Annotated in this window: 43 protein-coding genes and 1 pseudogene; 19 read left to right on the forward strand and 25 right to left on the reverse strand. The window is 72.1% G+C overall.

Annotation, left to right across the window (positions count from 1 at the left end; genetic code table 11):
* Nucleotides 1-110: 110 nt before the first annotated feature.
* The 3 genes from WBN91_RS11680 to WBN91_RS11690 all read left to right on the forward strand — a co-directional run bounded on the left by WBN91_RS11680 (nucleotide 111) and on the right by WBN91_RS11690 (nucleotide 2,220).
* Nucleotides 111-758: a pyridoxamine 5'-phosphate oxidase family protein gene (locus tag WBN91_RS11680; protein WP_337728538.1), complete on the forward strand. Its 648-nt coding sequence runs from the start codon at nucleotides 111-113 to the stop codon at nucleotides 756-758.
* Between the two features lie 100 nt (nucleotides 759-858).
* Complete coding sequence (locus WBN91_RS11685) at nucleotides 859-1,221, forward strand: MerR family transcriptional regulator (RefSeq protein WP_337729375.1); 363 nt, start codon at nucleotides 859-861, stop codon at nucleotides 1,219-1,221.
* A gap of 36 nt (nucleotides 1,222-1,257) precedes the next feature.
* Entirely contained in the window at nucleotides 1,258-2,220 is a 963-nt protein-coding gene (locus tag WBN91_RS11690) for an alcohol dehydrogenase catalytic domain-containing protein (RefSeq protein WP_337728536.1), read from the forward strand.
* A gap of 64 nt (nucleotides 2,221-2,284) precedes the next feature.
* Here WBN91_RS11690 and WBN91_RS11695 read toward each other — a convergent pair whose 3' ends face one another.
* The 3 genes from WBN91_RS11695 to WBN91_RS11705 are packed head-to-tail and all read right to left on the reverse strand — an operon-like array spanning nucleotide 2,285 to nucleotide 5,893.
* Nucleotides 2,285-3,583: a cytochrome P450 gene (locus WBN91_RS11695; protein ID WP_337728535.1), complete on the reverse strand. Its 1,299-nt coding sequence runs from the start codon at nucleotides 3,581-3,583 to the stop codon at nucleotides 2,285-2,287.
* Nucleotides 3,580-5,019, reverse strand: a complete 1,440-nt coding sequence (locus WBN91_RS11700; RefSeq protein ID WP_337728534.1) for an amidase — start codon at nucleotides 5,017-5,019, stop codon at nucleotides 3,580-3,582. The genes WBN91_RS11695 and WBN91_RS11700 overlap by 4 nt, the downstream gene beginning before the upstream one ends.
* 1 nt (nucleotide 5,020) lies before the next feature.
* Nucleotides 5,021-5,893 carry an FG-GAP-like repeat-containing protein gene (locus WBN91_RS11705; protein WP_337728539.1) on the reverse strand — a complete coding sequence of 291 codons (873 nt, stop codon included), beginning with the start codon at nucleotides 5,891-5,893 and terminating at the stop codon, nucleotides 5,021-5,023.
* A 243-nt stretch (nucleotides 5,894-6,136) separates the two neighbouring features.
* Here WBN91_RS11705 and WBN91_RS11710 point away from each other — a divergent pair, with 243 nt between their 5' ends.
* From WBN91_RS11710 to WBN91_RS11745, 8 genes are read left to right on the forward strand one after another with little or no spacing between them, the layout of a single operon-like run.
* The gene (locus WBN91_RS11710) at nucleotides 6,137-7,087 is read left to right on the forward strand and encodes an ABC transporter ATP-binding protein (protein ID WP_337728533.1); all 951 of its coding nucleotides are present in this window, start codon (nucleotides 6,137-6,139) and stop codon (nucleotides 7,085-7,087) included.
* Entirely contained in the window at nucleotides 7,087-7,824 is a 738-nt protein-coding gene (locus tag WBN91_RS11715) for an ABC transporter permease (RefSeq protein ID WP_337728532.1), read from the forward strand. The genes WBN91_RS11710 and WBN91_RS11715 overlap by 1 nt, the downstream gene beginning before the upstream one ends.
* A gap of 32 nt (nucleotides 7,825-7,856) precedes the next feature.
* Nucleotides 7,857-8,669, forward strand: coding sequence for a hypothetical protein (locus WBN91_RS11720; RefSeq protein ID WP_337728531.1), 813 nt, complete (start codon nucleotides 7,857-7,859; stop codon nucleotides 8,667-8,669).
* Nucleotides 8,670-8,671: 2 nt separating this feature from the next.
* Nucleotides 8,672-10,372 (forward strand): non-ribosomal peptide synthetase, encoded by a 1,701-nt coding sequence (locus WBN91_RS11725; protein ID WP_337728530.1) that lies wholly within the window; start codon nucleotides 8,672-8,674, stop codon nucleotides 10,370-10,372.
* A gap of 23 nt (nucleotides 10,373-10,395) precedes the next feature.
* Nucleotides 10,396-13,008, forward strand: a complete 2,613-nt coding sequence (locus WBN91_RS11730; RefSeq protein WP_337728529.1) for a condensation domain-containing protein — start codon at nucleotides 10,396-10,398, stop codon at nucleotides 13,006-13,008.
* Between the two features lie 44 nt (nucleotides 13,009-13,052).
* On the forward strand, nucleotides 13,053-14,069 hold the full coding sequence (locus WBN91_RS11735; RefSeq protein ID WP_337728528.1) for a TauD/TfdA family dioxygenase: 1,017 nt from the start codon (nucleotides 13,053-13,055) through the stop codon (nucleotides 14,067-14,069).
* Nucleotides 14,069-15,784 carry a phytoene desaturase family protein gene (locus tag WBN91_RS11740; protein WP_337728527.1) on the forward strand — a complete coding sequence of 572 codons (1,716 nt, stop codon included), beginning with the start codon at nucleotides 14,069-14,071 and terminating at the stop codon, nucleotides 15,782-15,784. Before WBN91_RS11735 ends, WBN91_RS11740 begins: the two co-directional genes overlap by 1 nt.
* 11 nt (nucleotides 15,785-15,795) lie before the next feature.
* Nucleotides 15,796-17,019, forward strand: a complete 1,224-nt coding sequence (locus WBN91_RS11745) for a cytochrome P450 family protein (protein WP_337728526.1) — start codon at nucleotides 15,796-15,798, stop codon at nucleotides 17,017-17,019.
* Nucleotides 17,020-17,652: 633 nt separating this feature from the next.
* Here the strand turns inward: WBN91_RS11745 and WBN91_RS11750 are convergent.
* The 9 genes and pseudogenes from WBN91_RS11750 to WBN91_RS11790 form a co-directional block, all read right to left on the reverse strand.
* A complete protein-coding gene (locus WBN91_RS11750; protein ID WP_337726130.1) occupies nucleotides 17,653-18,531 on the reverse strand; it encodes a hypothetical protein in 879 nt (292 codons plus the stop codon).
* 32 nt (nucleotides 18,532-18,563) lie between these two features.
* A complete protein-coding gene (locus tag WBN91_RS11755) occupies nucleotides 18,564-19,763 on the reverse strand; it encodes an alpha-hydroxy acid oxidase (protein ID WP_337726131.1) in 1,200 nt (399 codons plus the stop codon).
* A gap of 25 nt (nucleotides 19,764-19,788) precedes the next feature.
* Nucleotides 19,789-28,902: pseudogene (locus WBN91_RS11760) on the reverse strand (SDR family NAD(P)-dependent oxidoreductase); the annotation flags it as partial.
* A 33-nt stretch (nucleotides 28,903-28,935) separates the two neighbouring features.
* Nucleotides 28,936-39,522, reverse strand: a complete 10,587-nt coding sequence (locus WBN91_RS11765) for an SDR family NAD(P)-dependent oxidoreductase (protein ID WP_337726133.1) — start codon at nucleotides 39,520-39,522, stop codon at nucleotides 28,936-28,938.
* 25 nt (nucleotides 39,523-39,547) lie between these two features.
* Nucleotides 39,548-49,822, reverse strand: a complete 10,275-nt coding sequence (locus tag WBN91_RS11770) for an SDR family NAD(P)-dependent oxidoreductase (protein ID WP_443217704.1) — start codon at nucleotides 49,820-49,822, stop codon at nucleotides 39,548-39,550.
* Nucleotides 49,819-59,604 carry an SDR family NAD(P)-dependent oxidoreductase gene (locus WBN91_RS11775; RefSeq protein WP_443217701.1) on the reverse strand — a complete coding sequence of 3,262 codons (9,786 nt, stop codon included), beginning with the start codon at nucleotides 59,602-59,604 and terminating at the stop codon, nucleotides 49,819-49,821. Before WBN91_RS11775 ends, WBN91_RS11770 begins: the two co-directional genes overlap by 4 nt.
* 102 nt (nucleotides 59,605-59,706) lie before the next feature.
* Nucleotides 59,707-61,260: a fatty acid--CoA ligase gene (locus WBN91_RS11780; RefSeq protein ID WP_337726136.1), complete on the reverse strand. Its 1,554-nt coding sequence runs from the start codon at nucleotides 61,258-61,260 to the stop codon at nucleotides 59,707-59,709.
* Between the two features lie 31 nt (nucleotides 61,261-61,291).
* Nucleotides 61,292-61,861 carry an FcoT family thioesterase gene (locus tag WBN91_RS11785; RefSeq protein WP_337726137.1) on the reverse strand — a complete coding sequence of 190 codons (570 nt, stop codon included), beginning with the start codon at nucleotides 61,859-61,861 and terminating at the stop codon, nucleotides 61,292-61,294.
* 54 nt (nucleotides 61,862-61,915) lie between these two features.
* Nucleotides 61,916-62,941 carry an AfsR/SARP family transcriptional regulator gene (locus WBN91_RS11790; protein WP_337726138.1) on the reverse strand — a complete coding sequence of 342 codons (1,026 nt, stop codon included), beginning with the start codon at nucleotides 62,939-62,941 and terminating at the stop codon, nucleotides 61,916-61,918.
* A 272-nt stretch (nucleotides 62,942-63,213) separates the two neighbouring features.
* Here WBN91_RS11790 and WBN91_RS11795 point away from each other — a divergent pair, with 272 nt between their 5' ends.
* The 3 genes from WBN91_RS11795 to WBN91_RS11805 all read left to right on the forward strand — a co-directional run bounded on the left by WBN91_RS11795 (nucleotide 63,214) and on the right by WBN91_RS11805 (nucleotide 67,719).
* Nucleotides 63,214-65,490 (forward strand): TOMM precursor leader peptide-binding protein, encoded by a 2,277-nt coding sequence (locus WBN91_RS11795; RefSeq protein WP_337726139.1) that lies wholly within the window; start codon nucleotides 63,214-63,216, stop codon nucleotides 65,488-65,490.
* A gap of 46 nt (nucleotides 65,491-65,536) precedes the next feature.
* Nucleotides 65,537-66,991 carry a SagB family peptide dehydrogenase gene (locus tag WBN91_RS11800; RefSeq protein WP_337726140.1) on the forward strand — a complete coding sequence of 485 codons (1,455 nt, stop codon included), beginning with the start codon at nucleotides 65,537-65,539 and terminating at the stop codon, nucleotides 66,989-66,991.
* Nucleotides 66,992-67,113: 122 nt separating this feature from the next.
* On the forward strand, nucleotides 67,114-67,719 hold the full coding sequence (locus WBN91_RS11805) for a response regulator transcription factor (RefSeq protein WP_337726141.1): 606 nt from the start codon (nucleotides 67,114-67,116) through the stop codon (nucleotides 67,717-67,719).
* A 542-nt stretch (nucleotides 67,720-68,261) separates the two neighbouring features.
* Here WBN91_RS11805 and WBN91_RS11810 read toward each other — a convergent pair.
* Both WBN91_RS11810 and WBN91_RS11815 read right to left on the reverse strand, forming a co-directional pair.
* Nucleotides 68,262-69,473: a sensor histidine kinase gene (locus WBN91_RS11810; protein WP_337728125.1), complete on the reverse strand. Its 1,212-nt coding sequence runs from the start codon at nucleotides 69,471-69,473 to the stop codon at nucleotides 68,262-68,264.
* 471 nt (nucleotides 69,474-69,944) lie between these two features.
* Nucleotides 69,945-70,517 carry a sigma-70 family RNA polymerase sigma factor gene (locus WBN91_RS11815; protein ID WP_337728124.1) on the reverse strand — a complete coding sequence of 191 codons (573 nt, stop codon included), beginning with the start codon at nucleotides 70,515-70,517 and terminating at the stop codon, nucleotides 69,945-69,947.
* 122 nt (nucleotides 70,518-70,639) lie between these two features.
* Here WBN91_RS11815 and WBN91_RS11820 point away from each other — a divergent pair, with 122 nt between their 5' ends.
* The gene (locus tag WBN91_RS11820) at nucleotides 70,640-70,900 is read left to right on the forward strand and encodes a zf-HC2 domain-containing protein (protein WP_337728123.1); all 261 of its coding nucleotides are present in this window, start codon (nucleotides 70,640-70,642) and stop codon (nucleotides 70,898-70,900) included.
* Between the two features lie 285 nt (nucleotides 70,901-71,185).
* Here the strand turns inward: WBN91_RS11820 and WBN91_RS11825 are convergent, their stop codons facing one another.
* The 11 genes from WBN91_RS11825 to WBN91_RS11875 form a co-directional block, all read right to left on the reverse strand.
* Entirely contained in the window at nucleotides 71,186-71,953 is a 768-nt protein-coding gene (locus WBN91_RS11825; protein WP_337728122.1) for an ABC transporter ATP-binding protein, read from the reverse strand.
* An 8-nt stretch (nucleotides 71,954-71,961) separates the two neighbouring features.
* Nucleotides 71,962-73,062, reverse strand: coding sequence for a FecCD family ABC transporter permease (locus tag WBN91_RS11830; protein WP_337728121.1), 1,101 nt, complete (start codon nucleotides 73,060-73,062; stop codon nucleotides 71,962-71,964).
* A gap of 5 nt (nucleotides 73,063-73,067) precedes the next feature.
* Complete coding sequence (locus WBN91_RS11835) at nucleotides 73,068-74,090, reverse strand: ABC transporter substrate-binding protein (protein ID WP_337728120.1); 1,023 nt, start codon at nucleotides 74,088-74,090, stop codon at nucleotides 73,068-73,070.
* Nucleotides 74,087-75,595 (reverse strand): MFS transporter, encoded by a 1,509-nt coding sequence (locus tag WBN91_RS11840; protein WP_337728119.1) that lies wholly within the window; start codon nucleotides 75,593-75,595, stop codon nucleotides 74,087-74,089. Before WBN91_RS11840 ends, WBN91_RS11835 begins: the two co-directional genes overlap by 4 nt.
* Nucleotides 75,592-79,338: an amino acid adenylation domain-containing protein gene (locus tag WBN91_RS11845; RefSeq protein WP_337728118.1), complete on the reverse strand. Its 3,747-nt coding sequence runs from the start codon at nucleotides 79,336-79,338 to the stop codon at nucleotides 75,592-75,594. The genes WBN91_RS11840 and WBN91_RS11845 overlap by 4 nt, the downstream gene beginning before the upstream one ends.
* Complete coding sequence (locus tag WBN91_RS11850) at nucleotides 79,331-79,540, reverse strand: phosphopantetheine-binding protein (RefSeq protein ID WP_337728117.1); 210 nt, start codon at nucleotides 79,538-79,540, stop codon at nucleotides 79,331-79,333. The genes WBN91_RS11845 and WBN91_RS11850 overlap by 8 nt, the downstream gene beginning before the upstream one ends.
* A gap of 114 nt (nucleotides 79,541-79,654) precedes the next feature.
* Complete coding sequence (gene scoE, locus WBN91_RS11855; RefSeq protein WP_337728116.1) at nucleotides 79,655-80,530, reverse strand: (3R)-3-[(carboxymethyl)amino]fatty acid oxygenase/decarboxylase; 876 nt, start codon at nucleotides 80,528-80,530, stop codon at nucleotides 79,655-79,657.
* Between the two features lie 131 nt (nucleotides 80,531-80,661).
* Nucleotides 80,662-81,471: an alpha/beta fold hydrolase gene (locus WBN91_RS11860; protein WP_337728115.1), complete on the reverse strand. Its 810-nt coding sequence runs from the start codon at nucleotides 81,469-81,471 to the stop codon at nucleotides 80,662-80,664.
* A gap of 56 nt (nucleotides 81,472-81,527) precedes the next feature.
* Nucleotides 81,528-83,846 (reverse strand): heavy metal translocating P-type ATPase, encoded by a 2,319-nt coding sequence (locus tag WBN91_RS11865; protein ID WP_337728114.1) that lies wholly within the window; start codon nucleotides 83,844-83,846, stop codon nucleotides 81,528-81,530.
* A complete protein-coding gene (locus WBN91_RS11870) occupies nucleotides 83,830-84,837 on the reverse strand; it encodes a hypothetical protein (protein ID WP_337728113.1) in 1,008 nt (335 codons plus the stop codon). Before WBN91_RS11870 ends, WBN91_RS11865 begins: the two co-directional genes overlap by 17 nt.
* 142 nt (nucleotides 84,838-84,979) lie before the next feature.
* Nucleotides 84,980-85,966, reverse strand: a complete 987-nt coding sequence (locus tag WBN91_RS11875) for a 3-oxoacyl-ACP synthase III family protein (RefSeq protein WP_337728112.1) — start codon at nucleotides 85,964-85,966, stop codon at nucleotides 84,980-84,982.
* A gap of 238 nt (nucleotides 85,967-86,204) precedes the next feature.
* On the opposite strand from WBN91_RS11875, the gene WBN91_RS11880 reads away from it, so the two are divergent.
* The 4 genes from WBN91_RS11880 to WBN91_RS11895 are packed head-to-tail and all read left to right on the forward strand — an operon-like array spanning nucleotide 86,205 to nucleotide 89,720.
* The gene (locus tag WBN91_RS11880; protein WP_337728111.1) at nucleotides 86,205-87,119 is read left to right on the forward strand and encodes an ABC transporter ATP-binding protein; all 915 of its coding nucleotides are present in this window, start codon (nucleotides 86,205-86,207) and stop codon (nucleotides 87,117-87,119) included.
* Complete coding sequence (locus WBN91_RS11885; RefSeq protein WP_337728110.1) at nucleotides 87,116-87,928, forward strand: ABC transporter permease; 813 nt, start codon at nucleotides 87,116-87,118, stop codon at nucleotides 87,926-87,928. The genes WBN91_RS11880 and WBN91_RS11885 overlap by 4 nt, the downstream gene beginning before the upstream one ends.
* Nucleotides 87,929-87,963: 35 nt before the next feature.
* Nucleotides 87,964-89,118 (forward strand): sensor histidine kinase, encoded by a 1,155-nt coding sequence (locus tag WBN91_RS11890; protein WP_337728109.1) that lies wholly within the window; start codon nucleotides 87,964-87,966, stop codon nucleotides 89,116-89,118.
* The gene (locus WBN91_RS11895; RefSeq protein ID WP_337728108.1) at nucleotides 89,115-89,720 is read left to right on the forward strand and encodes a response regulator transcription factor; all 606 of its coding nucleotides are present in this window, start codon (nucleotides 89,115-89,117) and stop codon (nucleotides 89,718-89,720) included. The genes WBN91_RS11890 and WBN91_RS11895 overlap by 4 nt, the downstream gene beginning before the upstream one ends.
* The last annotated feature ends 158 nt before the right edge of the window (nucleotides 89,721-89,878 follow it).

Raw genomic sequence — 89,878 nt, forward strand, 5'->3', positions numbered from 1 at the left:
GTCCGCGAAGCGCCTGGTCATGAGGGGTGTTGGCGGGTGCCGGCAGGTGACGGGAGAAGTGGATCTCTAATCCCGAGGTCGCAGGTTCGAATCCTGCCGGGGGCGCTCTGGTGCTGGTCACGCCGGTGCGGCCGATCTGGTTCAAGATCGGCCCACACCGAACCCTCACCCACGTGCTCGACGTGTTCGCCTTCCGCTTCCCGACCACGGTCAGCCGGTCCAGCGGTGGATATCGTCGGCTGATGCGTGAGACACCCGAAGAACTCCTTGAGCTCCAGGCGCTGCTCGACGCCTCCCTGTCCCGCTCTACCGATCACCTCCGGTTGATCGTCGCCGAGCGCACTGTGACCGCCGAGCAGCTCACGCGGATCCTGGTCGGCATGTGCACCCTTGCCCTGTCCACCGTGACGGCGAAGGGTGAGCCGCGGATCAGTGGCGTGGATGGGCACTTTTTGCACGGCAAGTGGTGCTTCGGCACGGCGCGTGGTGCTGCCAAGGCGCGCCACCTTGCGGCACGGCCCGCCGCCAGCGTTGCGCATATGCGTGGCGAGGAGCTGGGGGTGTTTGCGCACGGCACGGTGGAGGTCCTCAACCCCGAGGACGGCGAGCCGGCTGCGGACTGGCCGGACCTGCTTGCGTACCTCAAGGACTTCTACGGCGATCACACCGACTGGGAGAAGGACGTGGTCTACTACCGGCTTCGTCCGCACTGGATGACCGTCTACGCCCCTGACGCCGCGAAGCTCATCGCCGGGTGACGCGCTGGCGGCAACTGTCGCAGTGGCTGTGCCCTTGCGTGTGGCGACACCCCGTTATCTGTCCTGGTCGGGGGGTTCTGCGGCGGGTTAGCTTGGGGTGGTGCGGATTGGGGAGGTTGCTCGGCTGGCTGGCGTCAGTGTCCGGGCGGTGCGGTATTACGAGGAAGAAGGGCTGGTTCGGCCGGCTCGTGGGGGGAATGGGTATCGGTGTTTTGACGAGCGGGATGTCGAGGTGGTTCGGCAGGTTCGGGGGTTGATCGAGTGTGGGTTGCCTACCCGGATCATTCGGGAGGTCCTGCCGTATCTGGACGGGACCGGGGAGCTGCTGCCTGAGGTGCCCTGTGAGTACATGATCGACCAGGTTGAGCGGCAGCGGGAAGTGCTGGAGCGGCGGATTTCCTGTTTGACTCGGAATCGGGACGCCTTGGACGCCTACCTGGAGGCTGCGCGGAAGTTGGCTTGACCCTCACGCTTGCGGCAGGGTTTTAGCGTCCTGGGCATGGGTGTTGAGAACACGATGCGGGCGTTGCGGCAGGGGGCCTTGAGCGGGCCTCGGGGGCTGGCGGTTGTCGAGGTGCCGGTGCCGGTGGCTGGGCCTGGTGAGGTGTTGGTTCGGGTTGAGGCTGCTGGGGTCAACTTTGCCGATGTGATGCAGACGCGAGGGGTCTATGACGGCGGGCCGGTTCCGCCTTATCTGGCTGGGTTTGAGGCTGCTGGGGTTGTGGTGGGGGTCGGGGAAGCGGTTGATCCTGGGCTGGTGGGGACGCGGGTTGTGGGGGCTGGGAGTGGGGCGTTTGCCGAGTTTGTGGTGATGCCGGCTGCTGGGGTGGTGGCTCTGCCTGACGGGTGGCGGAGTGAGCAGGGGCTTGGGTTGGTGTTGAACTGGGCTACTGCCTTGGCGGCGCTTCGGGTCCTGGGGCGGGTTCGGAGTGGCGAGACGGTGTTGGTGCAGGCTGCTGCGGGTGGGGTGGGGCAGGCTGCGGTTCGGATCGCCAAGTACTACGGCGCGACGGTGATTGGCGCTGCTTCGGCGGCCAAGCACGATGTGGTGCTTGGGGTGGGGGCCGATCGGGTGGTGGAGTACGGCGAGGTTGACGGGGTGCGGGACGTTGATCTTGTGTTGGAGTCTGTTGGGGGCGAAGGGTTTAAGAGGAGTTTGGATGCTGCTCGGAGGGTTACAGGGCGGGTAGTGGTGTTTGGGGCGGCTGGGGGCACCGCTTCGGTGAGCAATTGGGAGTTGGTGTTCAAGCACCAAGTGCAGGTGATGGGGCTGCACATCGGATTGATGGCGCAGGAGGCGCCTGAGGTGTTCGCCGGTGTCCTGAGTGAGTTGGACGTGTTGCGGCGGGAAGGTGTGTATCTGCCTGGGGAACCGACCGTGTACGACCTGGCTGAGGGACCGGCTGTGCTGGCCGCGCTGGAAGCCGGGGAGACGGTGGGGAAGCTTGCCTTGAGGCCGTGAACAAAGCAGTGGCCCCGGGACGGGGGTTCCCGGGGCCACTGGCCGTGTTCGCCACGGAGGAGGCTTACACGGGCTGGAGGGTGTTGGCTGTTGCGGTCGCCAGGACCGGGCCGTTCGGGCGCAGGGTCAGCAGAGGGGTGACGGAGAGTGGTTGCGCGGTGGTGTCGAAGCGGTACGCGCGCAGCAAGGTCTTGAGGAGGATGGTGGACTCCATCAAGGCGAACTGCATGCCGATGCACGCCCTCGCGCCGCCGCCGAAGGGGATGTACGCGTAGCGGTGGGTGGGGCCGCCGGCGAGGAAACGGGTGGGGTCGAACGTTGTGGGGTTCGGCCAGAAGTCCGGGTGGCGGTGGGTTACCCACGGGGAGATCAGGATTTGCGAACCCGCGCGGACCTGGTAGCCGGCGATCGTGGTGTCCACCAAGGTGATGCGCTCGGTGCTGTGTGCCGGCGGGTAGAGGCGCATGCCCTCTTGGATCGTCGCCCGGACGAGGGTGTCGTCAGTCGCGTGGGCGATGTCGGACTGGATGTCCGGGCGGCGGCCCAGCTCGTGCAGGGTGAACGTCAGTGCGCCTGCGGTGGTTTCGTGGCCTGCCAGCAGGAAGCCCAGGACCTCGTCGCGGATCTCCTGCTCCGACAAGCCCTCGCCGGTGTCCGCGTCACGGGCGGTGCGCAGGCGGGTCAGGAGGTCGTCGGCGTCCGGGCGCGGGGGGAGGGCCAGGACGCGGTCGGCGATGGCGAACAAGCGGCGGCGGATGTCGCGCAGGGCGCGGTTGCGCGGGGTGGGCAGGGACAACGGGAGGGTGAACAGCTGGAGGCGGCGGGCGGTGGAGGTTTCGCCCAGTTGCTGCACCAACTCCTGGAGGTCCTCGACGATGTCGTCGATGACGTCGCCGAACAAGGCCCGGCCCACGACCCGGAGGGTGTAGCGCTGCATCAGGTCGTGCAGGTCGACCGTTCCCGAGCGGAGCGACGGGTCGTTGACGACCTTGGACGCTTCCTCCGCCATGAGGGCCGTGTAGCCCATGACCCGGCGGTGCGTGAACAGCTGCTGGACCAGTTTGCGGTGGCGCTTCCAGGTTTCGCCGTCCAAGGTCAGCAGGCCGTCGCCGATGCTCTCCCGGATCACCTTGAACCCGGCCGTGTCCCGGCCGAACACCGCGGGGTCGGTCATCGCCCGGGCCACGTCGTCAGGGTGGAACGCCCCGTACACCGTGCGGCCCGCCCAGGACGGCCCGAAGCGGTACGCCACCAGGTCGCCGTGCTCGGCGAACGTCCGCTCCAGCGTGCCCAGCAGGTCGGCGACGAACGCGGGCACCACGCCCAGCAGCGGGTGGCCGTCCGGACCCGGGATCGCGCTCATCGGTTCCTCCTGAAGTCCGCGTGGAACGGCTCGACGTCCACGGGTGGTTCCGGCAGCACGGCGGTGAGCGCGGTGACCTTCGACCACGTCATGGCGATCTGGTCCAGGTCGGCGTCCCCGACCGGCACCTCCAGCTCGCCGAACGCGTCGGCCAGCCACTTGCGGGCACCCGGGTCGACGGTGTCGGTGGGCGCCTCGGGCGCGGCGACCTCGGCCCACTCCGCCGAGGAGAACGCCGGCACCGAACGGTCGTGCCAGTCGGTCCGCCGCTGGTAGACGTCGGCGATCGCGGCCAGTTCGAAGTCCTGGCCCGGCGCGGCGGCCAGTTGCAGCGACAGCGGCATCCCGGCCGCGTCGAAGCCCATCGGCAGCGCCAGCGCGGGGAACCCGACCGCGCTCCACACGCTGGGCAGCCACGAGATCGTCTGGAGGCCGGCGGCGTCGTCGTAGCGCGGCGCGCCGGCGGGCCAGGTCGGGGTGGCGATCAGGTCCACGTCGGCGAACCGGGACCGCAGGGCGTCGGCGCCCCACCGGCGCACGCGCTGCGCCCGCAGGTACGTCTCGGCGCTCAGCACGCCGCCCAGGGCCACGTTCCACCGGAACGGCCGGCCGTAGTCGGTCCACCGCGACCGCAGGTGCGTCCCGTGCACCTCGAACGCCTCCACCAGCAGCGTCACCAACTGCGCCGCGACCAGCGGGAAGCCCTCGTTGACCGGCACGTCCACCACCGAGGCGCCCGCCGCGCGCAGCTCGTCCAGCGCGGTCTCGAACGCGGCGGCGGTCTCGTCGGTCAGCGCGGCGGCGTACTTCACCAGGTCGAACGGCACGCCGATGCGCACGCCCGCCAGGTCGTCCAGCGCGGTCCGGGACACCTCGTAGGGCCGATCGGCCATCACGGCCAGCAGCCGGGCGCACTCGCGAGCCGTGCGGGCCAGCGGGCCGGCGGTCTCCATCGACCGCGTCAACGGCCGGATGCCCTGCGAGGGCAGCAACCCCTGGGTCGGTTTGAGGCCGGTCACCCCGCACAGCGCGGCCGGGATGCGGATGCTGCCGTTGCTGTCGGTGCCGATGCCGGCGTCGAACAGCCCGGCGGGGATGCCGTTGGCGCTGCCGCAGCTCGACCCGCCGGTCCACCGGTTCGGGTCCCACGGGTTGCGCGGCACGGGGAACGCGGCGGCCGGGTCGGGCCGGGACAGCGCGTGCTCGGCCATCGACGTCTTGCCCACGATGGACGCACCGGCGGCCCGCAGTCGCGCGATGATCGGCGCGTCGCGGTCCTCCCACCACACCGGGTCGTGGACGGCGCTCTGCGCGGTGCTCGACGCGCCCGCCACGGCGATGATGTCCTTGACGCCCACGCGCACCCCGGTCAGCGGGCCGTCCACATCGGACGGCACGTCGGGGAAGCGGTGCAGGAAAGTGCCCAGGGCGTCCATGTCAGCTCACCACCGAGAACTTCTGCCACCCGGTCGCGACGACCTCGGGCGCGCCGAAGGTGTCCCGGGGCGCGGACGGGTCCCAGCCGTTGTTCAGGTGGGCCACCAGGGTGCCGTCGCCGCGCAGGCCCATGAGGTCGGGGCGGCCGTTCAGGTCCAGGTCCGTCACGGTGATGATCTCGTACTCCTGCCAGCCGTGGCCGAGCGTGAACCACCGGCCCTCGCCGCGCCACCACGGCCCGTCCCCGGACTCGTTGTGGGCGAACTCGTACACGTCCAAGTCGCCGTTCTTCCGGCGCACCAACAGGTCCGGGCGGCCGGTGCCGGTGATGTCGGCCATCGCGAACGGAAAGTCGTCGACGTCCACGGTGACCAGCCGGTGCGCGGACTTGTCGTAGGTCTCGTTCTCCTTGACCTCGCGGCGGTTGAAGAACGCGTCCACGTTGCCCGCGTCCTGCTCGCGGCCGAACATGTCGTCGCAGCCGTCGAGGTCCACGTCGTAGATGCCCAGCGTCTCCCACTTCTTGTCGTCGCGGGCGCCGGAGATGCGGATCGGGCCGGCGAGGGTGTCCAGGCCGCGCAGCCCGCCGGTGTTCGGGTACAGGAAGATCCCGTGGTGCTCGTTCATCGGGCGCATGCTCAGGCCGAGGACGTCGGCGAAGCCGTTGCCGTTGATGTCGATGGTGCGCACCAGGTAGTGGTCGCGCCGCGGGTCGAAACCGGTGCCGATCAGCACGGGCTCGCCGAACGTCTCGGTGCCCTGGAAAGAGCCCCGATGGGGAAAGACGAACAATTCCCCCGTGACGTCGTCACGGGCCATGACGTCCATTCGACCGTCACCGTTGAACGAATGACAGTGACCGTTCCCCTTCATGCGTGCCACGAAGCACCCCTCCCCGAGCGGGCGCGGCCGAACGCGCACCCAACCACCACAACAGGCCTGATCATGGCCCCGGCGAGCGGCGACGGGGTACCCCTACCGACACCCCTGGCACCCCACAAGAAATGCACCCCACCCCCACACCCGCGCGGGCCGCCCACTATTTCCGGCCGACCCCCGGCGAGGTGCTGCTAACAATAAGCGCATACCCGCGCCGACCCAAATGGGGAAATCCACATGGACGAAGGAATCGGGCTCACCGCGACCACGCCGGCGCTCGCCGTGGTGGCACCGCCGGCGCCGGCGATCAGCGTGTCGGGGCTGCACAAGCGCTACGGCGACGTGCGCGCGGTCAACGGCCTGGACCTGGAGATCGCGCCCGGCGAGGTCGTCGCGCTGCTGGGCCCCAACGGCGCGGGCAAGTCCACGCTGGTGGACCTGGTCCTGGGCCTGGCCACCCCGGACGCGGGCGAGATCCGCGTGTTCGGGCACACCCCGCGCGAGGCCGTCACCCGCGGTGTCGTCGGCGCGATGCTCCAGGACGGCGCGCTCCTGGACGACGTGTCGATCCGCGAGCTGATCACGGTGATCGCGGGCCTGTACCGCGACGCCCTGCCGGTCGACGAGGTGCTGGCGCGCACCGGGTTGACCGACCTGGCCGACCGGCGCGGCCCGCTGTCCGGCGGTCAGCGGCAGCGCCTGCGGCTGGCGGTGACGCTGGTGTCCGACCCCCGCCTGCTGATCCTGGACGAGCCCACCGTGGCGATGGACGTCGAGTCCCGCACGGTGTTCTGGACCTCGATCCACGAGTTCACCGCCACCGGCCGCACGGTGGTGTTCGCCTCCCACTACCTGGAGGAGGCCGAGGAGTTCGCCGACCGGGTGGTCCTGGTGCGCGGCGGGAAGGTCGTCGCCGACGGCACGGTCGCGCAGATCCGCTCGGTCGTGGCGGGCCGGACGCTGTCCGCCGAGGTCCCCGGTGTGACGCCGGACCAGCTGCGGCTGCTGCCCGGCGTGCTGGCCGCCGAGGCGCGCGGCAGGCGGGTCGAGCTGGTGTGCGCCGACTCCGACGCCGCCGCGCGCGAGCTGTTCGCCCGGTACCCGCAGGCGCGGGACGTGGAGATCGGCTCCATCGGCCTGGAGCAGGCGTTCCTGGCCCTGACCGCGACCGAAGACGAGGCTGCCTGATGAACTCCGGTTTCCTGCTGTTCGAGGTGCGCCGGGTGGTGCGGGCGCGCAAGTTCTGGATCATGGCGTTCCTGTTCCCCACCCTGATGTACCTGATCCAGGCCAACCTGTTCAGCGGCCTGTTCGCCGACCGGGGCGGGGTGGACTTCCGCGAGCACCTGATGGGCAACCTGGCCGCGTTCGGCGCGTTCTTCGTGGCCCTCAACGTCGGCACGCGGGTCGCGCTCGAGCGGTCCTCGGGCTGGCAGCGGCAGTTGCGCATCACGCCGCTGTCCGCGCCGTCCTACCTGGTCGCCAAGCTGTCCGCCGCGATGGTGGTGGCGCTGCCCGCGATCGCCGCCGTGGCGCTGGTCGGCGCGCTGGTGGAGGGCGTGCGGCTGCCGGTGGGCGGCTGGCTGCACCTGGTGCTGGGGATCTGGGCGGGCACGCTGCCGTTCGCGCTGCTGGGCGTGTTCATCGGGCAGATCGCGACCTCGGAGAGCGTCCAGCTGCTCACCTCGATGTCGCACATGCTGCTGGGCATCCTCGGCGGGGCGCTGTTCCCGTCGGTGGCGTTCCCCGGGTGGATGCAGGCGGTGTCCACGGTCCTGCCCAGCCGCTGGCTCGCCGAGATCGGCCACGCGGCGGTCGGCGAACCCGCGAACGGCGCCGTGGCGGCCGTCGTGCTGGCCGGCTGGACCGTGGTGCTCGGCGGCGCGGTGGTCCTGCGGTACGTGCGGGACAGCGCCCGCGTCTGACGATGTCCGTTGCTACCCGAGGGAATCCTGACGTGAAGAAGAACTCCTGGCAGATACTGCGCAAGGGCGGGCAGGGTGGGCTCACGCTGACCGTCGACTTCACCAGCACCGGCCGCACCCAGGCGTGCTTCCGCGACCTGGTCCCCAAGTTGTCCGCGCCCGGCGAGGTGTGGGAGACCGTCGCGCCGGCGTCGGGCGCCGAGGACACCATGTCCGGCGCCGACTACGTGGAGCGCTGGGTCAAGGGCGTGCGCAGGCGCGAGCGGACCGTCGACACGGTCGTCGGCTACTGCGCCGGCGCGGTGTTCGCCGCGCCGCTGGCCGCGCGGCTCGCCGAGCACCAGGAAGTGGCGCCGCGACTGGTCCTGCTTGACCCCGAGCTGCCCAACATCGTCGGCCTGTACCGGGACTTCCACGGCGCCGCCGACGCGCTGAAGACCATCCTGTCGCCCGACGAGATCACCAAGTTCCACGCCGACGGGCAGGACGTCCAGCAGCGGCACGGGTTCGAGGACCTGTCCCTGATCGGTCCCGCGCTGGCCGGGATCTTCCGCGACGCCATCGACGTGGCCGGGCAGCGGCTGGGCCTGGACGAGGACATCCGCGCCGAGCTGGGCGGCAGCTTCGCGTCCTTCGTCGGCTACCTGCGGGCCGCCACCGAGCTGGACCCGCTGCCGCTGTGGCGCGACGCCACCGCGATCACGTCGTCGCACTCGACGCAGCGCGGCGCGGAGTTCGCGCGGGAGATCCGCCTGGACGTCGACCACGACCAGATGCTGCGCCACCCGGACGTGGCCGCCGCCGTGTCCGGGCTGATGACCGGCGCGCTGCGGATGGCGGGGTAGCGGTGTTCCCCGACCTGTTCGCCGCCCAGGTCCGCCGCACCCCCGACGCGGTCGCCGTGGCGTGGGGCGAGCGCACCCTGACCTACGCGGAGCTGGACGCCCGGTCCACCGGGCTCGCCCGCCGGCTGGCCGCGCTCGGGGCCGGGCCGGAACGGCTGGTGGCCATCGGCATCCGGTCGGCCGACGTGGTGACCGCCGCCGTGGCGGTGCTCAAGACCGGGGCCGCCTACCTGCCGTTGGACCTCGACTACCCGGCGCAGCGCCTGGAGCACATGCTGGGCGACGCGCGACCGTTGCTGCTGCTGACCACGTCCGAGGACCGGCACGCGATCCCGGCTTCCGACGCCGTGGAAGTGCTGGTCGACGAGACCTCGGACGTGCCGTTCTCCGTGGACCTGCGGCCGGAGAACGCGGCTTACGTCATCTACACGTCCGGTTCGACGGGCAAGCCCAAGGGCGTGGTGATCGAACACCGGCAGCTGAACACCTACCTCGACCACGTCGTGCGCTCCTACCCCGGCGTGCGCGGCCGGGCGGTGCTGCACTCGTCGTTCGCGTTCGACCTCACCGTCACCGCCCTGTACGCGCCGCTGGCCACCGGCGGTTGCGTGCACGTCGGCGCGTTGGAGGAGATGGGCACGCCCGCCGCCGGACCGCTGGGCCGGGAGCGCCCCGGGTTCGTCAAGGTCACGCCCTCGCACATCCCGCTGCTCACCGCGCTGCCCGCCGAGGCCTCGCCGACCGGCGAGCTGATGGCCGGCGGTGAACTCCTGCTCGGCGAGACCGTGGACGCCTGGCGGCGCAGGCACCCCGGCGCCCGCGTGGTCAACGAGTACGGGCCGACCGAGACGACGGTCGGGTGCAGCACGGTCGTCATCGAGCCGGACGACGTCGTGCCGCCGGGTCCGCTGCCCATCGGACAACCCATGCCCGGCGTGGGTTTCCACGTCCTGGACGACGGCTTGCAGCCGGTCGCGGTCGGCGAGATCGGGGAGCTGTACATCTCCGGCACCCAGCTCGCGCGCGGCTACCTCAACCGGCCGGCGCTGACCGCGAGCCGGTTCGTGGCCAACCCGTTCGGACCGCCCGGGTCCCGCATGTACCGGTCGGGCGACCGGGTGCGGCCGACCGCGGACGGCGAGTACGAGTTCTGCGGCCGGGTCGACAGCCAGACCAAGATCCGCGGCTACCGGATCGAGCTGGGCGAGGTCGAGGCGGCGCTGCTGCGGGTGCCCGAGGTGCGGCACGCGGCGGCTGTGGTCCGCGAGGACACGCCGGACGTCAAGCAGCTCGTCGCGTACGTCGTGCCGATCGACGTCGACGTGCAGCAGGTGCGCAAGGACATCGCCGAGAGCCTGCCCGACTACATGGTGCCCAGTGCCGTGGTGGCGTTGCCGGAGCTGCCGCTGACCGTGAACGGCAAGCTCGACACGGCCGCGCTGCCGGTCCCGTCCGGGGCCGTGTCGGGGCGTGCGCCGGTGAACGAGCTGGAAGCCCTGCTGTGCGGGCTGTTCGCGCGGTTCTCCGGCGTGTCCGCGGTGGGTGTGGACGACGACTTCTTCGTGCGCGGCGGCACCAGCGTCGGTGCCGCGCAGCTGGTCAACGAGGCGCGCAAGCTCGGGCTGACGCTGTCGCTGCGGGACGTGCTGGAGAACCGGACCGTGGCGCGGCTCGCCGAACTCTGTGCTGAGGGGGACGAATGACGGTCAGCCGGAAAGAAACGGCTATGTGGCTCCTGGAACGGCTGGTGCCGGGCACAGGGGTCAACAACGTCACCGTCGCGTTCGAGGTCGGTGGGCGGTTCGACCGGGCGGTGCTCGGTACGGCGTTGGACGCGGTGCTGGCGCGGCACGAGGTGCTGCGGACCGTGTTCCGCGCGGACGACGTGGCTCTGGACAAGGAAGTCCTGGCCTCAGTCGACGTGCCGCTGGTGGACATCGCCGTCACGGATGCCGGGCTCGATGCCGACCTGACCGCGTTCATCGCGGCGCCGTTCGCGCTGGACGGGAGTCCGTTGGTGCGGGCAGGCGTGTGGAGCGGTTCGCACGACGTGTGTTGCGTTGTCGTGCACCACCTGGTGTTCGACGCCATGTCCACCACGATCCTGCTGCGCGAGCTGCTGACCGCGTACGAGGAGGTGGCGGCCGGGCGCACGCCTGCCAGCGATGTGGTTTCCCCGCCGGCCGAGCGTGCGCCCGACGAGCGCAGCATCGCCTACTGGCAGAAGAACCTGGACGGGCTGCGGGCCAGCGAGTCCGGGCTGTGGTGCGCCAAGCCGCCGGGTGCCACGTCCTCGCTGCGCGCTTCGACGGTGCACCACAAGCTCTCCGCCGAAGCCCGGGAGGTCGTCCGGCGGTTCCAGAAGGAGCTGCGGGCGTCCGAGGCCGTGGTGCTGCTGGCTGCCTACTACGTGCTGCTGACCCAGCACGGCGCCGGGTCGGACGTGGTCATCGGGACGCCCGTGAACGTGCGCGACCAGCAGAGCATGAACGCCATCGGCTACCACGCCAACCTGTTGCCGTTGCGGGTCCAGCTCGACGCGGAGGCCGACTTCCGGGCCGTGGTGAAGAAGACCCGGTCCACGTTCCTGGAGGCGATCAGCCACGCGGACGTGCCGCTGGAGCACGTCTCCCCCGCCGTGCTCGGGGACACGCCGTCGTCGTGGCGCAGCTCGTTCTTCCGGCACCTGTTCAACTACGTGCCGGGCACGGTCGAGTCCGCGCCCACGCTGACCGGGATGCCCGTGCGGCACGTGATGGCGGAGAACGGGTACAGCCGGTTCGACCTGGAGTTCTTCATCATGCCGGGTCCGGAGGAGACCACCATCCGGGCCGCGTTCTGCGTGGACGCCTTCGAGGAAGCCGACGTCGTGCGGCTGCTGGAGCGGTACGACTCGCTGCTGGTCGAGCTGGGCGGCGCGGTGGAGCGGCCGGTGGTGGAGTTGTCCCGGCTGAGCCCCGCGGAACGTGTGCTGCCGGTGGTGTCGGAGCCGGTCGGGCACGTGCTGGACGCCGTGTACGCGACGGTGACCGCGCAGCCGGACCTGGTCGCCATCGAGGACGGGCCGGACTCGGTGACCTACGGCGAGCTGTGGTCCGCCGCGCTGGACACCCGGGACCTGGTGAACGCGGACACCGTGGCGGTGTTGGCCCCGCGCGGTGCGGACCTTGCGGCGGCTTGGCTGGGGGTGTGGCTGGCGGGTGCCCGAGTGGTGCTGCTGGACCCGACCCAACCGATCCCCGACCTCGCGGCGCGGCTCGCCGATTCGGGGGCGGGGCTGGTGCTGGCGGCCGAGGGCGTGACCGTGCCGGGTGCGGTGCAGGTCCCGACCGTCGGTGGCGGTAGCCGAGCCGACGCGCCCGCACCGGACCTGGACGCACCTGCCCACCTGGAGTACGCGCTGACCGGTGACGCGGTCGCGGTGGAGTTCACGCACCGGGCCTTGGCGAGCGCGGTCGTCGGGCAGGAGAAGGCGTTGTGGCGGAACAGTGCCGCCACCACCGCTTCGCTGCTCGACGTGCTGGGCGCGCTCACCACCGGCTGCCGGGTCGTGGTCGCGGACACCGAGCACACCGCTCCCGTGCCGACCGGGTTCGTCGCCGAACCGGGCACCGCGCACGAGCTGGGCCTCGGGGTGCGCGGTGAGCTGTGCGCCACCGGGAACGCCCTGCCCACCCGCTACCACAACCGGCCGGACCTGACCGCCGAGCGGTTCGGCGAGCACCCGGTGCACGGCCGGTTCCACCGCACCGGGGACCTCGCGGTCCGGCGGGCGGACGGGATCGACGTCATCGGGCCGTTGGACGCGCACGTGACCGTCGCGGGACAGCGGATCCACCTCGCGGACGTCGAGCGGGCGCTGTCCGCCGTGGCCCCGGTGGGCGCCGCCGAAGCGGACGGCACGGTGTTCGTGTTCACCGAGACCGACGCGACCGACCGGCTGCGCGAGCACGCCAAGGCCACCCTGCCGTTCGTGCCCGAACCGGTGACGATGACCAAGCTCCCGCGCACGGCCGCGTCCACAGTGGACCGACTCGCCCTGCGGGAACTGGCCGAGTCCTCCGCGGTCGCCGCGAACGCCGAGCCGGCGGACGAGACGACCGCCGCGCTCGTCGCCATCTGGACCGAGCTGCTCGACCGGCCCGGCCTGCACGCCGACTCGAACTTCTTCGTGAGCGGCGGCCACTCACTCCTCGGCGCCCAACTGGTGCAGAAGGTCAAGAAGGACCTGGGCCTGCCCGCCCAGCTCGCCGACCTGTTCGCCAACCCGACGCCGAGGCAGCTCGCGGAGCACCTCGACTCCGCGTTCTTCGACGACGACGACGACGAAGACGACTGACCGATCCGCCAGCCAGAGAGTTCTTTCAGCAGAGGAGGCTCGGCGTGACCATCGACGTCCAGCCCACGCACAGCACCGACCGCGTGATCACCCTGACCCGTGAGGAGAACATCGAGGTCGACACCATCGCCCGCTACCTCGCTGGCCGGCCGCCGCGCCGGCTGGACTCGACCGCGTGGCTGGCCACCGCGCGCGAGCTGTCCAGCAACCTGCCGGTGCGGCTGCGGCAGATGCTGCGCCGCTTCACCTGGGACGCGGGCCTGGACGGCGTCCTGCTCGTGCGCAACCTGCCGGTGGAGCCCGACGACCTGCCCGACACGCCGACCGTGCCCGGTTCCGTGCAACGCGAGTCGACCGTGCCCGCCGCCGCGCAGGTGCTGGTCGGCCTCCAGCTCGGCGAGCTGATCGCGTTCCGGGAGGAGAAGAGCGGCGCGCTCGTGCAGGACGTCGTGCCGGTGCCCGGCATGGAGGCCTTCCAGGGCAACGCCGGCTCCGTGATGCTGTCCATGCACGTGGAGAACGCCTTCCACATGTACCGGCCGGACTACGTGGGCCTGCACTGCCTGCGCAACGACCACGACAACGTGGCCGGGTTGCAGGTGGCGTCCATCCGCAACGCCCTGCCGGTGCTGCCCGAGGCCGTGCGGAAGGTCCTGCACGAGCCGCGGTTCATCACCGAGCCGCCGGCGTCGTTCGGCGACCTGCGCAGCGCGCCCGAGCCGCACGGCATCCTGGGCGGCAGCTTCGACGACCCGGACATCCGCATCGACTTCGAGAGCTCGTTCCCGCTCGACGCCGAGGCGGAGCAGGCGATGGCCGTGCTCGGCGACGCCCTGCGCTCCTCGCGCCGCACGTTCATCCTCGAACCCGGCGACCTGGCCTTCGTGGACAACCGCCTGGCCCTGCACGGCCGGACCGAGTTCACGCCCCGCTACGACGGCCGGGACCGGTGGCTGCAACGCATCTTCGTGCACCGCGACTTCCGGCGGTCGCGCGAACTCCGTCCCGAAGGCGGGCACGTGCTGGGGAGCGCGGGCACTCCTGTGGCGAAAGGTGATTGATGACGGTCCTGGGGGACTTATCGACTGAATCGTGGGACGCGGTGGTGGTGGGCTCCGGACTCGGGGGCCTCACCACCGCGGCCTACCTCGCGACCAACGGGCTGCGCCCGCTGGTCCTGGAGCAGGGCAGGGTGGCCGGCGGGTGCAGCCAGGTGTTCCGCCGGCAGCGCCGGTTCGAGTTCGACGTGGGCGTGCACTACGTCGGCGCCTGCCAGGAGGACGGCCTGCTGACCGGCATCCTGCGGGGTGTCGGGCTGGCCGACCGGGTCGAGTTCCTGGAGATGGACCCGGACGGGTTCACCACGCTGGTGTTCCCGGACTTCACCTTCCGGGTGCCGCGCGGGTGGGACCGCTACCTGGAGCGGCTGGTCGAGACGTTCCCGGACGAGGAACGCCGGATCCGATTATGCATCCGACTGCTGCGGCGGATGGCCGCGGAACTGCGCAAGGGTCTGCCGACCACACCTCGACAGGCGTTGTTGTTCCCGTTGAAGGCGCCGGTGCTCACCACGCTGGGCATGCGCCCGTTGGCCGACTTGTACAAGCTCTGCGGCCTGAGTGAACGCGCTCGGGCCGTCATCTCCGGCGAGAGCGCCACTTACGCGGCCCCGCCGAACCGCGTCAGCGCCGTGGTCCACGCCGCCGCGATGGACCAGTACATCCGCGGTGGCGCCTACTACCCGCGCGGCGGGGGCCAGGTCCTCGCCGCCCACCTGCTCGACGTGATCCAGTCGCACGGCGGTGTCGTGCGGACGCACACCAAGGTCGAGCGGATCCTGGTCGAAGACGGCCGGACCACCGGCGTGCGACTGGCCTCCGGGGAAGTCGTCCGGGCCGGGACCGTCATCTCCAACGCCGACGTCCGGCGCACCTTCCTCGACCTGGTCGGCCGCGAGCACCTGTCCGCCGCGCAGGCCGAGCGGGTGTCCCGGTACCGGATGGCGCTTCCGCTCCTCACGGTCTACCTGGGGCTGGACGTCGACCTGGCGGACCGGATGCCGAACACGAACTTCTACACCTTCCCCGACACCGACGTGGACGGCTACTACGAGGCCCTGTACCGCGGCGAGCTGCCCGACGAGCTGCCGCTGTTCATCACCTCGGCCACCGTCAAGGACCCCGGCAACCCGCGCAGCGCCCCGCACGGCCACTCCACGATGGAGATCATGGCCGTGGTTCCGCAGGGCAGTCCACTGTGGAGCTTCGCGACCGCCGCCGACGGCTCTTACCGGGCCGAGACGGAGTACGGGGACCTGAAGGAACGCATCACCGACCGGATCATCGCGCGGACGGCCGCGCTGATCCCCGGCATCGAGGACCACATCGTGTGGCGCGAGGCCGCGACCCCGTTGACCCAGGAGCGGTTCACGCTGTCGTCGGAGGGTTCCAGCTACGGCTTGGAGATCGCCACCGACCAGCTCGGCCGCAACCGGCCGGGACCGGTCACCGGGATCGGCGGCCTGTACCTGACCGGGGCGGGGACCGTGTTCTGCCACGGCATCGTCAACGTGATGAACAGCGGCGTCGGCACCGCGAGCGCCGTGCTCGGCCGCGACCTGCTCGCCGAGGTCCGCACCGGCACGGTGTTCGGCGACCCGACCCGCCTGACCGCCGGCGGCCCCGACTGGGACCCGCTGACAGCGTCCAAACCCCGACTCCCCCGCCCACGCACCGCTCACCCCTTCCGCTCTGCTCGCAACGCGAGGACCCAGTGAGGAGCCGCCCCGTGGCCACCTGCCCCGTGCACCCCGAGCGCCCCGAGCTCGAAATGCCGTTCGACGAGAGCTACCTCCGCGACCCCCACACCCTGTTCGACCGGATGCTCGAAGAAGGTCCGGTCCACCGGGTGAGCCTCATCAACGGCGTGCCCGCCTGGTACATCACCCGCTACGACGAGGTGGCCGAGGCCCTGCGCGACCCGCGCCTGGTCCGCGCCCCGGAGGCGGCCGGCCCGGACTACCGCGAACAGCTGATCGTCGAACGCATCCCGGCGGCGAACCTGGTCCTGGCCGACCCGCCGGAACACACCAGGCTGCGCAGGTTCATCAACCTGGCCTTCCGCCGGGACCGCATCGAGGCCATGCGCCCCCTCATCGAACGCTGGATGTCGGAAATGGTCGACGCCGTCCGCGCCGACGACACCCTGGACCTGATGGACGAACTGATCGTGCCCCTGCCCATCCTGGCGGTGTGCCACGTCATGGGCGTCCCGGAAGAACACCACGACTCGTTCCGCGCGTGGAGCAAGGAGTTGTTCACCGAACACCCCCAACGCAGCGCGGCAGCCTTCGCCGAGCTGTACAAGTGGATCAACGGCGTGGTAGCAACCAAACGCGAAAACCCAGGCCAAGACCTGATCTCCCGCTGGGCCACCATGCCCGACGAGGGCGGCACCAACCTCAGCCACGACGAGATGGTCGGCCTGGCCCTGCTCATGCTCCTGGGCGGCTTCCACACGACGGTCGCCGGCATAGCTAATGCGGTGCTGTCGTTGTTGAAGAGGCCGGACAAGGTCGCGGAGCTGCGCACCGACCCGTCGTTGATCCCGAGGGCGGTGGAGGAACTGGCTCGGCGGGACGGGTCGGTGCACACCGGGTTCCGGAGGTTCGCGGCGGAGGACATGGAGATCGCGGGGACGCCGATTGCCAAGGGGGACACGGTGATCCTGGCGATCGCGGCGGCGGGGCGGGACCCTCGGCGGTTCGACGAGCCGGATGTGATGGACTTTCAGCGGGAGGACAACCACCACCTGGCGTTCGGGCGGGGGCCGCACTTCTGTCCTGGGTCGGAGTTGGCTCGGACGGAGATCCAGGTGGCGGTGGAGCACTTGTTCACGCGGTATCCGGACTTGGAGTTGGCGGTGCCGGAGGAGGAGTTGGTGTGGGCGCCTTCGTACTTCGTGCGGGTGATGCGCTCGCTTCCGGTGCGCCTGGGTAAACGGGCCGGCTGATCCACGGCCACACGCTTCAACACAAACGACCGTGCGATGGGCGCTACGCGCCGAAGGCGCGAGCCGAAGCGGCTAGCGACCACGGGAAGGGCCTCGGTTTCTTTCCCCGTCCGGCCTGGGCGAAGCCCAACCACGCTTGGCCCGTTTCCGCAACCAGCTTTTCCGGTTGCGGAAACGGGCCAAGCGTGGTTGCCTCTGGCAGGTCGGACGGGGGAAGAAACCGACGCACTTCCCTCCCCGGGGGCCTGCCGCGCGGCGAGCGCCGCTTTTGTTTTGAGAGCGCGAAGCGCGTTCGGCTTGAGAGCGAAGCGTTGCGTTCAAAGATCTTGAAGAGCGTGAAAAGAGCCTCGCCGGCGGGCAGGCCGCCAAGGATGGACGGAAAAGAAAGGGCGGGGGCTTCTTCCGTCATCCCCGTATGGCCTGGCGGAGCCAACCACAGATTTCCCCGGGTGCCGCTAAAACTTTTTGCTCGTTCCTCGCAAAAACTTTCGGCTGCACCCGGGGAAATCTGTGGTAGCCCTTCGGGCAGGCCATACGGGGATGACGGAAGAAGCCCAAGTTGGGAGGTCTGCTGCGCGAGCTACTTCGGGCGCCCTGCGGGCGTTGGGCGCGTTGTGCTGGGGGGCTTGGGGGCTAGCTGATGGAGTTGAAGTCGGACCAGCCTGTGGCGACGATCTCCGGCTCTGCTGCGTAGGTGGCTTCCGGGTTGTCCGGGTCGAACTTGCCGCTGTGCAGGTAGGCCAGGAGGGTGCCGTCGTCGGTCAGGGCCAGTAGGTCTGGGTTGCCGTCCAGGTCTACGTCCGTCACCGCGAAGATCTTGGCGGTCCAGTTCTGGCGGATGGTGTGCCAGGTGCCTTCGCTTTCGAAGGCTTCGCCGTTGTGGAGGTCGCCCTTGCCGAACTCGTAGGCGTCCAGGTTGCCGTTGGCTCGGATGACCAGCAGGTCTGGGCGGCCTGTGCGGGTGATGTCGGCGAAGGTCCAGGGGAAGTCGTCTACGGCTACCTCCACCATCGGGTGGGGGGTTCGGTCGTAGGTTTCGCTTTCTACTACCTCGCCCTGGCTGAAGAAGGCGTGGACGCCGCCCTTGTCTTGTTCTCGGCCGAACATCACGTCCGGGCCTTGGCCCAGGTTGCCGATGGACATCGTTTCCCAGCGGCGGTCTGCTCGGCGGCCTGAGATCTTGATGGGGGCGCCCAAGGTCGACAGGCCGTTGAGGCCCTTGTTCGGGTAGAGGAAGACGCCCTCGGACGGGTTGTACTTCAGGGTGCTCAGGGCCAGTACGTGGGCTCGGCCGCTGCCGTCTATGTCGATGGTGCGGACCATGTAGTGGTTGCGGAGGTGGTGGAAGTTCTCCGCGATCTTCACCGGGTCGCCGTAGGTCCTGGTGCCGCGCAGCTCCCCGCTGTGCGGCACCAGGTACAGGTCTCCGGTGCTCTCGCTGCGCGCGAGGATGTCGAGTCTGCCGTCACCGCTGAACGAGTGGCACAAGCCGTTCCCGATCATCTCCGCCAAAGCAACACACCTCCGTGAGAGGACCGACTACGTCAGCGGAACCTGACGTGCGAGCGGTCTAATTGGTCCACGCTGGTCACGCCGAGGAGCTTCATGGTGACCTCGATCTCGCGGGTCAGGATTTCCATCGCCTTCACGACCCCGCGCCTGCCGCCGGCCATGAGGCCGTACTGGTAGCAGCGGCCCACGCAGGCCGCCGTGGCGCCCAGGGCGATCGCGGCGACGATGTCCGCGCCCGAGGTGATGCCGGTGTCCACAAGCACTTCGATGCGCTCGCCGACCGCGTCCACCACGTCGGGGACGAGTTCGACCGGCACCGGGGCGCGATCGAGCTTTCGGCCGCCGTGGGTGGACAGCCAGACCGCGTCCACGCCGGCGTCGGCCACGCGGCGGGCGTCGGCGACGCTCTGCACGCCCTTGGCCACGAGCTTTCCCGACCAGGCGCCGCGCAGCCACTCCAGGTCCTCGACGGACAGCTTCGGGTTGAAGACCTTCTTGATCAGGTCGGACGCCGAACCGCCGCCGGTCGCCGCCAACACCTTCGGGGACGGTGCGCCGCCGCGGATCTGGCTGAGCCACCAGCCCGGGTGCAGCCACGCCTCGGCGAACGTGCCGATGCTCATCGACGGCGGGATGGTGAGGCCGTTGCGGATGTCCCTGCGTCTGGGCACGGAGATCGGCGTGTCCAGGGTCAGCAGGATCGTGTCGAAGCCCGCCTCCTCCGCCAGCCCGAGCAGCTCCTTGACCATCGCCCGGTCCTCGGCGAAGTACAGCTGGAACCAGTGCCTGCCACCGGGCGCGGCGGCGGCGATGTCGGCGAGGGACGTGGTGGCGAGGGTGGACACCGAGTAGGGGATGCCGAACTGCGCCGCCACCGACGCGACCGCCGACTCGCCCTCCGGGTGCATGACCCGGGTGAACCCCACGGGAGCCAGGCAGAACGGCAGCTTCTGCTCCTTGCCCAGGACGGTCCGGGTGGTGTCGATCTCGGACACGTCCCGCAGCACGGAGGGCCGGAACTCGACGTCCGCGAACGTCTGCCGGGCCCGGCTGAGGCTGCGTTCGCTGTCCGCCGCGCCGTCGGTGTAGTCGAAGACCATCCGCGGCACGCGCTTCTGGGCGAGTTTGCGCAGGTCCTCGATGCCGGCCGCGCGCAGCAGCTTGCGGTCGGTGGGGTTCCACGCCATCTTCGGCGGCTTGAGCAGGGTGCGGAGCTGGGCGGACTTGGTCATGGGGGATCGATCCTTCCTGGGGCGGTCAGGCGGCTTGCCGGTCGCGGGTGGACAGCTCCGCGACGAGTGCGCGGTCCCCCAGCAGGTGCTCCACGACCTCGGCTGGTGTCGGGCAGTCGTAGACCAGCGCGGCCGACAGTTCGAGGCCGGTGAGGGCTTCGAGGCGGCGGCGCAGTTCGACCGCGGTGAGCGAGGAGAACCCGATCTCCAGGAACTCCTCGTGGTCGTCGACCTTGGCGGCCGACGGCAGACCGAGCGTGAACGCGGTCTGCGTCCGCACGACGTGGGAGAGCACGGACCGGGCCTGCTCCTCGTCGGCGCCGTCGAGCAGGCGGCGCAGCGCGGCAGGGCTGTCGACGTCGGCTCCCCCGCCGTCGTCCGCCTCGGCCGCGTGCCGCACGGCGTCCGGCAGCTCCCGCAGCAGCGGGCTGGGCCGGAACTCGGTGTGGCCGGGCACGAAGTCCGCCCAGTCCGGGACCCCGGCGACCCGGCCGTCCGCGATGGCGACCAGGAACGTCCGCGCGGTGGCGTCGACCGTGACCGACACCGCGCCTTCACGCTGGTGGGCCAGGGCGTCGAAGGTGGCGGCCGTCTCCGGCGAGCCACCCAGGCCGAACAGCTCGTCCACTGTGGACACCAGGATGAGGTTGGCCGCGTCGGACACCTGGGCGGTGGCGATCGGGTCGTCGGCGTCGCTGGTGACGACCAGGGTTTCGGCCGCGCCCGTGGTGACCTTGACGCCGGCCTCGTCCAGCAGCGCGGCGATCCGGTCGGCCAGCGGGCCGCCGTGCACGGCCACCGGGCCGGTCGGCGTCCACGCGTCCAGGGCGGGCGCGGTGAGCAGTCGGCGGGCGAACACCCCGGCCGAGCGCACGGCCACCTGGTCCTCCCCCGCGCCCTTGGTGAGCACGGCGGTCAGGGCGGTCAGCGAGCGGTCGTCCAGCGCGTCGGGCAGGTCCACCACGCCGCCCCAGGCCCGGGGGCTCTCGACGGCCGCCCGGCGGGCGCCACCCCACACGGCGGCACCGGTCAGGTCGGCGACCCGGTCGGTGGGCGTGACGGCGACCGCGCCGCGGGTCAGGTACCAGACTGGGGCGTCCAGGCGGGCCTGGTCGAGTTCGGCGAGCAACGCGGCCGGGTGCCCGGTCGTCGCCAGGACACCGGAGACGATCCGGTCCGGGGCCAGGGCGAGCAGGGCTTCGGCGGTCGGGTCGGAGTAGCGCCGGACGTCCGCGCCGGCGCGGGCCAGGGCCTCACCGATGGGCTCGGCGTCGGCCGGGACCAGCCAGATCCCGTGCAGGGACGCGGTCGGCAGACCGGACACCGGACGCCACCGCACCTGGTGACCGGGCTCGGGGCCACGGCGGTAGGCCGCCAGGGCGGCGACCACGTCCTTGAGCGACGCCGAGTCGTCCAGGCCGAGCAGCGCGCCCAGGTCGGCCCGGTCCACGGCGGCCCAGAAGTCGTCGGTCGGGGCTGCGGCCTGGGCGGGCGCGTCCGGCCACAGCCGGGTGCGCTGGAACGCGTAGGTCGGCAGGTCGACGCGGCGGGCGCCGGCGAAGAACGCCGCCCAGTCCACGGTCACACCCCGGCTGTGCAGGCGGGCCACGGCCTCGGTCAGCACGGCCGGACCGGTGCGGTCCTTGCGCAGCGCGGGCACGAAGGTCGCGTCGGCGACGCTCTCCTGGCCCATCGCGGTGAGCACGGCATCGGGACCGATTTCGAGGAACGTCTTCACGCCCCGGCGGGCCAGTTCCTGCACGGCCTCGGCGAACCGCACGGGCTCCCGGACCTGCCGTACCCAGTACTCGGAGTCGGTGGTGTCGGAGAGGATGCCCAGAGTGGGTTCCCGGTAGGTGATGGTCTCCGCGACCGCCCGGAAGTCGGCCAGCATCGGCTCCATCAGCGGCGAGTGGAACGCGTGGGAGACGGTGAGGCGCTTGGTCTTGCGGCCCTGGGACGCCAGTTCCGCCGCCACCGCGAGGGTTGCCGCTTCGTCGCCGGAGACGACCAGCGAGGACGGGCCGTTGATGGCCGCGATGGCGACACCGTCGGTCAGGAGCGGGGTGACTTCGGCTTCGGTCGCTTGGACGGCGACCATCGCGCCGCCGGTCGGCAGGGCCTGCATCAGGCGGCCTCGGGCGGTGACCAGGCGGGCGGCGTCCGGTAGGGAGAAGACGCCGGCGACGTGGGCCGCCGCCAGTTCGCCGATGGAGTGGCCGGCGACGAAGTCCGGGCGGACGCCCCAGGACTCCAGCAGGCGGAACAGGGCCACCTCGAAGGCGAACAGGGCGGGCTGGGTGTAGCCGGTCTGGTGCAGCTCCTCGGTGTCCAGGACCTCGTGCAGGGGCCGGTCGAGGTGCTGGTCGAGTTCCGCGCACACCGCGTCGAAAGCCCGTGCGAACGCCGGGAAGACCCGCAGGTCGGTGCCCATGCCTAGGCGTTGCGCGCCCTGGCCGGTGAACAGGAAGGCGGTGCCGGCGTCCTCCGCCACGCCCTCCACCACGCCGGGCACGACCTCGCCCCGGGACAGCGCGGCCAGGCGGTCGCGCAACTCGTCCGGGGTGCCGACGACGGCCGCGCGGTGCCGGAACGCCGTCCGGGTGGTGGACAGGGAGAAGCCGAGGTCGGCCGGGTCGTCGGAGAGGTGGTTGGCCAGGCGCGCGGCCTGGGCGCGCAAGGCGTCCCGGTCACGGCCGGAGACCACCAGGGGGACCACGGGGAGGTCGGCGGAGGACACCGGCGCGATGGTGTCGGGGGCCTGCTCGATGATCGCGTGCGCGTTGGTGCCGGAGATGCCGAACGACGACACCCCGGCCCGGCGCGGACGGCCGGTCTCCGGCCACGGCACGGACTCCGTGAGCAGCCGGACCGCGCCGCCCTCCCAGTCCACGTGCGGTGACGGCTCGTCCACGTGCAGGGTCGCGGGCAGGACGCCGTGGCGGATGGCCTCGACCACCTTGATCACGCCCGCCACGCCGGCGGCGGCCTGGGTGTGCCCGATGTTGGACTTGATCGAGCCCAACCACAGCGGGTGCTCGCCGCGGTCCCGACCGTAGGTGGCCAGCAGCGACTGCGCCTCGATCGGGTCGCCCAGGGTGGTGCCGGTGCCGTGCGCCTCGACGGCGTCCACTTCGGACGGTCGCAGGCCGGCGTCCGCGAGCGCCTGGTGGATCAGGCGCTGCTGGGACGGCCCGTTGGGCGCGGTCATGCCGTTGGACGCGCCGTCCTGGTTGACCGCCGTGCCGCGCACGACCGCCAGCACCGGGTGGCCGTTGCGGCGCGCGTCGGACAGCCGTTCCAGGACCAGGACGCCGACGCCCTCGCCCCACCCGGTGCCGTCGGCCGCCGCCGCGAAGGACTTGCAGCGGCCGTCCGGCGCGAGCGCCCGCTGGCGGCTGAAGTCGATGAACGCGTTGGGCGTGGCCAGCACGGTCACGCCGCCGGCCAGCGCGAGCGTGCACTCGCCGTTGCGCAGGGCCTGGGCGGCGAGGTGCATGGTGACCAGCGAGGACGAGCACGCGGTGTCCACGGTGACGGCCGGGCCTTCCAGGCCGAGCACGTAGGACACCCGCCCGGACACGACCCCGCCCGCGATGCCGGTGCCGATGAACCCGTCCAGCTCGTCGGGCAGGTGCTGGAGGTGAGCGGTGTAGTCGTGGTACATCAGGCCCGCGAACACGCCGGTCCGGCTGCCGCGCAGGGTCGTCGGGTCGATGCCCGCCCGTTCCACGGCCTCCCACGACGTCTCCAGGAACAGCCGCTGCTGCGGGTCCATCGCGAGCGCCTCGCGGCGGGAGATGCCGAAGAAGCCGGCGTCGAACCAGGCCGCGTCGTAGAGGAACGCGCCCTCGCCGCAGTAGGTGCGGCCGGGCTTGTCGGGGTCGGGGTCGACCAGGTTGTCCAGGTCCCAGCCGCGGTCGGTCGGGAAGCCGGACACGGTGTCGACGCCGGAGGAGACCAGGTCCCACAGCTGCTCGGGCGAGGTGACGCCGCCGGGGAACCGGCAGCCCATGCCGACGATCGCGATGGGCTCGTCGGTCGCCCTCGACACGGTGACCACGGCCTTCACCGCGCCGTCGAACAGCTCGGCGTCGAGGTGCTCGGCGAGCGCGGTCGGGTTGGGGTAGTCGAAGATCAGGGTCGCGGGCAGCCGCAGGCCGACCGCGGCGTTGAGGCGGTTGCGGAACTCGACGGCGGTCAGCGAGTCGAAGCCCAGTTCCTTGAACGCCTTCGCCGCGCCGACCGCGCCGCCGTCGCTGTGCCCGAGCACGACCGCGACCTGCGTGCGGACGAGGTCCAGCAGCTCCTTGCGCCGCTCCTCGACGCCCCGGCCGGCCAGCCGGGAGACCAGGTCGGACGCGGCGGCGGCGCCGGCCTCGACCTGGCGGCGGTGCGGGACGCGGACCAGACCGCGCAGCACCGACGGCAGCGCCGCGCCCTGCTCGCGAAGGGCTGCCAAGTCGAGCCGGACCGGCACCAGCGCGGCTTCTGGCGCGGCCAGGGCCTGGTCGAACAGCTCCAGGCCGTCCTCGGTGGACAGCGGGCGGACGCCGGAGCGGCGCATGCGGGCCAGGTCGGCGTCGTCCAGCGCGCCGGTCAGGCCGGTGCGCAGCTCCCACATGCCCCACGCCAGGGCGACGGCCGGCTTGCCCTGCGCCCGGCGGTGGGCGGCGAAGGCGTCGACGAAAGCGTTTGCGGCGGCGTAGTTCGCCTGGCCGGGGCCGCCGAACACGCCCGCCGCCGAGGAGAACAGGACGAACGCCTCGACGTCACCGGCGAGCTCGTGCAGGTTGACCACCGCGTCGACCTTCGGCCGCAGGGTGGTCGCGACCCGCTCGGGGGTGAGCGAGGACAGGATGCCGTCGTCCAGCACGCCCGCCGTGTGCACGACCGCCGTGGGCGGGTGCTCGGCGATCAGCGCGGCGAGGGCGTCGCGGTCGGCGGCGTCGCAGGCGGCGACCGTGACCCGGACGTCCAGCTCGTCGCGCAACCGGGCCAGCTCGTCGGTGAGGCCGCGCCGACCGGCCAGGACGAGGTGGTCGACGTCGTGGTGGGTCGCCAGGTGCCGCGCGACCAGTCCGCCGAGCACGCCCGAGGCACCCGTGATCAGCACGGTCCCGTGCAGCTTGAGAGAGCCGGGCTCGCCGGAGACCTTGGACAGGCGGGGGGCGAGGACCTGGTCGCCGCGCAGCGCGATCTGGGGTTCGCCGGTCCGCAGGGCGGGGCCGAGGTTCGTCGTGTCGGTGGCCTCCACCAGCACGAACCGGCCGGGGTTCTCCGACTGGGCGGAACGGATCAGGCCCCACACGGCGGCGAGGGCCGGGTTGGTCGCGTCCGGGGTGAGCACCACCAGGCGCGAGTTGTCGAAGCGTTCGTCGGCGAGCCAGGTCTGCGCGGCTTCGAGGACCCGGTTGACGGCCTCATGAGTGGCCTCGACCAGGGGACCCTCCGCCGAGACGCGCAGCACCACGAAGTCGGGGACCTCGGTGACCGCGTCGAGGCTCTCGACTTCGACCAGGGACACCTCGCCGTCCGGGACCGGAACGGGTGCCCAGTCGAGGACGTGCAGGGCCTCGTGGCGCGGGTTGCCCAGCTCGGCCAAGGCGTTCGCGGGCAACGGCCGCACGGCCAGCGCCTCGACGGACACGACGGGGGCACCGGTGTGGTCGGCCACGGACACCGCGACCGCGTTCGCCCCGGCCGCCCGCAGCGCCACCCGCAGGGCGGACGCGCCGGTCGCGTGCAGGGTCACGCCGTGCCACGCGAACGGCAGCCACGGGCCTTCGCCCTCGGAGGTGAACACGCCCAGCGCCAACGGGTGCAGCGCCGCGTCCAGCACCGCGGGGTGCAGCCCGAACCCGGCCACGTCGGCCTGGTCGGGCGCGGCGACCTCGGCGAACACCTCGTCCCCGCGCCGCCACACCGCCCGCAGCCCGTGGAAGGCCGGACCGTAGGTGATGCCCAGCGCCGCGAACCGGTCGTACAGCTCGCCGATCTCCACGGCCTCCGCACCCGCCGGCGGCCACGCCTCGTCCGAGGCCACGACGTCGACGGCACCGCTGGTCAGCGTGCCGGTGGCGTGCCGAACCCACGCGCTGTCGTCGTCGAGTCGCGAGTGGACGGTCAGCCGCCGCACGCCCGCCGCGTCCGGCTCGCCAACCCGGAGCTGGACCTGCACGGCACCCTTCTCGGGCACGATGAGCGGCGCTTCGAGGGTCAGTTCCTCCACCGCCGTGGCCCCGACCTCGTCGCCGGCGCGCACGGCCAGCTCGACGAACGCCGTGCCCGGCAGGAAGATCCGGCCCGCCACGCGGTGGTCGGCCAGCCACGGGTGCGCGGACACCGACAGCCGCCCGGTGAGCAGCACGCCGTCCGCGCCGGCCAGGGCCACGGTCGCCCCGAGCAGCGGGTGCCCGGTGGACCCCAGGCCCAGGCCGGCGGCGTCGGCGGGCGCGCCGACCTCCTTGGGCCAGTAGGCCTGGTGCTGGAACGCGTAGGTCGGCAGCGCGACCGGCCGGCCGGTGACCAGGGTCGAGAAGTCCGGCGCGACCCCGCGGGTGTGTGCCTGGGCCAGGGACAGCAGGAACCGCCGCACACCACCGTCGTCGCGGCGCAGGGTGCCCACCGCCGAGCCGCCGTCGGCGAGCAGGTCGCCGACCGCGGGCACCAGCACGGGGTGCGGGCTGACCTCGATGAACGAGTCCACGCCCGCCGCGACCAGGCCGCGCACGGTGTCCTCGAACTCGACGGTCTGGCGCAGGTTGCGGTACCAGTACTCGGCGGTCAGCTCGGCCGTGTCGATCGGCTCGCCGACCACCGTCGAGTAGAAGGGGATCTCCGACGTGCGCGGCTTGATCGGCGCCAGCACGCGGAGCAGCTCGTCGCGCATGGACTCGACGTGCGCGGAGTGCGAGGCGTAGTCCACGTCGATGCGCCGCGCCCGCACGCCGTCGCGCTCGCACTCGGCCAGCAGCCGGTCCAAGCCGTCGTTGTCACCGGACACCACGACCGTGGAGGGACCATTGACGGCGGCCACGGACACGCCCTCGGGCAGGCGCTTGGCGACCTCGGCGATCGACGCGGACACCGACACCATGCCGCCGCGCCCGGCGAGGTCCACGGCGATGGCCTGGCTGCGCAAGGTCACGACCAGCGCGGCGTCCTCCAGGGACAGCGCCCCGGCGACGCACGCGGCGGCGATCTCGCCCTGCGAGTGGCCGACGACAGCCGCCGGCTCCACGCCGTGCGAGCGCCACAGGGCGGCCAGCGACACCATCATGGCGAACAGGGCGGGCTGGACGACGTCCACGCGGTCCAGCGAGGCCGCGCCGGGCACGCCGCGCAGCACGTCGAGCAGGGACCAGTCGGTGTGCCGGTCGACGGCCGCCGCGCACTCGGCCATGCGGGCGGCGAAGACCGGCGAGGTCTCCAGCAGTTCGGCGGCCATGCCCAGCCACTGCGAGCCCTGGCCGGGGAACAGGAACGCGGTCCGGTCGCCGACCTCGGCGGTGCCGGTGACCAGGTTCGGGGCGACGCCGCCATCGGCCAGCGCGGCCAGCGCGGCGTCCAGCTCGTCCCGTTCGCCGACCAGCACCGCGCGGTGCTCGAAGCGGGCGCGGGTGGTGGCCAGGGCGTGCGCGATGCCGTGCGTGTCCAGGCCTTCGGCGTGCTCGCGCAGCCGGGCGGCCTGGTCGCGCAGGGCGGCTTCGGTCTTGGCGGACAGCACCCAGAGGGTGGGGCCGTTCACCGGCAGGTTTTCAGGGGTCTCCGCGGCCGGGGCTTCCTCGATCACGACGTGGGCGTTGGTGCCCGAGATGCCGAACGAGGACACGCCCGCGCGGCGCGGCTTGTCGCCCGGCGCCCACTCGACGGGCTCGGTGACCAGCTGGACCGCGCCGTCGCCCCAGTCGACGTGGTGGGACGGCGTGTCGACGCCCAGGGTGGGCGGCAGTTCGCCGTTGCGCATCGCCATGATCATCTTGATCACGCCCGCGACACCGGCGGCGGCCTGGGTGTGGCCCAGGTTGGACTTGACCGAGCCCAGCCACAGCGGCCGGTCCCGGTCCTTGCCATAGGTGGCCAGCAACGCCTGCGCCTCGACCGGGTCACCCAGGGTCGTGCCGGTGCCGTGCGCCTCAACGGCGTCCACATCGGACGGTTGCAAGCCCGCGTTGGCCAGGGCAGCGCGGATGACCCGCTGCTGCGACGGCCCGTTGGGCGCGGTCAGGCCGTTGGACGCGCCGTCCTGGTTGACCGCTGAACCCCGCACGATCGCCAGCACGTGGTGGCCGTTGCGGCGGGCGTCGGAGAGCTTCTCCAGCACCAGCACGCCGACGCCCTCGCCGAACGCGGTGCCGTCGGCGGCGGAGGCGAACGCCTTCACCCGGCCGTCCGGCGCGAGCCCGCGCTGGCTGGAGAACTCGACGAACGTGCCCGGCGTGGAGATCACGCACACCCCGCCCGCCAGCGCGAGCGTGCAGTCACCGTTGCGCAGGGCGTGCGCGGCCACGTGCACGGCCACGAGCGAGGAGGAGCAAGCGGTGTCCACGGTGACCGCCGGACCCTCCAGGCCCAGGGTGTAGGACACACGCCCGGACACGACACTGCCCGCCACACCGGTCATGGTGTAGCCGATCAACGCGTCCATGTTGCGCTGCATGGCGGTCAGGTACTCGGCGCTGTTCGCGCCCACGAACACACCGGTCTTGCTGCCGCGCAACGAATCGGGGTCGATCCCGGCGTGCTCGAACGCCTCCCAGGACGCCTCCAGCATCATGCGCTGCTGCGGGTCCATCGCCAGGGCCTCGCGGGGCGAGATGCCGAAGAAGCCGGCGTCGAACCCGGTGGCCTCGGGGATGAACCCGCCCCGCCGCACGTAACTGGTGCCGCTGGGGTTGTCCGGGTCGAACAGGGCGTCGAGGTCCCAGCCGCGGTCGGTGGGGAAGTCGGTGGTGCAGTCCGCGCCGGACCGCACCACCTCCCACAGCTGCTCGGCCGAGCGCACGCCGCCCGGGAAGCGGCAGCCGATGCCGACGACGGCGATCGGCTCCCGCTCGGTGGCCTCCTTCAGCTTCTGCTTGGTCTGGTGGAGGTCTGCCGTCACGCGTCGGAGGTACTCGACAAGCTGCTCTTCGTTGGCCATCAGTTGCCCTCCTCAGCGCGACCTTCTTCAGGCGGCGCCGAGCTCGTCGTCGATGAACCGCAACAGCTCGTCGGCCGAGGCGGTCTTCAGCACCGTGTCCACGTCCGGTCCGCCCGCGTCGGCGCCCGCGTCGGACTTCCCACGCCAATTCGACAGCACCGCTTGCAACCGCTCGGTAATCCGCGCCTTGACCGCCTCTTCGAGGGTCCCGGCACCCGCCAGAGACCGCTCCAGGACGTCCAGCTCGCCCAGCAGGGCGTCGGCGGGGTCCACCTCGGCGGGCGCCAGTTCGGCCAGCAGGAAGTCGGTCAGGGCGGCGGCGGTCGGGTAGTCGAACACCATCGTCGCGGGCAGCTTGAGGCCCGTGGCCGCCTTGAGGCGGTTGCGGAACTCGACGGCGGTCAGCGAGTCGAAACCCAGTTCCGTGAACGGTTTGGTGGCTTCGACCGCGTTGGCGCTGGAGTGACCGAGGACGGTGGCCGCCTGTGCCTTCACCAGTTCCAGCGCGGTGTGCCGGCGCTGGGGACCGCTCTGGCGCAGCAGTTCGTCCTTGAACGCGCCCGCCGACTGCGTGGCCTCCAGCGTGCGGCGGGCGGGGCCGCGGACCAGGCCGCGCAGCAGCACCGGCAGCATGTCCACCCGGCCCAGTTCGCGCAGGGCGGCCGGGTCCACCGGCATGGGCACCAACAGCGGCTCGTCGATGCGTTGGGCCGCGTCGTAGAGCGCCATGCCCTGGGCCACCGAGAGCTCCAGCAGGCCGCCGCGGGCCAAGCGGGCGCGGTCGCCCGCGTCGAGGTGCGCGGTCATGCCGCTGGCCTCGCCCCACAGGCCCCAGGCCAGCGCCTGGGCGGGGAGCCCGGCCGCACGCCGTTGGGCGACCAGGGTGTCCAGGAAGACGTTCGCCGCCGCGTAGTTGCCCTGCCCCGGGCCGCCGAGGGTGCCGGCGGCGGCGGAGAAGACGGTGAACTCGGCCAGGTCGTGGGTCAGTTCGTGCAGGTTGACCACGGCGTCGACCTTGGGGCGCAGGACGTTCCGCACCTGGTCCTCGGTCAGGGCGGTGACCACGCCGTCGTCCAGGACGCCCGCCGTGTGGATGACGGAGGTCAGGGGGTGCTCGGGTTTGACGGTGGCCAGCGCTTCGGCCAGTTGGTCGCGGTCGGCCGCGTCGGCGGCGGCGATGGTGACTTCCGCGCCCAGGCCCGTGAGTTCGGCGGCCAACTCTTCCGCGCCTTCGGCGTCGAGGCCTCGGCGGGAGGTGAGCAGCAGGTGCTTGACGCCGTGGTTGGCCACCAGGTGCTTGGCCAGCAGGCCGCCGAGCGTGCCGGTGCCGCCGGTGATGAGGACCGTGCCGTTCGGGTCGCGGCGCGGCGGCACGGTGAGCACCAGCTTGCCGACGTGCTTCGCCTTGGACATGAACCGGAACGCCTCGGGCGCGCGGCGCATGTCGTAGGGCTTGATCGGCAGCGGGGTGATCTTGTCGTCCTCGACCAGGGCCAGCACGTCCCGCAGGATCGCGGCCACCCGGTCCGGGTCGATGGCGAGCAGGTCGAACGCCTGGTACGCCACGCCGGGGTGGTCCTGGGCGACCTTCTCCGGGTCGCGGACGTCGGTCTTGCCCATCTCGATGAACCGGCCGCCGGGGCTCAGCAGGCGCAGGGACGCGTCCACGAACTCCTTGGCCAGCGAGTCGATCACGACGTCGATGCCGTGGAACTTCTGCTCGAAGTCGAGCGTGCGGGAGTTGGCGATGTGGTCGTCGTCCAGGCCCATGCCGCGCAGGGCGTCCCACTTGCCGGGGCTGGCCGTGGCGAACACCTCGGCCCCGAGGTGGCGGGCGAGGCGGACGGCGGCCATGCCGACACCGCCGGCGGCGGCGTGGATCAGGACCTTCTCGCCCGGCTTGACCTCGGCGAGGTCGACCAGGGCGAAGTACGCCGTGCAGAACGCGATCGGGGTGGCCGCCGCCGTGGCGAACGACCAGCCCTGCGGGACGCGGACGACCATCCGGGCGTCGGTGACGACCTCGGGGGCGAAGGCGTCGTGGAACAGGCCCATGACATGGTCGCCGGGGTTCATCGTCGTGACGTCCGGCGCGGTCTCGACGACCACGCCCGCGCCCTCGCCGCCCATCACGCCGTCGCCCGGGTACATGTCCAGGGCGATCAGGACGTCGCGGAAGTTCAGGCCCGCCGCGCGCATGGCGATGCGGACCTGGCCGGGGCCCAGGGGTTTCGGGTCGCCGGCGGGGAGGAGGGCAAGGTTGTCCAGGGTGCCCTTCTCGGTGACGTCCAGGCGCCAGCGGTCCGTGTCGGGGACCAGGGCCGGGGTGGTGGTCGCTCGGGCCAGGCGCGGGACGTAGGCGACGCCGTCGCGGATGGCGACTTGGGGTTCGAGGGTGGTCAGGGCTCGGTGGGGGTCCCGGTCGTCGATGTCGAGCAGGACGAACCGGTCCGGGTTCTCGGTCTGGGCGCTGCGGACCAGGCCCCAGATCGGGGAGTTGGCGAGGTCTTCGGCCGGCTCGTCGGTGCTGATGGCGTTGCGGGTGACGATGACCAGCTTGGCCTCGGCCAGGCGTTCGTCGGCCAGCCACTCGCGGAGGGTTTTGAGGGTGTCGTTGACGGCCTGGTAGGCGCCTTGGACCGGGTCGTCGTGCTGGTTCAGGCACGGCAGGGCGACGCGGTCCGGGACCGGCGCGCCGTTGTCGAGGGCTGCTTGGAGGGCGGCCAGGTCGGGGTAGGTGTCGGTGACCAGGCCTGCCTGCTGCGGCAGGTCGAGGGTGCCGAGCGTGGCCCAGCGGTGGCCTCCGGCCCCCGTCTCCATTGTCCCACCGGGGTACGACAGTTCCGTCCAGTCGAGGCGGAAGAGGGCGTCGTGGTGGGTGGTCTGGGTGGTGGGGGCGGTGGCTTCGCGCAGGACCAGGGACTCCACGGTGGCGACCGGGGCGCCGGTGTGGTCGGTGGCGGTGAGTTCCACGGCGTTCTGGCCGGCTGGGCGCAGGCGGACGCGGAGGGTGGTGGCGCCGGCCGCATGCAGGGAGACGCCGGTCCAGGCGAACGGGAGCAGGGGGCTTTCGCTGGTCGTGCTGAGGGCCAGCGGGTGGAGGGCGGCGTCCAGGAGGGCCGGGTGGAGGCCGAAAGCGGCCTTGCCGGCGGACTCCGGGAGGCCGACTTCCGCCAGGATCTCGTCGCCGCGCCGCCACGCGCGTTGGACGCCTCGGAATGCCGGGCCGTAGTGCAGGCCGGCGGTGGCGAGGGTGTCGTAGAGGTCGGCCACCGGGAGTTCCTCGGCTTCCGGGGGCCAGACCGGTTCGAAGGGCGCGGGCTGGTCGGCCTCGCCGAGCAGGCCGACGGCGTGGCGGGTCCACGGGGTGTCGTCGTTCCGGCGGGAGTGGATCTTGATCGGGCGTTGGCCGGCCTCGTCGGGTGCGCCGACCCACATCTGCACCTGGACCGCGCCCTTCTCGGGCAGCACCAGGGGCGCGGTGAGGGTGAGTTCCTCGACCTTGCCGCAGCCCACCTCGTCGCCGGCGCGGACCGCGAGTTCCACGAACGCGGTGCCGGGCACCAGGACCTGGCCGCCGACGGCGTGGTCGGCCAGCCACGGGTGGGTGCCCACCGACAGGCGGCCGGTGAACAGCAGGCCGTCCGTGTCGGCGACGGCGACCGCCGCGCCCAGCAGCGGGTGGTCGGCGGCGGCCAGGCCCAGGCCCGCCGCGTCCGCCACGACCGCACCGGCCTCGGGCCAGAACCGCTCGTGCTGGAACGGGTAGCCGGGCAGGCGGACCTTGCGGGCGTCGCCGTGCGGCCACCGGACCTTGACGCCCTGGGTGTGCGCCTCGCCGACCGACAGCAGGAACCGGGTCAGGCCGCCCTCGTCGCGGCGCAGTGAGCCGACGACGGACGCGGTGGCCTCGGCGTCGTCGATGATGTCCTGCACGCCGATGGTCAGCACCGGGTGCGGCGAGGACTCCACGAACGCGGTGAACCCGGCGTCGAGCAGCGCGCGGACGGCGGGCTGGAACCACACCGTCTGGCGCAGGTTGCGGTACCAGTACTCGGCGGCCATCACCGTGGTGTCCAGCCAGCAGCTGTCCACGGTGGAGTAGAACGGGACGTCCGACTTGCGCGGAGCGAGGCCCTGGAGGACGTCCAGCAGCTCGTCGTGGATCTCCTCGACGTAGGTGGAGTGCGAGGCGTAGTCCACGTCGATCTTCTTGGCCCGCACGCCGTTCTCCGCGCACTCGGCCAGCAGCTGCTCCAGCGCGTCCGGCTCGCCGGCGACGACCGTGGACCTCGGGCCGTTGACGGTGGCGACGGTGACCCGGCCGGCGAAGTGCTCGATGCGCTCGCGGACCTGGTCGGCGGGCAGCGGCACGGACACCATGCCGCCCTTGCCGGACAGCCGCAGCAACGCCTTGCTGCGCAGGGTGACGACCTTGGCGGCGTCCTCCAGCGACAGCGCGCCCGCGACGGCCGCCGCCGCGATCTCGCCCTGCGAGTGGCCGATCACTGCGGACGGCTCGACCCCGTAGGACCGCCAGAGTGCCGCCAGCGACACCATCACGGCGAACAGCACCGGCTGCACCACGTCCACCCGGTCGAGGGAGGGCGCGTTCGGGGTGTTGCGGACCACGTCCAGCAACGACCAGTCGGTGAACTGGTCGATCGCCTCCGCGCACTCGGCCATGCGGGACGCGAAGACCGGAGAGGTCTCCAGCAGTTCCACGGCCATGCCGACCCACTGCGAACCCTGGCCCGGGAAGGTGAAAGCGACCTTGCCGGCCGGGTTCGCCGTGCCGGTGACGACGCCGGGCGACGGCTCGCCGGCCGCCAGCGCGGTGAGGCCCGCACGCAGGTCGCCGGCGAGGACCGCGCGGCGGGAGTGGTGGGCGCGCAACGACAGCGAGTACGCGAGGTCGCGCGGCTGTTCGGTGTCGAGCAGGGGCAAGAGGTCGGCCGCCTGCTGCTGGAGCGCGGCCTGGGAGCGCGCGGACAGCACCAATGCCACCGGGTCGGGCGATGCCGGCCGGTCGGCCGCCGGGACCTCGGCGGGCTCCTCGATGATCACGTGCGCGTTGGTGCCGCTGAACCCGAACGACGACACACCCGCCCGGCGCGGGCGCTCGCCGCGCGGCCACGGCTGGGCGTCGGCCAGCAGCCGCACCCCGCCGGACCAGTCGACGTGCCCGGTGGGCTCCTCGACGTGCAGGGTCTTGGGCAGCTCGCCGTGCTTGAGCGCCAGCACGGTCTTGATCACACCGGCGACGCCGGCGGCGGCCTGGGTGTGGCCGATGTTGGACTTGACCGACCCCAGCCACAGCGGCCGGTCGCGGTCCTGGCCGTAGGTGGCGAACAGGGCGTCCACCTCGATCGGGTCGCCCAGCGTGGTGCCCGTGCCGTGCGCCTCCACCACGTCCACGTCGGACGGCCGGAGACCGGCGTTGGCCAGGGCGGCGCGGATGACCCGCTGCTGCGACGGCCCGTTGGGCGCGGTCAGGCCGTTGGACGCGCCGTCCTGGTTGACCGCCGTGCCCCGGATCACCGCGAGCACCTCCTGCCCGGCGGCGACCGCGTCCGACAGCCGCATCAGCACGACCACGCCGACGCCCTCGCCCCAGTTCGTGCCGTCCGCGCCCGCCGCGAACGCCTTGCAGCGGCCGTCCGGCGCGAGCCCGCGCATCTTGGAGAACTCGACGAAGGCGCCCGGCGTGGACATCGCGGTCACGCCCGCCGCGACCGCCGCCGAGCACTCGCCCGACCGCAGCCCCTGCACGGCCATGTGCAGTGCGACCAGCGATGACGAGCACGCGGTGTCCACGGTGACCGCCGGGCCTTCCAGGCCCAGCACGTAGGACAGGCGGCCGGACAGGATGCTGGCGGCGTTGCCGGTGGCCATGAAGCCCTCGGCGCTCGCGCCGACCGCGCCCGTCAGGCGGATGTAGTCATTGTTGTTGGTGCCCACGAACACGCCGGTCGGGGTGCCGCGCAGGGACGTCGGGTCGATGCCCGCGTCCTCGAACGCGGTCCACGCCGCCTCCAGCACCAGCCGCTGCTGCGGGTCCATCGCCTCGGCCTCGCGCGGGCTGATGCCGAAGAACGCGGCGTCGAAGCCGGGCAGGTCGTGCAGGAACCCGCCCTCGCGGACGTAGCTGGTGCCGGGGTGCTCGGGGTCGGGGTGGAACAGGCCGTCGAGGTCCCAGCCCCGGTCGGCGGGGAACGGGCCGATGCCGTCGCGGCCTTCGCGCAGCATCGCCCACAGCTGCTCCGGGGTGGCCACGCCGCCGGGGAACCGGCAGCTCATGCCGACGATCGCGATCGGCTCGTCGCTGAACCCGGTGGCGGCGACGACCTCCTGGACCCCGTCGGCCAGCAGGTGCTCCGCGAGCGCCAGCGGGGTCGGGTAGTCGAACGCGACCGCGGCCGACAGCCGGACGCCGGTGGCCTCGATCATGCGGTTGCGGAACTCGACCGCGGTGACCGAGTCGAAACCCAGGTCCTTGAACGCGCGGGTCGCCTCCACGGCCTCGGGACCGGCGTAGCCCAGGGTCAACGCGACCTGCGTGCGGACCAGGTCCGTGACGTGGTCCAGGCGGTCGGCCTCGGGCACGTCGGCCAGCAGCCGCGCCAGGTCATCGGTTGATCCGGTCTCGGTCTCGGTGACGGCCTCGGGGATCGTGTCGAACAGCCGGCTCGGGCGCAGGGCGGTGAACGACGGGACGAACGCCGTCCAGTCGACGTCCGCGAGCACCACGGCGGTGTCGGCGGCGGCGAGGGCGGTGCGCATCGCGGCGATCGCGCGGTCCGGGGCCATCGGCGCCAGGCCCCGCTTGCGCAGGGCGGCGTCGATGTCGTCGTCGACCAGGTTGCTGCCCGCCCACGGCCCCCAGGCCAGCGAGGTCGCGGCTTGACCGCGGGCGCGGCGCCGCGCGGCGAGGGCGTCGAGGTAGGCGTTGGCGGCGGCGTACGCACCTTGCGCGCCACTGCCCCACACGCCCGCGACCGACGAGAACAGCACGAACTCGGCCACGTCGGGGAAGACCGCGTCCAGGTTCCGCGCGCCCTCGACCTTGGCGGAGACGACCTCGGCGAACTCGTCCTGGGACATGTCCGCGATGGGTGTCAGCTGGGCCAGTCCGGCGACGTGGACGACCGCGGTGATGTCGTCGTGCTCCGCCGCGACGGCTTCCAGGGCGGCACGGTCGGCGACGTCGCAGGCCACGACCGTGACGCGGGCGTTGATCCCGGCCAGGGTCTCGGCGGGCGCGGTGCCCCGGCGGCTGAGCAGCAGGACGTGCTCGGCGCCGTCGTCGGCGTAGGCCTTGGCGACCTCGATGCCGAGGGTGCCGGTGCCGCCGGTGACCAGGACCGTGCCCGTGGTGGGCGTCCGGCCGGAGGGGCCGGCCGGCGCGCGGTGCAGGCGGCGGGCGAACACGCCGTCCGGGCGGACCGCCACCTGGTCTTCACCGAGGCCCGCGAGCACGGTGGCCAGGGCGGCGGAGGTGCGGTCGTCGAGGGTGGCGGGCAAGTCGACCATGCCGCCCCAGACCCGCGGCAGTTCGAGCGCGGCGACCCGCCCCAGGCCCCACACCAGCGCCTGGTCGGGGTCGGTGACGGGGTCGGCGGGCGAGGTGCCGACCGCGCCCCGGGTCAGCGCCCACACCGGGACGCCGTGCTCGGCAACGGTCTGGACGAGGGTCAGCGTGTCGGCCGCACCGAGCAGCGACACGACACCCGAGACACCCTCGGTGAGGGTGTCCGCGATGCCGGCAAGGTCGGTGCCGACCGGTGTGGCGCCGTGCGCGGCCAGTGCCGCCGCGACCTCCGCACCTTCGGGGCCGACGACCAGCCAGGTGCCGGTGAGGGTGCGGGCGGTCCCGCTGGGCAGGCGTTCCCACTTGGCTTCGTAGCGCCAGGGGTCGCCAGGACCTGCCGCGGTGAACGCCTGGACGCTGTCCATCCAGAACCGCTCGTGCTGGAACGCGTACGTCGGCAGCTCGACCCGGGAAGGACCGGTGCGTCCGTAGAACGCCTCCGCGTCCACGGTCACCCCCCGAACCTCCAGCCGCGCCAACGCCTCGACCAGCGCACGCGCTTCGTCGCGGTCCTTGCGCAGCAACGGGATCAGCACCACGTCGTCGCCGACGCTGTCCGCCGCCATCGTGGTCAGCACGGCGTCCGGCCCGATCTCCAGCACCGTCTTCGCCTCGACCGCCCGCACGGCATCCGCGAACCGCACACCGGCCCGAACCTGCCCCACCCAGTACTCGGCCCCGAACTCCTCCGACCCCTCGCCGCCGGAATCCGTCAGACCCTCATGGGACAATGGAGACGGGGGCCGGAGGCCAGCCGTCGACACCAGCGGAATCGTCGGCTCGCGGTAGGTGATCGTCTCCGCGACCGCCCGGAACTCCGCCAGCATCGGCTCCATCAGCGGCGAGTGGAACGCGTGCGAGACGGTCAGCCGCTTGGTCCGGCGGTCGGCGAAGTGCGCCTCCACGGCCGCCACAGCCTCGACAGCACCCGACACCACAACCGACCGCGGACCGTTGACGGCCGCGATGTCCACGTCCGCACCGAGCAACGGCCGGACCTCGTCCTCCGTCGCCTCGACCGCGAGCATCGCGCCACCCGCAGGCAAGGCCTGCATCAACCGACCGCGCGCGGCAACCAGTCGAGCCGCGTCCGCCAGCGAGAACACCCCGGCCACGTGAGCGGCGGCCAGTTCGCCGATGGAGTGCCCGACCAGCACGGACGGCGTCACGCCCCACGACTCCAGCAGCCGGAACAGCGCCACCTCGATCGCGAACAACGCCGGCTGGGTGTACCCGGTCTGGTGCAGCTCCTCGGTCTCCAGCACCGAACGCAACGGCCGGTCGAGGTGCGGGTCCAGAGCCGCGCACACCTCGTCGAACGCGGCGGCGAACGCCGGGAACGCCTCGTACAGCCCGAGCCCCATGCCCAAGCGCTGCGCGCCCTGACCGGAGAACACCATCGCGGGCTTGCCGGCGGCCATCCGGCCGTGCACGACACCGGCGGCCTTCTCGTCCCGGGCCAGCGCGGCCAGGCCGGCGGCCAGTTCCTCGGCGGACGTGCCGACCACGGCGGCCCGGTGCTCGAACCGCGCCCGCGAGGTGGCCAGGGCGTACCCCAGCTCGGCGGGATCCACAGTGGACACAACGGACGCCAGTCGACGGGCCTGGTCCCGCAGGGCACCCGGGTCGCGTGCGGTCAGCAGCAACGACGTCACCGGCGCGGACGCGGCCTCGGGCACCTCCTGCTCGGGCGCCTGCTCGATGATCACGTGCGCGTTGGTCCCGCTGAACCCGAACGACGACACGGCCGCCCGGCGCGGACGCCCGGTCTCCGGCCACGGCGTCGGCGAGGTCAGCAGCCTGACGTTGCCCGCCGTCCAGTCCACCTGGTCGGAGGGCTGCTCGGAGTGCAGGGTCGCGGGCATGACCCCGTGCCGGATCGCCTCGACGACCTTGATGATCCCGGCGACGCCGGCGGCGGCCTGCGTGTGGCCGATGTTGGACTTCACCGACCCCAGCCACAGGGGTTCGGGGCGGTCCTGGCCGTAGGTGGCCAGCAGGGCCTGCGCCTCGATCGGGTCGCCCAGCGTGGTGCCGGTGCCGTGGCCCTCGACCACGTCGACCTGGCTCGTGGACAGGCCCGCGTCGACCAGCGCGGCCTCGATGACCCGCTGCTGCGACGGCCCGTTGGGCGCGGTGAGGCCGTTGGACGCGCCGTCCTGGTTCACCGCCGACCCGCGCACGACCGCCAGCACGTGGTGGCCGTTGCGCAGCGCGTCGGACAGCTTCTCCACCAGCAGCACGCCCACGCCCTCGGCGAACCCGGTGCCGTCGGCGTCGGCCGAGTAGGACCGGCACCGGCCGTCCGGCGACAGGCCGCGCTGGCGCGAGAACTCCACGAACGTCAACGGGGTCGCCATCACCGACACGCCACCGGCCAGCGCCAGCGTGCAGTCGCCGCGCCGCAGGGCCTGGATCGCCAGGTGCAGCGCGACCAGCGACGACGAGCACGCGGTGTCGACGGTGACGGCGGGGCCTTCCAGGCCCAACGTGTAGGCGACCCGGCCGGACACGACGCTGCCGGACGAGTTGCTGCCCGCGTAGTCGTGGTACATCAGGCCGGTGAACACGCCGGTCGGGCTGCCCGACAGCGTCGCCGGGTCGATGCCCGCCCGCTCCAGCGTCTCCCAGGCGACCTCCAGCAGCAGCCGCTGCTGCGGGTCCAGCCGGACCGCCTCGCGCGGGCTGATGCCGAAGAACGCCGGGTCGAAGTCCGCCGCGTCGTAGAGGAACCCGCCGCGCGCGGTGTAGGAGGTGTCCTCGCGCTTCGACTCCGGGTCGTGCAGCGCCGCCAGGTCCCAGCCGCGGTCGGTCGGGAACGCGCCGGTCGCGTCGGTCCCGGACTCGACCAGCCGCCACAGGTCCTCGGGACCGGTCACGCCGCCCGGGTAGCGGCAGGCCATGCCGACGATCGCGATCGGCTCGTGCGCCGCCGCCTCGACGTCGTGCAGCCGCTGCCGGGTCTTTTGCAGGTCTACGGTAACCCGCTTGAGGTAGTCCCGGAGCTTGTCCTCGTTCGCCACTACCCCTCGCCCCTCTCGAAGAACATCACGAGATCCCCAGTTCGCTGTCGATGAGAGCGAAGACCTCGTCATCGGTGGCGGACTCGATGTCGTTGGTGGACGGCGCGTCGGACGCGCCGAGCTTGGACAGCACTTCCCGCAGCCGCAGCGCGAGCCGCGTGCGCGACTGCTCGTCGACGTCCGCGAGGGACTCTTCGAGCCGGTCGAGGTCGGCGAACGCGCCCAGGACGCCGTTGGCCTCCGCGCCCTCGCCGGTCAGTTCGGCGGCCAGGTGGCCGGCCAGCGCCTGTGCCGTCGGGTGGTCGAACACGAGCGTCGCGGGCAGCCGCAGGCCGGTGGCCGCGTTGACCCGGTTGCGCAGCTCGACCGCGGTGAGCGAGTCGAACCCGAGTTCGTTGAACGGCCGGTCGGCGGGCACCGCGCCCGCGTCCGGGTAGGCCAGGACGCCCGCGACCTGCGTGCGGACCAGGTCCAGCAGGACCGCGGTGGCCGCCTCGACGTCCTTGCCCGCCAACGACTTGCGCAGCGCGTCGACCGCGCCCGCGTCGGCTTCGGCGGCCCGGCGGGCGGGCAGCCGGACCAGGCCGCGCAGCAGCGGCGGCAGCACGTCCGCCGCCGCCCGCTCCCGCAGGACGCGGTGGTCGAGCTTGATCGGGGCCAGCGCGCCGGACGCGCCGAGGGCGGCGTCCAGCAGGGCCAGGCCTTCGTCTTCGGACAGGGCGTCGATGCCCGACCGGGCCATGCGCCGCCGGTCGGCCTCGCTCATCCGGTCGGCCATGCCCGCCTGCTCCCAGCGTCCCCAGGCCAGCGACACGGCCGGTTTGCCGGTGGCGCGGCGGTGCTCGGCGAGGGCGTCGAGGTAGGCGTTGGCGGCGGCGTAGTTGGCCTGGCCGGGTCCGCCGAGCACGCCCGCGGCCGAGGAGAACAGGACGAACGCGTCCACGTCGGCCAGCTCGTGCAGGTTGGCGGCGCCGTCGACCTTGGGCCGCAGCACGGTGTCCAGCCGGTCCGGGGTGAGCGAGCCGACGACACCGTCGTCCAGCACGCCCGCCGCGTGCACGACCGCCCGCACCGGGTGGTCGGCGAGCAGCTTGGCCAGGGCGTCCCGGTCGGCCACGTCGCAGGCGGCGACCGTGACGTCCGCGCCCAGAGCGGTCAGCTCGTCGGCCAGTTCGGGTTGTGGTGTGCGGCTGGTGAGGACCAGTTCGCGGACCCCGTGGTTCGAGACCAGGTGCTTGGCGACGACCCGGCCCAGTGCGCCGGACGCGCCCGTGATCAGCACCGGGCCTTCGAGCTTGCCGGGGTTCGCGGTGGCCTTCACCAGGCGCGGGACCAGGATCTTGTGGTCGCGCACGGCGAGTTGCGGCTCGTCTGCGCCCAGCGCGGTGGTGAAGTCGGCGTCGGCGTCGACCAGGACGAACCGGTCGACGTGCTCGGACTGGGCGGAGCGGATCAGGCCCCACACCGCCGCCTGCGCCGGATCGACGTCTTCCGCATTGGTGGCGACCGCGCCCCGCGTGACGATGGCGAGCTTCGAGCCCGCGAACGCCTCCTCCGCCAGCCACTCCTGCGCCAGCGCCAACGCCTGGTGGGTCGCCGCCCGCACCGCCGCCGCGTCACCTTCGGTCCGCGTCCAGCGCACGGCCACCACCTCGGGTGCGGGCAGGCCGGCCGCGATCGCCGCGGCCAGGTCCGCCAGGTCCGCGTGGGTCTCGCCGAGGACTTCGACGGTGCGGGTGGTGGACGGGGTGGTCAGCGGGATCCAGTCGACCTTCAGGAGGTCGTTGCTCTCGCGGCGGAGTTGGTCCGGGGAGATCGGGCGCACCGCCAGGCCTTCCACCGTCGCCACGGGCGCGCCGGTCGCGTCGGCCAGGGTGATCGCCACCGAGCCGTCGCCCGGCACGATCCGCGCCCGAAGCTTGGACGCGCCCACCGCGTGCACCGCGAAGCCCTGCCACGCGAACGGCAGCACCAGGTCACCGTCACCGCTCGCGGCCAGGGCGTGCAGGACACCGTCCAGCAGCGCCGGGTGCAGGCCGAACCGCCCCGCGTCGTCGGCAGGCACGGAGACCTCGGCGAACACCTCGTCACCCCGCCGCCACGCGGCCGTCAGGGATTGGAAGACCGGTCCATAACGCAGACCACGAGCGAACAGCTCGTCGTAGACGCCGGTGACATCCACTTCGACGGCGTCAACCGGCGGCCATTCCCGCAGCTCGACGCCCTGTGCGACGGCAGGGCTCACGTGACCGGTGGCATGCGTGGTCCACGTGTCGTCGTCCTCGGTCCGCGAGTGGATCTCCACCGAACCGTCCGCCCCGACAGTCACCCGCACCTGCACGCCGCCCTTGTCCGGCAGCACCAGCGGCGCTTCCAGGGTCAACTCCTCGACCCGCCCGCCGGCATGCGCCGCCATCTCCACCAACGCGGCACCCGGCAGCAACACGACGTCACCGACGGCGTGGTCCGCGAGCCACGGATGGGTGGTCAACGACAACCTTCCGGTGAACACCGTGCCCCCGGCGGGCAGGTCGAGGGCCGCGCCCAGCAACGGGTGGTCGGCCCGCGCCAGCCCGAGCCCGCTCGCGTCCCCGGTACCGGAGCCCGGCCGGGGCCAGAACCGCTGGTGCCGGAACGCGTAGGTCGGCAGCTCGACCGTCCGGCCGGGCACGATGGTCGGCCAGTCGATCGCGGCACCGCGCACGGCGAGCCGGGCGAACGCGGTGGTGACCGCCGCGGACTCGTCCTGCCCCTTGCGGCACAACGGAATCCACTCGCCTTCGCTGGACTCCTGCCCCATCGCGGTCAACACCGCGTCGGGCCCGGCTTCCAGGAACGTCGTCACCCCGGCCTCGGCCAACTCCCGCACGGCCCCAGCGAACCGCACCGGCTCCCGCACCTGCCGCACCCAGTACTCGGCCCCGAACTCCTCCGACAGCTCGCCGCCGGAAACTGTCAGACCCTCGTGGGACAATGGAGACGGGGGCCGGAGGCCAGCCATCGACACCAGCGCCGTCGACACCATCGGAATCGTCGGCTCGGCGTAGGTCACGCTCTCGGCGACCGCCCGGAACTCGGCCAGCATCGGCTCCATCAGCGGCGAGTGGAACGCGTGCGACACGGTGAGGCGCTTGGTCTTGCGCCCCTGCGAGGCCAGTTCGGCAGCAACCGCAAGCGTTTCCGCTTCCACACCGGACAGCACGATCGACGTCGGGCCGTTGATCGCCGCGATGGCGACCCCGGCAGTCAGCAGCGGCGTGACCTCGTCCTCGGTCGCCTGCACGGACACCATCGCCCCACCGGTCGGCAGAGCCTGCATCAACCGCGCCCGCGCCGCGACCAACCGAGCCGCGTCGGGCAGCGAGAACACCCCGGCCACGTGAGCGGCGGCCAGCTCGCCGATGGAGTGCCCGGCCACGAAGTCCGGCCGCACCCCCCACGACTCGACCAGGCGGAACAACGCCACCTCGACCGCGAACAACGCGGGCTGGGTGTACCCGGTCCGGTGCAGCTCCTCGGACTCCAGGACCTCCCGCAACGGCCGGTCCAGGTGCTCGTCCAAGGCCGCGCACACCTCGTCGAAGGCGGCAGCGAACACCGGGAACTCCCGGTGCAGCGCCAACCCCATGCCCGGCCGCTGCGCGCCCTGCCCGGTGAACAGCACCGCCAGCCGTCCGCCGTCGGACGTGCCGGTCACGACCTCGTCGCCCAGCAGCACCGCCCGGTGGTCGAAGGCCGCCCGCCCGGACGCCAGCGTGTGGGCGACGTCCACGGGCCGCAGCTCGGGGTGCGCCGCCACGAAGGAACGCAGCCGGGTCACCTGGTCGGGCAAGGCGTCCTCGGTGCGGGCGGACACCAGCCACGGCGTGAAGTCCGGTTCCGGACCGTCGACCGCCTCGACGTCCGCCTGCTCCAGCACGACGTGCGCGTTGGTCCCGCTGATCCCGAACGACGACACGGCCCCCCGCAACGGCCGGTCCACCACCAAAGGCTCCGGCGACACCGCCAGGCGCACCGCGCCGGACGTCCAGTCGACGTGCGGCGACGGCTCGTCCACGTGCAGGGTGCGCGGCAGCACGCCGTTGCGCAGCGACAGCACCACCTTCATCAGGCCGGCGACGCCCGCCGCGCCCTGGGTGTGCCCGAGGTTGGACTTGATCGACCCCAGCAGCAGCGGTTCGGCGCGGTCCTGGCCGTAGGTCGCCAGCAAGGCCTGCGCCTCGATCGGGTCGCCCAGCGTGGTCCCGGTGCCGTGCGCTTCGACGACGTCCACTTCGGACGGTTGCAGGCCGGCGTCCGCGAGGGCCGCGCGGATGACCCGTTGCTGCGAGGGGCCGTTGGGCGCGGTGAGGCCGTTGGACGCGCCGTCCTGGTTCACCGCCGAGCCCCGGATGACGGCCAGCACGCGGTGGCCGTTGCGCCGCGCGTCGGACAGCCGCTCCAGCACCAGCTGGCCCACACCCTCCGACAGCGAGGTCCCGTCGGCCGCGCCCGCGAACGACTTGCACCGGCCGTCGGCGGCGAGGTTGCGCTGCCGCGAGAACTCCTGGAACGTGCCCGGCAGGGACATCACCGACACACCGCCGGCCAGCGCCAGCGAGCACTCCCCGTTGCGCAGCGCGGACACCGCCAAGTGCACCGCGACCAGCGACGACGAGCACGCGGTGTCGATGGTCATCGCGGGACCTTCGAGCCCGAGCGTGTAGGACACGCGGCCGGACACGACACCGCCGGAGTTGCCGGTGGAGAGGAACCCGTCGACCGACTCGGCGGACCCGCTGAGCACGATGCCGTAGTCGTTGTACATCACGCCCGCGTACACGCCGGTCCGGCTGCCGCGCAACGAGTGGGGGTCGATGCCGGCCCGTTCCAACGCCTCCCAGGACGTCTCCAGCAGCAGGCGCTGCTGGGGGTCCATCGCGAGGGCCTCGCGCGGGGAGATGCCGAAGAAGCCGGGGTCGAAGTCGGCGGCGTCGTGCAGGAAGCCGCCGCGGTCGGTGGTGACCGTGCCCGGGTGGTCGGGGTCGGGGTGGAACAGGGTGTCCAGGTCCCAGCCGCGGTCGGCGGGGAACGCGCCGATGGCGTCGCCGCCGTCGACCAGCAGCCGCCACAGGTCTTCCGGCGTGCGCACGCCGCCGGGGAAGCGGCAGGCCATGCCGACGATCGCGATGGGCTCGTGGTCGTGGCGGGTGGTCTCCACGGCCTGGGCGGTGGTCGTGCCGGACAGCTGGTCCAGCAGGTGGGCGGCGAGCGCGTCGGGCGTCGGGTAGTCGAACACCAGGGTCGCGGGCAGCCGCAGGCCGGTGGCGGCGCTGAGCTGGTTGCGCAGGTCGAGGGCGGTCAGCGAGTCGAACCCGAGGTCCTTGAACGCGCGGCCGGCGGGCAACTGCTCGGCGCTGGCGTAGCCGAGGACGGCGGCGACCCGGGTGAGCACGACGTCCAGCACGACCTCGGGCCGGCGCTCGGCGGGCACCTCGGCCAGGCGCCGGGTGAGGGAGTTCCCGCTCGCGGCCCGCCTCGGCGCGCGGACCAGGCCGCGCAGCAGGGGCGGGACGTCGCCTGTCGCGGTCAGGTCCAGCGGCACCGGGACCAGCAGGGCGTCACCGGCCTTGACCGACGCGTCGAACAGCGCCAGACCGTCCTCTGTGGACAGTTCGCGCAAGCCGGTGCGGGCCATCCGGTTCACCTCGGCCGACCCGACCTCGGCGGTCATCTCGCTGCGCTGCGCCCACAGGCCCCACGCCAGCGACTGGGCGGGTTTTCCGTGCGCGCGGCGGCGGGCGGCGAGGGCGTCCAGGGCGGCGTTGGCGGCGGCGTACCCGCCCTGGCCGGGGCTGCCGAACGTGCCGGCGGCGGAGGAGAACAGGACGAACGCGGTCAGGTCGCCGGCCAGCTCGTCCAGGTGGCGGGCGGCGTCGACCTTGGGGCGCAGGACGGTCTCGAGCTGGTCGGGGCGCAAGGTGGCCACGGTGCTGTCGGCCATGACGCCGGCCGTGTGGACGATCGCGGTGACCGGGTGGTCGGCGAGGAGGTTTGCGGTGGCGTCGCGGTCGGCGATGTCGCAGGCGACGATGTGGGTGGTGGCGCCCAGGTCGGCGAGTTCGGCCTGGAGTTCCCGTGCGCCTTGTGCGTCGAGACCGCGGCGGCTGGTGAGGACCAGGGTGCGGACGCCGTGCTCGGTGACCAGGTGGCGGGCGATGTGCGCGCCGAGGGTGCCGGTGCCGCCGGTGACCAGGACGGTGCTGTCGGCGGTGAACGGGCTGTCGCCGGTCGGGTCCGGGACACGGGTCAGGCGGGGTGCCCGGAGCTCGCCGTCGTGGAGCGCCAGCACCGGTTCGCCGGTGGCCAGGGCGGCGGCGATCTGGTCGGGGGTGGGGTCTTCGGCCTCCAGGAGCACGAACCGGTCCGGGTTCTCGGCCTGGGCGGAGCGGACCAGGCCCTGCACGGCCGCGCCGGCGAGGTCGCCGGGCCGGGTGACGACGACCAGGGTGGCGCCGGCCGGGGTGGCGTCGGCCGGGGTGGCGTCGGCCGGGGTGGCGTCGGCCGGGGTGGCGTCGGCCGGGGTGGCGTCGGTCGGTTCGGCCAGCCAGGACTGGAGGGTGGTCAGGGCCTCGGTCGTGGCGGCCAGGACGTCGTCGGTCGGGGTGACCGTGTGGGTGGCGGCGTGGCCTCCGGCCCCCGTCTCCATTGTCCCATGAGGGGACGACAATTTGAGCGGGGTCCAGTCCAAGGCGAACAGGGAGTCCACGTAGCCGGTGCGGCCCTTGAGGGCGTCCAGGGCCACTGGGCGGACGGTCAGGGTGTCGACGGTGGCGACCGGGGAGCCTGCGGCGTCGGCGATCGTGAGGGACGCGGTGTCGGGGTCGGTCTTGGTGAAGCGGACGCGGAGGGCGGTCGCGCCTTCGGCGTGGAGGGTGACGCCCGACCACGCGAACGGGAGGTGCGGCCGGCCGTCGCCGATGTCGGCGGCCAGGGCGTGCAGGGCTCCGTCCAGGAGGGCCGGGTGGAGGCCGAAGGTGTCCGGTTCGCCTTGCAGGGTGACCTCGGCGTAGGTGGTGTCGTCCTGCTTCCACGCGGCTTGCAGGCCCTGGAAGGTCGGGCCGTAGTTCAGGCCCAGGGCGGCCAGGCGGTCGTAGAGGTCGGTCAGGTCGACCGGCTGCGCGCCGGGCGGCGGCCACTCGGTCAGGTGGTCGGCGGGGGTGGCGCCCTCGGCCAGGACGCCGGTCGCGTGGCGGGTCCACAGGCCGGCGGCCTGCTCGGCGTCGGTCTGCGCGTAGACGCCCAGCGCGCGGCGGCCGTGCTCGTCGGGCGCGTCCACGGTGAGCCGCAGCGTGACCCCGCCCCGCACGACCAGCGGGGTGGTGATGGTCAGCTCCTCGACCACCGGGCAACCGACCTGGTCGCCGGCGCGGACGGCCAGGTCCACCAGGGCGGTGCCGGGCAGCAGCACGGTGTCCAGCACGGCGTGGTCGGCCAGCCACGGGTGGGTGTCGAGGTCCACGCGCCCGGTCAGCACGACCAGGTCCCGCTCGGGCACGGTCAGCGCCGCGCCGAGCAACGGGTGGGCGACCGACGAGACGCCCAGCCCACCGGCGTCCACAGTGGACTGCTCCAGCAGCCAGTACCGCTGGTGCTGGAAGGCGTAGGTCGGCAGGGATGTCCGGGCGCCCGCGGTGTGCCGGGACCAGTCGACGGCGACCCCGCGCGCGTGGGCCTCGCCCAGCGAGGTGAGGAACCGCTGGAGACCGCCCTCGTCTCGGCGCAGGGACCCGACCAGCGCGGTGGGCGTGCCTGCGGTGTCGAGGATCTCGCGGACGCCCATGCCCAGCACCGGGTGCGCGCTGACCTCGACGAACACCGTGTGCCCGTCGGCCAGCAGGCGCTCCACGGCGTCCTGGAAGCGGACCGTGCCGCGCAGGTTGGCGTACCAGTAGTCGGCGTCCAGGACGGCGGTGCCGACCTCGCCGGTCAGCGTCGAGTACAGCGGGACGTCGGCGGTGCGGGGCCGGACGTCGGCCAGGACGGTCAGCAGCTCGTCCTTGATCGACTCGACGTGCGCGGAGTGCGAGGCGTAGTCCACGGGGATGATCCGCATGCGGACGCCGTCCGCCTCGCAGTCGGCCAGCAGCTCTTGCAGCGCCTGGGGTTCGCCGGAGACCACGGTGGTGGCCGGGCCGTTGACGGCGGCGACGGAGATCCGGTCGTCCCAGCGGGCGATGCGAGTCTCGACGTCGGCGCGCGGGGCGGCCACCGACGCCATGCCGCCGCGTCCGGCGAGCCCGGCGGCGATCGCCTTGCTGCGCAACGCGACGACACGGGCGGCGTCTTCGAGGGACAGCGCGCCCACCGCGGCGGCGGCGGCGATCTCACCTTGCGAGTGACCGACCACCGCCGACGGTTCGACCCCGTAGGACCGCCAGAGTGCCGCCAGCGACACCATCACCGCGAACAGCACCGGCTGCACCACGTCGACCCGGTCGAGGGAGGGCGCGTTCGGGGCGTTGCGGACCACGTCGAGCAGGGACCAGTCGGTGAACTGGTCGATCGCCTCGGCGCACTCGGCCATGCGCTGGGCGAAGACCGGGGAGGTGTCGAGGAGTTCCACGGCCATGCCGGCCCACTGCGAACCCTGGCCGGGGAACATGAAAACGACCTTGGGGGACTCCAGGGCCTCGCCGGTGGTCGGGTGCTCGCCGGCGGCCACGGCGTCGAGGCCGGCCCGCAGGTCGTCGCCCGTGCCGACCACGACGGCCCGGTGCTCGAACCGGGTGCGGGCGGCGAGGGTGGCGGCGACGTCAGCCGGTGCGGCGGGGTGCGTGGCGAGGTGGTCGGCGAGCTTGGCGGCCTGGTCGCGGAGGGCGTCGGCAGTGCGGGCGGACAAGATCCACGGCACCACCCCGGATGCTCCGGCTGCGGCAGGCGCGGCGGCGGGCGGTGCGGCGGCAGCGGCGGTGTCCTCAGCTGGTGGTTCTTCCAGGATGACGTGGGCGTTGGTGCCGCTCACGCCGAACGACGAGATGCCCGCGCGGCGCGGTTCGGTGCCCGCCGGCCACTCGACCGGCTCGGTGAGCAGCGAGACCGCGCCCTCCGTCCAGTCGACCTGGTCGCTGGGCTTGTCCACGTGCAGGGTCTTGGGCAGCACGCCGTGCCGCAGCGCGCCGATCACCTTGATCACTGCGGCGGCGCCCGCGGCGGCCTGGGTGTGGCCGATGTTGGACTTGATCGAGCCCAGCCACAGCGGCTTGGCGCGGTCCTGGCCGTAGGTGGCCAGCAGGGCCTGTGCCTCGATCGGGTCGCCCAGGGTGGTGCCGGTGCCGTGGGCCTCCACGACGTCCACCTGGTGCGCGGCCAGCCGGGCCTGGGCCAGGGCCGCGCGGATCACCCGCTGCTGCGCGGGTCCGCTGGGTGCGGTGAGGCCGTTGGACGCGCCGTCCTGGTTGACCGCCGACCCGCGCACGATCGCCAGGACCGGGTGGCCGTTGCGGCGCGCGTCGGACAGGCGCTCCACGACCAGCATGCCGACGCCCTCGGCGAACCCGGTGCCGTCGGCCGCCGCCGCGAAGGACTTGCACCGGCCGTCCGCGGACAGCCCGCGCTGCTTGCTGAACTCGACGTACGTGCCGGGCGTCGCCATGACCGTGACACCGCCCGCCAACGCCAGTGAGCACTCCCCGTTGCGCAGCGACTGCGCGGCCAGGTGCAGGGCGACCAGCGACGACGAGCACGCCGTGTCGATGGTGACAGCCGGACCCTCCAGGCCCAGCGTGTAGGCGACGCGGCCGGACGCGATGGCGCCGGTGGAGTTGTTCTCCGCGTAGTCGTGGTACATCATCCCGGCGAACACGCCGACCGCCGTGCCGCGCAGCGCGACCGGGTCGAGGCCGGTGTTCTCCAGGGCCTCCCACGACGTCTCCAGCAGCAGGCGCTGCTGCGGGTCCATGCTCAGGGCCTCACGCGGTGAGATCCCGAAGAACTCCGCGTCGAACCGGGCGGCGTCGTGCAGGAACCCGCCTTCGCGCGTGTAGGTCTTGCCCGCCGCGCCCGGCGCCGGGTCGTACACCTCGGCCAGGTTCCAGCCCCGGTCGGTCGGGAACCCGGTGATGCCGTCCCGGCCCTGGGCGACCAGGTCCCACAGGTCGTCGGGCGTGCGCACGCCACCGGGGAAGCGGCACGCCATGCCGACGATCGCGATCGGTTCGCGGACCGTCGAGTCGAGCTTGCGGTTCTGCTCGCGCAGTCGCTCGTTCTCCTTCAGCGACGCCCGCAGCGCGGCGACGAGCTTCTCCTCGGCCATTCTCAGCTCCCCGTTTCCGTCGTCACGTCACCGAGGTCGGCGAGCGCCAGGTTGATCAGTGCGTCGGCGTCCATGTCGTCGATGGACCCCTCCGGCCCGTCGTCGGGCTCGTCGGCGGCGAACTTCACGCCGCCCAGTTCCAGCAGGCTGTCCAGCAGGCCCGCGTCCCGCAGCCGGCCCAGCGGGATGGTGGCGAGCACACGGCGCACCTCGTCCTCGGGCAGGCCGCCGCCGGTCTCGCCGAACAGCTTGTCGTGCAGGAGCTCGGCCACCGCGCGGGCGTGCGGGTGGTCGAAGGTCAGCGTGGCGGGCAGGCGCAGGGCGGTCGCGGCGGTGAGCTGGTTGCGCAGTTCCAGCGCGGCCAGCGAGTCGAAGCCCAGGTCGGTGAAGGCCCGCTCGGCGGGGACCGCGTCCGCGGAGTCGTGGCCGAGCACGGTCGCGGTGGTCGTGCGCACGAGCTTGAGCAGGGCGTCCCGGCGGTCGGTCTCGGACAGCCCGGCGAGCTGCGCCCCGAGGTCCACGGTGCTCGCGGCGACGCGGCGGGTCCTGGTGGCCCCGCGCAGCCCCCGGTAGAGGGGTCCGTCGACGTTCGCCAGCTCCAACCCGATCGGCACCAGCGCGGCGTCGTCGCAGGTCAGGGCGGCGTCGAACAGCACCAACCCATCCTCGACCGACAACGGCCTGACCCCGGCGCGGCTCAACCTCTGCTTCTCGGCGGCGGTCAGCTCACCGGCCATACCGCCGTCCCACAGACCCCACGCCAGCGACACCGCAGGCAGCCCTTGCTTGCGCCGCTGAACAGCCAGCGCGTCCAGGTAGGCGTTGGCCGCCGAGTAACTGGCCTGACCGGCGTTGCCGAACGTCCCGGACGCCGACGAGAACAGGATGAGCGGCCCTTCGGTCAGCTCGTGCAACAACTGAGCCGCATCCACCTTGGGCCGCAACACCTTGTCCACACGCTCAGGCGTCAACGACCCGATCAGGCCGTCATCCAGCACACCAGCCACATGCACCACAGCCGAAACCCGGTGCTCGGCCAGCACTCGCTGCACGCCCTCGCGGTCGGCGACATCACACGCCACCGACTCCGCACCCAGCTCAGCCGCCAACTCCGGCGCACCACTCCGACTCATCAACACCAGATCGCGGACACCGTGCCGCTCCACCAAGTGCCGGGCGATCACACCGCCCAACGCACCCGAAGCACCGGTCAGCAACACCGCGCCATCACCGAACCCGGCGAACTCGTTGTCTGCCACGGGAACCCGCGCCAACCGGCCGACATGCGCGACACCGTCACGCACCACGACCTGCGGCTCGCCCGGCACCAGCAGAACCTCGCCGTCCACCAGGACGATCCGCCCCGGTGCCTCGGCCTGCGCGGAGCGGACCATGCCCCACACCGCCGCACCCGCCAGGTCGACGTCCTCGCCGGCCAACGCCACCGCACCCTGCGTCTGCACGACCAAAGTGCCGTCGTCGCTCGACAGGAACTTCTGGAGAACCGCCAAGGTCTCGTGCAGGACCGTCCGGACATCGCCGCCCGCCGGCACCTGGTGCACCGGGAAGTCCACAGGCGAACCGGCCGCCGGCACCCACTCCACGCGGTAGAGGGAGTCGTGGTGGGAGCGCGTGACCAGCTGGTCGGCGGACACCGGCCGCGTGGTCAGGGACTCCACGGACAACACCGGTCGCCCCGCAGGGTCCACGGCGGTCAGCGCGAGCCGGTCGTCCCCGGTCGGCGTCAGCCGGACCCGCAGCACGGACGCCCCCGACGCGTGCAGCCGCACCCCGGACCACGCGAACGGCAGCCGGGTCGGGCCGTCGTCGGGGATCGCCGGGTGCAGGGCCGCGTCCAGCAGGGCCGGGTGCAGCTCGAACCCGTCGACGTCGTCGACCGACACCTCGGCGAACACCTCGTCACCGCGCCGGAACGCGGCCCGCACGCCCTGGAACACCGGCCCGTAGCCGTAACCCCGGTCGGCCAGCGCCGCGTAGTCCACCTCCAGCGGGGTGGCGTCGGCGGGCGGCCAGTCGAAGGACTCCCCCGCCCCGGCGTCGGCGGCGGTGGCCACGCCGTCGGCGTGCAGCACCCAGTCGTCGCCCGACCGGGAGTAGATCCGGACCGTGCGGCCGGCCTCGGAGTCCCCGCCGACCACGACCTGGATCGCGACACCGCCGGTCGGCGGCAGCACCAGGGGCGCGTGCAGGGTCAGTTCGTCCAGCACGTCGCAGCCCGCGGACGCGCCGGCGCTCAACGCCAGGTCCACCAACGCCGTGCCGGGCACCAGCACGGTGCCGAAGACGTCGTGGTCACCCAGCCACGGGTGCGCGTCCAGCGACAGGCGGCCGGTGAACAGCACGCCGTCCGAGTCCGGCAGCGCGACCGCCGCGCCCAGCAGCGGGTGGTCCGCGCCGCTCTGCCCGAGGCCGCTCGGGTCGGCCGCGCTCGTGCTCTCCAGCCAGAACCGCTTGCGCTGGAACGGGTAGGTGGGCAGCTCGACGGTTGTGCCGCCGCCGAAGTAGGCGGCCCAGTCGACCTCGACACCGCGCACGTGCAGGCGTCCCAGGGCCTCCACGACCGTCCGGACCTCGTAGCGGTTGCGCCGCGAGGTCGGCACGAACTCGCCCGCCGCCATCGCGGTCAGCACGGCGTCCGGCCCGACCTCCAGGAACGTGGTGGTGCCGCTGTCGCGCAACGACTGGACGGCGTCGGCGAACCGCACCGCCGCCCGCACCTGCCGCACCCAGTAGTCCGGCTTGGCCAGGTCCACCACCCAGCCGTCCACAGTGGACACCACCGGGACCTTCGGCTCCGCGTACGTGATGGTCTCGGCCACCGCGCGGAACTCGTCCAGCATCGGCTCCATCAGCGGCGAGTGGAACGCGTGCGACACGGTGAGCCGCTTGGTGCGGCGGCCTTCGAGCCGGTCCACGACCCGCTGCACGGCCTCCTCGGCGCCCGACACGACCACGGCGGTCGGGCCGTTCACGGCGGCGATGGCCACGTCGTCGGTCAGCAGCGGCACGACCTCGGTCTCCGTCGCCTCGACCGCGACCATCGCGCCCCCGGCCGGCAGGGCCTGCATGAGCCGGCCGCGCGCCGCGACCAGCTTCGCCGCGTCGGCCAGGGAGAAGACGCCGGCGACGTGCGCGGCGGCCAGTTCGCCGATGGAGTGCCCGGCCAGGTAGTCCGGCGTGACACCCCACGACTCGACCAGCCGGAACAACGCCACCTCGAACGCGAACAGCGCGGGCTGCGTGTACCCGGTCCGGTGCAGGTCCTCGGTGTCCAGGACGTCCTTCAGAGGCCGGTCCAAGTGCTGGTCCAGCTCGGCGCACACCTCGTCGAAGACCCGCGCGAACACCGGGAAAACGCGCAGCTCACGGCCCATGCCCAACCGCTGGGCACCCTGGCCGGAGAACAGCACCGCCAGCCGTCCGGGAACCGCCGCGTCGCCGGTCACGCCGTCCAGCGCGGTGAGCAGGTCGTCCCGGTCGGACGCGACCACGACCGCCGCGCGCTCCAGCCGGGTGCGGCCGGCCAGGGAGCGAGCCACGTCCTCGACCCGGACGTCTCGGCTCGCGACGAAGTCCTTGAGCTTGCGCGCGACCGCGTCCAGGGCCTCGTCGGTCTTGGCGGACAGCAGGACGGGCGTGACCGGCAGGTCGGGGGTCGGCGTCGGCGGTTCGGCGTCGGCCTCTTCGATCACGACGTGCGCGTTGGTGCCGGAGATGCCGAACGACGACACCGCGGCCCGGCGCGGGTGCCCGTTGCGCTGCCACGGCACCGGTTCGGTGAGCAGCGACACCGCGCCCTCGGCCCAGTCCACCTTCGGCGACGGCTCGTCCACGTGCAGGGTCCGCGGCAGCAGGTCGTGCCGCAGGGCCAGCACCACCTTCATGACGCCCGCGACACCGGCGGCGGCCTGCGTGTGGCCGATGTTCGACTTCACCGAACCCAGCCACAGCGGCGTCTCGCGGTCCTGGCCATAGGTGGCGAGGATCGCCTGCGCCTCGATCGGGTCGCCCAGCGTCGTGCCGGTGCCGTGCGCCTCGACAACGTCCACATCGGACGGTGCCAGACCCGCGTCCGCCAGCGCCGCCCGGATGACCCGCTGCTGCGAAGGGCCGTTCGGCGCGGTCAGCCCGTTGGACGCGCCGTCCTGGTTCACCGCCGACCCGCGCACGACGGCGAGCACCCGGTGCCCGTTGCGGCGCGCGTCGGACAGCCGCTCCACCACCAGCACGCCGACGCCCTCGGAGAAGCCGACCCCGTCCGCCGCGCCCGCGAACGAGCGGCAGCGACCGTCCGGCGAGAGGCCGAGCTGGCGGCTGAAGCCCACGTACGTCTCGGGCGTCGCCATCACCGACACGCCGCCCGCCAACGCCAGCGAGCACTCCCCGTTGCGCAGGGCCTGCGCCGCCAGGTGCAGGGCGACCAGCGACGACGAGCACGCCGTGTCCACGGTCAGGGTCGGGCCTTCCAGCCCGAACGTGTAAGCCACGCGGCCGGAGGCGACCGCGCCCGTGCTCGCGTTGCCCTCGTAGTCGTGGTACATCATGCCCGCGAACACGCCCGTGTCACTGCCGCGCAGCGCCGCCGGGTCGATGCCCGCGTGCTCGAACGCCTCCCACGACGTCTCCAGCAGCAGGCGCTGCTGCGGGTCCATGCTCAGGGCCTCGCGCGGGGAGATGCCGAAGAACTCGGCGTCGAAGTCCGCCGCGTCGTGCAGGAACCCGCCTTCGCGCGTGTAGGACTTGCCGGGCAGGCCTCGGGTCGGGTCGTACAGTTCGGCGAGGTTCCAGCCCCGGTCGGTCGGGAAGCCGGTGATGGCGTCCCGTCCCTCGGCGACCAGGCGCCACAGGTCGTCGGGGGTGCGGACGTCACCGGGGAAGCGGCACGCCATGCCCACGATCGCGATCGGTTCGTCGTCGCGCTGCTTGGACCGGGTCGGCTCGGTGGGGGTCGTCGTGCCGGCGAGGAACTCGGCGACCGCGCGGGTGTTCGGGTAGTCGAAGGTCAGCGTCGCGGGGAGGCGGAGGCCGGTGGCGGTCGCGAGCTGGTTGCGCAGTTCGAGCGCGGCGACGGAGTCGAAGCCCAGCTCCGTGAACGCGCGGCCCGGGTCGACGGCCTCGGCGTCCTGGTGGCCCAGGACCGCGGCCACGGTGCTGCGGACGAGGGCGAGCAAGCGGTCCTTGTCGAACAGACCCGGCCCGAGGTCCGCGGCGGCGACCGCTCGGCGGGTCTTCGGGCGGACCAGGCCGCGGTAGAGGGGGCCGTCGACGTTCGCCAGGTCCAGGCCGATCGGCACGAGCGTGGCATCGCCGCAGGTCAGAGCCGCGTCGAAGAGCCTGAGTCCGTCCTCGACCGACAAGGGCTCGATCCCGGCGCGGCTGAGCCTCTGCTTCTCGGTGGCCGTCAGCTCGCCGGCCATGCCGCCGTCCCACAGGCCCCACGCCAGCGACAGCGCCGGGAGGCCTCGCTTCCGACGGTGGCCCGCCAGCGCATCCAGGTAGGCGTTGGCCGCCGAGTAACTCGCCTGGCCTGCGTTGCCGAACGTTCCCGAGGCCGACGAGAACAGGATGAGCTGGGCTTCGGTCAGCTCGTGCAACAGCTGGGCCGCATCGACCTTGGGCCGCAACACCTTGTCGACCCGATCCGGCGTCAACGACCCGATCAGACCGTCATCCAGCACACCGGCCACGTGCACCACGGCCGACCACTTGCGGCTGTCGAGGACCCGGGTGAGCCCATCGCGGTCGGCGACATCACAGGCCACCGACTCCGCACCCAGCTCGGCCGCCAGCTCCGGCGCACCACTCCGGCTCATCAGCACCAAGTCGCGGACGCCGTAGTGCTCCACCAAGTGCCGGGCGATGACCCCGCCCAGCGCGCCGGAAGCACCGGTCAGCAGCACTGCGCCATCGCCGAAGCCGCCGAACTCGTTGTCCGCCGCCGGAACCCGCGCCAACCTGCCCACGTGCGCGACACCGTCACGCACGACCACCTGCGGCTCGTCCGGGACCAGCAGGACTTCGCCGTCCACCAGAATGATCCGGCCCGGTGCCTCGGCTTGTGCGGAGCGGACCATGCCCCACACGGCGGCGCTGGCCAGGTCGACGTCCTCGCCGGGCAGTGCCACCGCGCCCTGGGTCTGCACGACCAAAGTGCCATCGTCACTCGACAGGAACTTCTGGAGGACCGACAGGGTTTCGTGCAGGACTGCGTGTACTTCGCCGCCTGCCGGAACCTGGTGCACGGGGTGGTCCGAGGGGGAGCCGGACGCCTGGGTCCACTCCACGCGGTAGAGGGAGTCGTGGTGGGTGGGGCGGAGGTCCAGGGAGGTCAGGGGGCGGGTTTCCAGGGTGCCGACCGAGACGACGGGGGTGCCGGTGGTGTCGGTGGCGGTGAGGGTCCAGCCGTTCGCGGTGGGGGCGAGGTGGACGCGGAGGGTGGAGGCGCCGGTGGCGTGCAGGGCCACGTCGTGCCAGGCGAAGGGGACGGCTGGTGGCCTCCGGCCCCCGGTTCCATTGTCCCACGGGGTACCGACAGTGCCGGCCAGCAGCGGGGCGTGAAGAGTTGCGTCCAGGAGTGCCGGGTGGAGGGCGAAGCGGTCGTCCGGGGTCGGGAGGGTGACTTCGGCGAAGTAGTCCTCGCCGCGTCGCCAGGCCGCCGTCACGCCCTGGAACAGGGGGCCGTACTCGAAGCCCAGGTCCGCCAGGCGGGTGTAGTCCACCGGGACCTGCTCGGCGTCGGTCGGCGGCCACTCCACGATGTCCGGGGTGGTGGTGGCCGGGGAGACCGTGCCCAGGGCGTGGGTGGTCCAGGTGTCGGACCGTTCGAGGCGGGAGTGGACCTCGACCGGGCGTCGGCCGGCGGGGTCGGGCTCGCCGACCCGCACGCGCAGCTGGACGCCGTCGCCGTCCTTCAGCACCAGGGGAGCCACCGTGGTCAGCTCCTCCACGGTCGCGCACCCCACCGCGTCCGCCGCGTGCGCGACCAGCTCCACCAGGGCCGCGCCCGGCACCAGCACCGCGCCGGCGACGACGTGGTCCGCCAGCCACGGGTGCGTGCCCGTCGACAGCCGCCCGGAGTACACGACACCGTCGAAGTCCGGCAGCGCGACCGCCGCGCCCAGCAGCGGGTGGTCGGCGTCGGCGAGACCCAGCCGACCCGCGCCACCGCTGGTCGCCGCGCTCTCGGCCCAGTAGCGCTCGTGCTGGAAGGCGTAGGTCGGCAGGTCCACTCGGGACGCGCCGGGGAAGAACGCCGGCCAGTCCACCTGGACACCCCTGGCGTGCAGACGTCCCAGCGCGGTCACGACGGACACGGCCTCGTCGCGCTCCCGCCGGGTGGTGGCGACGACGTCGTTCGAGTCGACCATCGCGGTGAGAGCGGCGTCCGGGCCGACCTCCAGGAACGTCCGCACCCCGTTGTCCCGCAAGGTGTCCACGGCGTCCGCGAACCGCACTGCGGCGCGGGCTTGGCGCACCCAGTAGTCCGGGGTGGGTGTGAAGGGCTTGCCGGTAACGGTCGAGATCAGCGGAACGCTCGGCTCCTGGTGGGTGATGCCCTCGGCGACCTTCCGCAGGTCGTCGAGCATCGGTTCCATGAGTGGGGAGTGGAAGGCGTGCGACACGGTGAGGCGCTTTGTCTTGTGGCCTCGGGTGGTGAGGGTGTCGGCGGCGGCGAGGACTGCTGCCTCCGTGCCGGAGAGGACCACGGAGTTCGACGCGTTGATGGCGGCGATGGCGAGATCGTCGGAGAGCAGGTCGGTCACCTGCTCCTCGGTCGCCTGGACCGCCAGCATCGCCCCGCCCGCCGGAAGGGCCTGCATCAACCGACCACGAGCGGCGACCAGTGCGGCCCCGTCCTCCAGGGTGAACACGCCGGCCGCGTACGCCGCTGCGAACTCGCCGATGGAGTGGCCTGCGAGGTAGTCCGGCTTGACGCCCCAAAAGGTGAAGAGCCGGTGCAGGGCCGTTTCGAAGGCGAACAGGGCGGGTTGGGTGTAGCCGGTGTCGTGCAGTTCGTCGGTGTGCAGGACTTCGGCGAGTGGCTTGGGCAGGTGCGGGTCGACGGCGGCGCAGGCCTCGGCGAAGGCTTCCGCGAACACGGGGAACTCGCGCAACTCCCGTCCCATGTCCAGGCGCTGTGAGCCCTGGCCGGTGAACAGGAAGGCCACCTTGCCTGGCGTGACGACGTCCGTCACACCATTGTCGGCCAGCAACTCTTCGATCGTCCGCCCCACCTTCACGGCTCGGTGGTCGAACGTGGTCCGGGAAGTGGCCAGCGAAAAGCCGACGTCCACAAAGGACTCACGAACGTCCGCCAAACGCGCGGCCTGGTCGCGCAGGGCTGCCGGTGTGCGGCCGGAGAACACCCACGGCACAACAGGAAGTGGCGTCGCAGCCTCGACCGGTGCCACGGCCGCCGGTTCCTCCAAGACCACGTGGGCGTTGGTGCCGGAGATACCGAAGGACGACACGGCCGCCCGCCGAGGACGCTCGCCCGCCGGCCACTCCACCGGGGAGGTCAGCAACGACACCGCGCCGGCCGACCAGTCCACCTTGGGCGAGGGCTCGTCCACGTGCAGCGTGCTCGGCAGGACCCCGTGCCGCATCGCCAGGACCACCTTCATCACGCCGGCCACCCCGGCGGCGGCCTGCGCGTGGCCGATGTTGGACTTCACCGACCCCAGCCACAGCGGCCGTTCCGCGGACCGCCCCTGGCCGTAGGTGGCGAGCAGGGCCTGGGCCTCGATCGGGTCGCCCAGGGTCGTGCCGGTGCCGTGCGCCTCCACGGCGTCCACATCGGACGTCGACAGATCGGCATCCGCCAGCGCGGCCCGGATCACCCGCTGCTGCGAAGGGCCGTTCGGGGCGGTCAGGCCGTTGGAGGCACCGTCCTGGTTCACCGCCGAGCCGCGCACCACTGCGAGCACCCGGTGCCCGTTGCGCAGCGCATCGGACAGGCGTTCCACTACGAGCATCCCGACGCCCTCGGCCCAGCCGACGCCGTCCGCCGCGCCGGCGAAGGACTTGCACCGGCCGTCCGGCGACAACCCGCGCTGCCGGGAGAACTCCACGAACGTCTCGGGCGTGGCCATCACGGTCACGCCGCCCGCCAAGGCCAGCGAACACTCGCCGGACCGCAGCGCGCGGACCGCGAGGTGCAGTGCCACCAGGGAGGACGAGCACGCGGTGTCCACGGTCATCGTCGGCCCTTCGAGGCCCAGCGCGTAGGCGACCCGGCCGGACGCGATGGCGCCGGTCGAGTTGTTGCCCGCGTAGTCGTGGTACATCATCCCGGCGAACACGCCGGTGGAACTGCCCTTCAGGGACGCGGGCAGCAGACCCGCGCGCTCCAGCGCCTCCCACGACACCTCCAGCAGCAATCGCTGCTGTGGGTCCATCGACAGCGCCTCGCGCGGGGAGATCTCGAAGAAGTCGGCGTCGAACTCCGCCGCGTCGTGCAGGAACCCGCCCTCGCGGGTGTAGGACTTGCCCGGCGTGCCCGGCGTCGGGTCGTACAGCTCGGCCACGTCCCAGCCGCGGTCGCCGGGGAAGCCGGTCACCGCGTCCCGGCCGCCCGCCACGAGGTCCCACAGGTCCTCGGGGGTGCGGACGCCACCCGGGAAGCGGCACGCCATGCCCACGATCGCGATGGGCTCGCGCGCCGCCTCCTCCGCCTCGCGCAGCCTGCGGCGCGCGTCGCGCAGTTCCGAGGTCGTCCGCTTGAGGTAGTCGAGCAGCTTGTCCTCGTTGTTCGACATCGACGTCACTCCACGGCGGGGCCGGTTGTTGCGGATGGTGGGCGCAGCACGCCACGCCGCCGGCGGAGCCGCCGACAGCGGGGCGGGTTGTTCGGTGGGGTCGTGCGGGGGTCAGCTCACGCGGCGCTCGTGGCCGTGCCAGAAGCGTTCGCGCAGTTCGCGGCGAAGGATCTTGCCGCTGGGGTTGCGGGGGACCTTCGCGATGAACTCGTACCGCAGCGGCAGCTTGAAGCCGGCCAGCTTGCCCCGCAGGTACAGGGCCAGCTCGCGCTCGCTCAACTCCGCGCCCTCGACCGGCACGACGAAGGCGTGGACCGCCTCGCCCCACCGCTCGTCGGGCACGCCCACCACGGCCGACTCGGCGACCAGCGGGTGGCGGCCGATGACGTGCTCGATCTCGGCCGGGTACACGTTCTCGCCCGCCACGATGATCATGTCCTTGATCCGGTCGCGGATGAACAGGTAGCCGTCCGCGTCCAGCACGCCCGCGTCGCCGGTCACGACCCAGCCGTCGACCAGGGTCTTCGCCGTGGCCTCGGGCAGGTTCCAGTACTCCAGCATCGCGGCCGGGGTCTTCAGCCACACCTCGCCGACCTCGCCGGGCGGCAGGGGGTTGCCCTGCTCGTCGGCGACCTTGACCTCGAACCCGGGGTACGGGCGGCCGGCGGCCTGCATGCGCCCGCTGTCCGGGGTGTGGTCGGCGGGTGGCAGGCAGATGGCGGTGTTGCCGGTCTCGGTCAGGCCGTAGATCTGGGCGAACTCGCAGCCGAAACCCTCGACGCAGCGGGCCAGCAGCGCGGCGGAGATCGGCGCGCCGCCGTAGACCACCTTGCGCAGGGTGGTGAAGTCCTCCCGGGACACACCGGGTTCGGCCAGCAGCAGGCGCAGCATCGCGGGCACCATGCACGCCGTGGTCACGCCGAGCGTGCGGATCAGCTCGACCGCGCCGGCGGTGGTGAACTCGCGCATCACCACGTTGGTCACGCCCGCCGAGAAGCCCTGGGTCGCCCACCACAGACCGCCGATGTGGAAGCCCGCCATGCCGACCAGGCTGATGTCGCCCTCGCGCCAGTCGATCCAGTCCAGGCTCTCGGACGCCAGCGCGTTGCGCACCGCGAAGAAGCTGCGGTGCGCAAGCACCACGCCCTTGGGCAGGCCGGTCGTGCCGCTGGTGTACATCTGCACCAACGGCGTGTCCGGCGTGACCCGAGCCAGCACGTTGGCGTCGGGCTGCGCCGAGACCCACGCGGTGAACCCCGGCTCTTCCAGACCGATCACCTTGGCCAACGCCGGCAGTTCCGCCGCCAACTTCTCGGCGGTGGGCGCGGAATCGGCGTCCACGAACAGCAACGCCGTACCCGAGTCGCGCAGGATGTGCTCGACCTCGTCGGCGGCCAGCCGCCAGTTGATCGGCACCAGCACCACACCGGTCTTCGCCGCGCCGAACAGGAGTTCGTAGTAGTGCTCGGACTCCTTGCCCAGGTAGGCGATGCGGTCGCCGGGGCCGAGGCCTTCGGCCTGGAGGCCCCGGGCGACCTGGTTGCTCACGCGGTGCAGGGCGGCGTAGTCGACGCGCCGGCCCTCGCACACCACCGCGACGGCGTCGGGCCGCACGGCGGCGTGCCCGCGCACCACGTCCACGAGCGTGCGCGCCTGAACGGTCACCGTTCCTCCTCGGGGTCGGGGTGGGTGCGGCTCACGCCGCGTCGGCCTGGAAGCGCATCCCGGGCGGGTTGACCAGCGCCATGCGCACCTCGCCGTCCGCGATGCCGCCGTTGGCGTCCCAGAACCGCCACGGCATGTCGATGATCTGCACCGGCTTGCTGCGGTTGCGCTCGCTGAACTCCGCGAAGGACACCTCGCCGCTGAACGACGACGAGTCGATCGGGCGGCGGAAGTTGGACTTGAAGTTGGCGATCAGCATGTCCGGCAGCTGCTTGGCCCAGTAGTCGGTCATGCTCCACGCCCGGAACGCCGGCAGCGCGTCCTCCTGGATGCACTTGGCGATCAGGTAGTACATGAGCTGGTTGAAGCAGATGTTCACCTCGACGGAGTTGAGGTGACCGGTGTCGTCGATGTAGCAGGAATAGGGGATCGCGAACTCGCCCTGCGCACTGGCCAACCCGTTCGCCACGTCCACCGTCGCGGACTTCAGGTATTCGGTCTTGGGCTTCGCGTACGGGCGGAGCACGTCGGAAAGCAGGGCCGGGTCGTTCGGGAATGTCCGGAACCCGAGCGAGGTGTTCTCCACGGGCGATGTCGTCATCGTTTCCTCCTCAGCGCACCGAGTGTGAATTCGACGGTAATCGCCGGCGGGGAATCAACCGGTAACAGCGGCGGAACTCGGGCGACGGCCCGCGGGGCGGCGGCGCACCAGGGCGTCCAGCAGCATGTCGGAGGTCAGCGAGCGGTCGGTCAGCGCCGGGTCGGTGGACAGCAGCGCCACGTGCAGCGCCTGGATGCGCTCGGAGGGCTCGATGCCCAACTCGCCCATCATCCGCTGGCGGAACCGCATGTAGACCTCCAGCGCCGCGGACGACCGGCCGGAGCGGTGCAGGGCGATCATCAGCATGGCGTGCGCGGACTCGTGCAGCGGGTGCTCCACGACCAGCGACGCCAGCTCGGAGATGGTCTCCCGGTGCCGGCCCAGGCACAGGTCCGCGTCGATGCGGGTGGTGTGCGCGTAGAACCGGCGCTCCTCAAGCCGGGCCGCCTGGGCCCGCAGCTGCGGACCCCATTGTCCCTGGTGGAGGACGTTGCCGCGCCACAGCGCGAGCGAGCGGCGCAGGTCGTCGCCGGCCTTCTCGTAGTCGCCGGCGTGCATGGCGGCGGTGCCCGCGGTGACCAGTTCGTCGAACTCGACGATGTCGAGCTGCCGGGGGTCGACGCGCAGGGTGTAGCCGCCCGAGCAGGTCAGCAGGACGTCCCGCGTGACGTCCTCGACGGACATGCCCAGCACGTCCCGGAACAGCTTGCGCAGCTTGAACATGTAGGTCTGGAGGGTGGCGTGGGCGGTGCGCGGCGCGTTGCCGCTCCACAGCTCCCGCACCAGCAGCGACGCGCCCACGGGCTGGTTGGCGTGGAACAGCAGGGTGGACAGGATCAGCCGCAGCTTGGGCGCGCTGGGCGCCACGTCCACCCCGTCGTGCCGGATCACGAGCGGGCCGAGCAGTTCGAACCGCAATCCCGCGAGCGGGTTTTCGGTGGACCGCCGCGGGGCCACCACGGGGGCGCCGGGCAGCAACCCGATTTCCGGTTCCGGTTCCGACGCTTCGAGCAGCGCGGCGAGCAGCGACAGTTTTTCGGCTCGGGACATGACACCGAGCCCGGCCAGGTTGGCAGTCATTTCGGACCTCGCAATCAGCCAGATCCACCGCGATTTCCGCCGCGGCCTGGCGAAGAGCGTGCGACGAGTGGTGGTCGAGGGGAAGTCGGGACGGGCCCCAACGCTATTCCAACGGCCGGCGAGCCGATAGTGACCGTTTCATGGGTCGGCATGAGCAACCAACGTCGGGTCACGTGACGCGCGCACTTGTCCGACGCACGACCCGGCCGGGACGCTTGCCTCGAAGCACGCTGGAGCGCCGCTGGAGCGGCACTGGTCGAGCAGGGGGACACATGCCGGGTGGCGGAGCGGAGCTGCGGGTCGGGTTCAAGCGGCACCTGAGGGCGCACGTGGTGCACGGCGACGCCGTGTACGTGCTCTCCGAGCGGGGCGCGACCTCCGTGCGCGGTGCGCACGTCGAGGCGGTGGCCCCGCTGCTGGACGGCAGCCGCGACCTGGCCACCCTGGTGCGCGAGGCCGGGCTGTCCCCCGCCGAGGTCGGCGCGGTCGTCATGGGCCTGGTGGAAGCCGACCTGGTGACCGTGCGGCCCGCGTGCGACACCGAGGACGAGGCGTCGCTGGCCTACTGGGAGGCCGCCGGCGTCGACCCGTCCACCGCCACGACCGCCACCGCCGGCGCGCAGGTGGGCCTGATCACCGTCGGCACCTGCGCCGAGGGTGCGGTACGCGCCGTGACCGACGCCGGTCTCACCGTCACCCGGATGCCGGGGAACTTTCCCCCGGTGGGTTCCGACCTGTCGATCGTGCTGTGCGACGACTACCTGGAGGAGGGGCTGGCCGACGTGGACGCGGCGCACCGCGCCTCCGGGCGGCCGTGGCTGCTCGCCAAGCCCGGTGGCGCGCAGGTGTGGCTGGGTCCGGTGTTCGACCCGGCCGCCGGCACCGGCTGCTGGCACTGCCTGGCCCACCGGCTGCGCGGCCACCGCCAGGCCGAGACCCGCCTGCGCACCCTCGTGGACACCCCAGTCGTGCCGCCGGACGTGTCGCTGCCGCCGCTGCGCACCGCCGCGCTGAACCTGGTGGCGATGGAAGCGGTGAAGTGGTTGGCGGGCCTGCGCCACGAGGGGCAGCGCGCGGTGTGGACGCTGGACAGCGTGGGCCTGGGCGGCAAGCACCACGAGCTGCGCGCCCGGCCGCAGTGCCCGGCGTGCGGCGACCCGGACCTGGTGCGGGACCGGGGTTTCCGGCCGGTGACCCTCCAGAGCCGCAAGAAGGCCTCGCGCACCGGCGGCGGGCACCGGTCCCGCTCGCCCGAGCAGGTGCTGGCCGAACACGGGCACCTGGTCAGCCCGGTCACCGGCGTGGTCAAGGAGATCACCCGCGACGACCGCGGCCCGGCGTTCCTCAACTCCTTCCGCTCCGGCCCGAACCTCGCCCTGACCACCCGGCGCGACGCCGACCAGATGCGGTCCGCGCTGCGCGCCGAGAACGGCGGCAAGGGCGTGACCCCGCTGCACGCCGAGGTGAGCGCGTTGTGCGAGGCCGTCGAGCGGCACAGCGCGTACTTCCACGGCGACGAGCCCACCGTCACCGGCAGGTTCGCCGACCTCGAGAACGCGATCCACCCCAACGAGTGCCTGCTGTTCGACGACCGCCAGTACGCCGACCGGGAGCTCTGGAACGCAACGTGCTCCCCGTTCCAGTACGTCTGCGCGCCCTTCGACGAGACCGCCGAGACGACCTGGACCCCGGTGTGGTCGCTCACCGAGCAGCGCCACCGCCTCCTGCCCACGTCCATGCTGTACTTCGACGTGCCCGCGCGGCACGGTGGAGCCTCGCTCAACGCCGACTCCAACGGCAACGCCGCCGGCGCCAGCCTGGAAGACGCCTTGCTGCAAGGGCTCCTGGAACTGGTGGAGCGCGACGCCGTGGCGCTGTGGTGGTACAACCGCACTCAAGCCCCGGCGGTGGACCTCGACAGCTTCGGCGACCGCTGGATCGACGAGCTGCGCGAGGTGTACGCGGGCCTGCACCGCGAGGTGTGGGTGCTGGACGTGTCGTCGGACGTCGGCATCCCGACGATGGCGGCGCTGTCCCGGCGCACCGACAAGCGGTGCGAGGACGTCATGTTCGGCTTCGGGGCACACCCCGACCCGGCCGTGGCCCTGGTGCGGGCGCTCACCGAGATGAACCAGCTGCTGCCCGCCGTGGTCGACGCGCGCGACGACCGCGACGAGTACGGCTGGACCGACCCGGACGCCGTGCGCTGGTGGCGCACCGCGACCTGGGCGGGCGACCCCTGGCTGCGCCCCGACCCCGAGGTGATCCCCCGGACGCGCGCGCACTACCGGCACACCCCGACCGACGACCTGCACCACGACGTCACCACGCTGCAACACGAGCTCGAAACCCTTGGTCTCAACGTCATGGTGCTCGACCAGACCCGCCCGGACGTCGGGCTCCCCGTCGTGAAGGCGATCGTGCCGGGGATGCGCGGCTTCTGGGCGCGGTTCGCACCCGGACGTCTGTTCGACGTCCCCGTCAAGCTCGGCAGGCTGGACCGCCCCACGGCCTACGAGCGCCTCAACCCGATACCACTGTTCGTGTGATGCGGAGACATGCGGCCCCCACCGCGTGACCGCCAAGGAGCACACATTGCGATCCGACGCCGACGCGCCACCACCCGGAGCGAGCCTCTCGCTGTGGTCCTTCCGGGACGACGTGGCCATCGAGACGGCAGAGGACGGCAGCCTGACGATCCTCGCCCGCTGGGGCGACGTGACCCTCGATCCGCCGGGGCGGGCGATCGAGGAGGTCCTGCACCGCATGACCTTCGGGCCGGTCGCTCTCGGCAACGTCGAAGGACTCGACCAGGACGAGCTGCACGGCCTGCTGGACAGGCTGCCCGGCCGCGTCGTCCGGTCCCTGGGCTCGCGCGACTCCGCGATCCCGCTGCTGTCCGCCCAACCGGTCTCCCCGCACGGGGTGCTGGAACTGCCGGAGGTGCCCCCCGACCACCCGGTCCGCCTGTCCCGCTTCGCCCTGGCCCGCCAACGCGACGGCGAACTGGTGCAGGAGTCCCCGCTCTCGCACCACCGCGTGGTCCTGCACCGCCCGCAGGCCTCCGCGGTGATCGCGGCCCTGGCCCGCCCCACGACCGTCGCCGAGGTGGCAAGGCGCGTGGGACTGCCGGTCCCGCTGGTGCGAGAGATCGTCGCCTACCTCATCGGCGCCGGCATGGTCGTCGTGGCCGAGAACGGCACGTTCGACGAAGACCACGACCCAGCCCTGCGCTCGTGGTCCCCGTACGAACTCATGTTCCACTCCCGAAGCCGCTTGGGCCGCCACGACGAACCAGCAGGCGCAACCTTCCGCCACGTCGACACCGTCCCCGCCCCACCAGCAGCCAAACCCACCCCACCAGGCCGCCGCTTCCCCCTCCCCCGCCCCAAAGCCGCAACAACCCGCATGACCCTCGCCGAGGCCATCGAGACCAGGCGATCCACACGGGCCTTCACCGCCGAGTCCCCCACAGCCGCCCAACTGGGCGAACTCCTGCACCGAGCGGCAGCCGTCCGCTCCCGCCAGGAGGTGGACGGCCCCGGCGGCACCCGCTACGAGGTCACCAGGCGGCCGTACCCGGGCGCAGGCTCCCTGTACGAACTGGAGCTGTACCTGACCGCCGACCGCTGCCCGGACCTCCCCCGCGGCATCTACCATTACTCGGCCACCGACCACACACTCACCCTCGTCGACGACACCCCGTCGGCAGTGGACGAGGTCCTGGACGGCGCCCGCGTGGCCACCGGCACCCGCCGCCCACCACCCGCGCTGCTCACGATCACCACACGCATGGACCGGGTGGCGTGGGTGTTCGACGGCATCTCCTACGCCACCACCCTCAAGCACGTCGGCGTCCTCCAACAGACCCTGTACCTGGTCGCCACCGACCTGGGCCTGGCGGCATGCGCACTGGCGATGGGCGACGACGACACCTCCGCCGCAGCGCTGGGCCTGGACTGGCCGGCGGAGGTGAGCGTCGCCGAGTTCGCCGTCGGCTACCCGGACACCTACTACGACGAACCGTACTCGGCCGTGCACGGAATGTGAGGGTGTCTGCGACACCGCTGACATCTTGCTTAAATCCCCTGCCGGAGCAGGAAACGGTTGTACATCATGCTTGCCGCGGCGTGGTACAACCGGTCACACGCGCGGCTTAGGGGGTTGCCGAGTTGATCAAGGTGATGCTGGCCGAGGACATGCACATGGTCCGGGGCGCGCTCGTCGCGTTGCTCAACCTGGAGCCCGACATCGAAGTGGTGGCAGAGGTTTCCTCGGGCACGGAGATCCTGCCCACCGCCCAGAAGGTCCGCCCGGACGTGGCTGTCATCGACATAGACCTGCCCGGCAAGGACGGCCTGACCGCCCTGAGCGAGATGCACGCGGCCTGCCCGGAAATCCGAACCCTGATCCTCACGGGTCTGGGCAGACCAGGCAACCTCCGCCGAGCGTTGTCCGCCAAGGCAACGGGTTTCCTGCTCAAGGACGCCCCGCCGACCGAGCTGGCCGACGCCATCCGCAGCGTCGCCGCCGGTCGGCGGGTCGTGGACAGCCAGCTGGCGATGTCCGCATGGGACAGTGCGGAGTCCCCCCTTACCGCACGCGAGACAGAAGTTCTCCGCCTTACTGCGGAAGGCCTGCAAGCTGTCGACATAGCGTCACAGATGTTCCTGTCCGTGGGCACGGTCCGGAACTACGTGACAACGATCATCAACAAGCTCAACGCCCGCAACCGGGTGGACGCCATCCGCATAGCCCGCGAGGCCGGCTGGCTGTAGAGCGCATATCCCCCCGACACACCCACCCACCAGCGCTTCGGCGCTCCAACCATTTGAGACACACCAGTCCACAAAGGACACAGCGCACGAGCCCGAAGCCCTCCCCGATCAGGGGGCAGGACTCCGGGCACTTTTGCGTTCAGACCTCAGACCGCCACCCGACCGCAAGCCTTCGCCGAAGGTTCACCGAGCCCGCCCACTCCCCTCCGCGCGCAGCGCGCTGCTCTTCGCGCGCAGCGCGCTGCTCTTCACGCGCAGCGCGCGGTAGGTGTCACCTACAAGTGGAGGGCCTCGGTTCCCCCACCGTATGGCCCGCCCGAAGGGCTACCACAGATCGCCCCGGGTGCAGCCAAAATTTTTGCGAGGAACGAGCCAAAATTTTCGCGGCACCCGGGGCGATCTGTGGTTGGCTCCGCCGGGCCATGCGGTGGGGGAACCGACGCCCTTCACCCCCCATCGGTGGTTCGCCCGCCGGCAGGCGCTCTAGAGCGCGCAGCGCGACCGCCTAAGAGCGCGCCAGCGCGTCCCAGAGAGCGAAGCGCTCAGCTTGAAGCGTCCAAAGCTCCCGAAGCGGCATCAGACTCAGCGCGTCGAGCAGCCGCATGCCGGTCATACCGCAACGGCACCTCAGCCTTCAACCGAAACTCGTCCGGCGAGTGCTCAACCGACACCGACCCACCGATCTCCTTGGCCCGCACGGACAGGTTCTGCAACCCACCCCGCCCACTCCCAGGAGCCCGCCGCTTCCGTTCGGCCAGATCGTCGTTGACGATCTCCAGCGACGCGGTGTCCTGGGTCTGCCTGATGGTGATGTGGCAGTTCTTGGCCTTGCTGTGCCGCAACAGGTTCGTGACGCCCTCGCGCAGGACGGTGGCCAGCACCGTGCTCACCTGCACCGGCAGGTCGATGTGGTCCGAGTCCAGCTCCACGTGGATGTCCGCGGCCTCCAGCACCGACACCGCCGAGCGGCACTCCTCTTCCAGGGACAGTTCCCGGTAGCCGCTCGCGACGGTCCGCGCGTCCGACAGCGCCAGGCGGGAGATCTCCAGGATCTCCAGCAGCTGGTCACCCGCTTCCTTCGGCGACTTCTCGATCAGCCGGTGCGCCAGCTCGATCTTCAGCGCGATCGCGGAGAGGCTGTACCCCAACAGGTCGTGCAGGTCGCGGGCGAAGCGCAGGCGTTCCTGCAACACCGCCATGCGGGCGATCTCGGCCCGGCTCGCCTGCACCTCCGCGACCAGCGCGGTCAACCGGGACAGGCCGTAGACCACCAGACCCGTGGTGACCGTCGAGATCGCGGTGTAGAGCATGTCGATGGGCGCCGCGGTGAACAGCCACTGGATGGCGCCCATCGAGACGACGATCGCACTGAAAGCCGTCCACGCCGCGACGGAGCGCAGGACCAGCAGGACGCTGCCCGCGAGGAAGCCCGGCATGCCCACCCAGGCCTGGCCGAACAGCAGGATCGGCAGGTACACCAGGCACGCCTGCGCCGCCAGGACGCCGTACCCGAGAGGACTGCGGAGGCGGCCGTTGTCCCGGGCGTACCACAAGAGTTGCATGGCCATGAGCGCGGCGATGCACACGAAGGACAGTGCGATCGCGCCGGCGCCCACCGGCAGGAGCAGGACGTGCAGGAAGCCGATGAGGCTGATGCACGCGAAGACCGCGGTGACCACGCCCATCGCCAGGCGTGGCGCGGGCAGCGGCAGGACACCGCGTGCGGGAGGACGTGCGGCGGCGGAGGGGTTCACTGCTGGCCCCCGTTCCGACTAGCTCGACCTGCGCGTGCTTGAGGGGCTGCCCGCACGTAATGCGGACCGACGTGTCCCGGGTTGACGGTGCTGCCCTGTTCCGGGCCATGTTCGTTCAAGCACGGTTAACTCCCCAGTAAGTTCAAACCCTGCGCCGGCGGCGTTCCTGCACGCAGTTGGCGACAACCTCTCGTGGTGGTGCCGCCGCCCCCAACCCCGAAGGCGAGAATATTTCACGACGCAGCGTTCAACACAACCGGGCTACCGGCTCCACCACCTGTGAAACCGATTCCTACCGCAGATATCAGACTGTTGTCCAGATCAACGGGGGCGGGTTGGCTCCGGACTTTTCCACAGGAAAAGGACGGTCGTCAAGAACCAACGGGAAGTCACTGCGGTGTGCAACTTTTCCCAACCCGAGCAGGGCAACGGGGGACCGCCGTGCGGACCTCCGCGGCAGGTCCACCCGGCCTAGCCGGCGGCCTGCGGACGCACGACCGCCGGGGCCAGGACGGACACCAGGTCGCGGCGGGCACGCGCGACGCGTGACCGGATCGTCCCCACCGGGCAGCCGCACACCGCGGCGGCTTCGGCGTAGCCCAGGCCCACGACCTGCGTCAGGACGAAGGCGTCGCGGCGGTCCCCGGACAGGGTGCGCACGGCCAGCTTGATGGCGACCGTGTCGTCCAGGCCGGGCAGGTGCTGGGCGCCGAAGCGGTCCGCGGCGGCCTGCCAGTCCTGGTCGGAGGCGATCGCGGGGCGGGTGGCGGCGGCGCGGAAGTGGTCGGCGGCGACCCGTCTGGCGATCGCCAGCAGCCAGGTCCGGGCGCCGCCGCGGCCGGTGAAGCCGGCGGCGCTGCCCAGGGCGCGGACGAAGGTCTCCTGGGTCAGGTCCTCAGCGTCGGCGTGCCCGACGAGGTAGACCAGGAATCGCCAGACGTCACGCTGGGTAGTGCGGATGAACGGGTCCGCGGCGGCGCGGTCACCGCGTCCGACGGCGAGGAGAAGGGCGGTGGTCGGGTCGTCCCCCGGTGTTTCCGACATGATTCCGAGGCTAGCCCGGGAAAATGCTCCTGAGAACGCGCTCAAGCCACATTCAAGGGGTCTTCACAGCGTTGACCAGAATGTGTTGGAACCATCCGGGGAGGACCGGCGACTACTAGTCCGTGGATTGCGACGACATTCGCCAGGCGTTGAGCGCGCGGCTGGACGGGGAATCCGGGCCGCCGGACGCGGAACGGTTCGCGGAGGAGCACCTGGACCGGTGCGGCGCGTGCGCGCGGTGGCTGGACCGCGCCGCCGCGGTGACCCGACGGGTCCGGCTGTCGGCCGCCGTCGTGTGGCCGGACGTGGCCGAGGCGGTGCTGGCACGCGTGCCGCCGGCCCCCGACGCCGACGGGGAACCGCCCGGGCCGCGCTCGGAGTGACCCGCGATCGGGCACCCCGCACCCCGAGGGGATCCCCGCACGACCCGACACGACCCCGCCCGCCCCGCATGACCCCGCACCACCCCGGCACCGCCGGCGAAAGCCGCGCATCCGCCCCAAAATCGACGGACTGCCGATTCCGTACCACCCGGTTCAGCGCTGTACCGGGTGGTACGCCACCGTGTTCGAAACCGTGCGTTCCGGACATCACGAAGTCGGGCCGCCGGATCACCGGTGGCCCGACTTTGCGCAATAGTCGCGGCGGATCGATCTATAGGCGGACGGTCATCCTGCTTTAGCGAGCGGACGGGCGCCGTACGTGACCCGCACGACTCCGTCGTCATGGCGCTCCGTCACCGCCTTGACACCGAAAACGGCGGACAGCACGTCCGGCGTGAGGGCTTCCAGCACCGGTCCGGACGCGACGATCCGGCCGCCGTCGAGCACCACCAGGCGGTGGCAGCTGCGGACCGCCAGGTCCAGGTCGTGCAGCACGGCCAGCGTGGTCACGCCCAGCGTGTGCACCAGTTCCAGCAGCTCGAACCGGGCGCGGATGTCCAGGTGGTTGGTCGGCTCGTCGAGCACCAGCAGTTGCGGCTGCTGGGCCAGCGCCCGCGCCAGCAGCACCCGCTGGCGCTCGCCGCCGGACAGCGACCCGTAGATCCGGTCCGCGTGGCCGAGCATCCCGGTGCGCTCCAGCGCGTCGGCCACGATGTCCTGGTCCTCGCGGTTCTCCCGGTCGAACATGCCCTTGTGCGGCGTCCGGCCGAGCGCGGCGACCTCCCGGACGGTCAGGCCCGCGGGTGTCGGGCTGTTCTGGAGGACGGCCGCGGTCCGCCGGGCGGCGACGCGGGCGGACAGCGACCAGACGTCCTCCCCGCCGAGCAGCACGGTGCCGCCGGTCGGACGCATCGAGCGGTAGACCGTGCGCAGCAACGTGGACTTCCCGCTGCCGTTCGGTCCGAGCAGCCCGACGAAATCGCCGGGTGCGACGTCGAGGTCGACGTCGTGGAGGATCGGCGTGCCGCCGATGGTGACGCTGACTTGTCTCAATTGGAGTTTCATGAGTGTGAAAGGCTCCGATCCCGCCGCATCAGCCAGATGAAGAACGGCGCGCCGAAGAGGGCGGTCAGGATGTTCAGCGGGAGTTCGTTCGGCGGGTCCACCGTGCGGCACAGCAGGTCCACCGCGACCAGGTAGACCGCGCCGACGAGCGCCGAGATCGGCAGCACCCTGCGGTGGTCCACGCCGAACGCCATCCGCACCAGGTGCGGCACCATCAGCCCGACGAACCCGATGCCGCCCGCGACCGCGATGAGCACGCCGGCCAGCAGGGACGTCAGCACGATCACCACCACCCGCAGGCGTTTGACGTCCACGCCGAGGGCGGTCGCCGACTCGTCACCGGTGACGAGCGCGTTGAGCTGCCGCCCGTAGAGCGTCAGCACGAGCGTCACGCCGACCACCACCACTCCGGCCACCTGCAACTGGTCCCACCGCGCGCCGGCCACGCTGCCCAGCAGCCAGAACATGATCTGCCGCATGTTGTTCGGCGAGGTCTGGAGCTGCAACAGGCTCGTCACGGACGTGAACACGTAGCTGACCGCGACCCCGGCGAGCACCAGCCGCACCGGGTTGAGGCGCCCGCGCTGCTGGCCGAGCGCGAACACCAGCGCCACGGCGAGCATCGCGCCCGCGAACGCCGCCCCGGACACGCCGAGGCCGCCCAGCGCGCCCGCGCCCAGCGCCATGACGGCGACCGCGCCGACCGAACCGCCCGCGGACACACCGAGGATGAACGGGTCGGCCAGCGGGTTGGCCACCAGCGCCTGCAACACGACACCGGCGACCGCGAGCCCGGCGCCGCACAGCGCGGCGAGCAGGACGCGCGGGACGCGGAAGGTCCACACGATCTGCTCGTGCGCCGGGTTGACGCCGGGGTCGGCGCCGGTGAGGTGGCCCCACACGATCTGCCAGGTGTCGCCCACGGACACCGGCACCGAGCCGACCGCGGCGGCGACCAGCACCACCACGACCAGCACCACACCCAGCACCAGCAGGCACAGCGAGAGCGGCGCGCCGTGCAGCGGCGCCGGTCTGGTCGCGGCGCGGCGCGGTGGTGGGGCCGGCCGGGACACCGCGGGGCGGGACACCATCGTCATGGTGATCAGAGCGCCCCGGGGTGGGCGGCCTTCGCGATGGCCTCGACCGCCAGGTGGTTGCTGGGCCCGAGGTACACCGAGTCGGACAGCACCACGAACCGCTTGTCCTTCGCCGCGTCCCACTGCGGGAACCGGTCGAACAGCTTCTGGGCGTCGGCCTTGGGGTCCTCGGACATGTAGTTCACCACGACCAGCACGTCCACGTCGGCCTTGGCGACCTGCTCGGCGGACAGGTTGGCGAACAGGTCCTGGGTCGCGCCCTCGAACGCGTTGACCGCGCCGGCCTTGGCGAAGATGTCGTTCCAGATGCCGTTGCCGCCGACCGAGCTGAACTCGCCGCCCATCGCCATGCCCGGGATGATGAGCATCGCGTTCTGCTTGGGCAGCTTCGCGGTCTTGGCCTCGACGTCGGCGATGCGCTTCTTGGCGTCCTCGACGACCTTCTCGGCCTTGTCGGACACGCCGAAGATCTTGCCCAGGTCGCGCAGCAGCGCGTAGCTGTCCTCGACCGAGGGCTTGCCGGTGACCGTGCCGACCGCGCCGCAGGAGGACGCGGGCGCGTAGGTGTTCGCGCCGACGGCGGCCAGGTCGTCGCGGGTGGCGAACCCGGCCTCGGCGCGGAAGCCGCCGTCGTAGGTGGAGATGACGAAGTCGGGGTTGAGCCCGATCATCGCCTCGCGCGGGATGTCGTAGAGGTCGTTGAGCTTGATGTCCCCGGTGGGCAGCTTCTTGATCGCATCCACCCGGCCGTCCACCTCGGACGCGCCGTAGGACTGGGCGTTGGCGACGACCTTGTCCCCGAGCCCGAGTTCGAGCAGCGCGGACACCTCGGCGACCGAGCCGCCGTTCATGACGACGACCCGGCTGGGCGCCTTCTGGTAGGTGTAGTCCTTGCCGCAGTTGGAGATGGTCACGGGGTAGCCGCTCTGCGCGCCACCCGCCTGGTCGGTGCTGCCCGCCGTCGCCGTGGAACAGGCCGCCGCGGCGACCAGCCCGACGACCGCCAGCGGCAATCGCTTGAGGTTCATCCGGTCCTCCTCTGAGTGCTTGACACGACGACCGGTGCCGCCGCCTCGGGTTCCACTTCGGCCGTTTTCGTCGGTACCTCGTGGGACAATCGATCCGGGGGCCGGAGGCCGGCCCCCGGCCGGTGCAGCCGGTAGCCGAGCAGTCCGGTCATCCCGGAAGTGCAGGCCAACAAAGCCGAAGCAGCCGTGAAGGCCAAGGCGTGATCACCGAACGGCACCCCGGGATCACCGGGCGTGGCACCGAGCACCACCCGGTAGAACGCGCCCACCACGGCCACGCCCAACGCCAGCCCGAACTGCGTCACCGTGGTCGCCATCCCGGACGCAGCCCCGGCATCCCCCGGCTGCACCCGGCTCAAGATCCCCGCGACCAGCGGCGCGACCACGAGCCCCTGCCCGAACCCGGCCAAGAAGATCACCACCAGCAGCGTCACCGGCTGCGCCGACGACGGCAGCCGGGTCGCCAGCGCCGCACCCACCAGCACCGCCGACAAGATCCCGCAGCCCACCGCCGCGATCGGCCACGACACCCGCTTGCTCAACCGCTTGGTCACCGCCGACCCCAGCGAGAAGCCGAACCCGAGCGGCACGAACACCAGGCCGGCGGCCAGCGGCGAGAGCCCGAGCCCGGTCTGCGAGTAGTACGTGAACACCAGGAACAGCCCGGAGTTCGTGGCGAACAGCGACAGCACGGTCAGCAGCGACAGCGGCATCCCCGGCACGGTCACCACCCGCGGCGGGAACAGCGGCTCGCCACCGGCCCGGTGCAAGGCCCGCTGCTGCACCACCAGCACCGCGGCGACCACCGCCGCCAGCGGCAGCCCGAGCCACAGCCACCCTGCGCCGTCCGCCCCGAACACCAGCGGCACCAGCAGGGCGGGCAGCGCCACCGAGGTCAGGGCCGCGCCGACGAGGTCCAGCCGGTGCGGCGCGCCCGCCGTCCCGCCCGGCAGCACCCGGCCCAACGCCAGGATCGCCACCCCGATGGGCACGTTCACCAGCAGCACCGGCCGCCACCCCAGACCGAACAGGTCGAGGTCCACCAGGACGCCGCCACCCGCGATGCCGCAGATCACGCCGAGCCCGATCACCACCCCGTACACGCTGATCGCGGTGGCCCGACGCTCCTCGTCCGGCACGGTCGCGCGGATGATCGCCAGCACCTGCGGCGCCATGAACGCGGCCGTCGCGCCCTGGAGGAACCGCGCGACGATCAACAGGTCGGCCGAGGGCGCGATCCCGCACAGCAGCGACGTCACCGTGAACCCGGCGACACCCCACAGGAACACCGTCCGGTGCCCGACCCGGTCGCCCAGCCGCGCGCCCGTCACCAGCAGCGCGCCGAACGCGATCACGTAGGCCGCGCCGACGAACTGGATCTGGTCGAACCCCGCCGACAGGTCCCGCTGGATGGACGGGCTGGCCACGTTGACCACGAACCCGTCGACCTGGGTCATGAAGGTCGCGGCGAGCACCGCGCCCAGGCCTAACCACTCCCGGTTCACGACACCCTCCGCAGCTCGCCCGACAACGCCAGCACTGCGCCCACCCAGGCCAACGCCCGAGCCGTCACCATGCCGTTGTGCGTGGTGACCAACCGGTGCACGGTCACACCGTCCACATGGGACTCCCAGCTCGCAGGTCCCGGCCAGTCCGGTGTCTTGCCCTCGGTCGCCTCGAACAGCAGCACAGGTCCGTCGAACCGCCGGGGCGTCCACGCGAAGCCCAACGCCGAGTTGCGCGCGAACGCCTTGCGCACCAAGGCGAACTCGGTCACGTCCAGGTCACCCAGCAGCGCCGCCACCTCGTCGTCCCCGGCCGGCGGCAGGTCCCGCCACTCAGCCGGGAACGGGAAGGAGTCCAGCAACGCCACCAGCTCGACGGTCTCGCCGGCCTCGGTCAGCTGCACCGCCATCTCGTGCGCAACGAGCCCACCAAAGGACGCGCCGAGCACCCGATATGGCCCTTCGGGCTGGACAGCCCGCACCTGCCGCACGAAGCATGCGGCCATCTCCGCGACCGACGCGAACTCCTCGACCGGCTGAAGTCCGTACACCGGCTGGTCCGGCAGGTGCGCCAACAGCGCCGCGAACGACCACGCCAGCCCGGTCGCCGGGGCCACGCAGAACAGGGCAGGACCGCTGCCGCCCGTCCGCAGCGGCAGGACCGCGTCGAACGAGCCGCCGGGATCGGTCCCCAGCTTCGGCACGAGCTTCGCCACGGTCGGGGCCTCGAACACCGTCCGGATGCCGATGGAGACGCCGAACTCCGCCCGCACCCGGCCGATCAGCCGGGCCACCAGCAACGAGTGCCCGCCCAGCGAGAAGAAGTCGTCGTCGATGCCCACCTCGCGCAGGCCCAGCAGCTCCGCGAACAACCCGCACAGCACGGCCTCGCGGTGGTCGCGCGGCACCCGGCCGGCCACCGTCGCGGACAGGTCCGGCGCGGGCAGCGCCGCCCGGTCCAGCTTGCCGTTGGTGGTGCGCGGGATGCGCTCCAGCGGGACGTACGCGGGCGGCACCATGTAGTCGGGCAGGCGTTCGGCGGCGTACCGGCGCAGCTCGGCGGGCTCCACGTCGTCACCGACCACATACGCCACCAGCCGCAGCAGGCCGGGCGTGTCCTCGCGCGGCACCACGGCGGCCTGCGTGACCGCGGGGTGCCCGACCAGGACCGCTTCGACCTCGCCGGACTCGATCCGGAACCCGCGTATCTTGACCTGGTCGTCCGCGCGGCCAAGGAACTCCACCGTGCCGTCCGCCCGCCACCGGGCGAGGTCCCCGGTCCGGTACATCCGCGCGCCGGGCGGCCCGAACGGGTCGTCCACGAACCGCTCGGCGGTCAACTCGGGCCGGTCGTGGTAGCCGCGCGCCACGGGGGCACCGCCGAAATGCAGCTCGCCCACCACCCCGGGCGGCACCAGCCGACGGGCCGCGTCCAGCACGTACGCACGGGTGTTGGCCAGCGGTCGGCCCACGATCGGCTCGGGGCTGTCGACCAACCGGCACCACAGGGTGTCGACCGTGCACTCCGTGGGGCCGTACAGGTTGTAGACGGACATGCCGGCGTCCCGCAAAGCACTCCACAACGCGGGTCCGGTCGCCTCGCCGCCCAACGCGAGGACGGCCGGTCGATGCCGGTCCAGGAACCCCGCCGCGAGCAGCTCCTCGGCGTACGTGGGCGTGATGTCCATGAAGTCGATGCCGTGCCGGTCGACGTAGTCCAGCATGGCGGCGGGCTCGCGGCGGCGGTCGTCGTCGATGAAGTGCAGCTCGTGGCCCTCCAGCAGCCACAGCAGGCCTTCCCAGGACGTGTCGAAGGACAGCGACGCCGACAGCGCGGCCTTGCGCACCCGGCCGCCGGACTCCGGGCGGATCATCGTGTCGCGGTGGTGGTGGAACAGGTTCACCAGGCCGCGGTGCTCGATGACGACACCCTTGGGCGTGCCGGTGGAGCCGGACGTGTAGATCAGGCAGGCGGCGTTGTCCGGGCGTGCGCTCCTCAGAAGGTCCACATCGGACAGCAACGCCGGCTCGGTGTCCATGAACACCAGGCGGGCCGGGGTGTCCACGCGCCACAGGGCCTCGGTGGTGAGCACCGCGACGGGCTTGCTGTCGGCGAGCGTCGCCGCGATGCGCTGTGCCGGGTGGTCCGGGTCGATCGGCACGTAGGCCGCGCCCGCCTTCAGCACCGCCAGCAGGGCCACGATCGACTGGGACGTGCGGGGCAGCAGCATCGCCACGTACCGGTCGGGACCCGCCCCGCACGCCACCAGCAGGCGGGCCAGCCGGTTCGCGCGGGCGTTCAGCTCGGCGAAGGTGAGGGTGGCGTCGCCGGCGACCAGGGCCGTGCGGTCGGGGGTCGCGGCGGCCTGGGCCTCGAACAGCTCCGGCACGGTCACGGCGGGCAGCGGCGCGGCGGTGTCGTTCCACTCCCCCAGCAGGCGCTCGCGCTCGCCGGGCAGCAGCAGGTCGGTGTCGGCGACCGGGGTGTCCGGAGCTGCGGCGACGGCCCGCAGGAACGCCCGGAAGCGGGTCAGGTGCTCGGTCAGCTCGTCGAGGTCGTAGCAGTTCGGGTTGGCGTCCAGCACGATCCGCAGCCCGCTGCCGTCCGCGCGGTCGTACACGTGGACGACCAGGTCCTCCACCAGCCCGGCGCTGACGTTGCGCACCACGGCCCGGTGACCCGCGAAGCGGAGGTCGTAGTCGAACGGCATGATGTTGACCGACGGCCCGAACAGCTTGCGCTCGCTGGCCACCAGCTTCAGATCCCGCCGCAGCTGCTCGTACCGGTAGCGCAGGTGCGGCCGTGCGGCCCGGAGTTCGGCGGCCACCTGTGCGGTCAGGTCGGTCAGGGTGGCGCCCTCCTCGACCGTGACCCACAGCGGCACGACGTTGGTCACCATGCACGGCACGCGCAGCGACACCGAGCCCAGCCGGGACATCACCGGCAACGCCAGGGTCAGCTCGTCCGCGCCGGTCATCCGGTGCAGATAGGCGGCGAAAGTCGCCGTGACGGCCTCGCTCCACATCGCGCCAGCGCTCGTGGCGACGTTCTTCAGAGCCACGACATCGTCCGCGTCCAGGTCGGCGGTCACGCGGTGCACGGACCGGGCGAGCTTCCCCGCACGCCGGGCCAGGACCACCGGCTCCGACCGCCCCGCCGCCTTGGACATCCAATACTCACGGGCGGCTTCCGGCTTCCCCGAGTCCACATAGGACTGGTCCTCCGCGACCACCGACGCCAGCGAGCCGAACGTGTGCTCCGCGGGCTCGCAGCCGTCCACCAGGGCGGTGTAGACCTCGGCCACCCGGCGGGCGACGAGCGAGAGCCCGTACCCGTCCAGCGCGATGTGGTGGACCCGGTGGTACCACAGGAAGTGCTCGGGGCCGAGCCGGAGGACCGCGTGCCGGAACACGACCTCGTTCTCCAGGTCCACCGGCGTGGCCAGGTCGGCCTGCATCCACGCCAGCGCCTCGGCTTCGTCGGCCACCTCGACCACGTCCACCGACCAGGGCCGTTCGCGGAAGCGCTGGAACGGCCGCCCCTCGGCGTCCTCGCCGAACTCGACGTTCAGCGCGTCCACCTCGGAGACCACCCGGCGGAGGGCGTCGACCAGCAGCGGCACGTCCACCGCGCCGCGGACCTCGACGTACTCGGCGGTGTTGAAGGCGGGGCTGGCCCGGTCGAACTGCTGACCGGTCCAGATCCCCTCCTGCGCGGCGCCCAGCCGCAGCACCTCAGACATCCTGGCCCACCAGCAGCGCGAGCCAGTCGGCGAGCGTCGGGCGCTCGGCCAGGCGCACGAAGTCGACCTCGGCCCCGGCCTCCCGCCACCGCTCGACCAGCGTCATCAACCGCACCGAGTCGAGGCCCGCGGCGAACAGGTCGTCCGCGTCGAAGCCCTCGTCCGGGTCGCGGTGCAGCAACTCGGCGACATCCGCTCTCATCCTCGCCGCTGTCAACCCTGCCACGATGGACACTCCCGTTCTTGCTGTGCTCGTCAAGGACGCGGAAGACCCGGCGGCCACCACACCACCGGGTCCCCGCGAGGGAGAACCCGCTCAGGCCACGGTGTTTTCGTCGTCGTACACGGTGACGCGGAAGGACACCGCGGGCTCCGGCGTGGCCGTGTGCAGCGCCCGGTGGATCAGGGTGCGGTTGTCCCAGACGAGCATGTCGCCCTTCTCGAACGTCTGGAGGTGGATGTTCTCGTGCTCGTAGGTCCGGTCCAGCTGGCCGGTGGCCTCCAGCAGCTCGTGCAGCAGGTCCGCGCGGTCGTTGCCGTCGCCGTCCTGGACCGACAGCGTGAAGCCCTCGCTCAGGTACAGCACGGTCTCGCCGGTGTGCCGGTGGGTGACCGCGGTGGGGCTGATCACCGGCGGGGTCTTGGCGTTGACCTCGTCGATGATCTCCGAGATCGGCCGGTACACGTCGGTCGGCCGGATCTTGAAGTACCGCAGCACGCTGTGCGTCGCGGTGGTGCCCTTGACGGCGAGCTTCAGCTCCTCCGACAGCTTCTCGTAGGCCGTGGCCATGTTGATGAAGTACGTGCCGCGGTTCTTCGAGGGCACCACCTGCGGGTAGATCATGGTGATGTCGAAGGGCTCCGGCATGAACTGGTAGTCCGAGTGCCAGAACTTGCCGGTCTTGGGCACGCCGATCTGCGAGCCGTCGGTCTCCTTGACGTTGGAGGAGACGAAGACCTCCGGGACCTCCGGGTGGTGGTAGACCGGCTCGTAGTACTCGGCGGTGCGGCCCAGCCGCTTGCCCAGCGCCAGGAACTGCTGCGGCGAGAGGTCCTGGTGCTTCAGCACCGCGATCTTGTTGGTGTAGACGGCCTTCTTGAGCGCCGCGATGTCCTCGGCCGACGCGGTCTCGGCGTCGAAACCCTCCACGACCACGCCGAACGCCTTGTCAGCCTGCGGGGTGATTTCCATGAGCAGTCCTCTTAGCGGGTTTGTGTTCCAGCGATTTCCGGCACCTGAGTAGTCGTCGTTCGACTGTGGACGGTTCCCTCCTCGAGGGTCGTTTCGACTCGAATTCCCTTGCGGTTACCGGACGTTGGCGCTCACGGCTGCCCGCCGGTGCGCGTGGACTTGCCGCGCAGCAACCTCAGATGGCACGCGTGGATCACGGCGGCGGTCGCGCCCGGGTCGTCGCGCATCACCAGGTGCCCGCTCTCGGGCACCACGAGGTGCCGCGCGCCGGGCAGGACCCGGCGGGCGCGCACGGCGTCGGACGGCGGCACCACCTGGTCCCGCGCCGCCCACACCAGGTTCACCGGCGTGGTGTCGCCCACCTCCGACGCGCGGAACCGGTAGCGGCCGGCGTGGCGGACCAGCGCGCGCAGGTCGCTGCCGACCATCGCGGCCACGTCCGCCACGGCCGTGGTCAACGCGGCCGGCCGGGCCGACAGGCCACCCAGGACGAGCCTGCGCACCCACGGTTTGGCCAGCAGCCGCGCGCGGGTGCGCGGCGCGAACGCGGAGACCACCCGCAGCAGGGCGCGGGTCTTCGCGACGCAGACCGACGCCTGCCCGACCGCGCGGAAACCCGCGCTGCACAACGCGGTGACCGCCGCGACCGGCACGCGCCGGGCCAGTTCGAGCGCGACCGCGCCGCCCAGGGCGTGCCCGACGACGTGCGGCCGGTGGATGCCGAGCGCGTTCAGGCGCTCGGCGACGTACTCGGCGATGCGGGGCACGACCTCGTGGTCGTAGGCGACCCCCGGCACGCCGTTGTGCCCCGGCAGGTCCAGGGCGAGTGCCCGGACGAAGCCGGGGATCCGTTCGACGACGGCGTCCCAGCTCGTGCGGCCGAGGCCGGCTCCGTGGAGCAGCACGAGCTGGGGTTCGCCATCGGCAGGCCGATGGGCCATGTGGGTGTTCCCGTCTCTGTTGTGCCGACGTGCTCGCTATGGACCCGCGAGCCGCGTCAAGAGGCGGGCACCCTCGGCCGGGGCGCCACCCCGACCGCCGGAGCCGGGACCTCGTTGCCCGCCAACGCCTTGAACCGCCGCAGGCGCAGGCTGTTCGAGACCACGAACACCGAGCTGCCCGCCATGATCAGACCGGCGAGCATCGGGTTGAGCAGGCCGCTCGCCGCCAGCGGCACGGCGGCCACGTTGTAGGCGAAGGCCCAGAACAGGTTGCCCTTGATGGTGCCCAGGGTGCGGCGGGACAGCCGGATCGCGTCCGCCACCACCCGCAGGTCGCCGCGCACGAGGGTCAGGTCGCCCGCCTCGATGGCCACGTCGCTGCCGGTGCCCATCGCGATGCCCAGGTCGGCCTGCGCGAGCGCGGCGGCGTCGTTCACGCCGTCGCCGACCATCGCGACGACCTTGCCCCGCTCCTGCAACCGCTTGACCTCGTCGACCTTGCCGGCGGGCAGGACCTCGGCGACCACCTCGGTGATGCCGACCTCGGCCGCCACGGCCTTCGCGGCGGCCTCGTTGTCGCCGGTCAGCAGGACGGGGGTGAGCCCGAGCTTCCGCAGCTGCGCCACGGCCGCCTTGCTGGTCGGCTTGACCTGGTCGGACACCACGAGCAGGCCGCGCACCGCGCCGTCCCACCCGACCACGACCGACGTGCGGCCCTCGGCGTCCGCCGACGCCCGCGCGGACGCAAGCTCGGTCGGCAGGTCCGCCGAGACCAGGGAGGCCCGGCCGACGACGACCCGGTGGCCGTCCACCTCGCCGCGCACGCCCAGGCCGGTCTCGCTGGTGAACCCGCCGACCGGCGGCAGCTCGCCCACGCGGTCCCGCGCGCCCGCGACGATGGCCCGCGCGATCGGGTGCTCCGAGGCGTTCTCCACCGCGCCCGCGAGCCGCAGCAGCTCGTCGTCGGACACACCGTCCGCAGGCACGACGTCCACCAGCGTCATCTCGCCCGTGGTGACCGTGCCGGTCTTGTCCAGCACGACCGTGTCCACGGCCCTGGTCGACTCCAGCACGTGCGGACCCTTGATCAGGATGCCCAGCTGCGCGCCCCGCCCGGTGCCGACCAGCAACGCCGTAGGCGTGGCCAGGCCCAACGCGCAGGGGCACGCGATGATCAGCACCGCCACGGCCGCCGTGAACGCCGCCGGCAGCGGCTGCGCCGAGCCGATCCAGTAGCCCAGGGTGGCCAGGGACAACGCGATCACGCCCGGCACGAACACCGCCGACACCCGGTCGGCGAGCCGCTGCACCTCGGCCTTGCCGGTCTGCGCCTCCTCGACCAGCTTCGCCATCTGCGCCAACTGGGTGTCCGCGCCGACCCGCGTGGCCCGCACGACCAGCCGGCCGCCCGCGTTCACCGTCGCGCCGACGACGTCGTCGCCCGGCCCGACCTCGACCGGCACGGACTCGCCGGTCAGCAGGCTCGCGTCGACCGCCGAGGAACCCTCGACGACCACGCCGTCCGTGGCGACCTTGTCGCCCGGCCGCACCAGGAACAGGTCGCCCACGGCCAGCGCCGACACCGGCACGGTCGTCTCGGCGCCGTCCCGCAGCACGGTCACGTCCTTGGCGCCCAACGACAGCAGGGCGCGCAGGGCCGCGCCCGACCGGCGCTTGGCGCGGGCCTCGAAGTACCGGCCGCACAGGATGAACAGGGTGACGCCCGCGGCCACCTCGAGGTACATGTTGCCCTCGCCCGGCGTCCGCTCCAGCGTGATCCGGAACGGGTGCTTCATGCCGGGGATGCCCGCGTCGCCGAGGAACAGGGCGTAGAGCGACCACGCGAACGCGGCGATCGTGCCCACCGACACCAGGGTGTCCATCGTGGCCGCGCCGTGCCGCAGGTTGGCGAACGCCGCCCGGTGGAACGGCCACGCGCCCCACACCACGACCGGCGCGGCCATCGTGAGGCACGCCCACTGCCAGTACTCGAACTGGAGGACCGAGAACATCGACAGCGCGATGACCGGCACGGACAGCACGGCCACGATCCACAGCCGGTTGCGCGCGGCCTTCAGCTCGGCGTCGCGCTCGGCCGCCTCGGCGGCGGCCGGGTCCACGGCGTCCGCCGCATCCACAGTGGACACCGGTGGTGCCACGGGCTTGGCCGTGTAGCCGATCTCCTCGACGGCGCTGATGATGTCCGCCTCGGGGATCGTCAGCGACAGCACCACCTTCGCCTTCTCGGTGGCGTAGTTGACCGTCGCCTCGACACCGTCGATCCCGTTGAGGTGGTTCTCGACGCGGGCCGCGCAGGACGCGCAGGTCATGCCGCCGATCACCAGCTCCAGCTTGGTCTCAGCCGCCGTGGCCATGCGGGCTCCCCTCCGAGGTGCCGTTGGTGCCCGCGGCGGTCGGTGAGCCGCCGTTCTTGTAGGCCTCCTCGTTCTTGGCCTTGATCGCGGCGAAGGTGGCCTCGTCCAGGCCGTGCGGCGGCGGGTTCGGGCCGTCGACCCGGACGGTGAACGCGGCCGTGCGCACCACGCCCTGGTGCTGGAAGTCGAAGAACATCCGGTAGTCGCCGTAGGAGTCGGCGGTCGCGTGGAACACGATCTCCGGGCCGGACGGGGTCTCCCCGTCGCCGGGCGTGCCGTCCGGGTGGACGTGCAGGTAGGCCAGGTCGCCGTCGCGCAGCGCCACCAGGTGGCCGTACGCGCCCAGGTAAGGCTCCAGGTCGGTGACCGGCTTGCCGTCCTTGCTCACGCCGACCGTCACCTTGGTGTCCTGGCCGGGCTTGAACACGCCGTTCAGGCTCACCTCGTAGCCGTCGACGGTGGTGGTGGCCGACGCGGCGGGCAGCGGCTGCGGCCGGTAGTCGCCGGACACGGACACGTCCGCGCCCAGGACCTCGCCGTGGATGCCCCACATCGGCTTGTAGTCGGCGAACACCCGGTACTCGCCGGCCGCCGGGAGGGTCAGCGGGACCCGCCACACGCCGTCCGGGCCGAGGTTGGGGTGGATGTGCTGGAACTGGGTGAGGTCCCGGCTGGCCACGATGAGGTGCATCAGCTTCTCGTGCTGCGGCTGGTACTTCACCAGGGGCGTGCCGTCGTGCTGGAGGACCTGGAAGGCGAACGTCTGCGGGACGCCGGCCGGGAAGTTGTCGGTGAGCACCTTCAGGTACATGCTCTCCATCGAGATCTTCAGGCCCCCGGGACCGCCTTCCTCCGCGAGCGCGGCGGCCGGGGCGGGCGTGGGCGCCGCCGCGCTGGGCGGCGGACCGGCGATCCGGCCCACGACGTACGCGCTGCCGAACACCAGCACCAGGGCGAGCGCGAACGCCCCGAGCTTCGTCAAAGTCTTCATGAATACCGTCCTGTGGGACAAGGGGTGGCAGAACGGGGATGTGAATACGAGCCCGTGTCGCGACGATACGCACGAAAAGGCTGTCCCCGAATAACGTGCACCCGAATTCCAGAACGGGGTTACCGCGCTGTGGCGCGCGGGATTACCAGCGCAGCAGGCAGGCGCCGAACGACATGCCGCCGCCGAAGCCGAGCAGCAGCACCAGGTCGCCCGCGTGCAGCAGGCCGGCCCGGTTCGCGTGGTCCAGGGTGAGCGGCACGGAGGCGCTGCCGACGTTCGCGTACTCCTCGACCGTGCGGTGGGTGGTCGCCGACGTCAGGCCGCACGCCCGGACCAGCTCGCCGAGCAGCACGCCGTTGGGCTGGTGCGGCACGACGTGCCGGACGTCCTCCGCCGCCACGCCCGCTCTCGCCAGCAGCTTGTCCACGAACGGCGGCACCTCGGCGAGCACGATCTCGCTCACCCCGCGGCCGATCATGCGGAAGAAGTGCCCGCCTTCCGCCAGGGTCTCCGGTGAGGCCGGGAACCGGCTGCCGCCCGCCTCGACGCGGATCAGCCCGGCCGCGTCGCCGCGACTGGCCAGCTCGTGCGCCACCACCCCGCGACCAGCGGGAACGGCGCCGACGACGGCCGCGCCGGCACCGTCGCCGAACAGCACCGCCGTGCGCCGGTCGCCGAAGTCCAGGATGCGCGAGTACACGTCCGCGCCCACCACCAGGGCGTGCGCGCCGGGCCGGTCCGCGACCAGCGCGCGGGCCGTGACCAGGCCGTGCACGAACCCCGCGCACACCGCGTTGACGTCCCAGCCCGCGGCCCCGTACGCGCCCAGCCGGTCCTGCACCAGGCACGCCGTGGGCGGCTGCGGGTGGTCGGGGGTCGAGGTGGCGACGATGAGGTAGTCGACGCGGTCCACGCCCAGGCCCGCGTCCGCCAGCGCCCGCGCGGCGGCCCGCGCCGCCAGGTCCGACGTCGCCTCCTCGGGTGCGGCGAACCGCCGCGAGCGGATGGCGGTCTTGCGCACGACCCAGTCCGGCGCGGCGCCGGGCACGCGGTGCGCCAACTCCTCGTTCGACACCGCGAGCACCGGCACGGCGGACCCCGTGCCGAGGATTCCGACGGAAGTGGACACTGCGGCCTCCAAGCCGGAGAGGCATTTCGTGCCGCGAAACTAGACCGCTTTTTCGGTGACCCGCAACGCACACCGCCGGAACTCCACCCCACGCCACCACAGCCGATTACCGATGAGTAGCCCGCGCGATTCCCGCCCGGTTTCCGAACGGGTTCACATGCCACCCGTGTGATCTTCAGGGTCAACACGTGACATCGCGTCTCTGGGCCTTGTCGGTGACCACCGCCATGCTTGGACCATGACCGACAACGTGATCGACATCGAGGGCCTCCGGTGCCGGTACGGCGCCTTCGAGGCCGTGCGGGGGATCTCCCTCCAGGTGCGGCGCGGCGAGCTGTTCGCCCTGCTCGGCACGAACGGCGCCGGCAAGACCACGACCATCGAGGTGCTGGAGGGCCTGAACAAGGCCACCTCCGGCACCGTCCGGGTGCTGGGCCTCGACCCGATCCGGGACCGCGCCGCGCTGCGCCCCCGCACCGGCGTGATGCTCCAGAAGGGCGGGTTCAGCGGGTCGCTGACCGTGCTGGAGACGGTGAACCTGTGGCGCAACCTCACCGCCGATCCCCGGCCGGCGAAGGAAGCCCTGGAGATGGTCGGCCTGTCGGACAAGGCGGGCGTGGCCGTCGAGCAGCTCTCCGGCGGCGAGGGCCGGCGGCTGGAGCTGGCGCTGGCCGTGCTGGGCCGCCCCGAACTGCTGTTCCTCGACGAGCCGACCACCGGCATGGACCCGGCGTCGCGCCGCCGCACCTGGGAGGTCGTGCGCGAGCTGCTGGCCGACGGCACCACCGTCCTGCTCACCACGCACTACCTGGAGGAGGCGGAGAACCTCGCCGACCGCGTGGCGATCATGAAGGCCGGCGAGATCGTCACCATCGGCACGCCCGAGCAGGTCGTGCGCGCACTCCCCGCCCGCATCACCTTCCACCTGCCCGCGGGCAACCCGCCCCAGCTGTCCCACTCGACCCTGCACGTCCAGGCCGACCGGGTCACCTACCACTCCACCGACCTCCAGTCCGACCTGTCGGACCTGCTGGCGTGGGCGAACGGCAACGCGGTCACGCTGACCGACCTCGCCGCCCGGCCCGCGTCCCTGGAGGACGTGTTCATGGACATCGCCACCACCGACGACGAGCCCGCGGAGGCCTCCCGATGAGCACCCAGACGATGACCCGGCCCGGCGTGCCCAGCCTGTACGCCCAGATGGCCACGATGGTGCGGATGGAGCTGCTGCTCCTGCGCCGCAACCTGACCGCGACGATGCTGTCCGTGGTGACCCCGCTGGTCGTGGGCGTCCTGCTGGTCAGCGGGCGCGGCTACGACACGCAGGGCGGTGTCGCCCGGATGTCCGGCGTGATCGGCATGGTCGCGGTGTTCTGCGTGCACCACCACCTGACCACCGCCTACGCGTCGCGGCGACAGGAGATGGTGCTCAAGCGGCTGCGGGCCGGCATCCCGTCCGACCGGACGATCCTGATCGGCGCGGCCAGCGCGACCATCCTGGTGTTCCTGGTGCAGGCGGCGTTGCTGATCGCCTACGGCGTCGTTGTGCTGGACATGCCGGTGCCCGCGAACCCGTTGACCATGCTGCTGGCCATGCTGCTCGGCTCCGCGGTGCTGGCCGCGTTCGGCGCGGCGCTGTCCGCGGTGACCCGCAGCTCCGAGGCCGCGATGCTGACCACGCTGCCTTCCATGCTGGTGTTCCTGATGGCGCCGGGCGTGCTGGTGCCGCTGGGCGCGCTGCCGAAGAGCGTCGAGACCATCGCGTCGTTCCTGCCGATGGGTCCGTTCACCGAGATCCTGCGGACCAGCTGGCTGGGCTACGAGATCGGCGGCACCGGCGAGGCGCTGGGCTTCGCGGGCACCACGCTGCACGCCCTGCCGTGGCTGGGCGCCCTGGTGGTGTGGCTGGTCATCGGCGCGGCCGTGACCACGAAGTACTTCCGCTGGGAGCCTCGGCACTGATGGTCGTCGCACTCCGGTCCGCTAGCCTCATGCGGGTGATCGCCGCTCCGGCAGACGCCCTGTCGAACCCGCGCATGCGGCGGGCGCGGCTGTTCACCATCGTCGGGATCGCGGGCGGGATCGCGGTGTGCCTGGTGCTCGCCGGCGTGGGATTGCGTCAGGAACCGGACGCCCTGCGCAACGCCCTCGGCGCCCTGGGCCTGCTCACCTTCGTGGCCGCACTGGGCGGCGCGCTCTACCGCTCGGTCACCCCGAACCTGCCGAAGGCCACCAGCACCAAGCTCCTCCTCGCCTTCGGAGCCGCCGCCGTGCTGTCCGTGCCGCTGGTCGCCCCGGTTGGCGTGCCTCAGTGGCACAGCTGGACGTTCGTCGGCGCGTCGATCATCGGTGTGGCGCCGCTGCTGCTGCGACCTTGGGCGGCAGCGGCCCTGATGGCCGGCACGGTCGCGGTCTCCGCCGGCAGCGCATGGCTGTCCGGCGGCGACGTCCCCAGCCAGGTCGGCGTGACCGTCGCTTTGGGACTGTCGGTCGCCGCGTGGAACGCGTTGCACTTGTGGGGCTGGACGTTCCTCGTGCAGGCGCAGGAGGGCCGAGACGCCCTGACCCGACTCGCCGCGACGGAGGAGAGGCTGCGTTTCGCCCGGGATGTGCACGACCTGTTGGGCCACAACCTCTCCGTCATCGCCCTGAAGGCGGAACTGGCGTCCCGCTTGGCCTTGGTGGACGGCGAACGCGCCAGCCGCGAGGCCGACGAGGTCCGCGCCCTGGCCGCCGCGGCGCTGACCGAGATGCGCGAGGTCGTGCACGGCTACCGCCGAGTCGACCTCCGCGACCAGGTCCTGGCCGTGGCCCAGGTGCTGCGCTCCTCCGGCGTCCGCTGCACCGTCACCCAACCGGACGAAGACCTCCCAGCAGCACTGGCCGCGCCCCTCGTGTCCGTGCTCCGCGAGGCCGGCACCAACGTCATGCGCCACAGCAAGGCCGACTGGTGCACGATCGAGGTAGTCCGAGAGGATGCAGGCGCACGCCTGACCGTCGCCAACAACGGCGCCGGCGACGCAGGCCCGGACGACCGCAGCAGCGGCCTGCGCGGCCTGGCCGATCGTCTGGGTGATGTCGGCGGCACGCTGCGGACGTGGAGGAAGGACGGCATGTTCACGCTGGAGGCGATCGTGCGGGCGGACACGTGATCCGGGTGATGCTGGCGGACGACGAAGACCTGATCCGCACGGCACTGGCCGCACTCCTGTCCCTGGAAGAGGACATCGAGGTGGTAGCCCAGGCCCAAGACGGCCGAGCAGCTGTGGAAGCAGCCGCCGCCCACCGCCCCGATGTGGCGGTCCTGGACCTGGAAATGCCGAAGATGGACGGCCTGGAGGTGACAGCGGAACTGAAACGTTCCCTCCCCACCTGCGCAGTCATCATCCTCACCGGCCACGCCCGTCCCACACACTTGCAGCCAGCCCTGAACACCGGCGCCAAGGCCTACCTGCCGAAGGGCTCACCGGGCGGCACCCTGGCCGACGTGATCCGCCGGGTTCACGATGGTGGCCGATACGTAGACCCAGGCCTGGCAGCCGACGCCCTGACCGCCCCGGAGTGCCCTCTGACCCCACGAGAGGTCGAGGTCCTAAGACTGGCCGAGTACGACACCCCGGTCTCCACCATCGCCGCCAAGACCCACCTGTCAGTAGGCACGGTCCGCAACTACCTCACAGCAGCAGTCAGCAAACTAGGCGTCACCTCAAGAACAGAAGCCTTCCGCCTAGCCCACGACAACGGCTGGCTCTAAAACCCCCACCACCGACACAGCACACGCCTCGCTTTTCACGAAGCTGCCGCACGGCACACCTCTACCTGGGCTTCTTGCTTTTGTCATCCCCGTATGGCCTGCCCGAAGGGCTACCACAGATTTCCCCGGGTGCAGCCAAAAAGTTTTGCGAGGAACGA

The organism is Saccharothrix sp. CCNWYY140, assembly GCF_037401995.1.
Taxonomy (GTDB): domain Bacteria; phylum Actinomycetota; class Actinomycetes; order Mycobacteriales; family Pseudonocardiaceae; genus Actinosynnema.

Excerpts from the sequence above, each read along its gene's own strand:
- WBN91_RS11690 (WP_337728536.1), top strand. The coding sequence starts at position 1,258 with ATGGGTGTTGAGAACACGATGCGGGCGTTGCGGCAGGGGGCCTTGAGC.
- WBN91_RS11695 (WP_337728535.1), bottom strand. The coding sequence starts at position 3,583 with ATGAGCGCGATCCCGGGTCCGGACGGCCACCCGCTGCTGGGCGTGGTG.
- WBN91_RS11700 (WP_337728534.1), bottom strand. The coding sequence starts at position 5,019 with ATGGACGCCCTGGGCACTTTCCTGCACCGCTTCCCCGACGTGCCGTCC.
- WBN91_RS11705 (WP_337728539.1), bottom strand. The coding sequence starts at position 5,893 with ATGAAGGGGAACGGTCACTGTCATTCGTTCAACGGTGACGGTCGAATG.
- WBN91_RS11710 (WP_337728533.1), top strand. The coding sequence starts at position 6,137 with ATGGACGAAGGAATCGGGCTCACCGCGACCACGCCGGCGCTCGCCGTG.
- WBN91_RS11715 (WP_337728532.1), top strand. The coding sequence starts at position 7,087 with ATGAACTCCGGTTTCCTGCTGTTCGAGGTGCGCCGGGTGGTGCGGGCG.
- WBN91_RS11730 (WP_337728529.1), top strand. The coding sequence starts at position 10,396 with ATGTGGCTCCTGGAACGGCTGGTGCCGGGCACAGGGGTCAACAACGTC.
- WBN91_RS11740 (WP_337728527.1), top strand. The coding sequence starts at position 14,069 with ATGACGGTCCTGGGGGACTTATCGACTGAATCGTGGGACGCGGTGGTG.
- WBN91_RS11755 (WP_337726131.1), bottom strand. The coding sequence starts at position 19,763 with ATGACCAAGTCCGCCCAGCTCCGCACCCTGCTCAAGCCGCCGAAGATG.
- WBN91_RS11785 (WP_337726137.1), bottom strand. The coding sequence starts at position 61,861 with ATGACGACATCGCCCGTGGAGAACACCTCGCTCGGGTTCCGGACATTC.
- WBN91_RS11790 (WP_337726138.1), bottom strand. The coding sequence starts at position 62,941 with ATGACTGCCAACCTGGCCGGGCTCGGTGTCATGTCCCGAGCCGAAAAA.
- WBN91_RS11795 (WP_337726139.1), top strand. The coding sequence starts at position 63,214 with ATGCCGGGTGGCGGAGCGGAGCTGCGGGTCGGGTTCAAGCGGCACCTG.
- WBN91_RS11815 (WP_337728124.1), bottom strand. The coding sequence starts at position 70,517 with ATGTCGGAAACACCGGGGGACGACCCGACCACCGCCCTTCTCCTCGCC.
- WBN91_RS11830 (WP_337728121.1), bottom strand. The coding sequence starts at position 73,062 with ATGACGATGGTGTCCCGCCCCGCGGTGTCCCGGCCGGCCCCACCACCG.
- WBN91_RS11835 (WP_337728120.1), bottom strand. The coding sequence starts at position 74,090 with ATGAACCTCAAGCGATTGCCGCTGGCGGTCGTCGGGCTGGTCGCCGCG.
- WBN91_RS11845 (WP_337728118.1), bottom strand. The coding sequence starts at position 79,338 with ATGTCTGAGGTGCTGCGGCTGGGCGCCGCGCAGGAGGGGATCTGGACC.
- WBN91_RS11850 (WP_337728117.1), bottom strand. The coding sequence starts at position 79,540 with ATGAGAGCGGATGTCGCCGAGTTGCTGCACCGCGACCCGGACGAGGGC.
- scoE (WP_337728116.1), bottom strand. The coding sequence starts at position 80,530 with ATGGAAATCACCCCGCAGGCTGACAAGGCGTTCGGCGTGGTCGTGGAG.
- WBN91_RS11860 (WP_337728115.1), bottom strand. The coding sequence starts at position 81,471 with ATGGCCCATCGGCCTGCCGATGGCGAACCCCAGCTCGTGCTGCTCCAC.
- WBN91_RS11865 (WP_337728114.1), bottom strand. The coding sequence starts at position 83,846 with ATGGCCACGGCGGCTGAGACCAAGCTGGAGCTGGTGATCGGCGGCATG.
- WBN91_RS11870 (WP_337728113.1), bottom strand. The coding sequence starts at position 84,837 with ATGAAGACTTTGACGAAGCTCGGGGCGTTCGCGCTCGCCCTGGTGCTG.
- WBN91_RS11880 (WP_337728111.1), top strand. The coding sequence starts at position 86,205 with ATGACCGACAACGTGATCGACATCGAGGGCCTCCGGTGCCGGTACGGC.
- WBN91_RS11885 (WP_337728110.1), top strand. The coding sequence starts at position 87,116 with ATGAGCACCCAGACGATGACCCGGCCCGGCGTGCCCAGCCTGTACGCC.